Origin of the sequence: Hyphomonas sp., from assembly GCF_036964145.1 — a bacterium.
Lineage (GTDB): Bacteria > Pseudomonadota > Alphaproteobacteria > Caulobacterales > Hyphomonadaceae > Hyphomonas.
In genome coordinates this window covers 250185-363458 of the sequence record NZ_JBALUC010000003.1, presented here as the reverse complement: position 1 = coordinate 363458, position 113274 = coordinate 250185, and the positions used below count along the sequence as shown (strand labels likewise).

General features: G+C 59.6%; 112 protein-coding genes, 2 tRNA genes and 1 other RNA gene (1 of these 115 cut by a window edge). 52 read left to right on the top strand and 63 right to left on the bottom strand.

Annotated elements, in window-relative coordinates:
* Together trpE and V7660_RS11605 are read left to right on the top strand one after the other, a co-directional pair.
* Window positions 1-125, top strand: partial view of an anthranilate synthase component I gene (gene trpE, locus V7660_RS11610; protein ID WP_335603208.1) — the end only. The gene continues 1303 nt to the left of window position 1, outside the view; 125 of the gene's 1428 nt are visible here — the last part of the coding sequence; its start codon lies beyond the left edge, outside the window; the stop codon is at window positions 123-125.
* The gene (locus V7660_RS11605) at window positions 122-706 is read left to right on the top strand and encodes an anthranilate synthase component II (RefSeq protein WP_335603207.1); all 585 of its coding nucleotides are present in this window, start codon (window positions 122-124) and stop codon (window positions 704-706) included. Before trpE ends, V7660_RS11605 begins: the two co-directional genes overlap by 4 nt.
* On the opposite strand, the gene V7660_RS11600 is transcribed toward V7660_RS11605, so the two are convergent.
* On the bottom strand, window positions 703-1179 hold the full coding sequence (locus V7660_RS11600; RefSeq protein WP_335603206.1) for a pyridoxamine 5'-phosphate oxidase family protein: 477 nt from the start codon (window positions 1177-1179) through the stop codon (window positions 703-705). The genes V7660_RS11605 and V7660_RS11600 overlap by 4 nt on opposite strands.
* Before the next feature lie 127 nt (window positions 1180-1306).
* Complete coding sequence (locus V7660_RS11595; RefSeq protein WP_335603205.1) at window positions 1307-2314, bottom strand: class I SAM-dependent methyltransferase; 1008 nt, start codon at window positions 2312-2314, stop codon at window positions 1307-1309.
* A 202-nt stretch (window positions 2315-2516) separates the two neighbouring features.
* On the opposite strand from V7660_RS11595, the gene trpD reads away from it, so the two are divergent.
* From trpD to lexA, 3 genes are all read left to right on the top strand, one after another.
* The gene (gene trpD, locus V7660_RS11590) at window positions 2517-3548 is read left to right on the top strand and encodes an anthranilate phosphoribosyltransferase (protein ID WP_335603204.1); all 1032 of its coding nucleotides are present in this window, start codon (window positions 2517-2519) and stop codon (window positions 3546-3548) included.
* A complete protein-coding gene (gene trpC, locus V7660_RS11585; RefSeq protein WP_335603203.1) occupies window positions 3545-4348 on the top strand; it encodes an indole-3-glycerol phosphate synthase TrpC in 804 nt (267 codons plus the stop codon). The genes trpD and trpC overlap by 4 nt, the downstream gene beginning before the upstream one ends.
* Window positions 4349-4409: 61 nt before the next feature.
* Window positions 4410-5090, top strand: a complete 681-nt coding sequence (lexA, locus tag V7660_RS11580) for a transcriptional repressor LexA (protein ID WP_335603202.1) — start codon at window positions 4410-4412, stop codon at window positions 5088-5090.
* Here the strand turns inward: lexA and V7660_RS11575 are convergent.
* Complete coding sequence (locus V7660_RS11575) at window positions 5071-7206, bottom strand: ComEC/Rec2 family competence protein (RefSeq protein WP_335603201.1); 2136 nt, start codon at window positions 7204-7206, stop codon at window positions 5071-5073. The genes lexA and V7660_RS11575 overlap by 20 nt on opposite strands.
* Window positions 7207-7227: 21 nt before the next feature.
* Here V7660_RS11575 and gltX point away from each other — a divergent pair, with 21 nt between their 5' ends.
* Window positions 7228-8697, top strand: coding sequence for a glutamate--tRNA ligase (gene gltX, locus V7660_RS11570; RefSeq protein WP_335603200.1), 1470 nt, complete (start codon window positions 7228-7230; stop codon window positions 8695-8697).
* A 47-nt stretch (window positions 8698-8744) separates the two neighbouring features.
* Window positions 8745-10049 (top strand): citrate synthase, encoded by a 1305-nt coding sequence (gene gltA / locus V7660_RS11565; protein ID WP_335603199.1) that lies wholly within the window; start codon window positions 8745-8747, stop codon window positions 10047-10049.
* 84 nt (window positions 10050-10133) lie between these two features.
* Here the strand turns inward: gltA and V7660_RS11560 are convergent, their stop codons facing one another.
* The gene (locus V7660_RS11560) at window positions 10134-10286 is read right to left on the bottom strand and encodes an entericidin A/B family lipoprotein (protein ID WP_335603198.1); all 153 of its coding nucleotides are present in this window, start codon (window positions 10284-10286) and stop codon (window positions 10134-10136) included.
* 158 nt (window positions 10287-10444) lie between these two features.
* Here V7660_RS11560 and purQ point away from each other — a divergent pair, with 158 nt between their 5' ends.
* The 3 genes from purQ (at window position 10445) to V7660_RS11545 (ending at window position 14854) form a co-directional block, all read left to right on the top strand.
* Window positions 10445-11113 (top strand): phosphoribosylformylglycinamidine synthase subunit PurQ, encoded by a 669-nt coding sequence (gene purQ, locus V7660_RS11555; RefSeq protein WP_335603197.1) that lies wholly within the window; start codon window positions 10445-10447, stop codon window positions 11111-11113.
* Between the two features lie 37 nt (window positions 11114-11150).
* Window positions 11151-12167: an adenosine deaminase gene (locus V7660_RS11550; protein WP_335603196.1), complete on the top strand. Its 1017-nt coding sequence runs from the start codon at window positions 11151-11153 to the stop codon at window positions 12165-12167.
* A gap of 266 nt (window positions 12168-12433) precedes the next feature.
* The gene (locus V7660_RS11545; RefSeq protein ID WP_335603195.1) at window positions 12434-14854 is read left to right on the top strand and encodes a TonB-dependent receptor plug domain-containing protein; all 2421 of its coding nucleotides are present in this window, start codon (window positions 12434-12436) and stop codon (window positions 14852-14854) included.
* 101 nt (window positions 14855-14955) lie between these two features.
* Here V7660_RS11545 and V7660_RS11540 read toward each other — a convergent pair whose 3' ends face one another.
* On the bottom strand, window positions 14956-15600 hold the full coding sequence (locus tag V7660_RS11540) for a hypothetical protein (protein ID WP_335603194.1): 645 nt from the start codon (window positions 15598-15600) through the stop codon (window positions 14956-14958).
* 163 nt (window positions 15601-15763) lie between these two features.
* Between V7660_RS11540 and purL the strand changes: the two genes are divergently transcribed.
* Window positions 15764-18031 carry a phosphoribosylformylglycinamidine synthase subunit PurL gene (purL, locus tag V7660_RS11535; RefSeq protein WP_335603193.1) on the top strand — a complete coding sequence of 756 codons (2268 nt, stop codon included), beginning with the start codon at window positions 15764-15766 and terminating at the stop codon, window positions 18029-18031.
* A gap of 65 nt (window positions 18032-18096) precedes the next feature.
* On the opposite strand, the gene V7660_RS11530 is transcribed toward purL, so the two are convergent.
* Complete coding sequence (locus V7660_RS11530; RefSeq protein ID WP_335603192.1) at window positions 18097-18714, bottom strand: porin family protein; 618 nt, start codon at window positions 18712-18714, stop codon at window positions 18097-18099.
* A gap of 298 nt (window positions 18715-19012) precedes the next feature.
* The gene (locus tag V7660_RS11525) at window positions 19013-20002 is read right to left on the bottom strand and encodes a M28 family peptidase (RefSeq protein ID WP_335603191.1); all 990 of its coding nucleotides are present in this window, start codon (window positions 20000-20002) and stop codon (window positions 19013-19015) included.
* Window positions 20003-20136: 134 nt separating this feature from the next.
* Between V7660_RS11525 and V7660_RS11520 the strand changes: the two genes are divergently transcribed.
* The 3 genes from V7660_RS11520 to grxD all read left to right on the top strand — a co-directional run bounded on the left by V7660_RS11520 (window position 20137) and on the right by grxD (window position 22733).
* The gene (locus tag V7660_RS11520) at window positions 20137-20373 is read left to right on the top strand and encodes a BolA family transcriptional regulator (protein ID WP_335603190.1); all 237 of its coding nucleotides are present in this window, start codon (window positions 20137-20139) and stop codon (window positions 20371-20373) included.
* Between the two features lie 70 nt (window positions 20374-20443).
* The gene (locus V7660_RS11515; RefSeq protein ID WP_335603189.1) at window positions 20444-22312 is read left to right on the top strand and encodes a M2 family metallopeptidase; all 1869 of its coding nucleotides are present in this window, start codon (window positions 20444-20446) and stop codon (window positions 22310-22312) included.
* Between the two features lie 82 nt (window positions 22313-22394).
* The gene (grxD, locus tag V7660_RS11510; RefSeq protein ID WP_335603188.1) at window positions 22395-22733 is read left to right on the top strand and encodes a Grx4 family monothiol glutaredoxin; all 339 of its coding nucleotides are present in this window, start codon (window positions 22395-22397) and stop codon (window positions 22731-22733) included.
* Window positions 22734-22736: 3 nt separating this feature from the next.
* Here grxD and V7660_RS11505 read toward each other — a convergent pair whose 3' ends face one another.
* A complete protein-coding gene (locus tag V7660_RS11505) occupies window positions 22737-22979 on the bottom strand; it encodes a hypothetical protein (protein WP_335603187.1) in 243 nt (80 codons plus the stop codon).
* 169 nt (window positions 22980-23148) lie between these two features.
* Between V7660_RS11505 and rimO the strand changes: the two genes are divergently transcribed.
* The 3 genes from rimO to V7660_RS11490 all read left to right on the top strand — a co-directional run bounded on the left by rimO (window position 23149) and on the right by V7660_RS11490 (window position 26271).
* Window positions 23149-24516 (top strand): 30S ribosomal protein S12 methylthiotransferase RimO, encoded by a 1368-nt coding sequence (gene rimO, locus V7660_RS11500; protein ID WP_335603186.1) that lies wholly within the window; start codon window positions 23149-23151, stop codon window positions 24514-24516.
* 149 nt (window positions 24517-24665) lie between these two features.
* Complete coding sequence (locus V7660_RS11495; protein WP_335603185.1) at window positions 24666-25595, top strand: GIN domain-containing protein; 930 nt, start codon at window positions 24666-24668, stop codon at window positions 25593-25595.
* A gap of 25 nt (window positions 25596-25620) precedes the next feature.
* Window positions 25621-26271: a head GIN domain-containing protein gene (locus tag V7660_RS11490; RefSeq protein ID WP_335603184.1), complete on the top strand. Its 651-nt coding sequence runs from the start codon at window positions 25621-25623 to the stop codon at window positions 26269-26271.
* Between the two features lie 38 nt (window positions 26272-26309).
* Here V7660_RS11490 and V7660_RS11485 read toward each other — a convergent pair whose 3' ends face one another.
* Together V7660_RS11485 and rpsD are read right to left on the bottom strand one after the other, a co-directional pair.
* Window positions 26310-27137 (bottom strand): PPK2 family polyphosphate kinase, encoded by an 828-nt coding sequence (locus tag V7660_RS11485; RefSeq protein WP_335603183.1) that lies wholly within the window; start codon window positions 27135-27137, stop codon window positions 26310-26312.
* A 76-nt stretch (window positions 27138-27213) separates the two neighbouring features.
* Window positions 27214-27831, bottom strand: coding sequence for a 30S ribosomal protein S4 (rpsD, locus tag V7660_RS11480; protein ID WP_034815539.1), 618 nt, complete (start codon window positions 27829-27831; stop codon window positions 27214-27216).
* Between the two features lie 167 nt (window positions 27832-27998).
* On the opposite strand from rpsD, the gene V7660_RS11475 reads away from it, so the two are divergent.
* Together V7660_RS11475 and V7660_RS11470 are read left to right on the top strand one after the other, a co-directional pair.
* The gene (locus V7660_RS11475) at window positions 27999-28817 is read left to right on the top strand and encodes an SDR family NAD(P)-dependent oxidoreductase (protein WP_335603182.1); all 819 of its coding nucleotides are present in this window, start codon (window positions 27999-28001) and stop codon (window positions 28815-28817) included.
* 199 nt (window positions 28818-29016) lie between these two features.
* Entirely contained in the window at window positions 29017-30093 is a 1077-nt protein-coding gene (locus V7660_RS11470; RefSeq protein ID WP_335603181.1) for an NAD-dependent epimerase, read from the top strand.
* A 6-nt stretch (window positions 30094-30099) separates the two neighbouring features.
* Here V7660_RS11470 and V7660_RS11465 read toward each other — a convergent pair whose 3' ends face one another.
* From V7660_RS11465 to V7660_RS11455, 3 genes are all read right to left on the bottom strand, one after another.
* Complete coding sequence (locus tag V7660_RS11465; RefSeq protein WP_335603180.1) at window positions 30100-30630, bottom strand: flavin reductase family protein; 531 nt, start codon at window positions 30628-30630, stop codon at window positions 30100-30102.
* Between the two features lie 183 nt (window positions 30631-30813).
* A tRNA-Gly gene (locus V7660_RS11460) sits at window positions 30814-30888 on the bottom strand.
* 129 nt (window positions 30889-31017) lie between these two features.
* Entirely contained in the window at window positions 31018-31482 is a 465-nt protein-coding gene (locus tag V7660_RS11455; protein WP_335603179.1) for a winged helix-turn-helix transcriptional regulator, read from the bottom strand.
* A 106-nt stretch (window positions 31483-31588) separates the two neighbouring features.
* On the opposite strand from V7660_RS11455, the gene V7660_RS11450 reads away from it, so the two are divergent.
* The 4 genes from V7660_RS11450 to V7660_RS11435 all read left to right on the top strand — a co-directional run bounded on the left by V7660_RS11450 (window position 31589) and on the right by V7660_RS11435 (window position 34645).
* Window positions 31589-32689: an esterase-like activity of phytase family protein gene (locus V7660_RS11450; protein ID WP_335603178.1), complete on the top strand. Its 1101-nt coding sequence runs from the start codon at window positions 31589-31591 to the stop codon at window positions 32687-32689.
* Between the two features lie 72 nt (window positions 32690-32761).
* Window positions 32762-32920: non-coding RNA, 6S RNA (ssrS, locus tag V7660_RS11445), on the top strand.
* A gap of 58 nt (window positions 32921-32978) precedes the next feature.
* Complete coding sequence (locus tag V7660_RS11440; RefSeq protein ID WP_335603177.1) at window positions 32979-33581, top strand: 5-formyltetrahydrofolate cyclo-ligase; 603 nt, start codon at window positions 32979-32981, stop codon at window positions 33579-33581.
* A 254-nt stretch (window positions 33582-33835) separates the two neighbouring features.
* Window positions 33836-34645, top strand: a complete 810-nt coding sequence (locus V7660_RS11435; protein ID WP_335603176.1) for a family 16 glycosylhydrolase — start codon at window positions 33836-33838, stop codon at window positions 34643-34645.
* Here V7660_RS11435 and V7660_RS11430 read toward each other — a convergent pair.
* Window positions 34637-34963: a DUF1476 domain-containing protein gene (locus V7660_RS11430; RefSeq protein WP_335603175.1), complete on the bottom strand. Its 327-nt coding sequence runs from the start codon at window positions 34961-34963 to the stop codon at window positions 34637-34639. The two genes, V7660_RS11435 and V7660_RS11430, sit on opposite strands and share 9 nt — an antisense overlap.
* Window positions 34964-35134: 171 nt before the next feature.
* On the opposite strand from V7660_RS11430, the gene purC reads away from it, so the two are divergent.
* The 6 genes from purC (at window position 35135) to V7660_RS11400 (ending at window position 38550) form a co-directional block, all read left to right on the top strand.
* Window positions 35135-35908 carry a phosphoribosylaminoimidazolesuccinocarboxamide synthase gene (gene purC, locus V7660_RS11425; RefSeq protein ID WP_335603174.1) on the top strand — a complete coding sequence of 258 codons (774 nt, stop codon included), beginning with the start codon at window positions 35135-35137 and terminating at the stop codon, window positions 35906-35908.
* 40 nt (window positions 35909-35948) lie between these two features.
* Window positions 35949-36071 (top strand): hypothetical protein, encoded by a 123-nt coding sequence (locus V7660_RS11420; RefSeq protein WP_335603173.1) that lies wholly within the window; start codon window positions 35949-35951, stop codon window positions 36069-36071.
* 51 nt (window positions 36072-36122) lie between these two features.
* Window positions 36123-36368 (top strand): phosphoribosylformylglycinamidine synthase subunit PurS, encoded by a 246-nt coding sequence (gene purS / locus V7660_RS11415; protein WP_335603172.1) that lies wholly within the window; start codon window positions 36123-36125, stop codon window positions 36366-36368.
* A gap of 139 nt (window positions 36369-36507) precedes the next feature.
* A complete protein-coding gene (locus V7660_RS11410) occupies window positions 36508-37110 on the top strand; it encodes a TetR/AcrR family transcriptional regulator (protein ID WP_335603171.1) in 603 nt (200 codons plus the stop codon).
* 27 nt (window positions 37111-37137) lie between these two features.
* Window positions 37138-37944 (top strand): lysophospholipid acyltransferase family protein, encoded by an 807-nt coding sequence (locus tag V7660_RS11405; protein WP_335603170.1) that lies wholly within the window; start codon window positions 37138-37140, stop codon window positions 37942-37944.
* A gap of 90 nt (window positions 37945-38034) precedes the next feature.
* The gene (locus V7660_RS11400) at window positions 38035-38550 is read left to right on the top strand and encodes a hypothetical protein (RefSeq protein WP_335603169.1); all 516 of its coding nucleotides are present in this window, start codon (window positions 38035-38037) and stop codon (window positions 38548-38550) included.
* Window positions 38551-38648: 98 nt separating this feature from the next.
* On the opposite strand, the gene V7660_RS11395 is transcribed toward V7660_RS11400, so the two are convergent.
* The 9 genes from V7660_RS11395 to V7660_RS11355 all read right to left on the bottom strand — a co-directional run bounded on the left by V7660_RS11395 (window position 38649) and on the right by V7660_RS11355 (window position 46380).
* Window positions 38649-39155: a DNA-deoxyinosine glycosylase gene (locus tag V7660_RS11395; RefSeq protein ID WP_335603168.1), complete on the bottom strand. Its 507-nt coding sequence runs from the start codon at window positions 39153-39155 to the stop codon at window positions 38649-38651.
* A gap of 21 nt (window positions 39156-39176) precedes the next feature.
* Window positions 39177-39533 (bottom strand): HesB/IscA family protein, encoded by a 357-nt coding sequence (locus V7660_RS11390; RefSeq protein ID WP_335603167.1) that lies wholly within the window; start codon window positions 39531-39533, stop codon window positions 39177-39179.
* Between the two features lie 35 nt (window positions 39534-39568).
* Window positions 39569-39952 carry an SUF system Fe-S cluster assembly protein gene (locus V7660_RS11385; RefSeq protein ID WP_335603166.1) on the bottom strand — a complete coding sequence of 128 codons (384 nt, stop codon included), beginning with the start codon at window positions 39950-39952 and terminating at the stop codon, window positions 39569-39571.
* 8 nt (window positions 39953-39960) lie between these two features.
* Window positions 39961-41184, bottom strand: a complete 1224-nt coding sequence (locus V7660_RS11380) for an aminotransferase class V-fold PLP-dependent enzyme (RefSeq protein WP_335603165.1) — start codon at window positions 41182-41184, stop codon at window positions 39961-39963.
* Window positions 41181-42407, bottom strand: a complete 1227-nt coding sequence (locus tag V7660_RS11375) for a SufB/SufD family protein (RefSeq protein ID WP_335603164.1) — start codon at window positions 42405-42407, stop codon at window positions 41181-41183. The genes V7660_RS11380 and V7660_RS11375 overlap by 4 nt, the downstream gene beginning before the upstream one ends.
* Window positions 42404-43165, bottom strand: coding sequence for a Fe-S cluster assembly ATPase SufC (gene sufC, locus V7660_RS11370; protein ID WP_348211173.1), 762 nt, complete (start codon window positions 43163-43165; stop codon window positions 42404-42406). Before sufC ends, V7660_RS11375 begins: the two co-directional genes overlap by 4 nt.
* Window positions 43166-43287: 122 nt before the next feature.
* Complete coding sequence (locus tag V7660_RS11365; protein WP_335603162.1) at window positions 43288-43680, bottom strand: nuclear transport factor 2 family protein; 393 nt, start codon at window positions 43678-43680, stop codon at window positions 43288-43290.
* Entirely contained in the window at window positions 43673-45235 is a 1563-nt protein-coding gene (sufB, locus tag V7660_RS11360) for a Fe-S cluster assembly protein SufB (protein ID WP_335603161.1), read from the bottom strand. Before sufB ends, V7660_RS11365 begins: the two co-directional genes overlap by 8 nt.
* Window positions 45235-46380 carry a cysteine desulfurase family protein gene (locus V7660_RS11355; protein WP_335603160.1) on the bottom strand — a complete coding sequence of 382 codons (1146 nt, stop codon included), beginning with the start codon at window positions 46378-46380 and terminating at the stop codon, window positions 45235-45237. The genes sufB and V7660_RS11355 overlap by 1 nt, the downstream gene beginning before the upstream one ends.
* A 109-nt stretch (window positions 46381-46489) precedes the next feature.
* Between V7660_RS11355 and V7660_RS11350 the strand changes: the two genes are divergently transcribed.
* Window positions 46490-47167 carry an alpha/beta hydrolase gene (locus V7660_RS11350; RefSeq protein ID WP_335603159.1) on the top strand — a complete coding sequence of 226 codons (678 nt, stop codon included), beginning with the start codon at window positions 46490-46492 and terminating at the stop codon, window positions 47165-47167.
* On the opposite strand, the gene V7660_RS11345 is transcribed toward V7660_RS11350, so the two are convergent.
* Window positions 47164-48282, bottom strand: coding sequence for an anhydro-N-acetylmuramic acid kinase (locus V7660_RS11345; RefSeq protein WP_335603158.1), 1119 nt, complete (start codon window positions 48280-48282; stop codon window positions 47164-47166). The genes V7660_RS11350 and V7660_RS11345 overlap by 4 nt on opposite strands.
* Window positions 48283-48341: 59 nt before the next feature.
* Between V7660_RS11345 and tyrS the strand changes: the two genes are divergently transcribed.
* Complete coding sequence (gene tyrS / locus V7660_RS11340) at window positions 48342-49592, top strand: tyrosine--tRNA ligase (RefSeq protein ID WP_335603157.1); 1251 nt, start codon at window positions 48342-48344, stop codon at window positions 49590-49592.
* Here tyrS and V7660_RS11335 read toward each other — a convergent pair.
* Complete coding sequence (locus V7660_RS11335) at window positions 49589-52969, bottom strand: YhdP family protein (protein WP_335603156.1); 3381 nt, start codon at window positions 52967-52969, stop codon at window positions 49589-49591. The genes tyrS and V7660_RS11335 overlap by 4 nt on opposite strands.
* An 86-nt stretch (window positions 52970-53055) precedes the next feature.
* On the opposite strand from V7660_RS11335, the gene V7660_RS11330 reads away from it, so the two are divergent.
* From V7660_RS11330 to V7660_RS11320, 3 genes are all read left to right on the top strand, one after another.
* Complete coding sequence (locus tag V7660_RS11330; RefSeq protein ID WP_335603155.1) at window positions 53056-53535, top strand: peroxiredoxin; 480 nt, start codon at window positions 53056-53058, stop codon at window positions 53533-53535.
* Between the two features lie 188 nt (window positions 53536-53723).
* The gene (locus V7660_RS11325) at window positions 53724-54947 is read left to right on the top strand and encodes a peptidoglycan DD-metalloendopeptidase family protein (RefSeq protein WP_335603154.1); all 1224 of its coding nucleotides are present in this window, start codon (window positions 53724-53726) and stop codon (window positions 54945-54947) included.
* A gap of 34 nt (window positions 54948-54981) precedes the next feature.
* The gene (locus V7660_RS11320) at window positions 54982-55452 is read left to right on the top strand and encodes a bactofilin family protein (protein WP_335603153.1); all 471 of its coding nucleotides are present in this window, start codon (window positions 54982-54984) and stop codon (window positions 55450-55452) included.
* Window positions 55453-55534: 82 nt separating this feature from the next.
* Here the strand turns inward: V7660_RS11320 and V7660_RS11315 are convergent, their stop codons facing one another.
* From V7660_RS11315 to V7660_RS11305, 3 genes are all read right to left on the bottom strand, one after another.
* Window positions 55535-56005, bottom strand: a complete 471-nt coding sequence (locus V7660_RS11315) for an NfeD family protein (RefSeq protein ID WP_335603152.1) — start codon at window positions 56003-56005, stop codon at window positions 55535-55537.
* 70 nt (window positions 56006-56075) lie between these two features.
* Window positions 56076-57041 (bottom strand): SPFH domain-containing protein, encoded by a 966-nt coding sequence (locus V7660_RS11310; protein ID WP_335603151.1) that lies wholly within the window; start codon window positions 57039-57041, stop codon window positions 56076-56078.
* Window positions 57042-57184: 143 nt separating this feature from the next.
* Window positions 57185-57667 carry a peroxiredoxin gene (locus tag V7660_RS11305; RefSeq protein WP_335603150.1) on the bottom strand — a complete coding sequence of 161 codons (483 nt, stop codon included), beginning with the start codon at window positions 57665-57667 and terminating at the stop codon, window positions 57185-57187.
* A 119-nt stretch (window positions 57668-57786) separates the two neighbouring features.
* On the opposite strand from V7660_RS11305, the gene V7660_RS11300 reads away from it, so the two are divergent.
* Complete coding sequence (locus V7660_RS11300) at window positions 57787-58347, top strand: YqgE/AlgH family protein (protein ID WP_335603149.1); 561 nt, start codon at window positions 57787-57789, stop codon at window positions 58345-58347.
* Here the strand turns inward: V7660_RS11300 and V7660_RS11295 are convergent, their stop codons facing one another.
* The 10 genes from V7660_RS11295 to coxB form a co-directional block, all read right to left on the bottom strand.
* On the bottom strand, window positions 58348-59376 hold the full coding sequence (locus V7660_RS11295) for an EAL domain-containing protein (RefSeq protein ID WP_335603148.1): 1029 nt from the start codon (window positions 59374-59376) through the stop codon (window positions 58348-58350). It lies immediately after the preceding gene.
* Between the two features lie 16 nt (window positions 59377-59392).
* Window positions 59393-59956 carry a GNAT family N-acetyltransferase gene (locus tag V7660_RS11290; RefSeq protein WP_335603147.1) on the bottom strand — a complete coding sequence of 188 codons (564 nt, stop codon included), beginning with the start codon at window positions 59954-59956 and terminating at the stop codon, window positions 59393-59395.
* A gap of 3 nt (window positions 59957-59959) precedes the next feature.
* Entirely contained in the window at window positions 59960-61339 is a 1380-nt protein-coding gene (gene thrC / locus V7660_RS11285; protein ID WP_335603146.1) for a threonine synthase, read from the bottom strand.
* Entirely contained in the window at window positions 61336-62028 is a 693-nt protein-coding gene (locus V7660_RS11280) for an SURF1 family cytochrome oxidase biogenesis protein (RefSeq protein ID WP_335603145.1), read from the bottom strand. Before V7660_RS11280 ends, thrC begins: the two co-directional genes overlap by 4 nt.
* A gap of 87 nt (window positions 62029-62115) precedes the next feature.
* Window positions 62116-62988 carry a cytochrome c oxidase subunit 3 gene (locus tag V7660_RS11275; RefSeq protein ID WP_335603144.1) on the bottom strand — a complete coding sequence of 291 codons (873 nt, stop codon included), beginning with the start codon at window positions 62986-62988 and terminating at the stop codon, window positions 62116-62118.
* A gap of 77 nt (window positions 62989-63065) precedes the next feature.
* Complete coding sequence (locus V7660_RS11270) at window positions 63066-63644, bottom strand: cytochrome c oxidase assembly protein (RefSeq protein ID WP_335603143.1); 579 nt, start codon at window positions 63642-63644, stop codon at window positions 63066-63068.
* On the bottom strand, window positions 63641-63955 hold the full coding sequence (locus V7660_RS11265) for a hypothetical protein (RefSeq protein ID WP_335603142.1): 315 nt from the start codon (window positions 63953-63955) through the stop codon (window positions 63641-63643). Before V7660_RS11265 ends, V7660_RS11270 begins: the two co-directional genes overlap by 4 nt.
* Window position 63956: 1 nt before the next feature.
* On the bottom strand, window positions 63957-64901 hold the full coding sequence (locus V7660_RS11260) for a heme o synthase (protein WP_335603141.1): 945 nt from the start codon (window positions 64899-64901) through the stop codon (window positions 63957-63959).
* 112 nt (window positions 64902-65013) lie between these two features.
* On the bottom strand, window positions 65014-66678 hold the full coding sequence (gene ctaD / locus V7660_RS11255; protein ID WP_335603140.1) for a cytochrome c oxidase subunit I: 1665 nt from the start codon (window positions 66676-66678) through the stop codon (window positions 65014-65016).
* 20 nt (window positions 66679-66698) lie between these two features.
* The gene (gene coxB, locus V7660_RS11250; RefSeq protein ID WP_335603139.1) at window positions 66699-67697 is read right to left on the bottom strand and encodes a cytochrome c oxidase subunit II; all 999 of its coding nucleotides are present in this window, start codon (window positions 67695-67697) and stop codon (window positions 66699-66701) included.
* Between the two features lie 165 nt (window positions 67698-67862).
* Between coxB and V7660_RS11245 the strand changes: the two genes are divergently transcribed.
* The 3 genes from V7660_RS11245 to V7660_RS11235 all read left to right on the top strand — a co-directional run bounded on the left by V7660_RS11245 (window position 67863) and on the right by V7660_RS11235 (window position 70434).
* Entirely contained in the window at window positions 67863-68417 is a 555-nt protein-coding gene (locus V7660_RS11245; RefSeq protein WP_335603138.1) for a tetratricopeptide repeat protein, read from the top strand.
* Between the two features lie 63 nt (window positions 68418-68480).
* A complete protein-coding gene (tldD, locus tag V7660_RS11240) occupies window positions 68481-69884 on the top strand; it encodes a metalloprotease TldD (RefSeq protein WP_335603137.1) in 1404 nt (467 codons plus the stop codon).
* Window positions 69885-69993: 109 nt separating this feature from the next.
* Window positions 69994-70434, top strand: a complete 441-nt coding sequence (locus tag V7660_RS11235) for a rhodanese-like domain-containing protein (RefSeq protein ID WP_290950143.1) — start codon at window positions 69994-69996, stop codon at window positions 70432-70434.
* A gap of 77 nt (window positions 70435-70511) precedes the next feature.
* Here the strand turns inward: V7660_RS11235 and V7660_RS11230 are convergent, their stop codons facing one another.
* Both V7660_RS11230 and V7660_RS11225 read right to left on the bottom strand, forming a co-directional pair.
* Window positions 70512-72308 carry a peptide MFS transporter gene (locus tag V7660_RS11230; protein WP_335603136.1) on the bottom strand — a complete coding sequence of 599 codons (1797 nt, stop codon included), beginning with the start codon at window positions 72306-72308 and terminating at the stop codon, window positions 70512-70514.
* A 110-nt stretch (window positions 72309-72418) separates the two neighbouring features.
* Window positions 72419-73798: a glutamate--cysteine ligase gene (locus V7660_RS11225; protein WP_335603135.1), complete on the bottom strand. Its 1380-nt coding sequence runs from the start codon at window positions 73796-73798 to the stop codon at window positions 72419-72421.
* A 108-nt stretch (window positions 73799-73906) separates the two neighbouring features.
* On the opposite strand from V7660_RS11225, the gene V7660_RS11220 reads away from it, so the two are divergent.
* Window positions 73907-74539, top strand: a complete 633-nt coding sequence (locus tag V7660_RS11220) for a DUF6891 domain-containing protein (RefSeq protein WP_335603134.1) — start codon at window positions 73907-73909, stop codon at window positions 74537-74539.
* Here V7660_RS11220 and V7660_RS11215 read toward each other — a convergent pair.
* The gene (locus V7660_RS11215; RefSeq protein WP_335603133.1) at window positions 74536-75306 is read right to left on the bottom strand and encodes a 16S rRNA (uracil(1498)-N(3))-methyltransferase; all 771 of its coding nucleotides are present in this window, start codon (window positions 75304-75306) and stop codon (window positions 74536-74538) included. The genes V7660_RS11220 and V7660_RS11215 overlap by 4 nt on opposite strands.
* 47 nt (window positions 75307-75353) lie before the next feature.
* Between V7660_RS11215 and V7660_RS11210 the strand changes: the two genes are divergently transcribed.
* The 4 genes from V7660_RS11210 to V7660_RS11195 all read left to right on the top strand — a co-directional run bounded on the left by V7660_RS11210 (window position 75354) and on the right by V7660_RS11195 (window position 80209).
* The gene (locus V7660_RS11210; protein WP_335603132.1) at window positions 75354-76727 is read left to right on the top strand and encodes an NAD-dependent succinate-semialdehyde dehydrogenase; all 1374 of its coding nucleotides are present in this window, start codon (window positions 75354-75356) and stop codon (window positions 76725-76727) included.
* A 92-nt stretch (window positions 76728-76819) separates the two neighbouring features.
* Complete coding sequence (ubiA, locus tag V7660_RS11205) at window positions 76820-77950, top strand: 4-hydroxybenzoate octaprenyltransferase (RefSeq protein ID WP_335603131.1); 1131 nt, start codon at window positions 76820-76822, stop codon at window positions 77948-77950.
* 80 nt (window positions 77951-78030) lie between these two features.
* Complete coding sequence (locus tag V7660_RS11200; protein ID WP_335603130.1) at window positions 78031-79497, top strand: pyridoxal phosphate-dependent decarboxylase family protein; 1467 nt, start codon at window positions 78031-78033, stop codon at window positions 79495-79497.
* 43 nt (window positions 79498-79540) lie between these two features.
* On the top strand, window positions 79541-80209 hold the full coding sequence (locus V7660_RS11195; RefSeq protein WP_335603129.1) for a DsbA family oxidoreductase: 669 nt from the start codon (window positions 79541-79543) through the stop codon (window positions 80207-80209).
* 116 nt (window positions 80210-80325) lie between these two features.
* Here V7660_RS11195 and V7660_RS11190 read toward each other — a convergent pair whose 3' ends face one another.
* The 7 genes from V7660_RS11190 to V7660_RS11160 all read right to left on the bottom strand — a co-directional run bounded on the left by V7660_RS11190 (window position 80326) and on the right by V7660_RS11160 (window position 88638).
* Complete coding sequence (locus tag V7660_RS11190; RefSeq protein WP_335603128.1) at window positions 80326-80733, bottom strand: F0F1 ATP synthase subunit epsilon; 408 nt, start codon at window positions 80731-80733, stop codon at window positions 80326-80328.
* A 20-nt stretch (window positions 80734-80753) separates the two neighbouring features.
* Entirely contained in the window at window positions 80754-82178 is a 1425-nt protein-coding gene (gene atpD, locus V7660_RS11185; protein WP_335603127.1) for a F0F1 ATP synthase subunit beta, read from the bottom strand.
* A 47-nt stretch (window positions 82179-82225) separates the two neighbouring features.
* Window positions 82226-83104, bottom strand: coding sequence for a F0F1 ATP synthase subunit gamma (locus V7660_RS11180; protein ID WP_335603126.1), 879 nt, complete (start codon window positions 83102-83104; stop codon window positions 82226-82228).
* A 41-nt stretch (window positions 83105-83145) separates the two neighbouring features.
* The gene (gene atpA, locus V7660_RS11175) at window positions 83146-84681 is read right to left on the bottom strand and encodes a F0F1 ATP synthase subunit alpha (RefSeq protein ID WP_335603313.1); all 1536 of its coding nucleotides are present in this window, start codon (window positions 84679-84681) and stop codon (window positions 83146-83148) included.
* 8 nt (window positions 84682-84689) lie between these two features.
* Window positions 84690-85250 (bottom strand): ATP synthase F1 subunit delta, encoded by a 561-nt coding sequence (atpH, locus tag V7660_RS11170; protein ID WP_335603125.1) that lies wholly within the window; start codon window positions 85248-85250, stop codon window positions 84690-84692.
* A gap of 178 nt (window positions 85251-85428) precedes the next feature.
* Window positions 85429-87597 (bottom strand): primosomal protein N', encoded by a 2169-nt coding sequence (locus V7660_RS11165; protein ID WP_335603124.1) that lies wholly within the window; start codon window positions 87595-87597, stop codon window positions 85429-85431.
* A gap of 66 nt (window positions 87598-87663) precedes the next feature.
* Window positions 87664-88638, bottom strand: a complete 975-nt coding sequence (locus V7660_RS11160) for a hypothetical protein (protein WP_335603123.1) — start codon at window positions 88636-88638, stop codon at window positions 87664-87666.
* 137 nt (window positions 88639-88775) lie between these two features.
* On the opposite strand from V7660_RS11160, the gene V7660_RS11155 reads away from it, so the two are divergent.
* A complete protein-coding gene (locus V7660_RS11155) occupies window positions 88776-89756 on the top strand; it encodes an AAA family ATPase (protein WP_335603122.1) in 981 nt (326 codons plus the stop codon).
* 12 nt (window positions 89757-89768) lie between these two features.
* Entirely contained in the window at window positions 89769-91106 is a 1338-nt protein-coding gene (locus tag V7660_RS11150) for a vWA domain-containing protein (RefSeq protein WP_335603121.1), read from the top strand.
* Window positions 91107-91160: 54 nt separating this feature from the next.
* Here V7660_RS11150 and V7660_RS11145 read toward each other — a convergent pair whose 3' ends face one another.
* From V7660_RS11145 to V7660_RS11105, 9 genes are all read right to left on the bottom strand, one after another.
* Window positions 91161-92564 carry a hypothetical protein gene (locus V7660_RS11145; RefSeq protein ID WP_335603120.1) on the bottom strand — a complete coding sequence of 468 codons (1404 nt, stop codon included), beginning with the start codon at window positions 92562-92564 and terminating at the stop codon, window positions 91161-91163.
* A gap of 199 nt (window positions 92565-92763) precedes the next feature.
* Window positions 92764-93363: a TonB family protein gene (locus V7660_RS11140; protein WP_335603119.1), complete on the bottom strand. Its 600-nt coding sequence runs from the start codon at window positions 93361-93363 to the stop codon at window positions 92764-92766.
* Window positions 93364-93594: 231 nt separating this feature from the next.
* Window positions 93595-94221: an energy transducer TonB gene (locus V7660_RS11135; RefSeq protein WP_335603118.1), complete on the bottom strand. Its 627-nt coding sequence runs from the start codon at window positions 94219-94221 to the stop codon at window positions 93595-93597.
* A 12-nt stretch (window positions 94222-94233) separates the two neighbouring features.
* On the bottom strand, window positions 94234-94653 hold the full coding sequence (locus V7660_RS11130; protein WP_335603117.1) for an ExbD/TolR family protein: 420 nt from the start codon (window positions 94651-94653) through the stop codon (window positions 94234-94236).
* Window positions 94654-94664: 11 nt separating this feature from the next.
* On the bottom strand, window positions 94665-95081 hold the full coding sequence (locus tag V7660_RS11125) for an ExbD/TolR family protein (protein WP_335603116.1): 417 nt from the start codon (window positions 95079-95081) through the stop codon (window positions 94665-94667).
* Window positions 95081-95590: a MotA/TolQ/ExbB proton channel family protein gene (locus V7660_RS11120; protein WP_027838575.1), complete on the bottom strand. Its 510-nt coding sequence runs from the start codon at window positions 95588-95590 to the stop codon at window positions 95081-95083. The genes V7660_RS11125 and V7660_RS11120 overlap by 1 nt, the downstream gene beginning before the upstream one ends.
* 35 nt (window positions 95591-95625) lie before the next feature.
* Entirely contained in the window at window positions 95626-97023 is a 1398-nt protein-coding gene (locus tag V7660_RS11115; RefSeq protein WP_335603115.1) for a MotA/TolQ/ExbB proton channel family protein, read from the bottom strand.
* A gap of 34 nt (window positions 97024-97057) precedes the next feature.
* Window positions 97058-97825: a DUF3450 domain-containing protein gene (locus tag V7660_RS11110; RefSeq protein ID WP_335603114.1), complete on the bottom strand. Its 768-nt coding sequence runs from the start codon at window positions 97823-97825 to the stop codon at window positions 97058-97060.
* Window positions 97826-98234: 409 nt separating this feature from the next.
* Window positions 98235-98309 (bottom strand) — tRNA-Gln (locus V7660_RS11105).
* 203 nt (window positions 98310-98512) lie between these two features.
* On the opposite strand from V7660_RS11105, the gene sppA reads away from it, so the two are divergent.
* Window positions 98513-100285, top strand: coding sequence for a signal peptide peptidase SppA (gene sppA / locus V7660_RS11100; RefSeq protein ID WP_335603113.1), 1773 nt, complete (start codon window positions 98513-98515; stop codon window positions 100283-100285).
* Window positions 100286-100348: 63 nt separating this feature from the next.
* Here the strand turns inward: sppA and V7660_RS11095 are convergent, their stop codons facing one another.
* Together V7660_RS11095 and V7660_RS11090 are read right to left on the bottom strand one after the other, a co-directional pair.
* Window positions 100349-101077 (bottom strand): RluA family pseudouridine synthase, encoded by a 729-nt coding sequence (locus V7660_RS11095; protein WP_335603112.1) that lies wholly within the window; start codon window positions 101075-101077, stop codon window positions 100349-100351.
* A 3-nt stretch (window positions 101078-101080) separates the two neighbouring features.
* The gene (locus V7660_RS11090; protein ID WP_335603111.1) at window positions 101081-102388 is read right to left on the bottom strand and encodes a replication-associated recombination protein A; all 1308 of its coding nucleotides are present in this window, start codon (window positions 102386-102388) and stop codon (window positions 101081-101083) included.
* A 59-nt stretch (window positions 102389-102447) separates the two neighbouring features.
* Here V7660_RS11090 and V7660_RS11085 point away from each other — a divergent pair, with 59 nt between their 5' ends.
* Window positions 102448-103290, top strand: a complete 843-nt coding sequence (locus V7660_RS11085; protein WP_335603110.1) for a TauD/TfdA dioxygenase family protein — start codon at window positions 102448-102450, stop codon at window positions 103288-103290.
* A 57-nt stretch (window positions 103291-103347) separates the two neighbouring features.
* Window positions 103348-104613 carry a cytochrome P450 gene (locus tag V7660_RS11080; protein ID WP_335603109.1) on the top strand — a complete coding sequence of 422 codons (1266 nt, stop codon included), beginning with the start codon at window positions 103348-103350 and terminating at the stop codon, window positions 104611-104613.
* Window positions 104614-104618: 5 nt separating this feature from the next.
* On the opposite strand, the gene V7660_RS11075 is transcribed toward V7660_RS11080, so the two are convergent.
* From V7660_RS11075 to V7660_RS11060, 4 genes are all read right to left on the bottom strand, one after another.
* A complete protein-coding gene (locus tag V7660_RS11075; protein ID WP_335603108.1) occupies window positions 104619-106043 on the bottom strand; it encodes a Do family serine endopeptidase in 1425 nt (474 codons plus the stop codon).
* Between the two features lie 68 nt (window positions 106044-106111).
* Window positions 106112-107566: an MFS transporter gene (locus V7660_RS11070; protein WP_335603107.1), complete on the bottom strand. Its 1455-nt coding sequence runs from the start codon at window positions 107564-107566 to the stop codon at window positions 106112-106114.
* 5 nt (window positions 107567-107571) lie between these two features.
* Window positions 107572-108795, bottom strand: a complete 1224-nt coding sequence (locus V7660_RS11065; RefSeq protein WP_335603106.1) for an acyl-CoA dehydrogenase family protein — start codon at window positions 108793-108795, stop codon at window positions 107572-107574.
* A 12-nt stretch (window positions 108796-108807) separates the two neighbouring features.
* Complete coding sequence (locus V7660_RS11060; protein WP_335603105.1) at window positions 108808-109098, bottom strand: putative quinol monooxygenase; 291 nt, start codon at window positions 109096-109098, stop codon at window positions 108808-108810.
* Between the two features lie 180 nt (window positions 109099-109278).
* Between V7660_RS11060 and V7660_RS11055 the strand changes: the two genes are divergently transcribed.
* The 4 genes from V7660_RS11055 to V7660_RS11040 all read left to right on the top strand — a co-directional run bounded on the left by V7660_RS11055 (window position 109279) and on the right by V7660_RS11040 (window position 112994).
* Window positions 109279-110346, top strand: coding sequence for a glycosyltransferase family 2 protein (locus tag V7660_RS11055; RefSeq protein WP_335603104.1), 1068 nt, complete (start codon window positions 109279-109281; stop codon window positions 110344-110346).
* Between the two features lie 25 nt (window positions 110347-110371).
* Window positions 110372-111295 (top strand): metallophosphoesterase family protein, encoded by a 924-nt coding sequence (locus V7660_RS11050; protein ID WP_335603103.1) that lies wholly within the window; start codon window positions 110372-110374, stop codon window positions 111293-111295.
* Between the two features lie 53 nt (window positions 111296-111348).
* Entirely contained in the window at window positions 111349-111936 is a 588-nt protein-coding gene (locus V7660_RS11045; protein ID WP_335603102.1) for a polysaccharide biosynthesis/export family protein, read from the top strand.
* A 362-nt stretch (window positions 111937-112298) separates the two neighbouring features.
* Window positions 112299-112994, top strand: coding sequence for a sugar transferase (locus tag V7660_RS11040; protein WP_335603101.1), 696 nt, complete (start codon window positions 112299-112301; stop codon window positions 112992-112994).
* Window positions 112995-113274 lie beyond the last annotated feature (280 nt).

Here is a 113274-nt window from a genome sequence, read left to right as displayed (position 1 = left end):
TCCAGGCCGGCGGCGGGGTCGTGCTGGATTCCGTGCCGCAATACGAATTTGATGAAACCGTCCACAAGGCAGGCGCGCTCCGCCGCGCTGCCGAACTGGCCGCCTCCTATGAGCCTGACCAATGAGCGCGCCGAAGAAGCAAATTCTCGTCATCGACAATTATGACAGCTTCACCTGGAATCTCGTCCATTACCTGGAAGAGCTGGGCGCGGAGACGCGTGTCGTTCGCAATGACGAGATGACGGTCGAGGAAGCCCTCGCCAGCGGCGCGGACGGCATTCTCCTGTCTCCCGGCCCCTGCTCTCCGAATGAGGCGGGCATCTGCGTGGGGCTGATCCAGAAGGCACCCGAAGACCTGCCGATCCTCGGCGTCTGCCTCGGCCATCAGTCCATCGGACAGGCCTTTGGCGGCGAGGTCATCACCGCCAGGGAAATCCGGCATGGCAAATTGTCAGAGATCCGCCAAACCGGCGGCGACCTGTTCGCTGGCCTGCCGGAAACCTATCAGGTTGTGCGCTATCACTCCCTCGCCGTGAAGCCGGAAGACCTGCCGGATGTACTGATTGCCGACGCCTTCACCGAGGATGGCGAAGTCATGGCCCTCCACCACAGGACGCGGCCGATCTATGGCGTGCAATTCCACCCGGAAAGCATCCTGACCGAGCACGGCCACGCGCTGCTCAAGAATTGGCTCGACAAGCTCTAGAAGCTGATTTCGAAATGCTCGCCAATGTCCGGTTTCTCATCGGTGAGATTGGCCTTGGCGATTTCATAGAAGAATTTCGGGCCACCTTTGGATGTCCAGACCTCGCCTGTGTCGAGCGACAGCTTGAGGAGCAGCACGTCCGGGTCCTGCTTGCCATCCTCATACCAGCTTGCCGCGATGAAGCTCCAGTACTCGTCCAGTTTTTCCTTGTTCATCTCCGCCGTCAGGCGGCCGGACAGGCTGGCATACAGGCCTTTGTTGTCGTTACACAGAACAAAATGCGCGTTCGCGCCCTTGGCATGCTCGGCCATATAGGTGCCCTTCGCCGTGATGAACCACAGATCGCGCTTGTTCTCGTCAACATAGTGGGACATCGGCACGGCGCGGCCATCGATCACGAGCATTCCGGTCCGCGTGTCTTCGATACGGTCCCAGAAGGTTTCGGTTAGATCCTTGTCGGCAAGTTGGGTCATTGAGGGGAGGCTCCTGTTTGCTTTCCACTTCAACGCCTGTGCCCGCCTCCGGTTCCTGCTTCGTCCTGCGCCTGCCAAAGAAAAAGGGCCCCGAAGGGCCCTCTCCCGATACGGAGGATCGCCGCGCCTATTCCGGCTTGCGGAAACGCAGCGTCATCCGGTCGGACTCGCCGATCTCCGCCAGGGCTGCGCGCTCGGGCGTGCCTTCCTCGGTCGTGGCAAGGCTCGGCGCCAGGCGCCAGACAATGTCGCCCGGACCGGCATCGTCGACCGGGTTGGCATTGATCTCGCTCGACTCCTCGAACTCAAACCCGGCCGCCTCGAACGCGTCGACCACGAAACTCGTCTTGAGGTACCCGGCATTGCCGTCGGCCCACTCGTCCGGCGTGTCTTCAGAGGCGCGATGCTGGACAACACCGACCACCCCGCCCGGCTTCAGGAGGCGATAGGTCTCGGCGATGGCGTCCGTGAAGGTGCCAAGTTCGTCCTCGGTCCGGTTGAGATTGTGCAGCGCGCGAATGAATAGCGCCGCGTCGGCCTTTTCAGCCTTGTCTTCCGGGAGGGCCGTCAGCTTGTAGTCATAGACTTTCGCGCCGCGCTCTCCGGCCCAGCCCTCAGCGGTCTTGGTCCATCCCTCAAGCTGTTCCAGAATGCCCGCGACGCGTTCCTCGTCAGCTCCGGGAAGGATGCGGATCCACATCTCGTCCGGATAGTGCGCCCCGATCAGCTTGCCGTCAGGGCCGAGATACGACAGCAGGATTTTCGAGTACCAGCCCCCGCCCGGCAGGGCCTCGACCACGGTCATGCCCGGCTCGATGCCGAAGAATTCCAGCGTCGCGCCCGGATTGCGCGCATCATAGCGGGCCTGAACATCCTCAGGCTGGGACGCCAGCGCGGCGGCCAGCGCAACCGAGGCCGACACATCCATGGCTTCATCGGCGGTCTCCGCCATTTCCGCCATCTCGGCGTCCGATGACAGGTCGACTTCCATCGATTCCTCGGCGTCCATCACCTCTTCCATCTCGATCGTCTCTTCAGCGGTGAGACTGTCCGACATGTCGTCTGCGGGAGCCGTCTGGCAGGCAGCCAGCAAGGCAAGCCCGGCGACGCCTGCGAGCAATTGATTGGATTTCATGGTTTCCTCCTCGGTAAGTCTGTTTTCTCTTGGAATGTCCCGTGCCTGGCGAACCTAGCGCAAACCCCCGGTAAACGCGATCACGTGTGCGTGTATCCTTTCGGAAGCTTTCATGGCGGATGCCGCCTTGCGGCGTCGTCAGACTTGATCTCAAGGCCCCCAACCCCCTATGCAGGCGCGAACCAGATGCGGATGATCCAGCATGCAGTCAGACAGTCTCACCACAGCCCTGCAGGCGATTGCGCGCCGCCAGCCGCTTGATGCCGCGACCCTTGAGGGCGCGTTCGACAAGCTCCTGTCCGGCGAAGCGGCGCCCGAAGAGATCGGCGCGTTCCTAATGGGCCTGACCGTGCGCGGCGAAACGGCCGACGAACTCGCGGCCGGAGCCCGCATCATGCGCCAGCACGCCCGCAAGGTGCATGTCGAGGGCCCGGTCCTCGATACGTGCGGCACGGGCGGCCTGCCCTGGAAGAGCCTGAACACCTCCACCGCCAGCGCCATCGTCATCGCGGCAGCGGGCGGACGGGTCGCCAAGCATGGCAATCGCTCGGTGCCGCCCAAGACCGGCTCGGCCGACGTGCTCGAAGCCCTCGGCGTCAATCTCGACATGGACGAAGAGACCTTCCTTGAGTGTCTGAACGGGTGCGGCGTCGCCTTCATGTTCGCGCGCAGCCATCACAGCGCCATGCGCCATGTCGCGCCGGTCCGCGCCAAATTGGGCATCCGCACCATTTTCAATCTGCTCGGCCCGCTCAGCAATCCGGCGGGCGCGGAATACCAGGTGCTGGGCGTGTTCGCGCCGGAATGGGTGCGCCCGATGGCCGAAACCCTGTCGCGCCTCGGCACCAAGCGTGCCTGGGTCGTGCATGGCCTGGACGGCATAGACGAGCTTTCCATCGCCGGCACGACCAAGGTCTGCGAAGTGGCGGGCGACGATTTGCATGAGTTCGAACTGACCCCCGCCGATGCCGGTCTGGAGACGAGCCCCCTCTCTACCTTGGAAGGCGCCGGCGTGGACGACAATGCGCTGGCCATCACGGACCTGCTCGACGGCCAGGAAGGCCCGTTCCGCGATGTCGTGCTGCTGAATGCGGCGGCGGGCCTGCATGTCTTTGGCAAGGCCGACACGCTCAAACAGGGCGCCGCGATGGCCGCCGAGGCCATCGACAGCGGCAAGGCCGCCCAGACCCTGCGCGCGCTCGCTGCCCTCTCGAACGGACAGGAACCGGAATGAGCACCGCTCTTGATCGCATCATTGCCTACAAGGTCGATGAAGTCGCCGCCGCCAAGCGCGAGACCTCGCTGGCCGCGCTGGAGGCACACCTGCCCGAGGCCAGCCCGCCGCGCGGCTTCGCGCAATCCATGTCCATGATTGCCGGCCTCGATGAGAACGCGCTGATCTGCGAGTTGAAGCGCAAGAGCCCGTCCGCCGGGGATATCCTGCCCGGCGCAGACCCGGTTCAGATCGCCCGCGAATATGAATCCGGCGGCGCGGCCTGTCTCTCCGTTCTTACGGATGGGCCAAGCTTTGGCGGCAGCCTGGAGGATTTCGCCCGGATCCGCTCCGCCGTGGGCCTGCCCATGCTGCGCAAGGATTTCATGATCGACCCCTATCAGGTGATCGAATCCCGCGTGCATGGCGCCGATTGCGTGCTGGTCATCATGGCCTGCCTCAGCGACGCTCAGGCCAGCGAACTGACGGACACGGCACTCGACCTCGGCATGGACGTCCTGCTCGAAACCCACAATGAGGAAGAGCTGTCGCGCGCCCTGCGCCTGCCTTCGCCCCTGATTGGCATCAACAATCGCGATCTGAAGCGGATGGTGACCGATCTCGCCACCACGGAACGACTCGCGCCGCTGGTGCCGGACGACAAGGTCCTGATTTCCGAAAGTGGTGTCTCATCCCCGGAAAACATTGAAAGATTGCGCAAAACAGGCGCGAGACGGTTCCTGATCGGCGAAAGTCTTATGAAAATGGGCATAAACCGCCACAAAAGCGTTACACAAATGAGGGTAGCCGGCACGAATTGACCCGAAGCATGAACACATGTAGAACATAAGTGAACAGAGATTCGCCTGAAGGGAGTCACCCGTGCTGACTAGTAAACAAAAGGAATTGCTGCTCTTCATCAATGAGCGCATTCAGGAAACCGGCGTTTCGCCATCCTTTGACGAAATGAAGGATGCGCTGAATCTGGCGTCCAAATCCGGCATCCACCGTCTTATCACAGCGCTTGAAGAGCGCGGGTTCATCCGGCGCCTTGCGCATCGGGCCCGCGCCCTTGAAGTGCTGAAACTGCCGGAATCGGTCACGCCCGGCGCGCCGCGCGGCCGCAAGGAGTTCAAGCCGGCCCTCGTTTCGAGCGGCAAGCCTGCGTCCACGCCGACCTCGCACACGGTGCCCCTGATCGGCCGTATCGCAGCCGGCCTGCCGATCTCCGCGATCCAGCAGGACAATGGCCACGTCAATGCGCCCGACGGCCTGGCCGAGGGCGACGAGCATTTCGCCCTCGAAGTCCAGGGCGATTCCATGATCGATGCGGGCATCCTTGAAGGCGACATCGTCGTCTGCCGCCGCACCGACACGGCCAATACGGGCGACATTGTCGTCGCGCTGATCGATGGCGAAGAGGCTACGCTGAAACGTCTGCGCCGCAAGGGCGCCTCGGTCGCGCTCGAAGCGGCAAACCCCGCCTTCGAGACCCGCATCTTCGGACCCGACCGCGTTCAGGTACAGGGCCGCCTCGTCGCGCTCATCCGCCGTTACGACTGATCGGTTCCACTTCGCAAGGTTTCCAGGGCCGCGCCTCACAGGGCGCGGCCTTTTTTGATGTCGCGCCATCCGTGTGAAGCGTGGCCCCGCCCTGCCGGAGCACGTCTGACCAGTAAATCGGCTGGGCGCAGCTGGCGGACCGTCTGTCTGGGCGGGGTGTCCCAAGCGGGATCAGCTCATACGCCACATCGGACGCCAGACTGCAGGCCCCACGCTCCAGATCAGGATGGCGCAGCGCAATCCGCCCGATCTCGCTCTCCAGAACACACGGCCAGTCAGAACACAGCCCCGACGGGTCCAGCGTGCTGAACCGCATGGGCGACAGGCCATCCCCCTCGACATAGCTGATCTTGTGCACCTCGCCGCCTGCCAGCCGCACGAACAGATCGCCCGAGGCCGACCAATGCAGCGCAACAGCTGGGGCCACCACCCATAGCCAAATGGCAGGTCCGCTGAGCGCCAGAGCCATCGCCCACCGCCACAGCCCCCGCGCAATCACGGCCAGCGCCAGCGCCGCACTGAACAGGACCAGCGAGCCGCCCGGCATTTGCTTGCCCGGCGACAGCGCGCTCGGCGCCTGTTCGGTGCAGGTCTCCGCGATCCAGAGAATGGCCTCCAGCGAATAGCCGAAGACGCGCAGGCCGAGATCCCCATACCCAAACGGCGTGAGGATCAGCGCAGCCGCGGCCGCCGGTGCGGTGACAAAGGTGATGACCGGCATGGCGGCGAGATTGGCCAGCAGGCCCAGCCCGGCCAACCGATCAAAATGATAGAGCGCATAGGGCGCCGTCGCCGTGCCCGCGACCAGCGACGTCACCGCCAGCGAGGCCCAGCTATAGCTCACCCCGCCCATCACCCGGTCCGAGGCGGACCGGCGCGCGGTCCAGGCCTCATAGGTCGCGATCAGCGCGCCGGAGGCTGCGAACGACATCTGGAAACCGGGCGTCATGACGCTTTCCGGCTGCAGCAGGATCACGAGGATCATCGCGATCGCAAAGGAGCGCAGGCTGAGCGCCGCCCGGTCAAACAGGACCGCGCCGAAGACCACGGCCAGCATGATGAAGGCCCGCTGGGTCGAGACGCCCGCCCCGGAAATCACGAGATAGGCAAGGCTTGCCCCCAGCGCGATCACCGCCGCCGGCTTCTGCACCGGCACCCGCAGGGCCAGCGGCTCGATACAGGCCAGCAGACGCCGCATCAGGTAGAAGACCAGCCCGCCGACAATCGCCATGTGGAGTCCGGAGATTGCCAGCAAATGCGCGAGGCCCGAATTGCGCAGCGCCACTTGATCCTCGACGCGCATATAGCTGCGGTCCCCTGACACCAGCGCTGCCGCGAAGCCGCCGGCGCGCTCGCCCGCCGCGACATTCACATGCGCCGCAAGTCTGCGCCGGAAGGCAGCCACTTTCATCCTGACATCGGCCACCACCCCCTCCGGCGCGCCAAGCGCTCCGCCCCGGCAGCGACCCTGCACATAGCCTACGCCGCCCAATTGCTCGAACCAGGCCTGCCGCCGGAAATCATATTCGCCCGCCATGCTCGGCGAAGGCGGCGGCCTCAGCACGGCCCAGCAGCGCACGAACCGGCCAGACGACACCTCCAGCCGTGAACGATGCGTCAGCCGCACAAGTTTCGGCGTGGCCTCGGGCGTGAGTCCCGCAATCGCATGGATCTCGATCCGCAAGCGCGGCCCTTTGGAGCCCGTCTCAACTTCCGACAGCCAGCCTTCGACCATGACGGGGCCGGTTTCGTCGGCGATCACGGGCGCCGCGACCAGCCGCGCCCGCACGGACGCCGCGCACATGCCAAGTGCCACCCCGAATGCGAACCATGCCGCGATCTGCAAGGCGGAGGGCAGGCGCATCCGGCGCCCCAGCGTGATCCCTCCGGCGCCGGCAAACGGCGCCAGCAGGGCCAGCCAGAATGGGGGCTCAGAAGGCGCCACGAAATAGGCTGCGGCCCCGCCCGCCATGGCAAAGGCCAGCAGTAGAGGCTGGGCATCCACGGCCGCAATCGACCAGATTGGGCGGGACTGCACTGCATCATGCGAGGCCCGCCCCTTGCCATTGGCTGGGGAGTTGTGTTTCTGCGGCGCAAGAGCCTCACCCGCGACCATCAACCGGAGCCTGCCTGTCCTATGAGCGTCACCACGCGATTTGCCCCCTCTCCCACCGGCATGCTGCACATTGGAGGGGCAAGGACGGCACTTTTCAACTACCTCTTCGCGAAACGGCACAACGGGAGGTTTCTTCTGCGGATCGAGGATACTGATCGCGCCCGCTCCACCGATGAGGCCACCGCCGCCATTCTGGAAGGGATGGAGTGGCTCGGCCTGACGCCGGATGCCCCGCCGGTCATGCAGTTTGACCAGGCCGCCCGCCATACCGAAATCGCCCTCGACATGATCGCCCGTGGCACCGCTTTCCGCTGCTATGCCACGCCGGAAGAGCTGCAGGCACGCCGCGACCTTGGCGAGGAAAAGCGCCAGGCCGCCAAGGCTGAAGGCATTTCCGAGGATGAGAAAACCGCCCTGCTGGCCGAAGCCAATGAGCTGCTCGCCCCCTATCGTTCGCCCTGGCGCGACGGGGCGGCGGCGCCGTCAGAGGATGCGCCCTATACGGTCCGCCTGCGCGCGCCGGATGGCGGCGACCGTGTGCTGGAAGATGGCGTACAGGGCCGCGTGACCATCCAGGCCAGCGAACTGGACGACATGATCCTGCTGCGCGCCGACGGCACGCCGACCTATATGCTGGCCGTCGTCGTCGATGACCATGATATGGGCGTGACGCATGTGATCCGCGGCGATGACCATCTCCGCAATGCCTTCCGCCAGATCCCGATCTATGAGGCGATGGGCTGGGACATTCCGCACTTCGCCCATGTCTCCCTGATCCACGGGCCCGACGGCGCAAAACTGTCCAAGCGCCACGGCGCGCTCTCGACGCTGGCCTATCGCGACATGGGCTATCTGCCGGAAGCCATGAAAGCCTATCTCCTACGCCTCGGCTGGAGCCACGGCGACCAGGAAATCTTCACAGAAGACGAAGCCATTGCGCTGTTCGATATCAGCGGCATCAACAAGGCCCCGGCCCGGCTGGACCTCGAGAAACTGGGCCAGATCAATGCCCATTTCATCCGCTTGGCGGAAGACGAACGGCTGTTCGGCTTGCTCAAGCCCTTGCTGGAAGCCGAGGCCCCTCTGAGCGAGGCTGAGACCGCTCGCATTCGCGCTGCACTGCCCGGAATGAAGGATCGCGGCACGACGCTTCCGGAGCTTGCGGCGGCTTTTGCCTTCCTCAGGGACATCCGGCCGATCCAGATGAACAAGAAAGCGCGCAAATCCCTGTCCGAAGAAGGACTTGACCGGCTCGCCGGTCTGCGCGACGAACTGCAGCAATTGCGCCAATGGACCGCAGAAACTATATCGCACGTCATAAGTTCCTATTGCGCTGACCGAGACCTCTCCATGGGACAGGTAGGTCAACCGCTCAGAGCTGCGCTGACGGGCGGATTGCCTGCGCCAGACATTGCTCCGGTCCTCGAATGGCTGGGCAAGGACGAAGCGCTGGGACGAATTGAAGATCAAACTGCGCTGGACCAGGACTGATCCCAGGCCGCGCTGGACGAAACAAGACTTTGGAAGGGCTAGAGCTGATGGAAAATAAGACCAAAAACGCTGGTACAGCGAAGATTGAGATTGACGGCAAATCGTATGACATGCCCGTCCTGTCGGGCACGCATGGGCCGAACGTCATGGATGTGCGCAAATTCTACGCGCAATCCGGCCAGTTCACCTTTGATCCGGGCTTCACCTCCACGGCGAGCTGTGAAAGCCAGATCACGTTCATTGACGGGGAAGAAGGCATCCTGCTGCACCGCGGCTATCCGATTGGCCAGCTGGCTGCGCAAGCAACCTTCCCGGAAGTCTGCCACCTGATCCTGAACGGCGAACTGCCCTCCAAGGCAGAACTCGACAGCTTCAATGACGAAATCAAGCAGCACACCCTGCTGCACACCCAGATGGACCGCTTCTTCGAAGGCTTCCGCCGTGACAGCCATCCGATGGCCATGCTGACCGGCACGGTCGGCGCAATGGCGTCCTTCTATCCCGGCGCCATGGACAGCGAAGACCCGGAAGAGCGTCGCCTCGCCTCGATCCGCCTGATCGCCAAGATGCCGACGCTCTGCGCCCGCATCCTGAAGTATAATATGGGCCAGAAATTCGTCGATCCGCGCAACGAACTGTCCTATGCCGAGAACTTCCTCAGCATGTGCTTCTCGGTCTCTGCTGAAGACTACAAGGTCGATCCGAAGATTGCGAAAGCAATGGACCGCTTCTTTATCCTGCACGCCGATCACGAGCAGAACGCGTCCACCTCGACCGTCCGCCTTGCCGGCTCGTCGGGCGCGCATCCGTTCGCAGCCGTGGCTGCTGGCGTGGCATGTCTCTGGGGCCCGAGCCATGGCGGCGCAAACGAAGCCTGCCTCAACATGCTGCATGAAATCGGCAGCGTGGACCGCATCCCGGAATATATCGAGAAGGCCAAGGACAAGAATGACAGCTTCCGCCTGATGGGCTTCGGGCACCGCGTCTACAAGAACTACGATCCGCGCGCGACCGTGATGCGCGAGTCGGCACACGAAGTGCTCGACCTGCTCGGCCTGAAGGATCAGCCAATCCTGAAAGTCGCCATGGAGCTGGAGCGCATCGCGCTGGAAGATGAATACTTCGCCGAGAAGAAGCTCTATCCGAATGTCGACTTCTATTCCGGCATCATCCTTGATGCGATCGGCTTCCCGAAGCAGATGTTCACCGTCCTGTTCTCGCTGGCCCGTACGGTTGGCTGGATTGCCCAGCTCAACGAGATGCTGGTCGACCCGACCCAGCGCATCGGCCGTCCGCGCCAGATCTATACCGGCGCTGCCCAGCGCGACTACGTCCCGATGGACCAGCGCTAGCCGCCTGATCGGACTGCAAAACCATAGGAGGCCCCGGCAAGCTGCCGGGGCCTCTTCTTTTGGGAAACAGGATTTCCTGCCTGCCTATTTGGACATTTTGTCTTTCACGTCCCGTGCGGTTTCAGAGACGATCTCGCCGCCTGCCTGAACGTCCCGGCCCACGCCTTCGACCGTGTTGCATGCGGAAACGAGTGGCAGCATCGAGAGCGCGAGCGCGGCAGCCATGAGTTTCTTCATCTGGTCACTCCCATGAATGTAGGTGGCGCGGACAATGTGTCTGAAGCGTGCATTCGGCAAGACGGAAGACGCCAGCATGTGCATTTTGGCGCGAATGACCTGCCCCAACCGCAAATGAGTGTTCCCTTTTCCCCCGACTCCCTGCTAAAGGCCTGCGCATGAAAACCGCTGTGATTGTCTTCCCTGGATCGAACTGCGACCGCGACGCGCATGACGCCCTCGCCAAGGTAACCGGTCAGGCGCCGGCCATGGTCTGGCACAAGGATGGCACGATCCCCGAGGGCACAGACCTCGTCATGGTTCCCGGCGGCTTCTCCTATGGCGACTACCTGCGCTGTGGCGCGATGGCCGGCAATTCACCTGTGATCTCGCAACTGCACGCCCATGCGGAACGCGGCGGCTATGTTCTTGGCGTCTGCAATGGCTTCCAGATCCTCTGCGAAACGGGCCTGCTGCCCGGCGCGCTGATGCGTAACGCCTCGCTCCACTTTGTCTGCCGTCCGCAGGCGCTGAAGATCGAGTCGACGAACACGGCCTATACGAGCGCCTATTCCGGCGCATCGGATGTGGTGATCCCGGTCGCCCATCATGACGGCAACTATTTCGCCGACGACACTACGCTCAATACGCTGGAAGGTGAAGGCCGCGTGGCGTTCCGCTATGCCAGCGGTCAGAACCCGAACGGCTCGGCGCGCGACATTGCCGGCATTCTCAGCGAGAATGGCCGCATCCTGGGCATGATGCCCCACCCGGAGCGCGCCATTGGCGGCCATGAAGGCGGCACAGATGGTCTGGGCGTGTTCGAGAGCTTGCTCTCGGCGGCCTGATCCGGCTCAATGGAGCCATCCTGACAGGAGGCTTTAAATGACAGCCCACAAAGACCTCATCGCGCGTCTTCCCAAGGCCGAGCTTCACCTTCACATTGAAGGCAGTTTTGAGCCGGAAATGATGATGGCGCTGGCCGACCGCAACAAGATCGAGATTCCCTTCAAGACGCTGGACGAGGCCAAGGCGGCCTATGATTTCAGCAACCTCCAGGAATTCCTCGATCTCTACTATCAGGGCATGAATGTGCTGCGCACCGAGCAGGACTTCCACGACATGACTTTCGCGTATCTGAAGCGCGCCAAGGAAGACAATGTCGTTCATGTCGAGATGTTCATCGACCCGCAGGCCCATACAGAGCGCGGCGTGCCATTCGGGACGGTCGCTGACGGGATCATTTCGGCGCTGAAGCGCGGCGAGGAAGAACTCGGCATTACCTCCGAACTCATCATGAGCTTCCTGCGCCATCTGAGTGAAGAAGACGGGTTCGCCCTGCTTGAGGAATCTGCCCCCTGGCACGAGCATTTTGTTGGCGTGGGCCTCGACAGTTCAGAAATTGGACATCCGCCATCGAAATTCGAGAAGCTATTCGCGCGATGCCGGGAGCTTGGCTTCAAGCTCTGCCTGCATGCCGGCGAAGAAGGTCCGCCGGAATATGTGCGCGAGGCCCTGCTGGATATCGGCGCCGACCGGATCGACCACGGCAACCGCGCGATGGAAGACCAGGCGCTGATCGAAGTGCTGCGGGATACCCAGACACCGCTGACCAATTGTCCGCTCTCCAACTTGTCGCTCTGCGTCCTCGACGATTTGCGCAAGAGCCCGGTGAAGCGCCAGCTGGAAGAAGGGCTGCATGTCTGCGTGAATTCCGACGACCCGGCCTATTTCGGCGGCTATATCGGCAAGAATTATGAAGCGATCACGGAAGCGCTGGATCTGTCTGCGCAACAGATTGTCCAGCTCGCCCGCAACAGCTTTACCGGATCATTCCTGCCGGAAAATCAGAAAGCGAAACACCTCGCAAGAATCGATTCTGTTGTGGAAGACCGCCTGTAAGACCTCTGGTCGAACCTCGATTACCCTCACGATCTGCATCGCTCTTATGCGAAACAAAGGTCTTGCGAACCGGCTTGCGAAGTGGGGGTTCGCCGAGATCGGCCTGACCTCCACACCCTTCCCCAAGGTCAGTGTGACCGCACTGTCACACAACATGTCAGTTTTGTGATTCGAGGCAAAAGTTTTCGTTACAAGCCTGTAATAAGCCGAATTGGGGACTATTTTTGCCGTGAGGGGCGAAAATTACAATCAGGAGTAAATCGCACATGACTACATTGCGGGCCTTGCTCATCACGGCGTCCTCACTCGCCGTGACTGCAGCATCTACATCAGCATTCGCGCAGGAAACGCCGGATGCCAACGGCAGCGAACTTCGACAGAGCGAAGTCGTTGTCACCGGGACCCGGACCGCCAACCGGACATCACTCGAAACGGCTGTTCCGGTAGACGTTTTCCCAGTCGAAGAGCTGACCGAAACCGGCCGGGTCGAACTGAACCAGATTCTCAGCACGACCGTTCCGAGCTTCAACTTCAACCAGACGGCCATCAATGACGGGACGGACATCATCCGCCCGGCCACACTTCGCGGCCTGTCACCGGACCAGACGCTGGTTCTCGTCAACGGCAAGCGCCGCCACATTACGGCACTGGTGAATATCAATGGCTCTGTCGGCCGTGGCTCTGCCGCCGTCGACCTCAACTCGATCCCCACGAGTGCCATCGGCAACGTTCAGGTCCTGCGTGATGGCGCGTCGGCCCAGTATGGCTCCGATGCAATCGCGGGCGTGATCAACGTAATCCTGCGCGAAGCCGATCATGGCGGCGGCGTGAACATCCGTTACGGCGCACATGTCACCGATCCCGAGGGCCTGAACCGCAGCGAAGTCGATGGGCAGACGACAAATGTCGGTGGCTGGGCTGGCTTCGGTCTCGGTGAAAACGGCTTCCTGACCGTGTCCGGCGAATACTCGCTGCGCCAGCGGAGCAACCGGGCCGGTATCGATCCGCGCCAGCAATTCCCGGATGATCCGGCCTATGCGGAAGCTGAGCGTAGCTTCGACCGCCTGAACCATGTCTATGGCAATGGCCGTATGGAGAACATCAACTTCTTCCTCAACTCCGGTTACACGCTGAATAATGGTGTCGAACTCTACGCCTTCGGGGGTGTTCAGGAACGGGAAGCAGAAAGCCCTGGCTTCTATCGGCGCGCCTCGGATTCCCGCAACGTACCCGAAATCTATCCAGGCGGCTTCCTTCCGGTCATTGGCGGTGACGTGTCCGACTACAGCGTCGGCGGCGGTGTGCGCGGCGAAGCAGGCGGCTGGGACTATGATGTCAGCGCGGTCTATGGGTCGAACGAACTCGACTATTCGGTGACAAATTCCCTGAACGCCTCGCTCGGGCCAGACAGCCAGACCTCTTTCGATGCCGGTTCGCTGGCCTTCGACCAGATCACGCTCAACGCCGACATCGTGAAGACGTTCGACAATCTGCTGCCGGGGGAAACCTCACTCGCCTTCGGTGCGGAATATCGTGACGAGACCTTCGAAATCGGCGCCGGCGAAGAGGCCTCCTACATTCAGGGGCCTTTCCCAGCCGCAGCCGGTAGCCAGGTCTTCCCAGGCTTCACCCCGGAATCCGAAATCGATGAAGGCCGGAACGCGGCAAGCATCTATGGTGAAGTCGAGTGGGTGCCGAACGAGAAGACGCTTATCTCCGCTGCTGTGCGGTATGAAGACTATTCCGATTTCGGGGATGCCGTCACCGGCAAGCTCGCTGGCCGGTATGACTTCACCGATCAGGTGGCTGTTCGCGGCGCCGTTGCGACCGGCTTCCGCGCTCCGAGCCTTCAGCAGCAATACTTTACGGCCATCTCCACCAACTTCATTGATGGTGTGCCGTTCGAAGTCGGGACCTTCCCGGCCACGTCGCCCGCTTCGGTCGCCCTTGGCGGCGGCCAGCTGGACGCAGAAGAATCGACCAGCTTCTCGCTGGGTACGGTCCTGACGCCGACCAATGACTGGTTCGTCACCATCGACGCCTACCAGATCAACATCGACGACCAGATCTTCCTGACGGAAAACCTGGGCGGAGAGGAAGTGGACGCCGTGCTGGCGGATGCCGGTGTGACCGGGGTCCAGCGGGTCCGGTTCTTCCAGAATGGGATCGAGACCGAAACCAAGGGCGTCGACATCGTCACGAAATACGCCTTCGATTTCGGCGAGCTGGGTACGCTGGACGCGTCTGCAGCGTTTAACTATTCCAAGACCGAAGTCACGCAGGTTCCGGACAATCTGGTTATTCCGGACCTGGAACTGTTCAGCCGCTCCAACCGTCTGACGCTGGAAGAAAGCGCGCCTGAAACGAAATTCATCCTCGCAGGCAACTACACTTACCAGCAGGCTGACTTCGTCCTTCGTGCAACCCGTTTCGGCGAGGTCCTGGCCCCGTCCAACGATCCGGCGAACGACTTCACGCTGGACGCTGACTGGATCATCGATGCGTCGGTGAACTTCAATGTCACCGACCAGTTCAGCGTCGGCGTCGGTGCAGACAATCTGCTCGACGAATACCCGACGATGACGCCGGCCGGCCTCGATTTCAACGGCATCTTCCCGTATTCGAGCCGCAGCCCGTATGGCTTTGCAGGGCGCTTCCTGTACATGCGCGCCAGTTACAACTGGTAGACAATGACGACAGGGCTCTCCCCTGAACTGTCAGGGGTCAGCTTAAGCCCAATAGAGACTGGCCCACATCACGTGATGTGGGCCAGTTTTCGTTTGGGGCATCAGGAGCCGGAAGGCGTTTCACCGTCGGGCTCATCCGCTTCTTCGGCATCGGCGTCCGCCTCGGCTTCGCCTTCAAGAGTCGCCTCAATCGGGGGACGGCAAGATTCCACCAATTGTTCGACGCGGTCATCTGTCGGCACGACATATTCGCTCTGGCCAGCCACGAGGCGGAGATTGCCCTCGCCATTGGCCAGCGCACGAGCGGCCTGGGAGCGCGTATCGAAAATGCCAGTCACCTCGCCGGTTTCCTCGTCGAGCTGGGCTGTGATGGCGCCATTCCCGGCCGAGGTGAGCACACCAATCTGGTTCGGCGCTTCATCATCCTCATATGTGCGGCGCAGGACCAGCGCATTGGCGCCGTCCTCGCCCAAAAAGGCATCCGGCTGCTGGCAGGTCAGCGACACGGCGACCACGCCATCTTCCGAAGCGTATTCAAGGCGCTGACCATTATTGGCGCTGTCCGCCTCCGTCCAGCTGCCGGCCAGTTCCGTGACCTGTTTTTCCGGGCGTTGTTGAGTCTGGTCAGGCTTTTCCGACGACGCGATCGGCTTTGGCGCCGGCATCGGGTCGCCGCTTGACTGGCTGACGTCTGCCCCACAGGCCCCGAGCGCCAGAGGCGCGGCGAACAATAACAGATGTCTCATGGTTGAGCTCCTTTCAAAAAGCTTCCCCGTCCGCCGTTAAAACGCCCATCCCTCCCGTCCGGTTTCCGTTAAATCCTGTTCACGATGCCAAATTCGCCCACTTCCTGTCCGGAACGGCAATAGAGTCTGGCGACTCGTGGCAATTGCCGCTAAAGCGCCGGTCATGACTGACACATCTGCGATCCTCGCCCACCTCACCGCCGAGCAGGATGACACTGCCGGCCTGGAACATGGCATCAAGGCCGATGAATGGGAGCGCCTCGTCACACGGCTTGGGCGCAATCCCAACCTCGTCGAACTCGGCATCTATTCGGTGATGTGGTCCGAGCATTGCTCTTACAAATCCTCCCGCCGCCATCTATCGAAATTCCCGACCAAGAATGACCGCGTCATTCAGGGGCCCGGCGAGAATGCGGGCGTGATCGATATTGGCGACGGACAGGCCGCGATCTTCAAGATGGAGAGCCACAACCACCCGTCCTATATCGAACCCTATCAGGGCGCGGCGACGGGCGTCGGCGGTATCCTGCGGGACGTATTCACCATGGGCGCGCGCCCGATTGCACTGGTCAATGCGCTGCGCTTCGGCTCGCCGGACCATCCCAAGACCCGCAGTCTTGTGGCAGGAGTCGTCGCCGGTATTGGCGGATACGGAAATTGCGTCGGGGTGCCAACCGTCGCGGGCGAGACCCAGTTCGACGAAGGCTATAATGGCAACATCCTCGTCAATGCGATGGCCGTCGGCCTCGCGGACCAGGACAAGATTTTCTATGCGCGCGGTGCAACGCCCGGCAATCCGATCTTCTATGTCGGCTCCAAGACCGGCCGCGATGGCATCCACGGCGCGACCATGGCGTCGGCAGAATTCTCCGAGGGCGATGAAGAAAAGCGCCCGACGGTTCAGGTTGGCGACCCCTTCACCGAGAAACTTCTGATCGAGGCCTGTCTTGAGCTGATGGCGACCGACGCCATCCAGGCGATCCAGGACATGGGCGCCGCAGGCCTGACCTCTTCATCCGTCGAGATGGCCGCCAGCGGCGGCGAGAATGGCGAAGGCATCGGCGTGGTCATGGACCTCGACAAGGTGCCCCAGCGCGAGGAAGGCATGACGGCCTACGAAATCATGCTGTCGGAAAGCCAGGAGCGGATGCTCATGGTGCTCTATCCGGACAAGATCGAAATCGCGAAAGCGATCTTCGACAAATATGACCTCGACGCCGAAGTGATTGGCGAGACCACCGACACGGGCCATCTCGTGCTGAAGCAATTTGGCGAGACGGTCTGCGACATCCCGGTCGCACCGCTTGCCGATGATGCCCCGAATTATGACCGCCCCTGGACCGAGCCGCCAAAGCGCGCGCCGTTTGACGTGTCTAAATATCCTGAGCCCGAAAACTATGGCGACGTCTTGCTGAAGCTGATGTCCTGCCCGGACATGGCCTCCAAGCGCTGGATCTGGGAACAGTATGATCGCCACGTCATGGGCGACACAGTGGACAGTTCGCAGTCGCAAGGCGATGCGGCCATTGTCCGTATCCACGGCACGAACAAGGCGCTCGCCATCTGTTCGGACTGCAACCCGCACTATGTGGCCGCAGACCCGTATGAAGGCGGCAAGGCTGTGGTCGCCGAAGCCTATCGCAATCTCTCTGCCGTCGGCGCGATGCCGATTGCGATCACCGACAACCTCAATTTCGGCAATCCCGAAAAACCGGCCACGATGGGCTATATCGTCAAGGCCATCGAAGGCATGGCCGATGCCTGCCGCGCACTCGACTTCCCGGTCGTCTCCGGCAATGTCAGCCTCTACAACGAGACCGACGGCGTCGCCATTCCGCCCACCCCGGTGGTGGGCGGTGTCGGCCTGATCGAGGATGTCTCAAAAGTGGCAACACTGAAAGGCACGCAGGATGGCGACCTCGCCTTCATGATAGGTCCGCTAGGAAGTCAGTTGGGCGCAAGCCTATATGCCCGAGAAATACTGTCCTTGAAGGGCTCCGACCTTTGCGCCCCTCCCATGGTGGATCTTCAGCGCACCGTGCGTACCGCAACAGAAATTCGTCGCCTCGTCGCAACTGGGCGTGTCGGCGCTGTGCATGATGTGAGCGACGGCGGTTTGGCATGTGCAATGACGGAGATGAGTCTTGCGGCCGGTCTGGGGGCAGAAATCTTCGCGCCTGCAGACAACACGCCTGCCTACCTGTTTGGCGAAGACCATGACCGCTACCTGGTGGCGGTCTCACCAGACCAGGAAGAGATCTTCCGCGCCGAGCTGACCGAGGCAGGCATGGAAGTTACACAGGTCGGGCGTTTCACCGAAAACGTCGTGACGTTCAAAGTGGTCGGCGAATCTGAACAGCGCCTCCCTCTTGCCACTCTCCGCAAAGCCCATGAAGGCTGGCTGCCAACCTACATGGATTCTGTAGACTGATAAAAAAAATGCTCCTCCCGCATTCTGCAGGAGGAGCATTTCTTGTCAGTTAGTGTGTAGTCGGCCTAGAATTTGTAGCCCACACCAACCATTGCACCATTCGTGTCCGCGTCTTCGAACGAATAGTAGGTGTAGTCACCGCGCAACTCCCAATTTTCATTGAGCGCGTAGGTGAGGCCTGCACCCACAGCAGGGCCGTTCTCGGAATCAGCCACGTCGATCGCAGCCCCACCTGGCGTCGCGAGGGATGCATCAAGATCGATATAGCTGTATCCAGCTCGAGCAAATACATCCAGACGCTCGGTGATCGGCAGATCAGCGCGACCGAACACACCGACCAGATAGTTCAGGCCGATATCACCGGAAGCAGCGATCAGGTCGTTGAAGTCACCATCATTGTTGTCATCAAAGTTGAATTCGTCTTCATCGGTATTGTAGTCGAACTCGCCATCATCAATGCCTGATGCCAGTTCACCCTCAAGGCTGAAAACATTGTTGAACTTGTAGCCGAGACGTGCGGCAATACCGTTCGTGTCGACGCCCTGCTCTGCACCATCGGGTTCAATTTCCAGATACTGGTAGCCACCATCCAGATAGAAACCCGTGTCGCTCTCATAGGACTGAGCCTGTGCAGAAACAGCCAGACCCGTAGCCGCGGATGCGATCAGAATATATTTAAACATGTGGTCTCCTTTAAAGACGTATTCAGCTCCCGCCAGTTCGACGAGACCACAAGGAAACCGTGTCTGAACTGTGTCCGTTCCGATGAAAAAACCGCAACACACAGCAGTTGCCGGAAAGCCACATATTCTTAATGCGGATTAATGACCCTTACCGTTGTTTTAGAAAGGGATTATGCGCCTCAGAGTGTGGTTTTCATACCACGAATTAGGCGTTGCGCAGACATGATGGAACGCATTCGGCACGTCCGCGTTTGCGCGCCCCCATTGGCATGATCGTCATTGAAAGGATCAATTTTAGTTATGGGCCCGCTTGACCGATCCACTGGTCAGCGGCCTCGACTGCCATGACCAGTGTGTCCCCGGCCCGCACGAAGAAATCATGTGTGAGATTTACATAGTCATCCGTAGGATCGTGATAGCCTGCATGGTCCTCGACTCCGAAATAGAGAAAAGGGATGCCCACTTCGTGAAAGGCCACATGATCCGACTGCGCCGTCCAGTCGTCATGGCCGAGTTCCGGTGAGTCATGCCCCGTCAGCAGGGAGACCGGAGCCTGCGCAGCCAGGTCGTCCATCAGGGGCTTCAGCTGGGGATACGGCGTCGTCCCGGCCACATACAGCTCGCCTGCTTCGGAGCGGCTGACCATGTCGAAATTGATATCGAGCGCCACGCGGCCAAGATCGATCAGGCCGGACCCAACGAGCGCCTTCGCGCCAAGAAAGCCCTTCTCCTCTGCGTCCAGCGCAGCGAACAAGATGTCATGCTCCGGGGGATGGTGCTCGAAATATTCCGCCAAACCGATCAGCGCCGCCACGCCCGACGCATTGTCGTCCGCGCCATTGTAGATCTCGCCGTCCCGGATTCCGAGATGATCGTAATGCGCGGTCACAACGAGCATCGGTCCCTTGCCCGGCGTCTTGCCGGCGATCCAGCCCAGAAGGTTCACGCCTTCCGATGGGGCCGTCTCCCCGTCGACCTGCTTCGGCAGGATCGGAAAGGCGTGCTCATAGGTGTCGCCCACGCGGCGCAGCCCGATTGTTTCAAACCGTTTCAGGATGAACCCGCGGGCGGCGGCATTGCCCTCAGTGCCCGTTTCGCGGCCCTGCAGCGCATCTGAAGACAGCGTCTCTGTCAGGTTCAGCATGGCCGGGCCATCAATATAGAGGGTGTGATACTGCGCCAGCGATTCCGGTGCGTCGTCGCCCCGGTTCAGATAGAGCAACACACCCGCTATAACGGTCAGAGCGAACAGGAACTCCGCGAGAATGAAGGCGCGCATCTTGGTCATGGCAGGAATCCGGCAGCTGCTTTTGAGATCAGTACTTTAGGGTCGCCTCCTTCATGTCACAATCGGGTCAGCCAGATGCTTGACGTCGCAGGTGGAAGACGCCAGTTCTGCCCTGAAACTGGAAGGAATTGCCCATGGCCATGTCACGCGAGACGCTGCTCGGTTATCTCACCGACGCTTTCCCGGAAGCGGAGATCACGCTGACCGACCTCGCCGGAGATGACAATCACTGGCAGGCGGAAATTGTAAGCAGCCAGTTTGACGGCATGCCGCGCGTGAAACAGCACCAGCTGGTTTATTCTGCCCTGAAAGGGACGATGGGCGGGGAGCTTCATGCGCTGGCGTTGAAAACACGGGCGCCGGATTCCTGAATCTTACACATTGACGACGGGATCGGTTCGATATTGTTTCATCCGCAACCAAGGATGAGGAAACGACCCTATGAAACGCCTGACCTTAACGACCAGCGCCATCGCGCTGAGTTTCATGATTGCGGCCTGCACGGCGCCTGAAAAGGCTGACGAGGCAACGCTGGACACCGCTGAAGCCGCGACGGAAGCGGTCGCTCAGCCTGACCATGCCGCAGAGATTGCAGAGGCCCGCGCCTTTATGGAGCGCGCGGAAGCCGAGTTGGCCGCGCAGAGCCACATCGCCGCACAGGCCTATTGGAACCAGGCCACCAATATCACACCGGAAACCAATGCTGCCGCCGCTGAGGCTGGCGCCGTCTCGACCAAGCTGGCTGTCTCTCTTGCCAATGAATCCAAGCAATTCGACGTCAGCGTCCTGCCGGCCGATCTTGCCCGCAAGATGACCATGCTGCGGACCGGGATCACAATCCCCGCCCCGTCGACGCCCGGCGCCGCCGAAGAGCTGTCCCAGATTACAACCAATCTCGACGCCACCTATGGCACCGGCAAATTCACCTATAAGGGCGAGGCGCTGAACCTCGACCAGCTCTCGACCATCATCGAAACCAGCCGTGACCCGGAAGAGCTGAAAGCCGTCTGGGAAGGCTGGCGCACGATCTCCGTCCCGATGAAGGATGATTATGCCCGCATGGTCGAGATCGCCAATGAAGGCGCCAACGAGCTCGGCTTCGAGAGCCTCGACCAGATGTGGCTGTCCGGCTACGACATGGCGCCGGAAGAGATGGAAGCCGAAGTGCAACGCCTGTGGACGCAGGTGGAACCGCTTTATGAGGAGCTGCACTGTTTCACGCGCGCCAAGCTCAATGATGAGTATGGCGACGACGTCCAGCCGCGCACCGGCCCGATCCGCGCTGACCTGCTCGGCAATATGTGGGCCCAGCAATGGTCCTCCATCTATGACGTCGTGAAACCGGACGTGCCGGGACCGAGCTACGACCTCACCGAGCGCCTGCAGGAAAAGGGCTATGACGCCATCAAGATGGTCGAGACGGGCGAAGCCTTCTTCACATCGCTTGGCCTTGATCCTCTGCCTGAGACGTTCTGGGAACGCTCCATGATCGTGCGCCCAGAGGGCCGCGAAGTCGTTTGCCACGCCTCGGCCTGGGATCTGGACGATGAGGAAGATGTACGCATCAAGATGTGTACCGAAGTGAACTCGGAAGACTTCTACACGGTGCATCACGAGCTGGGTCACAATTTCTACCAGCGCGCCTACAAGGATCAGGACTACTTGTACAAAACCGGCGCACATGACGGCTTCCACGAAGCCATTGGTGACTTTGTCGGCCTGTCGATCACACCGGAATATCTGGAGCAGATCAATCTGATCACCGAGGAGGAAAAGCCAGGCGCTGATGCCGACACCGCCCTGCTGATGCAAACTGCGCTCGACAAGATCGCCTTCCTGCCCTTCGCCCTGACGGTGGATGGCTGGCGCTGGGATGTCCTGTCGGGTGAGACCGCACCAGACGCCTACAACACATCCTGGTGGGATCTTCGCCTGAAGAATCAGGGCCTCGTGCCGCCGGCCCCGCGCCCGGCCGATGCGTTCGATCCCGGCGCGAAATACCACATTCCGGGTAACACACCGTACTTGCGTTACTTCCTCAGCTACATCCTGCAGTTCCAGTTTCACAAAGCCGCCTGTGAGCAGGCCGGATGGGAAGGCCCGCTGCACCGCTGTTCGATCTATGACAACAAGGAAGTTGGCGAGCGCTTCAACGCGATGCTCGAAGCCGGCGCTTCGCAGCCCTGGCCGGACACACTGGAAGAGTTCACTGGCACCCGCCAGATGGATGGCAGCGCGATCATCGAATATTTCGATCCGCTCATGCTTTACCTGAAGGATCAGAACGCCACCGAAAGCTGTGGCTGGTAAGGGAACACCTGCCCGGCAGCATCAAAGCTTGACGCTGCCGGGTATCCACCACACATGCTGAGGCAACAGCGGAGATACCAGAATGACCGATCAAGCCACGCTCGATGCCATCGAAAAGGCCGTCAAATCCAATGACGTCGTGCTTTTCATGAAAGGCACACCGACTTTCCCGCAATGCGGGTTCTCGTCCGTCGTGGTGCAGGTTCTGGATTATCTGGGCGTCGACTACGTCTCGACCAACGTCCTGGAAGACCAGGCTGTGCGCGAAGGCATCAAGGCCTATTCGGAATGGCCGACCATTCCGCAACTCTATGTGAAGGGCGAATTCGTTGGCGGCTGTGACATCGTCAAAGAGATGTTCGAAAGCGGCGAACTGCGCGACTTCATGAAAGACAAGGGCGTCGAACTCGAGGAGGCCTGAGGATCAGACCGCAAAGAAGTGTGAGATACCCGCCTCGATCATATGTCCGTCGGCATGTACCAGAGCCGGTGACGCAACAAACATCACGCTGAACGCCAGCCCTGTGAGATAGCTCTTTCGGCGTCGGAATGGCATTGGATGGCAGGCGCGAGCCGCGCGGCGCCATTTCACCAAAGTGTAGACGACAAGATAAACGCCCAGCAGGGCTGCACCCCATACGGCGATGTCCTTGAACAGGTCTGTCATGGGTCTCCCTCCCAATCTGCCAATCTCTACCATAGGTGATCAGCATTTCGCACCGTCAAACATCTTTCTGGAAATTGAGGGAAAGATGGAAAGAAACTGCTAACTGTTCAGACAGCGCAATGTGCGCCCTCTCTTTCCAGTGGGGGGCTTTCGTTATAGCAGGGCGGCCATGACCACGACATCCCTTGCCCCTGCTCCGATCCGGCCTGCCAAGGCCCCCAAGGTCGGCATCGTTTCTCTCGGCTGCCCGAAAGCCCTGGTCGATTCCGAGCGGATCATCACCCGCCTGCGCGCGGAAGGCTACCAGATCGCCCCGGACTATTCCGGCGCAGACCTTGTGCTGGTGAACACGTGCGGTTTTCTCGATTCCGCCCGGGACGAAAGCCTGGAAGCCATTGGCGAAGCGATAGAAGCCAATGGCAAGGTCATCGTAACTGGCTGTCTCGGCGCCGAACCGGACGTGATCGAGAAGGCGCACCCCAAAGTGCTGGCGATCACCGGCCCACACCAATACGAGGCGGTTATGGATGCGGTGCACACGCATCTGACGCCGCCCCATAACCCTCACATGGATCTGGTGCCGGAAAGCGGCCTGCGCCTGACCCCGCGCCACTATGCCTATCTGAAGATTTCAGAGGGCTGCAACAATCGCTGCAGCTTCTGCATCATTCCGAAACTGCGCGGCGACCTTGCCTCACGCCCCATCCATCATGTGCTGACCGAGGCCGAACAACTGGTCCGCGCCGGCGTGAAGGAACTGCTCGTGATCAGCCAGGACACGTCTGCCTATGGGCTGGACGTGCGCTACAAGCCGGAAACCTGGCGCGGCACGGAATACCAGACACGCTTCCTCGATCTGGCCAAGGGGCTGGGCAGTCTCGGCGTGTGGACGCGGATGCATTACGTCTACCCCTATCCGCATGTGGACCAAGTCATTCCGCTGATGGCCGAGGGCCTGATCACGCCCTATCTCGACATTCCGTTCCAGCACGCCTCTGCGCCGGTGCTGAAGGCCATGAAACGGCCTGCCAAGCAGGACCGTGTGCTCGAACGCATCCTGCAATGGCGCCGGGACGTGCCGGATCTTGCCATCCGCTCGACCTTCATCGTCGGATTTCCGGGCGAAACCGAAGAGGATTTCGAGGTCCTGCTGGATTTCATCCGCGAGGCAAAGATCGACCGTGCCGGCTGTTTCCAGTACGAAAACGTCGCCCATGCCGACAGCCGCGACCTGCCGGGCCATGTGCCAGACGAGGTCAAGGAAGAGCGCTGGCACCGCTTCATGGAAGTGCAGGCCAAGGTGTCAGCCGAACGCGCCGCCGCGCAAGTCGGCACGATTCAGGACGTGATCATTGACGGCCCGGCGGGTGAAGCAGGCGAGATGGTCGCCCGGACCAAAGCCGATGCGCCGGAAGTCGATGCCGTGGTCTATCTGGAAAATGCAGGTCACCTGAAAGCGGGCGACATTGTCTCGGCGGCGATCACTGGCGCGGATGATTACGACCTGTTCGGACAGCTTGCCAGCCAGAACGCCTGACCCCGTATTTATCGGCAGGTTGTTTTCTGCAATGCCGACACCGGATGACAGAGCACACGCACGGATTTTTACATATTATTGAAAAACAATATATTGACTTATCGTTATTCGATACATCATACTTGCCTCATCAAATCGGAGGCACCCCCATGAAACGCGCGCTCATTTCCCTGTCCGCCCTGTCCATCGCAGCCTTGCCGGCTCTGGCCGAGACGCAGGACTTCCAAGTCGACTCCTTCTCCGGCATTGATGTGAATGGCGGCATCAAGGTCCTGTACCAAACGGGATCTGAGACTTCGGTCATCGTTGAACAGGCAGAAGGTGACTTTTCAGATATCAGCATCAAATCTGATGATGGTGAGCTTCAGATTAGCCGGGAAAGTCTGGGGTTTCTGAAATCGCTACGCGCAAACCTTCATGTGGATCTCGTTGACGGCGACTTGCGCGTGAAAGTGAACGGAAAGCGCAAGCCTTCCTATACGGTGATCGTCACATCGCCGAGCATTTCCGAACTGGACGTGGCGCAATCCTCAATTCTCGAAGCCTCCGGGATCGATGCGGGGGAAATCGAACTGGACTCTTCTTCGAGCGGTAAACTGATTGTTTCCGGTCGCGCCGCCTCAGCAGACATGGACGCGTCTTCCTCCTCCAGCATCGACGCCTCCGACTTCATTGCCGGGGCAATATCAATCGAGGCAACCTCGAGCGCGGATGTGATCGCCCATGCAGTCACCGATAGCCGGACCAGAATTGATGCCTCCTCCAGCTCCGACATCAAACTTGTGTTGGAAAGCACTGCAGATGTCGATGTTGATGCCTCGTCCAGCACCGATGTGGTGCTCTCGGGGACATGCGACGAGATTACGGTGGATGCGTCGTCATCAGCCGACGTTGAAGCCAAGGATCTGTTGTGCAATTCCGCCGAGATCGAAGCATCCAGTAGCGCGGACGTGTCCGTCAGCGTCACCGAGGCCTTGGAAGCCAAAGCGTCCAGTGGCGCCGACATCAATGTCTACGGCGCACCGACCCAAGTCGATCTCAACGAGTCGAGTGGCGGCGACATTTCCATCAAATCCTGACACCGAGCACCAAGGGAACCAGACCATGAAAAAATCAGTCATCATCGCATCCGGCCTTGCCGCGCTTGCCCTGTCCGCAACGCTCTACAGCGCCTCAGCTGACACGACCCAAGTCTACAATCTGTCCGGTTTTGACGAACTCGATATCGCCGCCGGGGTCGAAGTGAAATTCACCCGCTCTCCGGAATATTCCATCACGGCGGAATTTGACCGGGGCGGCCCGGACGACGTCAAGGTTCGCCTTGATGGGGACCGCCTCTACCTGTCCCGCAAATCGACCAGCGGCTGGGGCAACAAGGTCCGGGTGAAATTCACCGTGACCGGCCCGGACCTCAACGAGATCGAAGCCAGCTCCGGCTCGTCCCTGCTGGCAGAAGGCCTGCAATCGGGTCCAATGGAGATTGAGGTCTCCAGCGGCGCAGCGGTGTCTGTGCATGGCGAATGCACGACCCTGGAGATAAAGGCGTCCTCCGGCGGAAGTGCAAATGCCAAGGGCCTGACCTGTCAGTCGGTCGAGGCAAAAGCCAGCAGCGGTGGGTCGGTGCGGGCTTATGCCAGCGACTCCGCCACGAGCAAGACGTCCAGCGGCGGTAGCGTCGATATCTATGGCAATCCGGCCTCGCGCTCGGCGAACAAGCCGATTAGTGGCGGCTCCACCGATTTCCACGGCGGCTGACCTGCCGAAGCATCGGGGAGAGCACGCTCTCCCCGGTCTCAGCCTATGTCAAAATCTTCCGGCTTGTAGCCGGGCTTCGGCCATTCCAGATTGAGATCTTCGAGCGCCCCGCGCACCAGTCGGGCAATCATTGCATTCCGCCGTGTACGGCTGTCGGCCGGAATGACGTACCAAGGCGCATGTTCCGTTGAGCATCGCTCCACGGCCGTCTCATACGCCCCCATGAACTTGTCCCAGTCCCTGCGGTCGTCGAGGTCCGCCGGGTTGAACTTCCACAGCTTGTGCGGTTCGACGAGACGCTCAGCGAGCCGGACACCCTGCTCCTCATACCCGACATTCAGCATGCATTTGACGATAACGACGCCATTCTGGGTCATGTGCTTTTCGAAGGCGTTGATCTGGTCATAGCGCTGCTCGATGTCTTCGGGGCTGGCAAAGCCGCGTACCTTCACCACCAGCACATCTTCATAATGGGACCGGTCAAAGATGCCGACATGGCCCTTCTTCGGCACGGCATTGTGGACGCGCCAGAGATAGTCGCGGGCCAGTTCATTCTTGCTCGGCGCCTTGAAGGCCTTCACTTCCATGCCGAGCGGCGTGGTGTCAGCGAAGACATTGCGAATGGTGCCCGACTTGCCGGACGTGTCCATGCCCTGCAGCACGACCAGCACGGACTGCTTCTTGTGGGCGTAAAGCATATCCTTCAATTCGTTGATGACGGCCGCGTCCTTTTTCAGGCTCGTCTTGGCGTCTTCCTTATCATCAAAGATCGCTTCATCCCGTGTCGGCCGCGCCGCCAGGGAGAAAGGCTCGCCGGGCTTGGCAATCAGGTGCTGGCGGACATGCGCAATATCAGGGATGTTCATTCGGTCGGTATCTCCAATAAGAAAGGCCGCACCAGTCTGGCGCGGCCTTCTAGAATGTTCAAGGAATTCAGTCCTCTTACGAGGAGTAGAATTCGACCACCTGGGCCGGTTCCATCTGGACCGGGTATGGCACGTCAGACAATTCAGGAACGCGCACATAGGTCGCGCTCATGGCTTTCGGGTCGACGTCCACATATTCCGGGATGTCGCGCTCGGCGCTGCCGAGGGCTTCCAGAACGAGGGCCATGTTGCGGGACTTCTCACGGATCTGGACAACGTCGCCCGGCTTCACGCGCGCGGAGCCGATGTTACAGCGGCGGCCATTGATCATGACGTGGCCGTGATTGACGAACTGGCGGGCTGCGAAGATCGTCGGCACGAATTTCGCGCGGTAGACGATGGAATCGAGACGCGATTCCAGCAGGCCGATCAGGTTCTCGGACGTGTTGCCCTTCATGCGGTTCGCTTCTTCGTAGATGCGAAGGAACTGCTTTTCCGTGATGTCGCCGTAGTAGCCTTTCAGCTTCTGCTTCGCCATCAGCTGCAGACCAAAGTCGGAGACCTTGTTGCGGCGGTTCTGGCCGTGCTGACCGGGCTTGTAGTTACGCTTGTTGACGGGGGACTTCGGACGGCCCCAGATGTTTTCACCGACGCGACGGTCGATCTTGTACTTCGCGCTGTGGCGACGTGACATGGTAGTACCTCATTGTCGACGCAGGTCGGTGGGCGGCGCTCATTCGCACCCACGATTTCAACGGCGGCCCTGCACCATCCCGTTTAGAGACGCGGGGTAAACCTTAAAACCACTGGCAGGTCAAGCCATTCCACTGCTACATGCAATGCAAAAAGCGGGAGGAAAACATGGGCCAGGTAGACGGCAAAGTCGCCATCATAACAGGGGCCGGGAGCGGCATCGGCAGGGCGTGCGCAGAAGTGCTGGCGCGCGAAGGTGCCGCCATCATGGCGACGGACATCGACGATGAAGGATTGCGGGTCACCGAGAAGCTGGTGACAGACGCTGGAGGGCGCATTGTAACCGCTCACCAGGATGTGACCGACGAAAGCATGTGGGACGCTATCTTTGGTCAAACAGAGAATGCTTTCGGGACGCCCTCAATCCTCATCAACAATGCCGGGATCGCCATAGCGGGCGCAATCGCTGACTTCACCTTGGATGACTGGCGCAAGCAGATGACCGTCAATGTCGACAGCGTCTTCCTAGGCACCCGCGCAGCGATACGGTCCATGGGAACCAAAGGCGGGTCTATTGTGAACATCTCATCCGTGGCCGGCCTGCGCGGCGCCGCCGGGGCCAGCGCCTATTGCACGTCAAAGGGCGCGGTCCGGCTTTTCTCCAAGGCCGCGGCCGTGGAGTGCGCCCAGATGGGCTCCGGCATCCGGGTCAACTCGGTCCATCCGGGCATCATCGATACGCCGATCTGGCAGAAATCGATTACCCGCATGACCGAAGCGATGGATGAAGACCGGATCGCCGCGCTCACGGCGCATTCGGGGGCCAACCAGATGGACGTCGAAGCGATCGCGACACAGTCCAGCCCGATGGGACGGGCCGGTCGGCCTGAAGAAGTGGCCGAGCTGGTCCTGTTCCTCGCCTCGGATGCCTCAAGCTATATCAGTGGGCAGGAGCATGTCGTGGATGGCGCGATGACGGCGCGGTAACGCCATTTCCGTCAGCGCGAACACGTAACTTTTCCGACAGCTTGGCGGACTTACACAGCGGCCTCCCTACCCGTCAGGTAAAAGCTGGTCTAATGACCTCTGGCGGTTGGATTCCTTGCTCTGCGGGCACAGGGTAAATCTATTCGACCCGCAAGCCTGCCGGGGAGTGGCGGGCGCCAGGGAGACGAGCGACAGGCTTATGACGGATCATAGTGGATCAAAGGCACCGACAGCTTCGCCCCTGCAGACCTATCTGGTGACCGGCGCCGCTGGTTTCATCGGATTCCACACGGCTTGCCGGCTGCTGGAACAGGGCATTGAAGTCGTCGGGCTCGACAATCTCAACGCCTATTACGACCCCGCCCTGAAACAGGCGCGTCTTGCGGAAATCGACCGGGTTGCCAGCCGCACCGGCACCGCCTTCCATTTCGTGAAGGCCGATGTTGCCGACAAAGCGGCGGTCGATGCCTGTTTCGCAGCGCATGGTTTTGACCGCGTCATTCACCTCGCTGCTCAGGCAGGGGTGCGCCATTCCATCGAGGCGCCAGGCGAATATGTTTCGTCAAACCTGGTCGGCTTCGCCAACATTCTGGAAGCGTGCCGGAATGCAGGGACGGCCCATCTCGTCTATGCCTCCACGTCCAGCGTCTATGGCGCGAACGACACGACCCCCTATTCCGAGCATAGCGGCGCAGATCATCCGCTTCAGCTCTATGCCGCAACCAAACGTGCCAATGAACTGATGGCGCATGCTTACAGCCATCTTTATGATTTACCGACCACGGCGCTCCGCTTCTTCACGGTTTATGGCCCTTGGGGCCGGCCAGACATGGCGCTCTTCCTGTTCACGGAAAAGATGCTGAAGGGCGAACCGATCCCGATCTATAATGAAGGCCACCTCGAGCGCGACTTCACCTATGTCGATGACATTGTCGAAGGTGTCCTGCGGGTGACCGCGGATATTGCCACGCCTGATCCGGACTGGGATGCCCGGTCGCCTGATCCGGCCACCTCGAATGCCCCGTTCCGTATTCTCAACATCGGCAACAACCAGCCGGTGGCCCTGCTCGACTTCATTGATGCGCTGGAGGAAGCTCTTGGCCGCAAGGCCGTGCGGGACTTGCTGCCCATGCAACCGGGCGACGTGAAACGCACCCATGCCGACGTGTCCTTGCTGAAATCGACAGTGAACTACAATCCCACGACATCGGTGCGCGAAGGTGTTGGCCGGTTCGTGGACTGGTACCGGGATTTCTATGGCGTCCCGGCGAACTGACGGCCCCTAGTCCGGCTTGACCGTCGTGCGATACTCCCGACCCGCATAGATCAGCGAATTGCCGTCGTCGCCCAGCACAGCATCCATGACTTCCCCGATACAGACATGATGCGTGCCGACCTGGTTGTGCGAGACGAGCTTGCACTCGAACGCAACCAGCACGCCTGAAATGACCGGCTGGCCGAACAGTCCGGACTTCCATTCGGTACAATCAAACTTGTCCGCATATTTATCCTTCAGGCGGCTTGCAAAGACATCGGCCACCAGGGACTGATCGTCCTTCAGGACGTTGACGCAGAAGGTTCCGTTCCCGAGCAGGACCGGAGTCAGAGAAGACAGCTCGTTGATGCAGATCAGAAGCGTTGGATTCGGCGTATCGGCGCTGACCGAGGACATGGCGGTGGCCGTTGTGCCTGCCCGCCCGGAGGGCCCGTCTGTCGTGATGACGGTCACCGTCGCCGCAACGAGACTCATACCTTCGAGAAAACGCTGGCGGAGCGGCGCGGCGTCTCTGGAGGACCGGGGGTCGTCACTCATGATCAATACTTTCGTCCGTGCCTAAGTCGCGGCATGGTCTGCCACAGCAAACCGGCCTGAAGGAAGAAGTTGTATGGTATGCAGATCGCGCGACAAGGGTTCTTGTCTCTGCGCGCACAGTATCCGTTTCCCGGAAACCCGGAGCGATCCCCTGTAAGGGTCACCCAAACATGCAGAAAAAATTGGAGCGGGCGAAGAGATTCGAACTCTCGACCCCAACCTTGGCAAGGTTGTGCTCTACCCCTGAGCTACGCCCGCATCCTTATTAGGGTATTCACGACGTTGCCGCCGAGAGGCGTGATAAAGCGCATCAGCCCCGGCTTTGCAAGACGGAAATTCTGCGAAACTGCACAATTTCCAACTTCCGGGACTCTGACCTGTGAATACCTATCCGCGCAGCACCGGACGGATCTGATCGGGCCTCACTTCCCGGCCCTCGACATCCACGAAAGCCGCCCGGATGGCACTCTTCGAACCGGCCTTGGTGAAGCTGATCGGCGGCGCTTCCCCCTGCCCCAACCAGGCGTCGCCCCATTGCGTCAGACCGATCAGAATTGGCCTGAGCGACAGCCCGATGGCAGACAGCACATATTCGGGCCGGGCACGCTTGCCGGGCGCCTTGTAGGATTTCTTGGTCAGCAGGCCCGCATCGACCAGCTTTTTCAGACGTCCCGACAGAACTGTCCTTGGGCATCCAAGCTCCGACTGGAAATCATCAAAGCGCCGGACCCCATAAAGGGCGGCGCGCAGGATCAGCAGAGTCCATCTGTCTCCGATCAAATCTATGGCCTTCGCCAGATTACAGGTATCGGGCGGGACGGGTGAGCGGCGGACGAGCGGAATCTGGGACATCCCTCATCTCTGGATAAGTTCGGTTTTTAAATCCAGCCTGTTTCCCTATTCCTGCCTCAAAATATGGGGCAAATGCCCAGAGACCCATCACTCGGCGAGACAAATCATGCGAACATTGACCTCTTCATTTCTCCTTGGCCTGATGGCAGCCGGCCTTGCGGCCTGTAGCGCACCAGCCGGGCCGGAGCCTACTGACTCGTCAGCCATGAGTATGGGACAGGCCACTGCGCTCCCCTCTCCGACGGCCCTCAAGGCACTATCCTGCCCATCCGAAACGTCTTTCGTGGCGCCGACAGAGCTGACCATAGAAGCCAAAGCCATTCCGCTCTCGGATCGCGCAAATGGCGCGTCCCTCCCACCCGGTGTGCGCTTTGCCGGAGGCTGGGCGCTAACCTCTCCCAATGAGAGCTTTGGCGGGCTTTCAGGTATCGAATTGCTGCCGGATGGCGACTTCCTCACCGTATCGGATACGGGTGCGTTCGTCTGGATTGGCCACGAGGCTGGCGAACTGACGGGCCAAGGCCGGATCGCCTACATGAAAGGGCAGGACGACCAGTTACTCAGGGGCAAGACCGAAGGCGATTCCGAGGGGCTAGCCCTGAAGGATGGGCTTGCCTATGTCAGCTTTGAGCGCCGTCACCGGATCGAGGCGTTTGCGCTGGAAACTTGTGGCGCCTCTGCGCGCGCTGCGCTGGTCGCGAGTCTGCCCGGCGAAATCGACGGCACGGACATTCGCGAAAATTCCGGCGCCGAAGCCCTTTCGTCCGGCAAGACCCTTCGCGCGGGATATGAACAACTCATCGGGGGCAAGTCGCCGCTTGTGGATGTGACGGCGACAGGCGCCACGATCACACTGCGCGATCCCCTGGGCACCGATTTCGACAGCCCACTTGTGGGCATGACGAATCGTATCGCGCTGGGCGATCGGGAAACCGCCGGGTCGGTCATCTACAGCCTGCGCCGCAATTACAATCCAGTGTTTGGAAACCGTCTTGCCGTGGAGGCAGAATACATGGATGCGGGCGGGTCCAGCCGCCGCGGACTTTTCACGCTCGCGCCGCCTATGAATGTCGACAATTTCGAGGGCATCACGGTGGAAACCCTCGCCGACGGCACGCACCGAATCTGGATCGTTTCCGACGACAATTTCTCGGACCGGCAGCGCACCCTGCTCTTCGCCTTCGATCTGGTGGGGGAAGCCCACTGAGACAATTCAACACGTGGCCGCACGCTGGCCTCTTACAATCGCCGGGCCGCCGGATTACATCATGATCCAGCATGAGGGCTGCGTCGTTTGCGACGGACTGATCTCCGGCGACCTTAATTTCCGTCAGGGAGCTGGCATTCTGGTCCGGGCCGTGGTCCGGGCTCATCCGGCGCCCACCTAGTATCTAGGTTGACGGGAGTGAATATGCCCCGCGGCGTTCGCGGTTCTCATGCGCCTTTTCCCGTGTGCCACAGCCCGGCGCCAAACAGCCAACCCAACGGATTCTGTGATGGACAAGACCGATCTGCGACACCGGATGCGAACCTTGCGCGCCGAAGCCGCCGCGCGCGATCCGGATGCCGCCGAGTCGGTGGCTGAGAAATTTCCGATGAAGCTTCTTGAGCGGTACGGCCCGGTTGTCGCCGGCTATGTCGCGATCAATGAAGAACTCGACCCGGCCCCTCTGATGATGCGCCTGGCTAAAGCCGGCGCCGAGCTTTGCCTGCCTCGCATTGAAGATACGGGCGAACTGACCTGGCGCACCTGGCATTTCGGCGAGCCGCTTGAGCGCCGCCCCTTTGGCCTGTCGGAACCCTCGGCCGATGCGCCGATGGCCCACCCAACCCTGATCCTGACACCGCTGCTTGCCTTTGACGGCATGGGCAACCGGCTTGGCTACGGCAAGGGCCACTATGATCAGGCCTTCACAAAGCTGCGCTCCGACGGCCGCGCCTTTGCCTGCGCGCTTGCCTACCCAGCACAGCAGATCGATTCCGTTCCGGCTGAACCGCATGACCAGCCGCTGGATTGGGCGGTTACGCCAATCGGCTCGATCCCCCTCTTCATGATGCGAAACATGAAAAGTTTGACGGACACAGACCAGACGACCTGATTCTGGCTTGGCACTTGCGGGTTTGCCGGTAAAGGTAAACGCAATATGAGCAAGTGTGCCGTTTTGAGTATAGTGTTAAGCAAATGAGACTGTCTGGCGTATCAGTTCTGGACGTTATTCTGGCATCCTGCCTGACTGTAGCTTTTGTTACAGGTCTGGCATCTTACAGCATGTCCGGATCTCCCACCGCCACCCATATCCAGTCTGATGTGCCGACCTTTTATCCGACGCCACGCGCGGAGGAATCATTAACCTTGGCAGCACACGTCCCCATCATTCCTGCCCATGCGGTGGCGGCCCCTTTGCCGATCAAGCAACTCTCAAAATCAGGCAAGAACTTCCGCTCCGTTTTCGGCGTTGAACCAGTGGAGGAGACTTTCCGGTTATCGAACTGGAACGCCAGCGACTCATTTTATGGTGGACGCTGGGCGCCGGAGAATGTCGTGAACACAGTTCAGGGCGCTGAATTCAGGGTCGAACGCGAGCCGGACACACACATCCCCTTCTCAATGGCGGAGGCCAAGTCCCAGCAACGCTTGGGCTATGGGCGCTACGAGGCCGTCATGCAGATCGGCAAAGGCTCAGGACTTGTCTCGGCCTTCTTCACCTATACCGGCCCCTATGATGGCGACCCGCACGACGAAATTGATATCGAGTTCCTCGGCAAGGATACGTCCAAGATCGAGTTCAATTACTGGCGGAACGGAAAGCGGGGCAAGCACGCCATATTCGACCTCCCGTTTGACGCTTCGGCCGCGCCGCACCTCTATGCGTTCGAATGGGCGCCAGATCGCATCACCTGGTATGTGGACGGGGTGGCCTATTATGCGACCGAACCGAATGATGCCTTTATCCCACAGCACGCCGGAAGGATGTTCTTCAGCCACTGGACCGGCACGCCCCAGATGCGGGGATGGCATGGCAAGCCCGACTTTGAGTCTGGCGAAGCCATGATCGTCAGCTGCGCCTCGTTCACTCCAGTCAACAAGACACGCCCACCTGTGGCGACAGTTTCCAGCCGACCCTCGCAGGGTCAGCTGGAAACCCCGTTTACGCTACTTTGAGTCCTTGAGGACCTGTTCGCGGGCGACAGGCAGCAATTCTGCCATTTGCTCACGAATGCGGGCATCGGTCCGGTCGATCCCGGCGGTATCGAAATCATTGCGAACCTTGCGGAAGACGTCTTCATCGCCAGGCTCTTCCAGATCGGACAGGACAACCGTCTTGGCATAGGCCTCCGCATCGGAGCCCGTCAGGCCCATGAGATCCGCCGCCCAGAGGCCGAGAAGCTTGTTCCGGCGCGCCATGACCTTGAACTGGGTTTCCTGATTCAGCGCGTAGCGGGCTTCTTCTGCGCGCTCGCGATCGTCGAATGTGCTCATTGGGAATGGCCTTTCTGAACGGTGGTAAATGACCTGTGCATATAGTCGCTGACTTAAGGTGTGCGCAATAATTGTTTCTTTGCCCAGATTGGCGTAACAGTCGCGCTTTCTGGGGTGGCTGAAAACGATTCCTGTTGCAGCGATCCGGAACCCAGCAGGAGGCCCGTCCGCATGAGCAAGAAGCGCGTTATCTATGAGGGCAAGGCAAAGATCCTCTATGAGGGCCCGGAGCCGGGCACGCTCATCCAGTATTTCAAGGATGATGCAACTGCCTTCAACGCACAGAAGCGCGCCGTGCTGGACGGCAAGGGCGTCCTGAACAACCGCATCAGCGAGTTCATGATGACGCGCCTGTCGGCTGTCGGAATTCCCACCCATTTCATCCGCCGTCTCAACATGCGCGAGCAGTTGATCAAAAAGGTCGACATCATTCCGCTGGAAGTTGTCGTCCGGAATGTTGCTGCGGGCACACTGTCCAAACGCCTCGGCATCGAGGAAGGTCAGGTCCTGCCCCGCCCGATGGTTGAATTCTACCTGAAGGATGACGCCCTCGGCGATCCGCTGGTGACCGAAGAGCATATTGCGGCCTTCGGTTGGGCTGCGGCGCAGGAATATGACGATCTGATCGCCATGTCGTTGCGCGTGAACGATTTCATGTCGGGCCTGTTCGCTGCCGTCGGAATCCGGCTCGTCGACTTCAAGCTTGAGTTTGGCCGCCATTATGAAGGCGATAGTGATGTGCCGCGCATTCTGCTCGCTGACGAGATCAGCCCGGACAGCTGCCGGCTCTGGGATTTCGAAACTGGTGACAAGCTGGACAAGGATCGGTTCCGCCGCGACCTTGGCGGCGTGACCGAAGCCTATGCGGAAGTTGCACGCCGTCTCGGTATCCTCAAGGAATCCGGCGAAACCGACAATGTGGTGAGCTTCAACGGCGGCAAATAAGCCGGCAGAGAACATGATCCCGAACGAGAGATTTCAGTCCATGACCCCTGCCACGAAAGCCAAGACGCGCACCAAGGCCTCCCAGCCTTCCGGCCTCACGCCCATCCTCGCCACCACCCTTTTGCTGGTTGGCATAGGATACGCGGTCAGCTTGTTTCAATAGGCGCGAAATCGGGCTATGGGGGCCCGACTCAGACTTCCCAGGAGACCCCTCATGAAAGCCATCGTCCACGTCGCGCTGAAGAATGGTGTCCTGGACCCTCAGGGCAAGGCCGTTGCGGATACGCTGGCCCGCATGGGTTACAAGGAAGTCGAAGCGGCCCGCATCGGCAAGGTCATCGAGCTGGACCTTGAGGACGGCCTTTCCTCCGACGCCGCTGAAGCGCGGGTCAAGGAAATGTGCGAGAAGCTTCTGGCGAATACGGTCATCGAAAGCTATCGCTTCGAGCTGATAAACTAGGCTTTTTTTTCTTTAAACTTCAGACATTTGCCCCTACCGGAATGGGGAGGAATGCAGCCAAAACAATTAAGTGAGCAAGTATTCACTTGCTAATGTGTGGATCTGTGCATAAATTGTCTTCACAGACATGGAGGGCCAGATGGCGAGACCGTCAAGCACAGATCAATCCAAACCCAAGCCGCGCGCCCGGAATGCCCGCCCCAAGATCGAACGTGCTGCGCTGAAGCTGTTCATCCATGAAGGCATAGACGCCGCCACCACGCGCGAGATTGCCGAGAAAGCCGGTGTGTCGGAGGGCGCCCTCTACCGTCATTACAAGGGCAAGGATGAACTGGCCCTGTCGCTGTTCATGGAGACGCACAATCGCCTCGGCGCGATGATGGCAGAAGCGCTGTCGGGCGACGGGTCACTCGAAGACAAGGTCAATGCCGCCGTCGAAGCCTATTGCGCGCTCGCCGACGAGGACTTCCTGCTCTTCTCGTTTCATCTTGTTTCACTCCATCGCTTCCTGCCCTATGACAAACGTCGCGAGGACGATCCGGTCTCGATCACCGAGAAGATCATTGCCGGCCTGATCCAGGAGGGACACATCCCGAAGGGTGACCCTGCCCTGAAAGCCGCCATGGCGCTCGGCGTGGTCATGCAGGCTGGCCAGAACAAGATCTACAACCGCCTGCCCGGTCCGTTTTCCCAACACGCGCCCGCTATGGCCCGCGCGGTCATGTGTGTCCTGAAGTCCTAGGGATCCGTCACAAAAGGAGTCCGGCCCATGCGCGGTCTCGTCTTCACACTCGTCTACTACCTTCTTTCGGTGGTCTATGTTCTGGCCTCGCTGCCTTTCCTGATCCTGCCGGGCCACACACCTGTCCGCACGATCATCCGCAGTTATACGCGGGCCATGAACCTCAATCTGCGATTTGTAGCAGGCATTCGCAAGGAAGTGCGTGGACAGAGTAATCTGCCAGATGGCCCCTTCATCCTCGCAGCAAAGCACCAAAGTTGGGGCGACGGGTTTCTCGTCTATCCGGAAGTGAAAAACCTTGCCTTCGTAACCGGCGACCATCTGGAGAAATTTCCGCTTGTCGGTGGTATCCTGCGCAAGCTGGGCGCAATCGTGATCGACACCTGTGGCGGGGGGGACCGCAAGGCCGCTTCGCTGGCCGAAGGCATGGAACGCGCCCGTGAGGAAGGTCGCCGGGTGCTTATCTATCCGGAAGGCCATCTGGCTCCGGTCGGTCATCATTTCCGCTACAAGGCGGGTGTCTGGCATATGGCGCGCGCCATGAATGTCCCCGTCATTCCGGTCGCGACAAATGTGGGCCTTTTCTGGAAACAGCAGGAACGCACAAAGACGCCCGGCACCGCGGTCATCGAATTCCTTCCCGCCCTGGACCCAGCCTTGCCAAAAGCCGAATTCCTCGAATTGCTGACGGAGGTGGTCGAAACCCGTACCGCAGACCTGGTGGCGGAAGTGACCGGTGAACCGGTGAAACCGGCGATCCTGATACCGGATCCGCCGAAAGGTACAGAAGCGTCACCGACCCCCGACGATCTTGCGGCATTCAGCAAGCCGTGAGCGGTCCCACAAAAGTCTTTACGAATCCAATTATTATTGATAAACAATAATAGCTCAGGTGATCCCGGGGGCCAAATCGGGATTGAGACAATGAAATTCACACGACCAATGGCGGCAATTAGCTGTTTCCTTCTGGTAATAGTGGGAACGGCGCTTCCAGCCGCAGCCGCCGACTGGACAGCTTGGGAAGGACACAATGCAACCGCTCCGCTAGCAGTACACGCGACAGATACCAATAATCATGGCGTACTGCTGACGTGCGGTTCCAATGGCAAGGTCGCAGCAATGGTGTCACTTTCACCGGGCGACATGCCCGATCTACTTTCGAAAAATGCTCCCTACAACCGCAGCGCCAAAGCCACCATATCGGTAGGAAACGGGGAAGAAGTCACAACGACCGTTCAGTACATTCCTGCCATCAACACGATTGAGGCGCGGACACCCGCAATCGCTGCCAAGGTATTCAATGCGGCCGTTTTGGGTGAACCCATAAGCATTTCACTTGAACGCAAAAGTGAGATCGTATCAGCCTTGCCGGCCCCCAATGATACTTTCAAAGCCTTTGCGAATACGTGCAAGAAGTTGCGTGAGCGTTCAACCCAGTAGCTCTATCTCCTTCAGCCAACAATCGAAGTAGCCTGACGCCGCTATCGATAATTCGTTCTCTGGCTCCTCCTGACGGAGGAAACACAAATGGTGCCGACTCACCGGCCCTGGCCCTGATCAGCCGAAATTATCGCGGTCCGCCACAGGTCGAGCTTCGCTTCGTAACGCATAGCCGCAAAGGCCGGACTGGTAGATGGCGCTGTTGTGACAGTCAGGGAGGGCACTAGCGGTCGCACATATTTCTCAAAGCTCTTGGCTGCCTTTCCGCCGTTCAAGACCACACGTTCAATTCGGGGGTGCTGAACGAAGAAGCCCGCAAAATCGTTGGGCACCTCATCCTTGATGTTCGAATCCAGACTACCTTCGCGATGACAAAGTTTCAGGACATCCCAGACCGCCACGCCCTGGTCTTTCAGGATCGCCGTCCGTTCGGCATAGGGCCGCTCTAGCCCAGCTCCGAAGACATCCCCCATAATGCGCCAGAAGGCGTTCCTGGGGTGTCCGTAATATTGATTGGCTTCGAGTGAAGCGATGCCCGGCATGCTGCCGAGGATCAGAATTCGCGCATCTGGGTCGGATATCGGCTCAAAGCCCTGAATAATCATCGGCCTTACCTGTCTTGCAGGTTATGCCGTCGCCGGGATGATCGTCACACTCTCTCCGCAACCGCACGCATCGGTCTGGTTCGGATTACGGAAGACGAATTTCTCGTGCAGAGGTGTGACTTCATAGTCCACTTCGCTGCCCAGCAGGAACAGGACAGCCTTGGCATCGATCACGATGGTGACACCATTGTCCTCGACCACTTCGTCCAACGTCTCCGGCGCTTCGGCATAGTCCATGACATATTCCATGCCCGCGCAGCCGCCATTCTTCACGCCCACACGGAGATATCCGGCGCCTTTTTCCTGCATGATCTCCTTCACGCGCGTTGCGGCGGCGTCGGTGAGCTTCACGGGCTTGGGTCTGGGTCGTCTGGCCATGGCAATTACATAGGTACGAAAGCGTTCGCGTTCAATTAAAGCATGTTCAGCGCGAGGCGAGCTTCGTCCGACATGCGCGATGGATCCCAGGGTGGATCGAAGGTCAGGCGCACTTCCACATCCTGCACGCCGTCCACTGTGCGCGCGGCCGTTTCCACCCAGCCCGGCATATCGCCCGCCACAGGGCACCCCGGCGCGGTCAGGGTCATGTCGATATCGACCTTGTAGTCGTCATCAATATCAACCTTGTAGATCAGGCCGAGCTCATAGATGTCGACCGGGATTTCCGGGTCGAATACCGTCTTGAACGCGGTGATCAGATCGTCGGTGATCCGATTCAGCTCATCCTGCGGAATCTTGGAGCCCGTTTCCTCGCCGGAAACGTCGACCATGTCGCGAGATGTCATATCGTCTGCCATGAGGTCACCTATACCAGCATTTCCCGCGCCTTGGCGAGCGCCTCAATGAAGGCGTCCACCTCGGCCTGGGTGTTGTAGATTGCGAAACTCGCCCGCGCCGTGGCGCTGACGCCCAGATGCTCCATCAGGGGCTGGGCGCAATGATGTCCTGCACGGACGGCGATGCCGTACCGGTCAAGAATCTGAGCAATATCATGGGGATGTGCGCCCTCTAGGCTGAACGCCAGCACGGCCCCCTTGTGCGGTGTCTCGCCATGAATGGTCAGGCCATTGACGCCCCTCAACCCCTCATACGCCCGCGCGTAGAGCGCATCTTCATGCGCCTTCACATCTGCATGATCGAACGCCGTCATCCAGTCCAGCGCAGCGCCAAGGCCGATCGCTTCCAGGATTGGTGGTGTGCCGGCTTCGAATTTGTGAGGCGCCGTATTGTAGGTCACCCGGTCGCGGGTGACGATTTCGATCATCTCGCCACCGCCCTGATAGGGCCGCGCGCGATCCAGTGCTTCGGCTGTCCCGTAAAGCGCGCCGATACCAGTCGGACCATAGAGCTTGTGCCCGGTCATGACGTACCAATCGCAGCCGAGCGCCTGGACATCGACTTTCATGTGGACAGCTGCCTGGCTGCCATCGGCCAGCACGTCCGCGCCAGCTTCATGCGCGAGACGGCAGATTTCGGCCATGTCCGTCACGCTGCCGAGCACATTGCTCATATGGGTGATCGCGACCATGCGTGTTCTTGGTCCAATCGCGTCGGCAAGATCGTCCATGTCGAGCGAACCATCTTCGTTCAGGCCCACCCATTTCAGGACAGCGCCATGACGCTCACGCAGGAAGTGCCACGGAACGATGTTGGAGTGGTGCTCCATGATGGAGAGGACAATCTCGTCGCCAGGCTGAATCCGGTCGGCGAGCGCAGAAGCGACAAGGTTGATGCCTTCCGTCGAGCCCTTGGTGTAGACAATATTTTCCGTGGACGGCGCGTTGAGAAATGCACGGACTTTCTCACGCGCAGCCTCATAGGCCTCGGTCGTCTCGTTCGACAGAGTATGAATGCCACGATGCACATTGGCATAGGCCGTGCGCGACTGGTTTGCGATCTTGTCGATCACCGCATTCGGCTTTTGCGCGCTGGCGGCATTGTCCAGATACACCAGCGGCTTGCCATTCACTTCACGTGACAGGATCGGAAATTCCGCGCGGATCGCATTGATGTCGAAGAAACGGCTCATGCGGCGGCCAGCCAGGCTTCGGCTTCCGCACGCAGCACTTCTTCTAGCGCGCCAGCCTCGGCGAACGCTTCGGCGACGAAGGCTTGTGTCAGCAGGGCGCGGGCCGTCTTCTCCGGCAGGCCGCGCTGGCGCATGTAGAACAATTGGTCATCATCAAGCGCACCGCTCGTATTGCCGTGCGCGCACTCGACATCGTCCGCATAGATCTCAAGTTCAGGCTTCGCGAAGACAACCGCGCCGTCTTCCAGCAGCAGCGCTTTGTGCTGCATGTCGGCATCCGTGTACTGGCCAGCCGTGCGGGGGACAAAGAATTTTCCCTGGAACACGCCGGTGCCGCCATTCAGGACAGCGCCCTTGGTCAGCTGCCGGGTCACACAGGAAGTGGCCCCGTGACGCACATGTGTGGTAAAGTCCGCATGCAGATCCCTGCCGACAAGATAGGCGGCATTCAGCGTCGCCTTCGCACTCGGCTCCTGATGCGTGACACGCGTTTCGAGCCGCGCAACCTTGGCGCCAAAGGCGAGTGAGGTCTGCGTATAGTGCGAATCCGCATCGAGATGGACGAGCGCCGTTGAAGCAATCGTCTCTTCTGACGTACCGCGCTGATAGACCGTCCGGTTGACCGTGCTGCCTTTCTGGAGACCAAACTCGATCACGGAGGATGTCAGCCCCGCCCCGCCCAGATGGCTCTCCGATACGGTGAGTGCCATATCGGGGCGAACCACGACAACAACACGCGCGAAATTCGCTTCGCCTTCGCCGCTGAACTGGAAATGGAGACGCGGAAGTTCTTTCGAGGTCACTTCCAGCAACAGGGTTGCGGGTCTGGCCTTGCCGCCTGACAGGGATGCCGCCAGCGCACCGAGCGGCACGTCTTCGGCCGCTCCCAGGGCTTGAGCCTCGTCTTTTTCGAAAACGTTCAGCCCGTCCGGAATATGGTCTGGCGGTAAATAGCCGTTTGGCGTGAACTGGAAGACCAGTGCGCCGGCATGCGGGATCGGATCCTGGGCAGGCGGTGTGGAGGGACGGTCGAGCCCCTGCAGGGCCGCCTTGAAGTCGGTCCATTTCCACGCTTCCAGCCGGCGGTGCGGCAGGCCCGTCCTGGAGAACGCCTCAAACAGCCGTTCGCGGCGGGAATCTTCCGGCTGCATGCCATAGCGCGCGACCAGCTCCAGTTCCGCCGTCGTCGGATTGGCAATCATGTCCCGCAGGGCTGTGGTCACGCCACCTCCCCGAGGATGCCTTCATATCCTTCTTTTTCCAGCCTGTGCGCCAGTTCCGGACCGCCCGTCGCCACGATACGGCCCTTGGAGAGGACATGCACCTTGTCCGGCTGGATATGGTCCAGCAGGCGCTGGTAGTGCGTGATGACCAACATGCCGCGATCTGGCGAGCGCATCGCATTCACGCCGTCAGCCACGGTCTTAAGCGCATCAATGTCGAGCCCGGAATCGGTCTCGTCGAGGATCAGGAAACTCGGCTCCAGCATCATCATCTGGTAGATTTCGAGCCGCTTCTTCTCGCCGCCGGAGAAGCCGACATTGAGAGACCGCTTCAGCATTTCGGTGTCGAGCTTCAGCGCCTTGCCGATCTCGCGGGATTTCTTGATGAAGTCCGGCGCGGAAATCTCGTCCTCGCCGCGTGCCTTGCGTTGCGAGTTCATCGCGGCCCGCACGAATGTCATGACGGGAACGCCTGGAATCTCCACCGGATACTGGAAGGACAGGAACAGGCCCTTGGCCGCCCGCTCTTCCGGATCCATGTCGAGAATATCTTCGCCCTTCAGCTTGGCGGAACCGCCGGTGACTTCATAGCCGTCGCGGCCCGTCAGCACATAGGACAGGGTCGACTTGCCGGCACCGTTTGGCCCCATGATCGCGTGGACCTCACCTTTCGGCACTTCCAGCGACAGGCCATTGATGATGGTCTTGGCGGCATCTTCTTCGCCGACTGTGGCGGTCAGGTTTTCAATCTTCAACATGGTGCGCATGTAAGCCCCCTAACGCGGTGCGAAAAGCCCCGGATGCAGGAAATGACGCGCTTAACTTCCGGAAACAGGTCTGGAGGCGCGATTCCCGGCTTTTTGCCGAGCCTCCGAGAGTGTCAGGCGTCCCGTTGGGAGAGCATGTCGGATTCGCGGACAGACAGGGTTTCCGTCCAAAATGTCAACTTTTCACACTGACCATTGGCGTTCAGCTCCGCTTTGAGAATGCCGCTTGTCCGGTGGGGTTCCTCAAGCGCCTCAATCTTGCCGCCGCTCGTCCAGTGCGCCCAGCCATCGGCTATGCGCTCAATCTTGAATGAAGAATCCACGATCCGGGCCCAGATTTCAGCAAAGGTCTCGCTGATCTGGCCTGCCCCCTCAATCGGTTTGTTGAAAGGCGTCTGGAAGAATTTGGCATCCGCGCTGAACAGGGATTTCAGCAAGGCCACGTCGCCATCTTGCGCGCGGGCATAGGCATTTAGCCAGTCTGCGAATTCGTCCTGATCAGCCAACGCTGCCCTCCAGGCTTACCTTGAGCAAACTCTGGGCCTCGACCGCGAATTCCATCGGCAATTCCTGCAGCACTTCGCGGACAAAGCCGTTCACGAGCAGGGCGACGGCCTCTTCCTCGCCGATCCCGCGCTGGCGGACATAGAACATCTGATCATCCGACAGTTTGGTCGTTGTCGCTTCGTGCTCCAGTTGGGCATCCGCCCGGCGGTTTTCGACATAGGGCACGGTATGCGCCCCGCAGCGATCGCCAATCAGCAGGCTATCGCACTGGGTGAAGTTACGCGCCTTCTCGGCCTTGCGGTTGATGGAGACGAGACCGCGATAGGTGTTGTTGGACTTGCCGGCCGAGATGCCCTTGGAGATGATCCGGCTGCGTGTGCGCTTGCCGAGATGGATCATCTTGGTGCCGGTATCGGCTTGCTGGCGGCCATTGGTGACGGCGATGGAGTAGAATTCGCCGACGCTGTCATCGCCGCGCAGTATGCAGCTCGGATATTTCCACGTTACAGCCGACCCCGTCTCGACCTGGGTCCAGCTGATCTTGGATCGGTCGCCCCGGCAATCGCCACGCTTGGTCACGAAATTGTAGATCCCGCCCTTGCCGTTCTCGTCACCCGGCCACCAGTTCTGGACGGTTGAATATTTGATCTCGGCGTCTTCTAGCGCAACCAGTTCGACCACGGCGGCATGAAGCTGGTTCTCGTCGCGCATAGGCGCGGTACAGCCTTCCAGATAGGAGACATAGGCGCCCTCATCCGCAATGATGAGCGTCCGCTCGAACTGGCCCGTATTCTCGGCATTCATGCGGAAATAGGTCGACAGCTCCATCGGGCATCGGACACCCTTGGGCACATAAACGAATGTCCCGTCCGAAAAGACCGCGCTATTCAGAGTCGCAAAGAAATTGTCCGACTGGGGCACCACCGTGCCGAGATATTTCTTCACGAGGTCCGGATATTCGTGAACCGCTTCGGAAATCGACATGAAGATCACGCCAGCCTTTTCGAGCTCCTTGCGGAAGGTCGTGGCGACAGAGACCGAATCGAAGACCGCATCGACGGCCACACGCGGCGTCTCGCGGGCGGTCGCAGCCGTTTCAGCCGCACCTTCCACGCCGAGCAAGACTTCCGCCTCGCGAAGCGGAATGCCGAGCTTTTCGTATGTTTCGAGGATTTCCTTCGGGACGTCGTCGATCGACTCGTACTTCGCACCGGTCTTGGGGGCAGCGTAGTAGTAGTAATCCTGGTAATTGATGGTCGGATAATTGACCATCGCCCAGGTCGGCTCTTCCATGGTCAGCCAGCGCTTGTAAGCGGCCAGACGCCATTCGAGCAGCCATTCGGGCTCGTTCTTCTTCGCTGAAATGAAGCGGACAGTATCTTCGGACAGGCCCTTCGGCGCCATGTCCATTTCAATGTCGGTGATGAAGCCTGCGGAATAGTGCTCGGATTCGAGCGCCTTTGCGGCGTCGACCGTGCCCTGGTCAATGCTGTCCTTCACCTTCACTTCGGTGCAGTCCTCGTCATGATCTTCCATACCGCCGCAGCAATCCATTATGCGGTTTCCTTCAATACCGTGCGCCGGGCTGCGTCGAGCCAGGCGTCTGCCACGCCGGTAAAATCTTCCGGCGTGCTGTTCCATCCAAAGCTGGTGCGGATTGCGGATTCCGCAAGGGCGTCAGATGCGCCCATCGCCAGCAATACAAGCGAACGTTTCACCTTGCCAGACGAACACGCAGACCCGGCGGAAATGCACACGCCCGCCAGATCCATCGCCATGACCTGTGTTTCTGCCGCAAAGCCCGGCTTGGCAAAGTTTGACGTGCCCGCCAACCGCTCTGCGCTCTTGCCCATGATCGTGACGCCTGCCTCCTGTTCGAGACGCGCTTCCATATCATCGCGATATTTAGCTAGCATAGCATATTTCGGCAAATCTCTCACGGCAGCTTCTACCGCTACGCCAAATCCGGCTTGCGCTGCCACATTCTCGGTACCAGACCGCAGGCCACGCTCCTGCCCGCCACCATGCGTGACGGCTTTCAGAGGTGCGCCAGCGCGGTGCCACAGCGCCCCGGCCCCTTGTGGCCCGCCAATCTTGTGGGCAGACAGGCTGAGATAATCGATCCCCAGCAGGCCGACATTGACCGGCATCTTGCCGAGCCCCTGCACCGCATCGCAAATAGTTAGCCCCCCGGCCTCGCGCACAATGCGGGCGGCGTCTGCCACGGGCTGAATCACGCCGGTCTCATTATTGGCGAGCATCAGGCAAAGCACCGGCGTGCTGAATTTGTCGTGATCCCAGTCCGCCAGTTGAGCCTGTAGCTGGTCCAGGTCCAAGGTTCCGGCTGGCGTCACATAAGCCGTTTGCACCCGCGCGCCGGAATGCGCAGCAGCCTTGGTGACAGCCTCGTGCTCAATAGCTGAGACAAGGAAGGTGCAATTTCCCTCCAGCGCCACGGCAACGCCATGGATTGCCAGATTGTCGGCTTCAGTCCCGCCGCCTGTCAGAATGATGTCTTCTGCCCGGCTTCCGATCGCGCCCCCAATCGCCAGGCGGGCCCGCTCCAGTACGCCGCGCGCCGCCCGTCCGGACGTATGAACGGATGACGGATTGGTCGCGCCCATGCCCCATACATCCAGCATGGCCTGGCGGGCTTCCGGCCTCAAAGGAGAGGTTGCATTGTGATCTGCATATATCATGTGGGGGATATACTAACTTCCGGGCGTTTTTGCAGGTGTAGAAAAATTTGCTTTTCACAGCTCAAATGGCTTATGACCGCGCCCTTCCCCCGTGACCAGCGAGTATGACATGGCAGAACTCATCATTCCGGGCCCTCAGGGCCGTATCGAAGCGCGTTACACCGAGCCGCCGCTTCCCGGCGCGCCGATTGCGCTCATCCTTCATCCTCACCCCAAAGCGGGCGGAACGATGCAGGATCCGATCTCCATTCTCCTCTACCAGATGTTCGAGCGTCATGGTTTCGGTGTGCTGCGCTACAATTCACGCGGCGTTGGCCGCAGCCAGGGTCAATACGATCAAGGCATTGGCGAACTGGAAGACGCGGCTTTCGTGCTGGATTACGTCGAAAACCTCGCCGAAAGCCCGCGCTTTGTCTGGTGTGCCGGGTACAGCTTTGGTGCATGGATCACGTTGCAGCTGCTGATGCGGCGCCCCGAGATCGATGGCTTCCTCGCCATCTCGCCCCCGGCTAACCATTATGATCTCTCCTTCCTCGCGCCCTGCCCGGCGTCTGGCCTGATCGTGTCCGGCGATTCCGACTCGATCTCTTCACCTGAAGATGTCGAGCGGGCGCTGACCAAAGTGCGCGTGCAAAAGGGCGAACAGATCGACCGTACGACGATCAAAGGCGCCAACCATTTCTATCAGGACAAGCGCGACGAACTGATCGGCCTCTGTGAAGACTATCTCCTGCAGCGCCTCGCCGACGCAGAAGAAAAACTACGCCTCGAAGCCGAGGAAGACTAGAAAATCAGCTTCCCGCCCCGCATCGGGGCGGGAACGCCTGTTGTCGACGGCCAGCTGATCGGCAAGCCTCTCGCAGTTCGTGCTGCCAGGAAGGCAAACGCTTCCGCCTCGATCGAATCTCCGCGCCAGCCCACCGCTTCTGCTGCGTGCACATCGCACCCGGCCGCGCGTCTCAAAGCCTCCATCAGAACCGGATTGTGACGGCCGCCCCCGCACGCGATCATCCGAGCCGGGTATTCCGGCAGCTGGGATAGCCCTGCCGCAACCGCACGTGCCGTGAACGCGGTCAGGGTTGCGGCGCCATCCTCGACAGACAAGCCGCGCACCATGCTGGCATTGAAATCATAGCGGTCCAGAGATTTTGGAGGGGGCTGGTCGAACCAGTCATGATCCATCAATTGGTCCAGAAGCCCCTCATGAACACGGCCCGCCGCCGCGAGGCGACCGCCAACATCATGCGTGCCAAGGCCGTGGCCTTCAACCCACTCGTCGATCGGGCCATTGGCTGGCCCCGTGTCGAAGGCAACCAGCGCCCCATTGCTCATCCGCACCGTGATGTTGGCCACCCCGCCAAGATTGAGGACACAGGCCGCCTCATCGCCCAGCCGCTTCAACAGGGCGGCATGATAGACCGGCGCCAGCGGTGCGCCCTGTCCGCCCGCGGCTACATCATCAGTCCGGAAATCATAGGCGAGCGTCACCCCCAGCGCGGCCTGCAGGACGGGACCGTCAATCAGCTGCAGCGTTGCGCCGGGCTGGTCGCCCTTTGGCGCGCGATGCAACACAGTCTGTCCATGCACCCCGGCAAGGCGCGGCATGGGCCCAGCCCAGCCTTCCAGCAATCTCTTCCATGTCGCCAGATGCGTGTGGGTGACCGCCTCGCGCGCCTCGGTGAAGACCGTGTCCGGCTGAGGCCCGGTCCAGTTCCAGGCCCGCGCGGCGTCGGTCGCACGCTGGAGCACAGCGCGCTCTTCAGGCAAATATTTGCGCTCTGCCGTGGGTCCGAACTCCAGCACTTGCTCGCCATCGGTCAGGATCAGCGCTGCGTCGACGGCGTCCAGCGACGTGCCCGACATGAAGCCAACCACCCAATACGGTTCAGATTTTTCACTCACGGAGTTCAAGATATCAGTTTTCCATGTTACGCGCGGCAGCTTCACGGAGACACGAGAAGATGAGCGAATACAAGTCAGAATTCCTGAAAACCCTGTCAGAGCGCGGTTACCTGAAACAGGTCACCCATCCGGCAGAGGTGGACGCCTATTGCGCAAAGGGAATTCCCACAGGCTATATCGGATTTGATGCGACGGCAGACAGCCTGCATGTCGGCTCGCTCTTACAGATCATGATGCTGCGCCACCTCCAGAAGAGCGGCGGCAAGCCCATCGTCCTGATGGGCGGCGGCACAACCAAGGTGGGCGACCCGACCGACAAGGAAAAGTCGCGCCCCTTGCTGACCGACGAGCAGATCGCGGCCAACATGGAAGGCATCAAGAGGGCATTCCAGCCCTTCCTGACCTTCGGCGACGGTCCGACTGATGCCATCATGGTCAATAATGACGACTGGCTCGGCAAGCTCGGCTACCTCGAAATGCTGCGCGAAGTGGGCGTGCATTTCACCATCAACACAATGGTGAAACAGGATACGGTTGCACGTCGTCTCGCCGCCGAGCAGCCCTACACCTTCCTCGAATTCAATTATTTGCTGATGCAGTCCTACGACTTCCTCGAACTGTTCCGGCGTCATGACTGCCGCATGCAGATCGGCGGATCTGACCAGTGGGGCAATATCGTTGGCGGCGTAGACCTCGTCCACAAGGCCGCCAGCGGCGACGCCTTCGGCATCACTGCCCACCTCATCACGACCGCATCCGGCGGCAAGATGGGCAAGACCGCCGATGGCGCCGTCTGGCTCAATGCTGATCGCAAGAGCCCCTACGAATACTGGCAGTTCTGGCGCAACACCGAGGACGCGGATGTCGGCCGTTTCCTGCGTCTATTCACGGAGCTTCCTCTGGACGAAATCGTTCGTCTCGAAGCCCTTGAGGGCGCCGAGATCAACACCGCGAAGATTGTCCTCGCCAATGAGGCGACGAAGATGCTGCATGGAGACGCCGCTGCCAGGGAATCCGAAGCTGCTGCAGCGGCTGTGTTCGCCGCAGGCGGGTCTGCGGATGCCTTGCCGACCGTAGAGGTCTCAGCTTCTGACCTTGAGGCAGGCATGCTGGTCGCTGCCGCATTTACGGCTACAGGCCTGACGGAGTCCAACGGTGCCGCTCGCCGCCTGATCAAGCAGGGCGCTGCGAAGGTGAACGACGTGTCCGTATCTGACCAGAATGCGGCCCTGTCAGCGGATGATCTTGTTGACGGAACGATCAAGCTGTCCGCCGGCAAGAAGCGTCACGCTCTGGTCAAGATTCTCTAGAATTCCTCTTCCGGAATAGGCGGCAGTTCTGATGGAATAGGCTCATCCTCGGATCGGGCCTGCGCCTCCGGAATATCCGTATCCGATGGATTCTCGAAGATTCTGCGAATGACACCCGGCGCCAGCGCCGACAACGGGTTCACGGACACGTTCGCCTTTTCCAGGCTGCCGCGCACGCTGTAGGTGAGGGAGAATACACCTTCTCCGTCCCGACCAACCACAAGGTCGCCGATGATCGGAATTCCTCCGAGTGCGGAGTTCATGCCAAAGCTTGGCACCAGGACCCCATCGACATTGATCTCGCTATCTGTTCCCAGATAGCCATTCACCGTCAGGCCGAGCGCGGGGCCCTGCGCCTTGCCTCCGGTCACGACATACCGGTCCCCGGCCACCGTCAGCGGGACCTCGATTCGCGAGAACAGAACGCCATCCCCGCCAAGCGTGTCTGCAAGGCCGCGCAAGGAGGCCAGGGAGAGAATCTGTGTCAGGAAGGGCGCATTCCGCAATCGTCCGTCGCTGACCACGATATTGAATTTCGACGGGTTGCCATCCCGCGCAAGCGTCCCTTCCAGATTCAGCCGGCCACCCTCGAGGAAGTCGAGATCGAGGAAGGCGCTCGTAATGAAGCCGGCATCACTGCTGACCACCTTGATCTTCGTTCCCTCTGGAGATGAGCCGTCGAGATCAATGTTGAAGGCAGAGCCGTCATCCGTCGTGCCAGTCGCGGAAAGCTTCTGCATGCCGTTCACGGTTGATCGCCACGTCACATCTGCATTCCGGACATACATACCCGCCCCGAGGGTCAGCGTGTCGACATCCGCCGTCACACTCAACGGGGTGCCATTGCTGTCATTTGCGTCGCCAAGGGCGCCAATGCCGGGCAACGCGCCAGACAGGTCGAGATAGGAGCCGGTCAAGGCGACTTCCAGATTGCCATTCGGCCCCCGCGAAATCTCGCCATTCACATCTGCAGTGTCAGCCAGGAAGGCGCGCCGCAGATCCGCAGACACCAGCCGGGAATCTCCTCCCAGCGTGAACTTGCCATCAAGATAGGCCTCCTCACTGGTGAACAGGACATCAGAGGAAAACCCTTCTTCCGCGCGTTCATAGTGGACAGTGACCTTGCCTTCCTCGCCGGCCGTCTTCACCCAGCCGATCTCGGACAGGTCGAGCCGGGCGGCGGTCAAGTCCATAGCGACATTTGCCACCGAAACCTCTTCCCCCTCGACAGAAGCCTGCACTTCTGTTGGCACCTCTCCGGTGAGATAGGCTCGGCCCGGAAGGCCGAACCGGTTGAGCACGTCGGGCGTGATGACCGCAGTCGCCGACAAGGCCGAGGGCGCCTCATCATCCTTGAATCCATCGCGCCAGCTGAACTGAACGGGAGATGGCCCGAGGTCGCCAAACCCGGTGATCGTCATGCCATCCTGATTGACCTTGATCTCGGCCGTTGCATTGGTGAGGTCGATACCGAGCGCAGCCCGCTTCAGGCCACCATTGGCGAGCGTGGCGATGGTCGTATGGCGCACCGCCTCGTCCGGCACATTGTCGAGTGCGGGGCGAAACAGCTCGAACGTCGCCTCCACGTCGCCTGTGAGTCGATCTTCGGCGAACCCGAGTTGGAGCCGGGACTCGTTCAGTGTCTTGATGACATTGGCGGCAGGGCCATGTCCCTTGGCGAACACCCGGAAATCCTCGCCTTTCGGGTTGAAGGCTGGAAAATCGACCAGCGCCTCATCGACATCCCAGCCGCCATAGTCGCCGCGGTTGACCGTCACGCGGAAACTGTTCCCGGTCAGGCGTCCCTTGCCCACCGCATTTTGCGCCGCCGGCAAGTCGTCTAGAAATTTCACATCGGCCGAATTGATATCGAAGGTCAGGTTGAGATCTTCATCGCGCAAATAGCCTTCAGCAAAGCTGTCGCGCTGGAGTGTCATTTGTGCGCGCAAATTCGACACGTCCGTATTGCTGATCCGCTTGTCGGTGAAAGACCGCGCTCCGGTCCCGAGCGACACAGGCCAGAAGGCGAGAACCGTTTCCTTGGTCACGGTCCCTTCTGTTTCGAGCTCGATCGTACCAAGGATCGGCGGCTCGTTTTCCTGCCGGTCGGACGTCAACGAAATATCGGTGGCAAATTTGAACAGCGTGTCATTCGAAACGAATTCCAGCTTTGTGTCTTTAAACCTGCGGTCCGGGAAATCCGCGTCCCCCTCTGCCCGGACATCGCGCAAGGTGACAGGCGCGGCGAAGGCAGGTGTGAAATCCAGGGTCAATGCATTGCTGCGCAGCTTGAACGGCCGGGGGCCTGTGTCCTTCAGGGCATTGGCAAGCGTCAGGTTCATCGCACCCGCGACAGGGCCGAACCGCGTCGACGTGCCGGAAATGAGGAGTTCGTCATTGGTCGCCGCATAGGTCATCTCGAGGTCAAGATCGGACACCTTCATCCCATCTTCCCCGAAGGGCAGTTCGCCCTCGGCAAGCTTGGCCTTCACGCCGATTTCCTCGACCCCCGCTGCGCTGGACGTATTGAACTCGACCGTAATGTCGGCAGGGACGCCGGACAGAAATTCACTATCGGTCCCAAGCCTCGCAGCCAGATCTGCCAGAGACCATTGGGCGACGGCCAGGGACGCCTGCATGCGACTGCCAAGTTCGCTGGTATGGATGTCGATTGCCAGACCGGCTGGCAGACCGGCGCCGACCCCGCTGCCGGACATCGACAGATCCAGCCCGTCCTCATTCACCAGTAACAGGCCCTTGGAATCCGTCAGCGTGAAAAGAGGCGCGCTGTCAGCCCCGAAGACCCGCATTTCAAATTCTTCATAAGAGAAGCGCTCAAGGCTGATTTCACCCTGCTTTTCGCGAAGGGCGACCAGAACCTGCGGCAGCACGGCATTGATACGCTCCAGCCATTCACTCGGATTCTGCGGCATCTCGCCAACCGGGATTTCGGGCAAAGGGTCACCCGCAATATACCAGAGGTTCTCACCGGCTTGCGTGACGTTGATCCAGCCATCGACCAGGTCCAGCCCGAGCACCTCGACATCGCCCATGACCAGCGCCGAACTCGACAGCACTATCCGTGCGCGATCGGACTCGGCGGCAACATTGCCCTCCTCATCCAGCAGCTTGATGTCATGACCGGTAATCAGGACGCGCTTGTCTTCCGAGGACCATTCGAGAAAAACGTCCTCGACCGTCACCGGGCGGCCATTGCGGGAGTTGGTCAGCGCCTGCTCAATATCGTCCCGGAACATTTCGAGTTCGATGGGTCCGCTGGACAAGCGGAAGACCAACAGCCCCGCCAGCACGAGAACGACAAGTATCAGCCCCCCGAGTATTTCGAGAATGACAAGTGAAGCTCTCTGGCGGACCAAATCGGGGACTCCGGAATTCTACGTCTAAAAATTGCGTTCCATGGCGATATATGCACACGAAGCTGACGGCACCATAGGAGGAATACATGGCAAAAGTACTGCAAGACGGTGAAAAGGCTCCTGATTTCTCAATGCCTTCCACCTCCGGACCGGTCCAGTTGAAGGACTTTGCGGGGGGGTATCTTGTTCTCTACTTCTACCCGAAGGATGACACGCCCGGCTGCACGAACGAGGCCAAGGATTTCTCGGAGATGATTGAGGCATTCGCGGCGCGCAATGCAAAGATCGTCGGAGTCTCTCGGGATCCGCTCTCAAAGCACGAGAAATTTGCTGCGAAACATGACCTGAAAGTCATTCTTGGCAGCGATGAATCGGGCAAAGTCACCGAATCCTACGGCACCTGGGTCGAGAAAAACATGTATGGCAGGACCTATATGGGCATCGCTCGTCAGACGTTTCTGATCGGACCCGACGGTTCAATCATTAAATCTTGGAAAAAAGTCCGGGTGAAAGGTCATGCAGAGGACGTTTTAGGCCATCTTCCTGACCCTACAAAAGCGAATTAGGACAAGGTTTAAGGGGTAGGAAACGAATATTAACGAGCAATTTACCCTGATACGCGAATATTTTCAGGAATTATGCTCGCGAGGGGTTCCGTCCCTTAGTGATTCCGGTATTTATATCTCTAGGGTTTGGGAACTTACTGTAGGTGTTGTTGCAGTAGGCGGTGTGATTCCAGCGACGGGTGGCGTGAATGGCGAAATGGAGTGCGAACCTCAAAGCGACGTTCGATCGCGCATTTCCTGAGCGACAAATATATCATCGTAGCGGCGGCACAGTCCGTTACATATCCATTTCTCCCTGGCAGCAGGCCATCTGCGCACTAGGCGCGGCGGCCCTTGCCGGATGGACCATTTTTCTTACAGGCACATTTGCCCTTGGCGGTTCCACCGGTTCACTGACCGGCAGCTCCGATGATCGCGAACTGGCCAAGTATGAGCGCTGGGTCCAGGAACTGCGCGCCAAGGATGCCTTGTCGCGTTCCCTGCTCGAAGAGCGCACCGACGCTTTCCAGCGCGAGACCGCAGAATGGGAAGATCGCCAGAAGGCGCTTGAGGAATTGTTCGAGCAGCTGAAAGGCGACGAAAACCTCGACGTTTCCGCCCTCAAGGGTGACGGCGCTGACCTGCTGGTCCAGGCCTCGATCGAGGAAGCTGACGACCGTCAGTCTCGGGACAGTTTCCGCATGACGGCTACCCTCGACACGAGTGGCAATCGCGTCAGTGTGAGGAATTTGAAGTACAATCAGGAACGCATGCTGGACGAGGCTGAAGATCTCGCCATCGAACGCGCCGAACGCGCGCGCAGCGTCATCCAGCTGACCACAATTGGCAGTGATCGCATCATGGAAAGCGCCGAGATGGGCGGACCGCTCGTTTCCATGGCCAATCTGACGGCCGGCGGCGATACGCTCTCAGCCCAAGATGCCAGCTTCTATAACCGGCTGACCGAGACCCAGGCTCGCGTCGCCGAGATGCAATATTACGAACAGATTGTTGAAAGCCTGCCCCTTGGTGCCCCGGTCGGCGTGCCCTTCCGGTACACCAGCCCTTATGGCATCCGGGTAGACCCTTTCATCAAGAGACCGCGTTGGCACAATGGCATTGACGTAGCCGCTTACGGAGGGGCGCCGATCGTGGCGTCTGGTCCGGGCACTGTCAGTTTCGCCGGCGCACGGTCAGGGTATGGACGAGTTGTCGAAGTGGATCATGGATACGGCTTCAAGTCGCGCTATGGTCACCTGCGCTCTATTACTGTATCAAAGGGCGATACGGTAAACGTTGGCGATCTCGTGGGGAAGATGGGCACGACCGGAAGAAGTACCGGATATCACCTTCACTTTGAGGTGTTTTTCAACGGTAAAGCATATGATCCAGTAAAGTTTTTGAAAGCAGGCCGTCATGTTCACGAAGAATAGCAAATCCAGTGACACCCCTACCCCAGCAGAACCCGTGAAAACGGCACCAGCGCAGGACGCCATCCGCGGCGCATCTTCCAAGCCTGCCGCTCGCGCAGCCTCCATCATCTGTGCAGACATGAAGATCAACGGCTCCGTGACCTCCGAGGGCGCGCTGCAGATTGATGGCACCGTTGACGGCGACGTCGCCGCGACGGACATCACGATCGGCGCCAGCGGCCACATCACGGGCGAAGTGAAGGCCGAAGTCGTTCGTGTCAAAGGCCGCATCAAGGGCTCGATCCGCGCTCGCAAGGTTGAACTCGAAACCGGCGCGCACGTCAAAGGCGACATCGTTCACTCGTCGCTGCAGATCCAGTCGAACGCCGTCTTCGAGGGCCAGGTCAAGCATGCAGACGATCCACTGAAGGACACAGCTCCGAAAGCGGCTGCCACAGCCAATGAGTCGAAGCCGCTCGCCTCCTCGGGTCCGTCCGCCTACGGTATCTCGACCTCCGCTTCCTGATCAATCAGGGCGCCATCTGAATCAAAAAGGCCGGCTCCTTAGGAGCCGGCCTTTTTCTTTGGCGTTTCAGGGGGGCGGCCGCTCAAGAGACAGCACGCCTCACAATGGCCGTTGTCATCTTCGCGCCTTCAACAATGACCGTGTCACCGGTGCGCACGATTTCGCCCTCGACCACCTCAGCCCGCCAGACCGTGTCGCCAATTCGGACCTGACCAGTACCCGAAATGAAATCACCCATTGCAAGGCCACGCTGGCCGACCAGGCTGACCATGCGCTTGTTGAGCGTTGGATGTTCTTCGTCCCGCCCGCGCAGACCGGAAAAGAACGTCCGGCCCATCAGGACCAAAGCAAATGCCGCAATGCCAAATACAATAAGCTGCCCTTGCCAGGTCGTGTAGAAGTCCGGTCCCAGGAAAGCGAAGGCTGCGGTGAGCCACGCGGCGACCGCGAGCATCATCAGATCGAATGTCCCGGTCAGCATCTCGATGCCGAATAGGACCAGCCCAAGCGCCAGCCAATGCCAGACAGTGAGTTCGGTGAAAATCTGTTCCATGGTTCAGGTCTCCCAAATGACGTTGAACGCGATGCCGGTTCCCGGGCACACGGACGGGTACAGGCAGGAATTAATACTCGGTGCGGGTCGGTGGTACGGCGCCGCCTTGCTGCGGGTTCAATTGCGCCTCTTTCGCCGCGCCGGTCAGGCCCTTGATACCTTCAATGGCCCCCAGGATACTGGAGAACTCAGCGGGGATGATGACTGTCCTCTGCTGCGGGCTTGTCGCCAGCTTTTCAAACGCCTGGACATAGGCTTGGCCAAGGAAATAGTTGATCGCGTTGACGTCACCCTTGGCAATTGCCTCGCTGACCATCGCAGTCGCCTTGGCTTCAGCTTCGGCCTCGCGTTCGCGGGCTTCAGCGTCCCGGAAGGCAGCTTCCCGTCGACCTTCCGCTTCTAGGATCTTGGCCTGCTTCTGGCCCTCGGCCTTGAGGATGGCCGACTGCTTGTCGCCCTCGGCGGTCAGGATTTCCGCCCGTTTCAGGCGCTCGGCCTTCATTTGGCGGTTCATTGCTTCGGTAATGTCTGCTGGCGGGCTCAGATCGGCAATTTCTATCCGCGTGACTTTAACACCCCACGGATTTGTCGCGGAATCAATGACATGCAGCAGGCGCGCATTGATATCATCGCGGTTGGACAGGACCTCGTCGAGATCCATGGAACCGACCACGGTACGGATATTGGTCAAAGCCAGATTCTGAATGGCGTTGTGGAGGTTGTTGACTTCATAGGCTGCCGACACCGCATCGATCACCTGAATGAACACGATGGCATCACACGACACCATGGCATTGTCCTTGGTGATGACTTCCTGCTGCGGCACGTCCAGGACGGTTTCCATCATGTTCATCTTGCGACCGACCTTTTGCCAGATCGGCATGATGAAATGCAGGCCGGGCGTCAGGGTCTTGGTGTAGCGACCGAAATTCTCGACTGTCCAATTGTAGCCCTGAGGCACCTGTTTGACCGTAGACACGATCAGAATGAGACCAACGATGGCAATCAGCACCGGCACCGACATTAAAAGGTCCATGGAATCCCTCTCCTTTGTAACCCATATCAATTTGGGGGAGAGTTTGCCGATATTCAATAAAAATCGAACAAAAATCGGCGTGCCCGAACCCCGAACACGCCGATAATCATTTGATTTGTTTAACAGTTACTACGCAGCGAGCCCTAAAGCTGGTTCAGCATGTAGTCGGCGCTGGAAACCTTGAACTCGCCGCCGTCTTCGACGTTGAGCTCGGCAACCGCGCCATCCTTGACGATCATGGAATAGCGCTGCGAACGCTGGCCCATACCGAAACCGCTGGCATCCATTTCCAGGCCAAGGGCTTTTGCAAATGCCCCATTGCCGTCAGCCAGCATGCGTACGGTCTCGTCCGCGCCGGCATCCTTGGCCCAGGCGCCCATGACGAAGACATCATTCACCGACGTGCAGACGATTTCATCCACGCCCTTGGATTTCAGATCTCCGGACTTGTCGACGAAGCCTGGCAGATGGCGCGCGGAACAGGTCGGCGTATAGGCGCCCGGCACGGCAAACAGCGCGATGGTCTTGCCGCCGAAAACCTGCTCGGTTGTGCGGGGCTGCGGGCCGTCTGCCGTCATTTCCATGAAAGTGGCGTCCGGAAGCTTGTCTCCGACTTTGATGCTCATCAGCTGGTCTCCTTGATGCTGTACTGCCCAGATAGGACGGCAAGGCGCTGACCACAAGCGCACCCTCCCTTGCCAAAGATCAACAATTCGCCCAGCATCACCGGCGAAAGGGTATTCGGATGGACGCCGACCTGACAGGGAAACTTCTTATCGCCCTTCCCGGCATTGGTGACCCGCGTTTTGCGCGTTCCATTATCCTGGTGTGTGCCCACTCTCCGGAATTCGCGATGGGCATCGTTCTGAACAAACCGATGGACGGCCTCACCCTGACCCAATTGCTACACCAACTTGACGTGCCGGTTGAGATCGACGTGCCGGAAGACCTGGTATTGGATGGCGGCCCGGTCAGCAGCGACCGGGGATTCGTTCTCCACACAGATGATGTTGTGAGCGAGGGCGCCACCCTGGAAATCGACGGCACATATTGCATGACCGCAACGCGCGACATGCTGCACTCCATGGGGTCGACGCACGCGCCGCGCCGGTCGGTTCTCGCACTCGGATATTCAGGCTGGGGCGCCGGCCAACTGGAATACGAACTGGCCGAAAACGCCTGGCTGATCGGCGAACCTGAGGCAGATCTCGTCTTCGGAGAGAGCCATGAGGCAAAATGGGAAGCTGCGCTCGGTCACATGGGCATCGACAGTGGCCGACTCCAGATTCGCCCCGGAACGGCCTGATCAGGCGGTCAGGAAGGCCAGCGCGGCTGCTTCTTCCATCGGGCGTGCAAACGCAAAGCCTTGCGCATAATCGAAGCCGAGACTCCGCAGTTTTGTGGCGTCATCCTTGTGCTCCACGCCTTCTGCCGTCGTCGTCATGTCGAGCCGTGCAGCCAGCAAGGTCAGCGTTCCAAGAATTGTGTCCGTCCGATGCTGCCCGAGACGGCGGGTCAGGCCGTGATCCACTTTCAGACTGTCGGCCGGAAAGTCTGCAAGCCACGCGAATGAGGAATGGCCTGTTCCGAAATCATCAAGCACCAGTCCGGCACCCACTGCCTTGAGGGCCATGACTGCCGCAAGAGCATGGCTCTCGTCCCGCAGGGCGGCCTGCTCGGTGAGTTCGATCCGCAGCGCTTTCTCGGGCAAGTCATACCCTTGCATCAACGCTTCCACGAGCGCGGGTAACGTGCTGCGTGACAGGTCCCGTGCCGTCAAATTCACATGCATGAATAAATCAGACCGACCGGACAATTCGCGCATCTTGGACAGCGTCTCAGCCGAGCGGATCAACATGTTGGAGGCGAGCGCTTCATCCTCGTAGCGGCTGGGAGGATTGCGCAGTTCACCGTCATCCCAACGCGCAAGGGCCTCGAAACCGGCGATACGTCCGCTGCCGAGAGAAATGATCGGCTGGAACACCGGATAGAGATCCGGACCCGGCTGCAGGTCTGACGGATCAATGTCGGCAAATTCGTTTCCGGCCAGCAACATGCCGTGCGCGTCTTCCTCGCCAACGAACGCACCGACAAGATGGATATCCGCGCCGCTCGACAGTCTCAGATCGCACCGAACAGGCCCTTCGGCTTTACTGAACGCCTGAGCGAGTCGGCCCCGGCTCAACCCTTCGAACATCTGCTCAATGGCATCAATCGACCACTGGCCCGCCAGATCGGAAAGATCGCCTCCTTTCGGAGCCTCGATCAGGAGATGCCGACTGACGGCATTCCAGTGCCAACTACCTTGGGGCTGGGTCGACTGATCGGACATCATCTTGAGGAGCCTATCGTCAAGTATCAGACCTGACGAGGGCGAAAAGGACATGGTCGCGGCGGACGCCCGCGATCTCAAGATATTTTTCAGCATGTCCCTCTTCCCGAAAGCCGTTTGTTTCCAAGACTTTGCGGGAACGCAGGTTTGATGCCAGTATGCCAGCTTCAATGCGATGAAGCTGTAATTCTCGAAACGCCCAATCGCAAACTGCCCCGACACCCTCTTGCATGAAGCCGTGGCCTTGCTGGTCTTGGCCGAGCCAGTAACCCAGACTTGCGCTATTGGCAGGCCATGAGCGCACATTGGTGAGCGACACGCCGCCCACAAGTTTTCCATCCTTCAGCCGGCGAATGAGAAAGACGTAGGCCCGGCCGGATTTCCAGCCGGCCTTCCAGGCCAGCAACCGCCGTCCCCAATCGGCGCGGGAGTTTGCATCCCTGGGCCAAGTGGGCTCCCAGGGCTGAAGATGCTTGCGGCTACGCTTGCGCAGGGCAGACCAGTCCTCAAAATCCTTCTTCCGCGCCGGCTCGATGACCAGGCGCTGGGTGACGATCGCCGTATCCTTGCGGTGAACCGGCATGACCTATCCGGCCAATTGCTCAACACGCGCGCGAACTGCGCCAAGGGTTGGCTCGGCACGTTCAAACACTTCCGCATTCGTCATCACGCCGGTGGCAAAGTCCGGCAGCCGCGCCTCACGGCCGGTCGCTTCGAGGACGGTCTCCGGGAACTTGGCAGGCGACGCGGTGGCCAGAACGACCGTCGCCACATCCGGCGCAGGCGACAGGCGAGCCACCCGCGTGCCGACCGCAGTGTGCGGGCAGATCAGCCAGCCGGTCTCGGCCTCGAACTGGCGCATCTCTTCCATGGTGTCCGCATTGCTGACGCTCTGCACACGAATCCCGGAACAGCCCATGCGGCCATTCGCCGTCTCCGGCAGATCAGCCTCGCCGGCCTGTTTGAATCGCTCATAGACACTGCGCACCGCATCACTGTCACGATCAGACAGCTCGAACAGGATGCGTTCAAAATTGGACGGGATGGAAATGTCCATGGCCGGGCTCGGCGTGGCCACGGTCTGGCGCTTTGACATCACACCCGAATTGAACAGGCGCAGAAGGGAATCGTTTTCGTTCACCGCGCAGACGATATCCAGCCCGCCCGGTAACAGGCCGCAACGGGCTGCAACATATCCCGCCAGCGCATCCCCCATATTGCCGCTCGGCACGATGAAGCGGATCTGCTGCCCGGCGAGCGCGGCCTGAGAAGTCGCATAATAGACCATCTGCGCCGCGATCCGCGCCCAGTTGATGGAGTTCACGCCAGACAGGCTGACCCGGTCCGCGAAATCGCGATCCGCGAACAGCGACTTCACGATGGTCTGGCATTCGTCGAAATCGGTCTCGAGCGCGAGGTTCAAGACATTGTCTGCGCCCGTCGTCGTCATGAACAGGCGCTGGATCGGTGAGACACGTTCGAATGGATGCAGGATCACGAGGTCGGCATGCTTCGCCCCCGCAAAGGCCGCAGCCGCCGCGCCGCCGGTATCACCAGACGTCGCGCACATGATCGTCATGCGGCGCCCGGTCTTGCCCAGCACATGATCATAGAGCTGGCCAATCAGCTGCATCGCCACATCCTTGAAGGCCAGCGTCGGCCCATGATGCAGCTCCAGCAACCAGCTGGCCGGGCCTGACTGGGTCAGCGGCGTGACAGACTGATGAGCAAAGGTCGCATACGCCCGCTCACACAGGCCCAGCACTTCCTCATGAGTCAGCGTGTCGCCTGCAAACGCGGAAATCACGCGCGCCGCGACCTGCGCATAGGGTTCACCCGGCTTTGCTGGCTCAATCGACGGATAGGTTTCGGGAACATAGAGGCCGCCATCCGGCGCAAGACCGGCGAGGCATGCGCCCAGAAAATCTACGGGCTCTGACTGCCCCCGAGTGGAAATATACTTCATTCCCCGTCCCTTCTGCGAAGCCGTAACCGGCCCTTTTGATAGTGAAAGGCGAGATACACACCCAGCAACGCCATGGCGAGCCCCCACCACGTAATCGCATATCCGAAATGCCTCTGAGGCGGCAAATCATCATCCATGCGGAGCCGGGCAAACGGATTTGGCCCCGCCATCGCGCGACCGTTCTCAACCAGCCGCAATGTCTGGGGCTCGAATGCTTCCGGTACCACGCGCGCCGACACATCGGCGGGCAACAGGTCTGCGAGGTCTGCAATACTATACGAATAGAAGACGCCGGCGGTCGGCTCATCCGGGCTGGCAAAGGCACTCCGATTACCGGGCGTCTTGTAGATGCCCTGCGCCGAGAAATTCAGGTTCGCGCCGCACTCGGGGCCCTGACACGGCACTGGCGGCTCGACCTGGTAGAAGAGTTCGATGGTCGTGAAGATGACCCGGGCGCCATCGTCAATCGCGACCACGCGGCGCCAGGAAGATGCGCCATCGGCATAGGCGTAGACCATGGCCTCGCTGCCGGGCACGACACGCCCCTCCAGCGTCACCCAGTTCGGCTCTGTTTCATCCAGCGCCATCTTCGCGCTGAACCGCCCATATTGCCAGTTTCCCAACATTACCAGAATCACGAGGGATACCAGTGTGAACAGGGTCAGGATGGGATAAGGGCGAAAGCGCATAGAGTGTCCGAAAGGTCCTGAAAAAAGGCCCGCCAGGCAAGTACGCCGGCGGGCCTGTTATCTTACGTGTCGAGGGCAGATGCCAGTCTAACCGCCATATACCAGGAACGGCACGACATAGACAAAGGCGAACAGGAACAGCCAGACAACGTCCACGAAGTGCCAGTACCAGGCCGCGAATTCAAAGCCGAGATGCTTGTCCGCACTCATGCCGCCCATCAACAGGCGGATCAGGCAGATCGCCAGGAAGATGGTGCCGATCACGACGTGCGCGCCGTGGAAGCCGGTCGCCATGAAGAAGGCCGAACCGTAAAGTGTGCCGTCATAGGTGAAGGCAGCGTGGCTGTATTCGTAGGCCTGCAGCAGGGTGAACACCATGCCGAGGAGGACTGTAAAGACGAGGCCAAGCTTGGCGCCAGAGCGGTCATTGTGCTGCAACGCATGATGCGCCCAGGTCACGGTGGTACCGGACAGAAGCAGGATCAGCGTGTTGATCAGCGGCAGGTGGAACGGATCGAAGGTCTCGACTCCCACCGGCGGCCAGCCCGCGAAGCGGGAGAGCCCCTCGGCATAAAGCGCATTTGCCGAATCCCATGTCTCACCGACCCGCGCACTTTCAAAGATGGCAAATTCGAAGAAGCTCCAGAACCAGCCCACGAAGAACATGACTTCGGACGCAATGAACAGGATCATGCCGTAGCGCAGGCCGATCTGTACGACGGGCGTATGATCGCCAACCCGGCCTTCCTTGATGACTTCACGCCACCAGCCGAACATGACCCAGATGACCATTGCCAGACCAATGGCAAGCAGCCACCAGGTGCCGGCTTCAAGGCCGAACAGGCCTTTCATGAAAGTAACACCGCCCAGGGCGGTTACCATCACTGAAATCGACCCCAGCAGCGGCCAGGGAGACGGATTTACGAGATGGAAATCGTGTTTGACTTCGTCGTGAGCCATGGCCCTTTTGACCCCTCTAAAAAATCACATGAATCAGATCGCTCTTTAGACCGCTCCGACCTGTATTTGCAACTGTATCAGCCTGCATTGGCTGAATTCGCCGCACCCTTCTGGGCGGCTTTTTTCTCACCGGAATAGCTGGAACTGTCAAAGAAGGTGTAGCTCAGCGTGATCGTTTCGAGTGATTTCGCGACCCGGTCATCCTGCATGTCTGCAGATACGAAATACACAATCGGAAGTTTCTTGGTCTCACCCGGTGCAATGACGCGCTCTTCAAAGCAGAAACATTCGAGCTTGTTGAAATACGGGCCGGCATAGTGCGGCGTCACATTATAGCTCGCAATGACCCGGATTTCCTGATCGGACGGGTTTGAAACCTCATAGAAGGCCAGCCCATGCTGACCGAGTTTCAGCGTCTGAGTCGTCTGGAGCGGGTGGAAGATCAGCGGCGTGTCGGCAACATTTGCATCAAAGCGTATCGTAACTTCCTGCGCGACCATCTTTTCGGGCGCCGCCGTTGCAATGCGCGTGGTGCCGCCAAAGCCGGTCACCTTACAGAAGGTGTCGTAGAGTGGGTCCGCCGCGAAACCGAGGCCCAGCATGGCTGTGAAAACTCCCAGCGAGATCAGCGCGACTTTCGTATTCGAAATCTTCATGGCTGACCCTCTTCCGGTTGCGATTCGTCGGCCGGGGTCAGGTTTGGCGGGGGCGCAGCCTGATCCGGCGTCATGCCTTCCGGCAGCTCCTCGATCCGCTCACCCTTGTCATCCACCGAATAGTAGAAGCCGCTCTGGCTCAGGTCGGACGAAGACAGGCGAATGAAGGTGATCACGCCGACCAGAATGACAAAGACGGCCAGCACGATGCCCAGCCAGCGATTGCGACTGTTACGGGCGCGCACTTCGGCCTCATCCGGGATGTAGGCCTCGGTGAACTGACCAGGGTATTTTTCGTTATCGTCGGACAAATCAGGCCGCTCCAATCGGGAAGTGAAGCCCCGCAGCGTGTTCCACAATCAGCGCTGCAAAGACGAGAAACAGGTACAGGATGGAAAAGAGGAACATGCCACGTGCAAGCTTCATGTCGGCCGCGCTCGCCCCAGCATCGCCTGCATGCGACCGCCAGACCCGCACCGCATAGGACAGGAAGACGAGGCCAAGTGCGAGGGTTACGCCGCCATAAATCCAGCCCCCCAACCCGGTTGCGACCGGCAACAGCGCGAGCGGCACGAGCAGGATCGTGTAGAGCAGAATCTGGTTACGGGTTGCCTTTGCCCCATGCGTGACCGGCAGCATCGGCACACCGGCCTTCTCATACTCGCCATGAGCGAGCAGGCTGAGCGCCCAGAAATGCGGCGGCGTCCAGAAGAAGATGATGGCGAACAGGATCCACGCATCGACGGGCGTATTTCCGGTGACAGCGGCCCAGCCGATGACCGGCGGGAACGCCCCGGCTCCGCCACCGATAACGATGTTCTGCGGCGTCGAGCGCTTCAGCCACATCGTGTAGATCACGCCATAATAGAAGATCGAGAAGGCCAGCAGCCCAGCCGCCAGCCAGTTCGAGGCGAGCCACATGAGCAGGACAGACACGCCGCTCATGATCAGGCCCATGGCAAGGGCCTCTTCCTTGGGCACAGCGCCCGACGGGACCGGACGGGTGGAAGTGCGCGTCATGATCTGGTCGATGTCGGCGTCATACCACATGTTGATCGCGCCTGCCGCGCCGGAACCGAGCGCAATGGCCAGCGTCGCAATGGCCGCCATGACCGGATTGACCGACACGCCGGTCACGCCGACGGCCGCGATCAGGCCGGCAACGGCCGTGAACACGACCAGCATCATGATGCGCGGCTTCAGCAGCTGCACATAGTCACCAGCGGTTGCATAGCGTTTGGTTGGCGATGCGCTCATGTCAGTCATGGTCTCTTTCGGGTCCTTTCAAGCGAAACGGCCCAAGCGCATCTCGCGCCGGGCCGCCTCGGTTTTCAGACTGTCTGGAAGGCCGAGCCCTTCCTTTTGGCTGTTAGTGGCCGCCCTTGTTGGTAACGTGCGGCAGCTCGTTGAACTGGTGGAATGGCGGCGGCGAAGGCAGTGTCCATTCCAGCGTCGTGGCGCCTTCACCCCATGGGTTGGCTTCACCCTTGCGGCGGCGGATCATGGCTTCGACGAGGCCGACGAAGAAGATCAGCGTGGCAACCAGCGTGATCGCGTAACCGATCGACGACCACATGTGCCAGGTTGCAAAGCCGTCAGCATAGTCGATGTAACGGCGCGGCATGCCCTGCAGACCCAGGAAGTGCTGCGGGAAGAACAGGACGTTCGAGCCGATGAACATCAGCCAGAAATGGAGGCCGCCGATCATGCCATTGTACTTGATGCCGAACATCTTCTCGAACCAGTAGTACCAGCCCGCGAACAGGCCGAACACAGCGCCGAGGGACAGCACGTAGTGGAAGTGCGCGACGACGTAATAGGTGTCGTGCAGGGCATGGTCGATACCGGCGTTGGCGAGCACCACACCCGTCACACCGCCGACGGTGAACAGGAAGATGAAGCCGATCGCCCAGAGCATAGGGACTTTGAAGTCGATGGAACCGCCCCACATGGTCGCGATCCACGAGAAGATCTTGATGCCCGTCGGAACGGCGATCACCATGGTCGCGGCAACGAAGTAGGCTTTCAGATCCACATCCATACCGACCGTATACATGTGGTGCGCCCACACGACGAAGCCGATCACACCAATCGACACCATGGCGTAGGCCATGCCGAGATAGCCGAAGATCGGCTTCTTGGAGAAGGTCGAAACGATGTGGCTGATGATGCCGAAGGCCGGCAGGATCATGATGTAGACTTCCGGGTGACCGAAGAACCAGAACAGATGCTGGAACATGACCGGGTCACCACCGCCGGCTGGCGCGAAGAATTGCGAGCCGAAGTTACGGTCTGTCAGCAGCATGGTCAGCGCGGCAGCCAGCACAGGCAGGGACAGCAGCAGCAGGACAGCCGTGATCAGGACGCCCCAGGCGAACAGCGGCATCTTGTGCATGGTCATGCCAGGTGCGCGCATGTTCAGGATGGTCACGATGAAATTGATGGCACCGAGGATCGACGCGATACCGGCTGTATGAAGCGACAGGATGAGCACATCCATGGCCGGGCCAGGGTGCCCGGTCGTGGATGACAGCGGCGGATAAAGCACCCAGCCTCCGCCGAAGCCATTGCCCGGTCCACCCGGAACCGTCATCGAGATACAGGCAAGCACGAATGCTGAGACTGTCAGCCAGAAGGAGATGTTGTTCATCCGCGGGAAGGCCATGTCCGGCGCGCCGATCATCAGCGGCACGAACCAGTTGCCGAACCCACCGATCAAGGCCGGCATGACCATGAAGAAGATCATGATCAGGCCGTGATAGGTGATCACGGTGTTGTAGAAGTGCTTGGCGTTCTGAATCGCCACGTCGCCTTCACCGGCAACGAATTGTGTCATGACACCGATGCCCGGCTCCGCAAGTTCCCAGCGGATCAGGCCAGACAGCGTGTAGCCCACGACCCCCGCGATGAGCGCGAAGATCAGGTACAGCGTCCCGATGTCCTTGTGGTTGGTCGAAAACAGCCAGCGCGTAAAGAAACCGGGCTTGTGATCGTGTGAGTCGTGATGGTCGATGGCCACTTCATCCATAGGCATGGCGTGTCACTCTTCCCTGATTACTGTTTGGCGGCGAACTGGGTCGCCTGCTCATTGGATGCAAAAACGTCGACAGTCGCGTAGGCGGCTTCATAGTCACCGGCGAGCATGAGCTCGGCCCAGCTGTCGAATTGCGCCTGGCTGACCACGCGAACCTCGATTGGCATGAAGGCATGGTTCACGCCGCAAAGCTCGGAGCACTGGCCATAATACACGCCCGGCTCTTCCACGAGGAACCAGCCCTCATTCAGGCGCCCCGGAACAGCGTCCGTCTTCACACCGAATGCTGGCACGGCCCAGGAATGGATCACGTCAGCCGCAGCCGTGTAATAACGCACGAAGCGGTCTTCGGGGATCACCATCGGATAATCGACACCCAGATTCCGCGGTTTGGACGCGAAGTCCGTCCGGCCCGTTGCGCCGGCATAATTGTCAGCGTCTGCGGAAATACCGACATGAACCGGGTTGGAGACGAATTCCAGCGGATAGCCGGAATCATCCACCAGGTCAGGATAGGTATAGGTCCAGTTCCACTGGTTGCCTTGGGCCTTCACGTTCACGAAGCCTTTTTCAGCGGCTTCCGGGTAGTAGTCCTTGGCGAAGCGTTCCTGCTGGGCCGTCTTGCCGTCGGCGATCATCTTGTCCGACTTGTCGGTGATTTGCTGCAGATTCGGAACAACGTCCTGATAGTACAGGTTCGGGAAGGACTGGCTGGCGATCGCCACGAGGATCAGCGCCGGCACCACGGTCCAGATCACTTCGATCAGCGTGTTGTGGCTGAATTTCTTCGGCACCGGATTCGCCTTGCGATTGTGACGCACGATGATCCACAGCAGCAGGCCGAGCACCAGCAAGGTGATCAGGACAATAATGACCAGCACGAAGTGATGGAACACGTGAATGCGCTCTGCAATGCGCGTCGCAGCAGGCTGGAAACCCAGCGCGCCGTCGGTCGGTTCAAATGCCAGCGCTGGACCAGCCATGACGGCAGCGCACATGGCGGCAATAAGGTGTCGCACGAAGTTATCCTCGTCTCATTGGAATCTCTGTCCCTCTATCTACAATACGTACTAGCCGCAACCTACCACTTTACGCGCTCAATATTGTCGCAGGTTGTCGGCGCCGGCGCGGTTCCGTGGTATGATCCCGGCACGACCGGACAAGACATTGAGAGGTCAAAACCCATGAAAAACGCGATATGTGCCGCAACCCTCCTTCTCGGCCTGGCCTCCGGGACGGCAAATGCGCAAGTTCTCGTCCTCGGCGGCGGGATCGCCGAAGACTGCTATGAAGCCGCGAAGTTCGAGACCGTTTCTCCCAGGAAAGGCGCCGAAATCTGCACGCGCGCCATCGAACTGGAAGCCATGAAACCCAGCAATCGTGCCGCCACCTTCACGAATCGCGGCGTCCTGCAGATGCGCGCGGGCCTCTATGAAAAGGCCCTGTCGGACTACGCCACAGCCAAGCGGATCCGCCCGGATACCGGCGAAACCTACCTGAATGAGGGAGCGGCCCTGATTTTCCTCGGGCGATACGACGAGGCCCTCCAATCCCTCGACCAGGCCATCGCACTCGGTTCCAAGGACCTGCACGCTGCCTACTACAACCGGGCGCTGGCCAGGGAAAAACTGGATGATGTGGAAGGCGCTTATTACGATTTCCGCCGCGCGCTGGAATTGAAGCCTGACTGGGACCTGGCCGAGTGGCAGCTGTCGCGCTTCGAAGTCAGCACGAACTGATCTGATCCGGGTTTCTGCGCCTTTGCCCTTGCGACGCGCCGGGGTGTCACGCATCTATTCCAGATGACACAGACATCCCTGCCCTTCGACCTGACCAAGGCTTCTGAAATCCTGTCCGACGCTGCGAAAGGCGCGGATGATGGCGATCTGTTTGTCGAGCGCTCCCGATCCGAGAGCTTCGTGTTCGACGACGGAAGGCTGAAATCCGCCGCATTCGATACCGATCAGGGATTTGGCTTGCGAGTCGTGGCGGGCGAAACGACCGGGTCCGGCTATGCCTCCGAACTGTCGCTCGACGCCATCCGCCGTGCCGGCGAGACCGCCTCACAAGCCAAGCGCGGGTATGCTGGCCATCTGGCGACGGGGCCCACCCCGACGAATCGCCGCCTCTACGACCCGATTGATCCGACCTCTGCGCCAGACTTCACAATGAAGACGGGATTGCTGGCCGAGATCGATGCTTGGGCGCGCGCCTATGACCCCCGCGTGGTTCAGGTCTCGGTGTCGCTGGCGGGCAGCCACAAGGAAATCGACATTGTCCGTCCCGACGGCGCAGTCTTTTCAGAAATCCGCCCCCTCGTCCGGCTGAACGTCTCCGTGACGCTGGAAGAGCATGGCCGCCGCGAATCGGCAGGTGCCGGCGCGGGTGGACGCGCCGCCTATGAGGACTGGATCCAGCCAGACCGCTGGAAGGCCATGGTCCAGCGCGCGGTGAAGAAAGCCTCCGTCAATCTGCACTCCATCCCGACTCCTGCCGGACAGATGGAAGTCGTGCTTGGGCCTGGCTGGCCTGCCGTGCTGCTTCACGAAGCGGTCGGGCATGGCCTCGAAGGTGATTTCAATCGCAAGGGCACCAGCGTCTATTCCGGCCGCATCGGTGAACAGGTCGCCGCCAAGGGCGTGACCATCATTGATGATGGCAGCATTGAACGCCGCCGGGGCTCCCTTTCTTTCGATGATGAAGGCACGCCGACCCAGAAGACTGTTCTGATCGAGGATGGCATCCTGAAGGGCTACATGCAGGACCGGATGAATGCCCGCCTGATGGGACAGGCCCCAACGGGCAATGGACGCCGGGAAAGCTATGAATCCGCCACCATGCCGCGCATGACCAACACGGTCATGCTGGGCGGCGACAAGGACCCGGACGAAATTGTCGGCTCCATCAAGCGCGGCCTGTGGGCCGTGGATTTCGGCGGGGGCCAGGTCGACATCACGTCAGGCAATTTCGTGTTCCAGTGCACCGAGGCCTATCTCGTCGAGAACGGCAAAATCGTTGCGCCGGTCAAGAATGCGACGCTGATCGGACACGGGCCAACCGTGCTGCAGGACGTCACCATGATCGGCAACGACTTCGCCATGGATGATGGCGTGGGGGTCTGCGGCAAGGCCGGGCAGTCCGTACCTGTGGGTGTCGGCCAGCCAACGCTCAAAGTGGGTGCCCTGACTGTGGGCGGCGCTGGCTAAATTTGCCGTCATCTTGGTTAATCGGACTTGCGGCCAACCGCGCCCTTTGACACTTTGCCGCCATAATTGAGTCTCGGCTCAATGCGGTGAAGTTAGAATTGAGTTTCCTATGGCCCGTCCGGTTTCATTTATCCTGTCCGCAGCGTCGGCAGTTTTCGCGCTTGCCCTGCCCGCCTCCGCCGATGTGCAAACCCTGTCCGCAGATGCTGCCCACACACTGGTCCAGCGCGGAGAACTTATCCTTCTCGACGTGCGCACACCGTCCGAATGGGCGATGACCGGCATGCCGCGCGACAGCGTGGGCGCCAATGTGAAAGACGTGGATTTCCTGGCTCAGGCGCGCGGCGCAGTTCTGGGAGATCTCGACTACCCTGTCGCCGTCATCTGCCGGGCGGGCAACCGCTCCACCCTGGCGGCGGCGCAACTCGAAGCGGCCGGCTTTGCAGATATCTACGAGATTGTCGAAGGCATGGCCGGGTTGGAAGGGATTGGCGACGGCTGGATCAAGCGCGGTCTGCCGACAGACCAGTTCCTGCCGCCGGACCGCTGACACTAAAACAGGATCACTAAGAAAAGGGCGGCTCCCCATGGAAGCCGCCCTTTTTTTGTTTGCTTACGGAGGAATATTTAGAACATCTCGTCCGAAACCATGGAAGATTCTGCTGGCAGTTCGCTACCCTTCATCCAGCTTTTGATGATCGGCGAGATGATCAGCATGAAGACGCCAATCCCCATCGCGACATAGCCGACATTCGCATAGACGCTGACATAGGTGGCCTTCGCCGCCGCAACGTCCGTGATCTGGCCCCCGATGGTCTCGGCGCCGGTCGTGCGGGCAATCACGCCCGCGAGATAGTTCGACAGTCCGGAATAGAGGAACCATGCCCCCATCGTCATGCCGACCACACGCGCCGGAGCGAGCTTGGTCACGGCGGACAGGCCAACCGGTGACACCATCAGCTCACCCATCGTGTGAACCCAATAGATCAGGAAGATGAAGCCGACGGCGGTCATCCCCGCGCCGGACATGCCGATGCCGCCCACGAGAGAGAGAAAGCCAAGGCCAGCAAGGAACACGCCGATCGCAAATTTCACCGGCGTCGAGGGCTCCATTTTCCGCTTCGCCAATGCAATCCACATCCAGGCAAAGATCGGGGCGAAGATGACGATATAGCCCGCGTTCAGGAACTGGAACACTGGCGTCGGCACGTTCATCCCGAAGATTTCCTTGTCGACCAGCCGGTCCGTGAACAGGGTCAGGGATGAACCGGCCTGCTCGAACAGGGCCCAGAATGGAATCTGCGCCAGCACGAAGTAGATCGCCGCAAACATGCGTTTCCGCTCGGTCCCCTGAAGCTGCACGAAGGAATACCCCACGAGACCAATGAAGATGGCAATGCCAAGCGAGCCGACAAACCAGTCCGGAATGATTTCCGCATTCATGACGAGCAGCATGGCCACACCGATCACGAGGGCGCCGGCGAGATAGCAGGCCATCTCGACATTGATCGGACCGAGGAAGGATTTCTTCAACGCTTCCGGGTTCGGTGGCTCGGCTTTCCCATCCAGGTATTTCTGGCCCCAGAGGAAGACGAGCAGACCGGCCAGCATACCGATACCGGCAAGTCCGAAGCCGTATTTCCAGCCCCAGAGGATGCCGATGATGCCGCAGCTCAGAGAGGAGAGCAGCGAGCCGAGATTGATGCCCATATAGAAGAGGCTGAACCCGGAATCACGCCGCGGATCGTCAAACTCATAGATCGCGCCCACAATCGTGGAGATGTTGGCCTTCAAATAGCCAACGCCTGCGATGATGAAAGCCAGCGAGAGAAACAGGATGTTTGTATAGAGTTCCTGCTGCTCGATCCGCGTCGTGTAGGCGTCTTTTGCGATCTGCTGATAGACGGCCGCAGTCGGCTCTTTGGCATCGTCCGCGCTTTCCAGTATCTGGAGATCCCCACTGCCCTGCTCGAAGACGATCCGGCGGGTTTCCCCATCCACATCGACGAAGAGTTGGCGATTGTCACCGCGCCCTTCATGCTGGATCTCGATCTCAGAGCCGCCGGTGACCACATATTCCTTTGAGCCACTGCCCTCGAACGCCATGCCGAAATGACCGAGGCAGAGCAGGATCGCCCCAAACGTCACCGCTTTGCGCTGGCCGAGATACCGGTCGGCCAGTGTCCCGCCGATAATCGTCATGACATAGACGAGCGCCGTATAGGCCCCATACATGATCGACGACTTCTCATCAGAAAACAGGAAATGCTGAGTGAGGTACAGGACCAGCAGGCCGCGCATCCCGTAATAGGAAAAGCGTTCCCACATCTCAGTCAGAAACAGGATTGCCAATCCCTTTGGATGGCCAAAAAATGAGGTATCGCGGGGTTTGCCCGCTTCACTCGTCGCAGTGATGTCGGTCACGCGTTCAACTCCCCGGAAACTTATACGAACCGGTACTTTGATCACGCAAACGTCAGGGTCTCAAGGCAGCTTGTGCCAAATCAGAAGCGGCGATGGGGGTATTTGTACCCTCAATAGGCTTGATCGACGAAAATGCGGCTCAAATCGCGCTGCCACTCGCCGTGATATTTCTCCAGCAAGCGCTCGGCCGGGGTCACACCTGTCCGTGCGATTTCGTCCAATTCCGTGAGGTAGCCCGTCTCATCATCCCCGGCGACGGAGAGATTGGCGCGGCGCTTCAGCCCGGCGCGGGAAATCTCCAGAACCTGCAGGGCAAGGTCCTGCATGGTCTGCCCACCCGGAACAGGCGTGCGCAGACCGAGAGTCCGCACGCCCTGGCGCATGGATTCGCGCTCTGCGTCTGACCAGGATTTCACGAGGTCCCAACACGCATCGAGACTGTCTGAGCAATAAAGCAGACCTGTCCAGAATGCCGAGAAAGCACACAGATGACTCCACGGACCGCCATCCGAGCCACGCATTTCGAGGAATTGCTTGAGGCGAACCTCAGGAAAGATCGTGGAGAGATGGTCGGCAAAATCGTCCATGGCCGGTTTCTCGCCCGGCAGGATCGGCAACTTGCCATCCATGAAGTCCCGGAAGGAAAGGCCACTGGCATCGAGATATTTGCCGCCGCGCCGCACGAAATACATCGGCACATCCAGTGCATAGTCGACATATCGCTCGAACCCGAACCCATCCTCGAACACGAAGGGCAGCATGCCCGTGCGGTCCGGGTCGGTGTCTGTCCAGATCTGCGACCGGTAGGACAGGAAGCCATTCGGGCGACCTTCCATGAAGGGCGAGTTCGCAAACAGCGCCGTGCCGAGCGGCTGCAGGGCCAGCGAGACACGGAACTTCTTCACCATGTCGGCCTCGGAGGCAAAGTCGAGATTGGCCTGAACTGTACATGTGCGGAACATCATCTGCCGCCCAAGGCGGCCGACCTTGTCCATATACTCCATCATGATGCGATACCGGCCCTTCGGCATGACCGGCGTTTCCGCAAGGCTCCAGACCGGGCTGGCGCCGAGGCCCATGAAGGCCACGCCCAACGGGTCGGCGATCTCCCGCACCTCCCGCAAATGCGAGCCCACTTCATTGCAGGTCTCGTGCATGGTCTGGAGCGGGGCGCCGGACAGTTCGAACTGACCGCCGGGCTCCAGCGAAATACTCGCGCCATCCTTCTTGAGGCCGATCAGCTTCTCGGCTTCGATGATCGGCTGCCAACCGAACCGGTCCCGCAAGCCTTCCAGGATCGCCAGGACAGAGGCCTCTCCTTCATAAGGCAGCGGACGCAATCCATCACGGATGAAACCGAACTTTTCATGCTCGGTGCCGATGCGCCAATCCGATCTCGGCTTGTTGCCAGCTTCAAAATACTCAACCAACTCGGATTTATCCGAGATACGATGGGAGTTTTCGTCGATATCCGACGTCGGCGTGGTCACAATCGGGGCCTCCCCTCAATCTCTTGCTGTGTGTGCACATAGGGATGTTTCGCTCGAGCGCCAACCGGGTTATTCTCACAAGTTCGTTTAATGCCGCAGGTGAGACTGATGACGCGATTTACCACACAAGAACGCGATGACCTCAAAGTCTGGGCGCGCCTTCACGTGCGCGGTGGCTATGAGCCGGTCGAGGAAATCGAGGAAATCCTTCTGGACCTGACAGAGGAATTCGAATCCCCGATCTCCGAACGGGATCGTCAGTCGGAAATCCGGTCTGCGCTGATTCAGGAGATCGAGACCCTGCGCGATGAACAGACAGCATGGCCGGTCCTTACGGATTTCGACCGGCTGGAACTCGCTTTCGACATGCTGGAAGACCGCGATATCGTTGCCCGGCAGAATTTCACCTGTTGCGGAACCTGTGGCGCCGCCGAGATCAGCGTCGAGATCGAGGATTTCGAATTCTTCGGACGCAAGGCCCGCGGCTATGTCTTCTTCCACCAGCAGGATACCGAAAGCGCGATCGAATCCGGCAATCTCTATCTCAGCTATGGCGCGTCGAATAATACCGCCGATGCGGTCTTCCTTCAGATCGGACAGGAGATCTTCGACACGCTGAAATCGGTCGGCCTGAAAGTGCAATGGGACGGGAAGCTGGAGCACCGTATTGGCGTAACGTTGGAATGGCAGCGCCGCTGGGAAAGCGCAGTGCCGACGCCGATGAAGCGCTGGCCCTTCTAGGCCCAGTCGCCGCAGACCGCCTGCCAGAGCGTCAACGCCGACACGGCTGCGGTTTCCGCCCGCAGGATTCTCGGCCCCAGGCTGATCGGAAATGTCTCCGCGCGTGACCGCAGGAAGTGGCGCTCGTCCGGGCTGAACCCACCTTCCGGCCCGATCAGGATCGCCGCATCGCGGCCTTTCAGGGCCTCCATCACGGAAAGGGCCGCGCTGGCCCGCCCCACTGACCCGCCCCAGGGCTTGGATTCGTCTTCACCGGCTTCGTCACAGAAGATCAGAGCCGCGCCCTCGCGCAGACCGGCGAGCGCGTCATCCAGGGCGACCAGATCGGAAATCTCCGGCAGGTCCAGCCGCTCCGTCTGTTCGGCAGCTTCAAGCGCGATCTTGTTGAAGCGGTCCAGCCGGACCGTTCGCGTCTGCGTGAATTGTGTTGCTACGGGCTGGATGGCCTGCACCCCCAACTCGGTCGCCTTCTGCACAATGAAGTCTGTCTCGGCCTTTTTCACAGGCGCGAACAATAATGTGAGGTACGGACCGTCTGCGGCGGCCTGCTCGCGCATCTGCTCAACCGGCACGATAATAGCGACCTTGCCTTCCGGTGCGGCCAGTTCGCACAGCCATTCCCCGTCACGGCCATTGAACACGCGTAATTGGTCGCCTTGCGACAGGCGCATCACGCGCATCAGATATTTTGAGGCATCGTCTTCCAGCCGGACTGGAACAGACGACTTGAGAATGGCTGACACGAATAGCCTTGGTATTGCACTCATTCGACCAACATACCTTTCATCAGCAGAACTCCCAGCACGAGGTGATCATGGCGGACCAGACTATCAAATCCGTAAATCCGGCGAATGGCACAGTCATCGAGGAATTTACACCCCACACGCCAGCGCAGGTGGCCGCAGCCATCGAGACGGCGGATTCGTGTTTTGCCGAATGGCGCAAGACAAGTTTTGAACATCGCGCGGCGCTGATGATGAAGGCTGCGGATGTCCTGGAGGCAAATGCCGACCGCTACGCCGCCGACATGACCGCCGAAATGGGCAAGCCGCTCGGTCAAGCCAAGGCGGAAGTGAACAAGTGCGCCTGGGTGTGCCGACACTATGCCGAGCACGTCGCCACCTATCTCGCCGACGAGCCGATGGAGAGCAGTGGCCAGAAAGCCTATGTCCGCCACCTGCCGCTCGGCGTCATCCTCGCCGTGATGCCGTGGAATTTCCCCTTCTGGCAGGTTTTCCGTTTTGCCGCACCGACCCTGATGGCGGGTAATACCGGCCTGCTGAAGCATGCATCGAATGTTTTCCGCTCCGCCCTCAACATTGAGGAAGTCTTTGCCGAAGCCGGTTTTCCAGAGGGCGCCTTCCAGACTCTGCTGATCGGCTCGAAACATGTTGAAGCCGTGATTGAGGATGATCGCGTCAAAGGCGTATCGCTGACGGGGTCCGGTCCGGCAGGCGGCGCGGTTGCGGCCACGGCCGGCAAGGGCATCAAACCCTCCCTGCTGGAGCTTGGCGGATCCGACGCCTTCATTGTCATGCCCTCCGCCGACCTCGAAAAGGCGCTCGACACCGCACTCAAGGCCCGCACCCAGAACAATGGCCAGTCCTGCATCGCCGCGAAGCGCTTCTTCGTCCATGCCGATGTCTATGAGGCCTTCAAACAGGGCTTCGAAGATCGGTTCAAACGGTTGAAAGTGGGAGATCCCACGGACGAGGGCACCGATATTGGCCCGCTTGCCACGGCCTCTATCCGGGATGAACTGGTCGAGCAGGTCGAGAAATCCGTTCAGGCCGGCGCCAGCATTTTCAAAGCCGGCAATACTCTGCCGGACAGCGGCAGCTGGTTCGACCCATGTATTCTGGGCAATGCTCCTGAAGGCAGCCCGTCAGCTGATGAGGAAATGTTCGGTCCGGTCGCCAATCTGTGGAAGGTCGATAACTTTGATGAGGCGATCCGCCGGGCGAACAACAGTATTTTCGGTCTCGGCTCCGTCATCTTCACGCAGGATGAAGCTGAAATGACCCAAGCTGTGAACGAATTGGAAGCGGGCGCAACATTCGTGAACGCCATGGTGGCTTCCGATCCACGCCTGCCTTTCGGGGGAATCAAGCAATCCGGATATGGCCGCGAACTCGCCGCAGACGGCATCAAGGCCTTCGTGAACCGCAAGACTGTGGTGATCGCCTAGTCCAAATTGCGCCGGAGAGTTTCTCCGGTACAATTCGCCCCATGCTTGTCTGCGGCTGTTGGAAACACAGAATTTCGGTATAAGCCGCTGCGATGGACGATACACGCACGATTCCGGTGGACAGCGCCCTGCCCGGCTGGCTGGCAAGCCTGCCAGAAGGCTGGCAGCCCTATGCCATGCTGGCGCGGTGGGACCGGCCTGTGGGCATCTGGCTGCTCTATCTGCCCTGCCTGATCGGGCTCGCTTTCCAGCGGCTGGTCATGGGCGTCTATGTCTTCGACCTCATATGGGCAGTCCTGTTCCTGCTTGGCGCCGTCGCCATGCGCGGCGCGGGGTGCACGTGGAACGACATCACCGACCGGGACTTTGATGCCAGCGTGAGCCGCACGGCGCTCCGGCCCCTGCCCTCCGGCGCCGTGTCACTGAAACAAGCCTACATCTTCCTTGGCGCGCAATTGCTTGTGGGCCTTGTCGTCTGGCTCGTTCTTCCGCTGGACGCAAAGCTGGTGGCGCTGTTGTCAGTGCCCCTGGTCGGCGCCTATCCCTACATGAAGCGCGTGACGTGGTGGCCGCAGGCCTGGCTGGGACTCACCTTCAATTGGGGCGTGCTGGTTGGCGCGGCGGTCGCGTCCACAATCAGCATTCCGGTCATCATTCTCTATGCCGGGCTGACCCTCTGGACGATTGCCTATGACACGATCTATGCGCTTCAGGACCGCGAGGACGACGCGCTGATCGGGGTTCGGTCAACTGCGCGCCTGTTTGGCAAACGTGCGGTCCTGATCAGCTTCTGTTTCCATCTTGGTGCTGCAGCCCTGATTGCGCTCGCCGCCGCGATGAATGATGCCGGCCGCATCGGAGCCCTGACGGCGCTGCTGTTCCTGGTACATGGCATCTGGCAGTCAGTCCGGCTGAAATCCAGCCGTGAGCAGGCGGCGCTCGCCGTGTTCAAATCGAATGTCTGGGCGGGGGCTCTTGTGGCATTTGGGTTCGCCCTGTCCGCTATGGCACCGGAACCGAGACAGAGCTCCCTGTTCGCAGATCATGAGCTTGTGCCGGAAGGCCCGCCCTCCACGATGAGCCTGCCCTTCGGGTTCGAGATGAAACACAGCCGCCCCTCGCCCGCTGATCCCGGCGAGACCTGGTTTGCCAGCGCAGCTCTGAGAGCCTTGAAGCGCGAAGGGGTGATTGGCCCCGACGCAGACGAGATGCCTCCAGAATAGCGGACGGGCAAAGTGCGACCCATGCGCTCGCTTGCGCGCAAATCCGTTGTCTCCAAACGAAAAAGGCGGGATCGATGGGTATGACCACGCCCGATCAAACCCCGACGCCCATTTCAGAAGAGACGCTCGACCCATCTGACTGGGAGGCCTTCCGAGCCCGTCTACACACCATGCTCGATGCGGCCATCGACAAGATGGAACACGCCGCCGAAGGCCGGGTGTGGACTCCCTTTCCTGAGGAGATGAAGGAAGCTTTCAGCCTGACGCAGACAGGTCTTCCTCCGGCGGAGGTCGACGCGGCATTGCGCGCCCTCCTACCCTATGGAGTGGGCAATACACATCCCCGCTTTTTCGGCTGGGTGCATGGGTCTGGCACGCCGTCCAATCTGGTTGCCGAGATTGCCGCCGCTGCGATCAATGCCAATACCGGCGGGCGCAATCATGCCGCCATCGACGTTGAACGCCAATTGGTTGAGTGGTGCAAGCGGCTGTTCTCGTTCCCGGATGACGCCAGCGGCCTGATCGTATCCGGCACGTCCATGGCCACGATCATCGCGCTGAAGGCGGCCCGGGATTCCCATCTCGACTTCCAGAGCCGCACCGATGGCATGACTGCGCACAGGCTGGTCGGGTACACATCCAGTGAGGCGCATGCCTGTATTGCCCGCGCCTTCGATCTTCTGGGGCTTGGCACTGCGGCCTTGCGGAAGATCCCGGTCAACGCCGACCACCAGCTCGATATGTCCCTTCTGCAAGATGCCATCGCGGCGGACCGCGCGGCAGGCCTGGAACCTTTCCTGATTGCCGGCACGTGTGGCTCTGTGAACGCAGGCACCATCGACGATCTCAGCGCACTTGCGGATGTGTCGGAGGCGGAAAACCTCTGGTTCCATGTGGATGGTGCATTCGGCGCGCTGGGTATTCTGAGTGAGCGGCTTCGCCCGCGTCTGACAGGCCTGGAGCGCGCCGACTCGATCGCGTTCGATTTCCACAAATGGCTGCACGTGAATTATGATGCCGGCTGCATCCTGATCCGCTCGGGCGAGGCCCATCTTCGGGCCTTTTCTGATCGCCCCGACTATCTCAAATCGGCCGACCGGGGGCTGGCCGCGGGCGGGACCTGGCCTGTCGAACTCGGGCCGGAATTGTCCCGCGGCTTTCGCGCACTGAAAGTCTGGGCGCAGATTGCGGAGCATGGGGAAGACAAGCTGGGCCGGCTGATTACCCGGAATTGCGAACAGGCCGCCTATCTGGGCGAGTTGGTACAGGCTGCGCCGGAGCTGGAATTGCTGCTGCCCGTGTCGATGCAGATTTGCTGCTTCCGCCATGTCCGCGAAGGTCTCAGCGCCAAAGCGCTGAACACGCTGAATGAGGAGATCGTCATCCAGCTACAGTTGCAAGGCATCGCAGCGCCTTCCACGACCCTCATCGACGGCCATACGGCCATACGCGTGAACATCACCAATCATCGCACCCGCCGATCAGACCTGGACCTTCTCGTCCGCGAAATTCTCCGGATTGCGAGGGAAGTTCCTAGTTCTGACTGACGCGTCATTTGCTTCAGGACGTTTGGATACCTAGATTGACGGCATGACACTCGTAATCGAAATGGTATCGGACCTGGTTTGCCCCTGGTGTTGGCTTGGCAAGCGCAGGATGGACGACGCAATCAAACTGGTCCCGGATCTGGACGTGGAACTCATCTTCCGCCCCTTTGAACTGGACCCGACAATTCCGGTGGAAGGCGTCGACTACAAGGCGCACATGAAGGAGAAGTTCGGCTCGAACGCTGGCAAGGATCGCGCAAACACAATGCGCCAGGCCCTGATCGATTATGGTCAGGCTGAAGGCATTCCCTATCAGTTCGACAGGATCACCCGCCGCCCGAACAGCTTCAACGCGCATCGCCTCGTGCGCTGGGCCCAGGGCCAGCAAAAAGGCAGCGAAGCCAAGGAAGCGCTGTTCAAGGCCTATTTCCAAGATGGACGTGACATTGGCGAAACCGACGTCCTGGTCGACATCGCCCGCGAGATCGATCTCGACCCGGCCATCGTGGCGGAATTGATGCCGACCGATGCCGACGTAGAGAATGTTCGCAATGAAGAAGCGCTGTTCCAGCAAATGGGCATCAGCGGCGTACCCACCTATATCGCCAACCGCCAGGTGGCGGTCCAGGGCGCTGAAACGGCCGAGAAGCTTGCCAAATTCCTGCGCGATGCCGCAGCGCGCCTCCCGGCAGAGCGACCGGCACAAGGCTAGTACGAAACGAAACGAAACGAAACGAAACGAAACGAAACGAAACGAAACGAAACGAAACGAAAAAAACGCCGCCCTTTTGGGGCGGCGTTTTTGTTAGTGCGGCGCATGTGTGGGTCCTAGTGGACCATCGCGGCCTTGAGGCTTTCGAGATAGTCGAAATGCTCCTGCAGCGTGATCTTCGCGCTGTCGCCCTTGTCGAGGGACTGGATTTTCCGGAGCGTCTCGTCGAGCTCCTTCTGAACGTCTTCGACCTTCAGCTTGTCCAGCATCCGGGCGTCTTCAGCCAGGATGGTCAGGCCATCCGGCGTCACGTCGGCAAAGCCGCCGCGCACGAAGATACGCATCTTGACGTCATTGCCTTCGAGCACGCGTACGACGCCATTCTTGAGCGTTGTCATGAACGGGGCATGGTTTGCGAGCACACCGAACTCACCTTCCGAGCCGGGGGCAATCACGTGGTCGACCTCGCCGGAGAAGAGTTCCCTGGCAGGTGACACGAGTGAGAAGTGGAGTTTGTTGGCCATTCGTCCCTGTCCGTTATCGCTTAGGCGTCAGCCAGCATCTTTTCAGCTTTGGCTTTCGCCTCTTCGATGTTGCCGACCATGTAGAAGGACTGCTCTGGAAGGTGGTCATACTCACCCGCGATCAGGCCTTTGAACGCCTTGATCGTATCTTCCAGTTTCACCTGAACGCCTGGGGAGCCGGTGAAGACTTCAGCCACGTCGAAGGGCTGGGACAGATAGCGCTCGACCTTACGAGCGCGTGCCACGGCCAGTTTGTCTTCTTCGGACAGTTCGTCCATGCCTAGGATGGCGATGATGTCCTGCAGTTCCTTGTAGCGCTGCAGGATTTCCTGCACGCCGCGCGCGACGTTGTAGTGCTCTTCGCCGACAATCATCGGATCAAGGATACGGCTGGTGGAGTCCAGCGGGTCCACAGCGGGGTAGATGCCCTTTTCAGCGATCGAACGGTTCAGAACCGTCGTCGCATCAAGGTGGGCAAACGAGGTTGCTGGCGCCGGGTCAGTAAGGTCATCAGCTGGCACGTAGACAGCCTGAACCGAGGTGATCGACCCCTTGTTCGTGGAGGTAATGCGCTCCTGAAGGCCGCCCATGTCGGTTGCCAGCGTAGGCTGATAGCCCACAGCGGACGGGATACGACCGAGAAGTGCAGAGACCTCGGCGCCTGCCTGCGTGAAGCGGAAGATGTTGTCGACAAAGAACAGAACATCCTTGCCTTCCTCATCACGGAAGTATTCTGCCTGGGCCAGACCGGTGAGGGCGACACGGGCACGGGCGCCTGGAGGCTCGTTCATCTGACCGTAGACGAGCGCGATGCGGCTCTCGCCTTCAAGGTTGATAACCTTGGATTCGATCATCTCGTGGTAGAGATCGTTACCCTCACGGGTCCGCTCACCGACACCGGCGAACACGGAATAGCCGCCGAAGAGTTTCGCGATATTGTTGATGAGTTCCATGATCAGAACGGTCTTGCCAACGCCGGCACCGCCGAACAGGCCAATCTTGCCGCCCTTCACATACGGGCAAAGCAGGTCGACAACCTTGATGCCCGTGACGAGCACTTCGGATTCGGTCGACTGGTCGACGAAGTCAGGGGCATCCGCGTGGATCGGACGGCGCATTTCGGTATCAACGGCACCGCGTTCGTCGATCGGCTCGCCGATGACATTCATGATGCGGCCGAGCGTGGCCGGTCCAACCGGAACCATGATCGGCGCGCCGGTATCGGCGACGGCCTGACCGCGCACGAGCCCCTCGGAGGAGTCCATTGCGATGGTGCGGACCGTGTTCTGGCCGAGGTGCTGAGCAACCTCGAGCAGGAGGCGGTTGCCATTATTGTCGGTTTCAAGCGCGTTGAGGATGGCGGGCAGTTCGCCGTCGAATTCGACGTCGACAACAGCACCGATAACCTGGGACACGCGGCCTTTAGCGTTTGCGGGAGTGCTCATGCGGGTCGTCTCCTTTGGAGCGGGTATATGGATACAGTCTTGGCCATTTAGAGTGCCTCAGCACCGGAGATGATCTCGATCAGCTCCTTGGTGATCTGGGCCTGGCGGGCACGGTTGTATTGCAGCGACAGCGAGTCGATCATCTCGCCGGCATTGTTGGTGGCGTTGTCCATCGCGGTCATGCGGCTGGCTTGCTCGCCGGCGGCGCTTTCAAGGATCGCAGACAGGATCTGCGTGTTGATGTAGCGCGGCAAGAGCGTCTCGAGGATCGCCTCTTCCGATGGCTCGTAGATGTAGAGTGCATTGCCGAGATCGACCGTTTGCGCATCTGCGGGCGCAGACGCCGGGATCAATTGCTGGGCCGTTGGCAACTGGCTGAGGACGTTGACGAACTGGGAATAGACCAATGTGGCCACATCGAACTCGCCGTCTTCGAACTGGCGGGTCAGCATCTTGCCGATGCTGATGGCAGACTCGGAAAAGTCGCCGCCCTTCACGCCGGACAGGTCGATATGATCAATGAACATGTCACCATAGTCGCGGGACAGCTGTTCACGGCCCTTCTTGCCAACCGTAAGAATTTTCACGGTTTTGCCTTCGGCGCGCAGCTCACCAATCTTTTGTTTGGCAAGCTTCACGACGTAGGTGTTGAAACCGCCAGCAAGGCCACGTTCTGCCGTCAGGACGACGATCAGATGGGTCTTGTCTTCGCCGGTTCCGGTGAGGAGTTTCGGTCCGCCCGCGCCAGCCGAAGCTGAGAGGTTGGCCAGAACCGAGGCCATGCGTTCGGCATAGGGCCGCGCAGCTGTCGCGGCGTCTTGCGCGCGCTTCAGCTTCGCTGCCGCGACCATCTGCATGGCCTTCGTGATCTTCCGCGTGGATTTCACGCTGCTGATCCGGTTCTTGAGGTCCTTCAAGCTGGGCATGTCAGGCCTTCTGGTTCTTCGTTCTCAATCTGCAGGCGATATCAGGCGAATTTCGCCGTGAAATCGTCGAGGGTCTTCTTGATCTCAGCTTCGATATCGTCCGTGAGGGCTTTCTCCTCGCGGATTTTCTTCAGGAGATCAGCCTTGGCCCCGCGAATATGAGCGAGCAGCTCTTTCTCGTAGCGGGTGACTTCTTTCAGATCGACCTTGTCGAGATAGCCGCGCGTACCGGCATAGATCACGACAACCTGCTCTTCCATCAACAGCGGCGAGTATTGCGGCTGCTTCAGGAGTTCGGTCAGGCGGGCACCACGGTTCAGCAGGCGCTGGGTTGCGGCGTCGAGGTCGGAGCCGAATTTCGCAAAGGCGGCCATCTCGCGATACTGGGCGAGTTCACCCTTCATCGAGCCAGCGACTTTTTTCATGGCCTTGGTCTGAGCGGCGGAACCCACACGAGACACCGACAGGCCGACGTTCACAGCCGGGCGGATCCCTTGGTAGAACAGGTCCGTCTCAAGGAAGATCTGGCCATCTGTGATGGAGATCACGTTGGTCGGAATGTAGGCCGACACGTCGTTAGCCTGGGTTTCAATGATCGGCAGAGCCGTCAGGGAGCCGTTGCCAGCCGCATCGCCCATCTTGGCGGCGCGCTCAAGCAGGCGGCTGTGGAGGTAGAACACGTCACCCGGATAGGCTTCGCGGCCCGGTGGACGACGCAGCAGCAGGGACATCTGGCGATAGGCCACAGCTTGCTTGGACAGGTCATCATAGATGATCAGGGCGTGCATGCCGTTGTCGCGGAACCACTCGCCCATGGCGCAGCCGGTGAACGGCGCGAGGTACTGAAGCGGAGCTGGCTCGGAAGCCGTTGCGGACACGACGATCGTGTAGTCGAGGGCGCCGCGCTCTTCGAGCGTCTTGACGACCTGGGCCACCGTAGAGCGCTTCTGACCGATGGCGACGTAGACACAGAACAGCTTTTCGCTGTCGCTCTGGGCGGCGTCATTGGTCGGCTTCTGGTTCAGGATGGTGTCGATGCACACGGCGGTCTTGCCGGTCTGGCGGTCACCAATGACGAGCTCGCGCTGGCCGCGGCCAACCGGGATCATGGCGTCGATGGCCTTGATGCCTGTCATCATGGGCTCGTGAACGGATTTGCGCGGGATGATGCCCGGAGCCTTCACGTCCACGCGGGAGCGTCCAGCTACGTCCGTCAGCGGGCCTTTGCCGTCGATCGGCTCGCCCAGCGGGTTCACAACACGGCCAAGCAGGCCCTTGCCGACGGGAGCAGCAACGATCTCGTCGAGGCGCTTGACGGTGCCGCCTTCCTTGATCGAGCGGTCGTCGCCAAAGATCACGACGCCGACATTGTCGCTTTCAAGGTTGAGCGCCATGCCTTTGATGCCGCCGTCGAATTCAACCATCTCGCCAGCCTGTACGCTGTCGAGACCGTAGATGCGGGCGATACCGTCGCCAACTGACAGAACCTGACCGACATCGGAAACTTCAGCTTCTACGCCGAAGTTTTCGATCTGCGATTTCAGGATGCCCGAAATTTCTGCTGGTGAGATGTCCATCGAGCTACTCATGCTCCCTTCATGGCGGTGTTCATGCGATCCAGTTTGGCGGCAAGACTTGCGTCAACGAGCTGAGAGCCGATGCGCAGCTGAATGCCGCCGATCAGCGAGGGGTCAACCTCGCTGGACAATTCGACCTCGCCGCCAACGGCCTTGGCGAGGATTGATTCGATGCGCTGGCGCTCGGCGCCAGACATTTCCTTTGCGGTGCGGACAACTGCGCGCTTTACGCCGCGCTGTTTCGCATACAATTCGTCAAAGGCGACCTGGGCGCCCAGAATATCCTGGGAGCGGCCATTGCGGGCCATCACGCCCACGAAATTCGCGAGCAAGCCGGAAAAGCCCGCCTTCTTCATCACTTCAGACAGACCAGCGACTTTCTCATCCGCCGAAAAGGCTGGGGAGCTGAGCAGCGTCGTCAAATCCTTGGACTGCTGCGGCAGCTTTGCAAAAGCCTGAAAATCCTTGTGGACCTCGGCGAGCTCGCCCTTGTCCTGAGCAAGATCAAAGAGGGCGCTGGCATAGCGCCGAGCAGCTTCGCTCGCTTGTGTCACTTTAGATGCAGCCAAGGTTCCGTCATCCATGGTTGAGGCGGCCAAATCGACCGAAAATACAAAGCAAGGCGGCGCGCCCTGCGGCACGCGCCCATACAAACTGTGCGCCGCTTAGCATCAGTCTTTCAGCCTGACAACACAGCCAAAGAAGCTATCTATGCGGCGAAATGGCATTCACTGCAAAACCACAGGCTTACAGGAATGAGTAAGGATCGATGTCGACCGACATCCTTACCGCGTTTGGCAGCTTCAGTCGCGCTATCCATGTCGTCATATAAGCGGAAAGATCAATGTTCTTGGGTGATTTCACCAGGAATCGCCGCCTGTGACGTCCTCTCAATACGGCAATCGGGGCCGGCGCAGGCCCGAACACTTCGATCCCCTCGCCATTCGGTGCCTGCTGTATGATTTGCAGCGCGATCTCGTCCACGAGCTGGGCCGACGGCGCCGACAGAATCATCGCTGCAAGACGCCCGAAAGGCGGCAGGCCCAGCTCTGCGCGTACATCCCGCTCGATTTGCAGGAAGCCATCACGATTATTGTCCGCGAGCGCCATCATGGCGGGATTGTTCGGGGCATAGGTCTGCACCAGCGCCCTGCCGGGACGCTCGGCTCGCCCTGCCCGGCCAGCCACCTGGCTCAGCAATTGATAAGTCCGTTCCCCTGCACGCAGGTCACCGCCCTTCATGCCGCTATCGGCATCGACCACCCCCACAAGGGTGAGATTCGGGAAATTGTGGCCCTTGGCGACAATCTGAGTGCCGATCAGGACATCGATCTCGCCCTGCTCCATACGGTCAACGATGCCGCGAGTCGCCTCACCACCCTGGGCGGTATCCGAGGAGAAGATTTCGATTCGCGCGTCCGGCATCAGGGTCCTCACCTCTTCTGCCACGCGCTCGACCCCCGGCCCGACCCCCATCAGGGAATCAGCCGCGCCGCAATGCGGGCAGGTCTTGGGCTTGGGAATGGAATAGCCGGTCACATGGCAGACGAGCCGCCCTGTATAGCGGTGCTCGGTCAGCCAGTTCTCGGTGCCGGGCGTTTTCAGTCTTTCGCCGCAACTCTTGCAGATGACCAGAGGCGCATAGCCCCGCCGGTTCAGGAACAGGAGTGTCTGCTCCCCGGCCGCCAGCGTCTCCTGCATGGCGTGGATCAAATGCGGCGACAGCCAGTGATTGCGCTCGGGCGGTGCGCGGCGCAGATCGACAAGGTCCACATCCGGCAAGCGCGATGCGCCCGGACGCGCCGAGAGTTGCAGGCGCTGGTAGCGACCGGTCTCTGCGTTCACAATCGTTTCAAGCGCAGGCGTCGCGGAGGCCAGGACGACAATGGCGCCTTCAAGCTTCGCTCGCATCACCGCCATGTCGCGTGCGTGATAAGTCACGCCGTCTTCCTGCTTATAGCTGCCATCATGTTCTTCATCGATGATGATGAGCTTGAGGCTGTGGAATGGCAGGAAAAGCGCAGACCGGGCTCCGATCACGATCCGCGCGCGGCCATGAGCGACTTCGCGCCATGTCCGCCGGCGCTCCTTGTCAGACAGGCCGGAATGCCAGGGCGCAGGCTTGGCTCCGAAGCGCGCCTCGAAGCGCGAGAGAATGGCCTGGGTCAACGCGATTTCCGGCAGGAGGACAAGAATTTGTGCCTCCGGATCGGTACGCAGGGATTCCGCAATGGCCTCAAAATAGACCTCGGTCTTGCCCGAGCCGGTCACGCCATCGATCAGGAAGGTAGAGAAAGTGCGAGTGGACACGGCCTGCGTGAGCGCCTCGGCCGCCTCCGCCTGCTCTTCTGTAAGGGTCGCACCCGGCAGGTCGGGGGATGGGGTCTCAAACGGCAGATCCGTCGGCAGCGATTCGGCTCGCAACACGCCAGCGTCCGCGAGCCCCTTCACGACACCGGATGACACACCCGCCGCCTCGGCGAGCGTTGAGGCTGTCTGAGGGCCCAGCTCTTTCACCGCCTCGATAAGTTTCGTGCGGGCTTCCGTGATCCGCGGCGGGGCCACCCCGGTCAAATGGTAAACCGTTTCCGTCGGTGAGGGCGTCAGTCCGCCGCGTGATCGTAGCGCCATGCCGAGGACATGCCCCGGATGCGAGACCGTGTAGCGCGCAGCCCAGTGGATGAAGTCCCGCATGGCAGCGGTCATCGGCGGCGTCGGATAGACGTCAGAAACCTCCTTGAGCTTCCGGCCTTCAGCAGCGCTGTCCGGCAGCAACTCAAGCACGACACCCAGCCGTTCATACTTTCCAAGCGGCGCCGCAACATAGGAGCCTTTGCGCACATCAAGCCCTTCCGCCACCGCATAATCGAACGGTTCGGGCAGCGGCAGGGGAAAGAGAATCCGGGCGACGGGCATAGGCAAATCCCTAGCGCGTCGCCCCTAAAGTGTCGAACCCCTCAGGGCACCGGGCGCTCGCACTATTCAGTCTGCGGGTTGCAGCTGTGCGAAGGCGCTTTCGATCTCCTGAAGCAAATCTGCAGACGACGGGCCCGTCATGCCCTCATCATCCGCCACCTCCAGTGTCTTCACATCATAGGCCCACCGGCGCAGCAATTCGCGTTTCACCCGATCCGGACAGGACAAATCCATGAGCTCCTTGACCGAATGGAATGTGGTGGCTGGATCCAGCAGCGCTTCATCAAGATCAAAGTCGAGCGACTGGGTCGAGTGATAGAGCGTATCAAGATAGGTCTGACGCTCGAGATAGGCTTGCGCGGAGTCCCGGTCCGAAAACATCTTGCCGGAGACGTAGAACACACCGCTGCCATCATCCACGATCTGCGCCGATTGTTCGACATCCACTCCGACGGTCAGGACAGATGTATCAGGAACATAGCCATGGTCGGGCAAGCCAAGCAGGTGAACATCCTTCCCGGAATGCGCCTTCAGTATCTGCACAGCACGGCGTTCATCCCCTGTATTCCAGGTCCGCACCCAGAGAGCAAGGCCGCCATGCTCGATCTGATCGGCAACATATTCGCCATGTTCCTTGCCGATCAGACGCGCCAGAACGGTCCCGAGCGCCGCGCCGCCTCCCCCCCCTATGACCAGCCCCGCCAAGGCCGCCGCCAATGCGCCGCCGGAGGCCACAACCGGGATCATGCCAGCGAGCGCGCCGACATAGATCAATCCGCCGATCACGGCCCCTTCGGCAGCCCCGACATCCTCTTCTGCGACATAGGCAATCCGGGGCGCAGAAGTATCATCCTCGACTTCAGCGACTTTCCGGTAGGTATGGCCAAGCTTTTGCTCAACGCTTTCAGATGCGGCCAACAGGGAAATCTCGGCACGATCAAATCCGTGGCTCAGGAGGTCGTCGATGGCGACTTGCAACGCCTCTTCCGTCTCGAATACGCCAACGGCCTCCCGGACCAATGAAGGGGTCGTATCGCTCATCTCAATCTCCCATGTATTTGGCGCAGTCTAAGCCGGATAAGCGAGCAGGAATAACCCGTGACACTACGTAGACTCTCAGGTCCTACCCCAGCGAGACGTCTTGCCAGTCCCGACTCGCCGCCCTACCCCTTTTAGGGATGACCAAGACAATCCCTACCGGCTATGAGCCCATGACGTCGATCGAAGCGATTACGTCAGGCCTTGAATCCGTCGGCTATATCTCGACCCAGCAGATTTCGACCGCTGTTTTCCTGGCGCTTGGCCTGCGTAAACCGATCCTGATCGAAGGGCCTGCGGGCGTCGGCAAGACCGATCTCGCCGCCTCCCTGTCCCGCTGGCTCGACGTGCCGCTGTTACGCTTGCAGTGCTATGAAGGCCTCGATGAGGGCAAGACCCTCTACGAATGGAAGTACGGCAAGCAGTTGCTCTATACCCAGCTGTTGAAGGAAAAGCTGAACGAGGTAGTCGGTGACGAGAAATCACTCGAATCCTCACTCGCCAAGCTCGGTTCTTTCGAGGATTTGTTCTTCTCCGAGCAGTTCCTAGAAGCTCGCCCTCTGCTGACCGCCATGCGCCAGTCTGCCGGCAGCGTGCTTCTGGTCGACGAGATCGACAAGTCGGATGAGGAGTTTGAAGCCTTTCTGCTGGAAGTCCTGTCAGACTATCAGGTGACGGTGCCGGAGATCGGCACGATCAAGGCGAACGTGCCCCCTATTGTCATTCTGACCTCGAACAATGTGCGAGAGCTGGGCGATGCGCTGAAGCGACGCTGTCTCCATCTTCATATCGGCTTCCCGGACCATAAGCGCGAACAGCGCATCGTGCAGGCACGCGTAGAAGGCATTTCAGAAGACCTCCTGAACCAAATGGTTGGCTTTGTTCAGTCCGTGCGCGACATGGACATCAAGAAACGGCCCTCGATTGCCGAGACCGTTGATTGGGCCAAAACGCTCCTGCTGCTTCACGCGAATGCGCTCGACGAGGCCTTTGTGCGCGAGACGCTGAACGTCCTGCTGAAGCATGAGAGTGATATTGCGGCCGTGTCAGGAGATGTGCCGAAACTCGTGCGTGAAGCGACCAGCGGCAAGCCTGCCTATCCGGGGCAGATGGCACGCTGATCCGAGGCAGGCATGGACCGTCAGATCACCAGCTTTATCCGAGCCCTGCGCGCCTCAGACGTGCGGGTGTCAACCGGTGAAGCGCTGGATGCGGCCCGCGCGGTCTCGGTGACTGGCTATGCTGACCGCAATTTCCTGAAAGATGCCCTGCGCTGCACACTGGCGAAGTCGCCCGACGAAGTGGTGACATTCGACGAATTGTTCGAGACCTACTTTGCCAGGCGGGACATTCCCGGTGGAAAGAGCTCTGACACACATAGTGATCCCGGATCCGATGCCCCGTATACAGACATTGACCCCATCGAATTGATGGAATCCGGCGACGAAGCCGCCATCTCAGCTGCCTTGGAGCGCGCGGCCGACGCCGTCGATGCTGACGATATCCGCTTTTCGACCCAAGTCGCCTATTTTGCCCAGCAAATGGTCAAGCAGATGGGCGGCGAAAAGCTGCAGGAACGCCTGATGCAGGCTTTCCAGGAGCGCAGCGAGGAGGGCGAAGCGGAAGCCGAACGTCTGATCGAAATGCGCCGCGACCTGACCCTTCGCGCCCGTGACCGCGTGCAGCGCAGCTACGACATCTTCGGCAAGGGCGAGACTGAACAGTTTCGCAATGACTTTGCCGAGAACAAGAAACTGTCGGCGATTGAATTGAGCGACATGGCGCGCATGAAGGTGCTGGTCGCCCGGATCGCGAAGCGGCTGGCGGTGAAGCACTCACGACGCCGACGAAAGAAAAACCGCGGCCAGTTGGACGTCCGGCGCACCATGCGCGCAAATGCGGGTGTAGATGGCGTGCCGTTCAATGTGGTATGGCGCCAGAAAAGGCGCGAGCGTCCCAAGATCGTTGTGATCTGCGATGTCTCCGGATCGGTGGCGCGCTATGTTCGCTTCCTGCTTCTCCTGCTCTGGTCGATGAAGGACGTCGTGCCGGACATGCACGCCTTCGCCTTCTCCAACAAGCTTGTCGACGTTGACGGCATCCTGGAGGACAATCCTTTCGAGCACGCCATGGATATCATCCTGCGGGTGGCCGGCATGGGATCGACGGATTACGGCCAAGCCTGGTCCGATCTCAAGACCAATCATGAATCCCTGATTGATCGGCGCACCACGATCATCGTGCTTGGCGATGGCCGCTCCAACTATGACGATCCGAGAACAGATTTGTTCCGCGATTTTGCCGCCCGTGCAAAACGGACCATCTGGTTGAACCCCGAGCCCTTGGCCGCATGGGGCACGGGTGACAGCGAAATCCCGCGCTATCGCCCCTATTGCTCAAGCATGAGCCATGTCGCGACGCTCAAGGATCTTGAACGCGCCGTGGATGATGTGCTGAGCGCCTATTCGTGAATCAAAAAACCCCGGCACACTGGCCGGGGTTTTTCATTGGGTCTTTATCAGACGCTAGGACCGCTGTGCGCGACATTCCGGCGTGCTGTTGAACTTCTCCTGTGCAGCCTGCAGGCGCTCAGGCACCGTTTTGCAGCTTTCTGGCACATTGTCTTCACCGAGCACTTCAAGACGCTTACAGATCTTGGCTTCGTTCTCGACGTTGAGATAGGCGGACTGAACTTCGAAACAGACCAGCGCGTCGGCGGTGGCCTCCTCGGAGTCCATGAATTGCAGCCAGCTGCGACCGGCACGGTTGCCTGCCTGACGGAAAGCGTCACGTGCCCCGGAGCGATCATCACGCTCATAGCGAGACTGGCCGATCATGACATAAGCGGTCGCACGATCTTTCAGGCCGCCAGCTTTCAAAGCCTGCTGAAGGGCATCCTCGGTTTCTTCCCACTGCTGGAGGTCAGCATAGGAACGACCAAGACGCTCGAGCATCGGCCCGCCACCACCAGCGCTGGCAGCTTGCTTGATCACCGGAATGGCTTTCTCATGCTCGCGCGCAACCTGATAGAGGTTCGCCAGCAATTCGAGGTTCTTCAGGGACTTGCTGACCCGGCCGGCATTCATCTCTTTTTCGAGAATTTGGGCGGCGTGATAGGGCGCGTTGAACCGGTTGTAGAAGTTGACGACACGCATCAGCTCCTCTTCCTTCGTCAGAAGTCCGGCCAGATACATGGCCTTCTGAACTTCGAAGGCCTTGCGCTCTTCGTTCGCAGCAAAATAGTTCCCCGCAATGGCGTCCCAGTATTTGCGCTCAGTCGGGTTGCGGACCAGAACCTCTTCCAGAATGGAGGCGAGCTTCGCTTTGTCGTCGACCGAATTGTAAAGATAGATCAGCAGGTCATAGACTTCCTGCTTGTAATTGCTGCCATCGTCGCGCTTGACTTCTTCGGCCCATTTGATGGACGTCTTGAAGTCGTCAACGCGCTGATAAAGCACAGCCAGCTGCCACTTCTGCTGCCGGTCAGGCTTTCCGCCAGCCTGCTGCCACCTTTTCATGAACTCGAGCGCCTTCTCGACATTCTCATCCTGCAAGTGGATCTGGGCAATGTTGTAATAGGTCTGGGCAGCATCCTTTTCAGGGATATAGCCCTTCTCAAGCGCCGACATCAGGTCACGGACAGCGCCCTGGCGATCTCCGCGCTCAATGTTGATATAGGCTGACAGTTTCAGGACTGCGCCTTCTTCGTAGCAGTTCAGTTCCATCGACTTCAGCTGGCCGAGAGCCTGGGCTGCCGTGTTGAAATCCTTGTTCTGCATCGCAGCCTGTTCAGCCTTGAGATAGACTTCACCGGTCTTGGAGGAGAACTGCGTCTCTTCACATGCGGCCTGCGCCATAGCGGCACCGGCACCGAATGCTGCCATCATGCCGGCGAGAACGGCACCTTTCAGGGTAGCTTTAAATCCCATAATTCCTCTCCTGTCCGCAGGGACCGCGGGGTTCAGCTCTTTCAACCGGAATTGACCGGCTGGATCAAGGACTTCCGCGCGCTTTATAAGGCTTTTTCTGCGTGCGCCTCGCCCAAGTGTAAATCTGTTACGTTTCGTGCCGAATATGGGTGCAATGGGCACGGTGCGTCAACGATGTACTACAGAGTTTTAATGATTATCACTCCTCATTGAGGCGGAATTCAAGCGGGTAGCTCAAGCCGCGCGTTTCGATGGCACGCCCCTTGAGAATCCGAGGGAGGAATTCCGCTTTTTCTACCGCCCTGCGGGCCTCCGATTCGAAACCCGGCGGCGTGCACTCGGCCGAAACGTCGAATGGATTTCCACGCGCTGTAAGGTTAAATTTGACAAGGCACTCCCCTTCCATATTTCCCGCCGCCATCTGACGCGGATATGTAGGCATGGGCGGGCGAACCGGAACGGCTGTGCGGTCAATCATGGGACTCGCGCTCGTCATGATGGAGCCAAGGCTTCCAATCGGGGTCCGGCTAGGCACCTGGCCTATATTCATGATGGGAGGCAACCCAACCTCGCCCTTCGTCATTTGTACTTTGGGTATAGGCGGCGGAGTTATGACTTCGATCTGCTTAGGAGGCAAGCGATCAGGCAGGACTGGCTCGGATATCAAATCTGCGTCAAAAACGATGGCCCCCAATATACGCTGCGGAACGGTGTCGAGACGAATTTCCTCGACATGGATCAGAACATTCATGAGTGCAAAAAGCCCCGCCGTGATTGCCGCCGCAGGCAGCGCTGCCATGGCTAAGCGGCCGGGGTCTGATTTGAGGGAGATCGTTGGCGCTCTACCGCCGTCAACGAGTGGGATGCTTCCAAGCACTGAGTTTACACGCAATGGCATTTCTCGACCTCCCGTTTTGTTACTTTATATCATTACGCGCATGTCATGACAAGCTTCCTCTCGAATAACCTCCCAACAAAGAAAGGGCGCTCCGAGAAGCGCCCTTTTCAAATCTTGAGATCAAACCCGACCTTAGTCAGCCAGTTTGAATTCCAACGGATAGACCACGTTCCGACGCTCAGCCGCTTTGCCGCGAATGATCTTCGGTGCGAACTCCACCTTGCTGACAGCCCGCTCGGCTTCACGCTTGAAGACGCTGTCCGTGCAGGTCGCGGTGATATTGTACGGACGACCACGCGTATCCACGTCGAAGCGAACATCACAGCTCCCTTCCGTACCACGCTCTGCCGCGCGTTGCGGGTAGGACGGGGTGGGCGGACGGATCGGCTGGGCGTCACGATCAGAGATCGCAACGGGGTCGATCGCCAGGGAGTTCATGCGGCCAAGGTTCAGGTCTGTCGGCGCAGCGCCCTCAATACGAGGGGTTGGCAAATTGATCTGGGACTTGGTGGCCGAGACTTTTGGCGGAGGTGGCGGCTTCTGAGCAGAGTCGATCCGCTTGGGCTTGGAACGCTGGCGAACCCGCACATCCGTATCCTGCTGCTGCGGCGTGATTGCCGACAACACCCGTTGCTCGCTCTGATCAAGCTTCACTTCCTTCACGCTGATCAGGTAACTCATCAGCATGAACAGTGCGTACACGATCGGAATAGCGATACCGAGCGCAATCAGAAGACGAAGAAAAGGATTATTTAGCATATGACTTATCTCCTAATCTCTCTTCGCCGACACATCGATCACCGTGGCACCATCGATCTTGTTGATGGTCTCCATCAGGTCCACGAGGACCTCGGCTTCCGATGCTACATCGGCCTGAATGACAATCTTACCACGAGGATTGTCTTCACGCATCTGTTTCAGCGTAAAGGACACTTCCTCTGGAGCGACTTCCTTCTTGTCGATATAGATCTGGCTGTCAGCGTTGATCGCCACGAGAATGGCAAGCGGCTTTGCGATTGCCTTGTTGTCCACTTCAGGACGGACGATATCGACGCCCGGCTCCTTGATGAACTGTGCCGTGACAATGAAGAAGATGAGCAGGATGAAAACCACATCCAGCATCGGGGTGAGGTTCACATCGTCCTCAGCCCCTCCACCGCCGGCCATCGATTGGCGTTTTCTGCGTGCCATGCGGTGCTCCTCTACTCTGCCTGCGACAGGACAAGGTTAACCCCTGTCGTGTAGCCAGCGTTATAGGCGGCGTCCCGAATAAGGACGATTACGCCATTTCTCGACTTCGGATGAGCCTGGATAACCACCTGGCTTTCCGGATTCTCAGCCCGAACACGCTCAATGTTGGCGCGGACAGATCCGATGTCGGTCACGCGACCATTCACCGTGATCAGATTGGATTCATCAACATAGATCAGGATCGCGGGAACCTGTTGTTGCTGTTCCTGGTCCGGTGCCGGTGGAGGCGGCGGCTCGATGCCGATCGTCTCTTCCTGAGCGAAGGTCGAAGTCACGATAAAGAAGATGAGCAGAATGAAGACCACGTCCAACATGGGCGTGAGGTCAACATTCGCCTCTTCAGGTGCTCTGTGTGTACGTCCTCGCATCAGCTAATCTCCATCGCATCTTCAACCTGCTGGACCGAGCGGTTGACCCGGCGGTCCATGCCGGACGTGAAAAGAATGCCTGAGAGCGAGGCGACCATGCCTGCCATCGTGGGGATCGTGGCGCGGGACACACCGGCCGACATGGCCTTTGCATCCGCACCGCTGGTGATCGCCATGATGTCGAACACAGCGACCATACCGGTCACGGTGCCCAGCAGGCCGAGCAGTGGCGCAAGCGCCACCATTGCCTTGGTCAGCTGGACATTCTGTTCCGCTTTCATACGGACTTCGGATACCAGCTTGTCTTTTACCCAGTGCGCGAGTGTGGATTTCCGGTCGGAGCGCGAACGCCACTCCGCAATCGCATCGGCAGCGACCTGCTTATGTGCGAACCTGAAATAGAACACGCGTTCCAAAATCAGGCCCCACATGAAGAATGTTGCAAGCATAATGACCAGCAACACTGGACCGCCACGATCGAGGAAAGCCTGTAAGTCTGCAAAACCCATATCGGGTTACTCCTCGGGTGTACGAGGGGGATGGCTTACGCCATCGCCCCGCGCGTGGATTCCGCTTTCTCGGCGACCAGGCCAGCAGCCTGCTCGTCAAGCATCTGCTGGTTGCCGCGTGCCATTGCGGACACGACTGCATGGACCAGGAGAAGCGGGATAGCCGCCACGAGACCGAACACGGTCGTCATAAGGGCAACGGAGATACCACCGGCCATCAGCTTCGGATCGCCCGCACCGTAGATGGTGATCGACGTAAAGGTGATGATCATACCAATAACGGTACCGAGCAGGCCGAGCAGTGGTGCAACAGCAGCAAGCACTTTGATGATGTCGTTGAAACGCTCGATGCGTGGGCTCTCGCGAAGGATCTGTTCGTCCAGCTTGAGTTCCAGCGTCTCGATGTCGTTCTGCTTGTTCTGCTCATAGGCTTCGAACACGCGAGCCAGCGGGTTGCCGTCGCCAGCCTGACGGGTTTTCGCCGTCTTGCGCATGGCTCCGCCCATCGTGAAGAGCGTGAACATCTTGTAGAGACCGAGCAGCAGGCCAACAGCCAGCAGCGCCATGATGACAGCACCAACAGGACCGCCCTGCTTCAGGCGATCGCCGAATTCCGGCAGGTCGCCGAGAATGCCGAACAGGTTACCCTTGGATGGGTCGACCGGGGCGCGGACGATCTGGTCCGGACCGGCCTTGATCAGGCTGTTCATCGAAGACGCAAAGGCGCCGGAAGGCTGCTTTTCGAAGACCTGAAGGAAGGTCTCGCCATTGTCCTTCTTGCGGACTTCGACGAAGTCCGTGCCGTCGACGGTGGCGGCGGTGAACACGCCAACACGCATCAGTTCGGCTTCAGCGTTCGATGCGTCTGCACCAATGCCGTCGACCGTTGCCGTGAAGCTTTTCACTTCCGACTGGGCGATCATTTCCTGGATCATCGCTTTCGGAAGACGCTCAAGCTGAGCGCGGTTCGGAAGCGTACGGGCTTCAGCGATTTCGGCAATGCCTTCAACGCGGCCCTGATAATCAAAGTTTGCGAAGGAGTTCGCGATTTCCGGCATGGTCTCGCCGGCTGCCGAACGGAACTGACCAAGCAGCTCCTGGAAGTCACCAGCCTGTTCGGAAACCTGAGCTTCCAGATCGGCTAGGGTGGCCTCGTTGGCGTCGAACTGTGCGCTCAGTGCCCGGCCGCGAGCTTCTGCTGCAGCAAGGGCGCCGCGGGCATCAGACATCTTCTGGGACTGGGCAGCGGTGTCTGCCTGGAATTCACGCAGACGCTGCTGGTCTTCCGCAGACATCTGATTGGAGTCCTGACGCACTTTGGCGAGAACATCCTGGAGCGATTGAGCAGTGGCCGGAGCGGACACCGCGATTGAGCCGAGGCCGAGCAGCGTAGCTGCACCGAGAGCCTTCAGCGAGGAATTGAACTTCAACATCTATATTACCTCTTAATTCTCTGGTGCCTGCCGATTACTCGACGGAGAACTTCTGAACCGGAGCGAACAGAACGTCTTGCTGGGCTTTTGCCTGAGCAACGCGGATTGCCTTGTCGATATCAGCGACGTAGCCGCCCTTGATCGATTCCCACTCACCGGTGTTGCGGTTGTAGCGAGCGGCAGAGCCGTTTGGTGCAGCATAGACGAGTGCGACGCGGCCATACAGGAACATGTCGACCGTCGTCGGGTTACCGCCGATGGTGATCTCTTCCTGCCAGGTGCTGATCGTGCGGCCATATTCCATTTCAGCCTGATAGGCGTCCATGATCAGGCGATACTGTTCAGCTGGCGTGACGTTCGCGGTTTCCATGACAGCGTCGAGGCCATCGAGGCGAGCCTGACGCTCTTCCTGCTTGAAAGGAAGATCCGCGGCAACGAAGCCCTTGAGATCTTCGATCATGCCGAGAAGCATCGGAACCGTCTGAGCGGTGATGTCATCAATCGAGCCGAGCTGGCTGGTCAGGGACTCGATCTCTTCTTCCTGGCTCTGGACAACAAGCTCTTGCTGCTTGGCGTACAGATCAGCGGCGTCACGGCGCTGAAGCAGGGTACGGTATTCCCGCACCATATCGGTGCGTTGGTCGTCCAACTGGTTGATCTGCTCCTGAACCTGTTCAGCGCGCCGGGTGGCCTGCTCGCCGGTATTCAGTGCTTCGCGCAGCTGGGCCTGGGCCGGCATGGCCAAGCCCGCAATCAGCGCAGCGGCGAGAACGCCGCGAGCTGGTGACAGAAGTTTCTTCATGAGGTTTGCCTCTCACTCTCCAAACGGTCGCGCAGGAATTGCGCGTAAAAATCGACAGTCAGGCGCCCTGCTCATGAGGACGTCCCGGTTTCAATGCCATGACCACACACACAATTGGCCTGGTAGTATAAACGGAAGCCGAAAGGCGTAGAGACGCCCGACCTCTCCCCTGAGCTTTGGAGCGTGGGCCGCTCTCTGGTTATACCCTTTGCCACTCAGACGCCGGGTACGCAACGCCCTTACTTTTGATCCCTAACGCTAACAACCCTGAATTCCGGGATCAATAAGATGCTTTACGATTCAGTAAGGAAAATATCGGTCGCACGTCCATTGGCAACCGGCGTGATACAGTAACGATCGATTTTTGTCTCGCGTTGTCTTCCCGCATGGTCGGCGATCTGGAAGACGATGGCTGGGGTGCCAGGATTCGAACCTGGGAATGCCGATACCAAAAACCGGTGCCTTACCACTTGGCGACACCCCAATGAAGGCGCCGAGATAGCCACTCTTGCGGTTGCTGGCAACACCCGATCTCATCCTTTGCGGTGGATTTGTGCAGGGAATGGGACGATCCGCCAGATTTTCACACACGCTGATATGCTCACCTTTACATTTTATCGATAATCGGCAATATCGAAATACAGAAAGACACGACTCCCAGACCGTGTGCATGGAGACCGTTCATAAATGAAGACCTTTTTCCTCTCCATGGCCGGCGCCCTCGCCGCCATGTTCATTTTCATCTTCCTGATGTTTTCTTTTCTCATGCTGCTCATTGTTGGGGCATCAAGCTCAAAACCTGAGCGTCCGGACTCTGTTGTCCTTTCTCTGGACCTGAATACGGAGTTCTCGGATCAGGCCCCTACAGGCGGATTTGCCGCGCTGTCCGGCACGCCCGGCTTCATCGACTTGCTGACCAAGCTCAAGGCAGCCGAATCCGATGACCATGTGAAAGGCCTGTTCATCCGGGGCGCCTTTATCGGAACCGGCAGCGCCCGCGCAGAGGAATTGCGCCAGGCAATCCAGAGCTTCCGTGACCAGGGCAAGTTTGTCATTGCGCATTCACAGGGAACCCTCGGCGTTCGTGGCCCATCAGCCTATTGGTCGATTTCCGCCGCCGATGAAATCTGGATGCAGCCAGGCTCGGACCTGGTTGTCCCGGGACTGACGTTCGAGACAGAGTTCTTCAAGGGCCTGTTCGACAAGATCGATGTGACCCCGGAAATCTACCCGTTCTATGAATACAAGAACGCCCCGAACTCCTACAACAAGACCGGTTATACCGAGCCTCACAAGGAAGCCCTCGCAACGCTGGCGGACTCTGTCTGGACCACCGCCCTGGGTGACATGGCGGCAGACCGCGGGCTCAACGCCGAGGCTGTTCGCACCGCCCTTGAAAGCGGCCCTATCCCGGCTGAGAAGGCCATCTCGTTGAAGCTCCTCGACAAGACCGGGTATCCGGAAGAAGCCTCGGCGGCGGCTCTTGAACGCGCCGGCGATGACGCGGAACTTGTCGACCTCGCTTTCTATAGCGCGCCATCCCCAAGCCTGCGCGCACCGCAAATTGCGGTCGTCGGCGGTGAAGGCGCTGTTGTGACGGGTGGGGGCGAAGGCGACTCGCCCTTCTCATCCCCGCCTGGCTTTGCGTCGGACAATATTGCCCGCGCCATTCTCGACGCCGGCAAGAATGATAAGGTCAAGGCCATCATCTTCCGTGTCGACAGCCCCGGCGGCTCACCCGTTGCGGCCGACCAGATCTGGAACGCCATCGAACGTGTGCAGGCTGACGGCAAGCCGGTCATCGTATCCATGGGATCGCTCGCCGCGTCCGGCGGGTATTATGTCTCGGCCGGTGCCGACTATATCATGGCCAACCGCGCCACCATCACCGGCTCGATCGGCATCTATGGCGGCAAGTTCGCGGTGGAAGGCGGCCTGAACAAGCTCGGCATCACCTTTGACCGGGTAAGCGTGGGTGGTGAGTTCGCCGACGCCTATGGAGCCGACACGTTCACGGAAACGCAGGAAGCGGCGGTCAAGGACACGCTGAAGCGCGGCTATGACCGCTTCCTCGGCATCGTCGCAGACGGCCGTGGCATGACATATGACGAAGTGCACGAAATCGCGCGTGGCCGCATCTGGAGCGGTGAAGACGCGCTCGACGTGGGGCTGGTCGACGAGCTCGGCACATTCATTGACGCCATCGAGAAAGCCAAGGAACTGGCCGACATCGACGCCGATGTGACGCCGCGGCTGGTCTACTACCCGCATCGCCCAACAGGCCTTGAAGCCCTCGAAAACCTGTTCGGCGTGTCCGCCGAGGGCGCTGAAGCGGCCATCATGCTGAACCGCCTTGCCGGAGACCAGCACGTCCAGTCGCTTATGGAACAGCTGGCAGCCGTGGAGGCCGTGAATTCCGGCCAGACCCAAGCTGTCATCCCACGCTTCCGCGAGAGATAGTCTCGGTTGCCCTTTGGATTGATCGAGGCCCTCTGGAGACAGAGGGCCTTTTTCTTTGCCAGTTTACTCCGGCAACTGAAGTCCGAGCCGCCCCGCCAGTTCAGTAAAGGCGGTCGGCACGGGTGCGCTGAATATCTGCCGCCCCTGATCCGGGAGTGCAATCTCGAGCGACCGCGCATGCAGCATCAACCGATCAGCCGAGCGCGCGCCTGATCCGTACAGATGATCTCCCAGGATCGGGCAGCCGGCTCCCATCAGATGGGCGCGGATCTGGTGCATCCGTCCCGTCTCTGGTTTCAGTTCGAAGACAGCATGCTCACCCTGGCGCGACAGGATACGCCAGTGCGTAACAGCTTCCTGACTGCCCTTGCGTCCCGGCTTGGCGATTAGCATGCGCGGCCGTCCGCCCTCCTCAACTTTCACTAGCGGCTGGTCGAAGACGCCCGCATCGCGCTCGGGCAAGCGACCGCTGGCGATGGCGAGATAGGTTTTTCTGGCATGGCGGGATGCGAACTCATCTGACAGGGAAGCCGCCGCCGGCTTGGTCCGCGCGACAATAATGACACCGGACGTGCCCCGGTCGAGCCGATGGACCAGACGCGGCTTCTTGCCGTTCGATTTTGCAAAGGCGACGAGCAAGTTATCCAGAGATTGGGACACGCCACCTCCCCCCTGAACGGCAAGCCCGGACGGCTTGTCGAACACGATAACCTCGCTGTCCTCATATATAATGAGACTATGCGCATAGGCGCGGTCTTCGGCACTGATGTCGGGAAGCGGACGGTTTCTCATGAATCAGCGTCGGTTCCGGTTTCGAATTTCCGCGATATATTTCATGCGCTCCATGATAGCGCGCTCCCGGCCATGCCCTTTCGGTTCGTAGAAGACGGGGCGCTCCATGCCGTCCGGAAAATAGTTCTGCCCGGATACACCTTCTTCCGTATCGTGATCGTAGACGTATCCCTCGCCATAGCCTTGGTCCTTCATCATGCCGGTGGGCGCATTGAGAATTGATTTGGGCGGCATCAGACTGCCCGTTTCCCGCGCGGCGGCGCGCGCCTTCTTCAGCGCCATATAGGATGCGTTCGATTTTGGCGCCGTTGCGAGATGGACGACGCAATGTGCCAGCGGGATCAACCCCTCCGGTTCGCCAAGGCGCTCGAACGCCCGCGCCGCTTCGCCTGCGACCATCATGGCCGTGGGGTCAGCAAGCCCAATATCCTCGCTGGCCATCACGACCAGTCGGCGCGCGAGAAACCGCGGGTCTTCCCCGCCCTCCAGCATCCGGGCGAACCAGTACATCGCCGCATCCGGATCTGATCCGCGCACAGACTTATGGAGTGCCGAAATGAGATTATAGTGACCCTCGCCCGACTTGTCGTAGGCTGGGGCTCGTTTCTGAAGGGCAGCCGACATGGCCTCTACCGACAGGGGCTCCCCCTTACCTGCAAAAGTGTAGACCTGCTCAACAAGGTTCAGCAGATAGCGTCCGTCCCCGTCAGCCATGTCGATCAGGGCCGCGCGCGCCGCAGGCACCACGGGCAGTTTCTGCCCCTCCATGGCCTCGGCCCGGTCGATCAGAAGGCCAAGCCCGTCCTCATCGAGCCGCCTCAGCACCATGACCTGGCAGCGCGACAGGAGAGCGCCATTGATCTCGAAGCTGGGATTTTCGGTGGTGGCCCCAACCAGTGTTACGATCCCACCTTCCACGAAAGGCAGGAAACCGTCCTGTTGCGCTTTGTTGAACCGGTGGATCTCGTCAACGAACAGCAAGGTGCCCTTCCCCGTCGACCGACGCGCCTCGGCCCGCTCAAAGGCGGCGCGCAAATCCTTCACGCCTGAAAAGATGGCGCTGATGGCTTCGAATTCGAGGTCTGTTTCACTCGCGAGCAGCCGCGCAATCGTTGTCTTCCCCACACCGGGCGGTCCCCAGAAGATAATGGAGGAGAGCCGCCCCGCCTCCAGCATGCGCCGCAACGGACCGTCGGGTCCGAGTAGGTGATCCTGCCCGACCACATCGGACAGGGTTTGTGGGCGCAACCGGTCAGCCAGTGGCTGGGGGGCGCCTTCAGAGAGGCCGGAGGCAGAGAAAAGATCGTTCATGCGCCCGTTCTAGGCGTGATTGCAGGGCGTGATAAGGTGCCAAGTGGAGGAGACACAAAATGACACTGGAGATCATACCATCGGGACAGGCGTGCGGCGCTGAAATTTGCGGCGTTGACCTGACCGCGCCGCTTGATGCCGAGACTATAGCGGACATTCGGGCAGCCTGGCTGGACCATCAGGTCCTGTCCTTTCCGGATCAGGAGATGAGCGACGCAGACCTGGAGCGGTTCACTCTGTATTTCGGCCCTTTTGGCGACGACCCGTTCATCGCCCCCATTCCCGGCCATGAACACATCATCGCGGTTCAGCGGGCGGCCGACGAGACCGCACCGATCTTCGCTGAAAGCTGGCACACCGATTGGAGTTTCCAGCCCGAGCCTCCAAGCGGCACCTGCCTGTTCGGCATCACCATTCCGCCGCAGGGGGGCGACACGTTGTTTGCAAATCAATATTTGGCGCTCGAACAGATGCCGGCGGACTTACGCGGGAAGCTGGTAGGTCAAAAGGCCATCCATTCGGCCAAAAACGCCTATGCCCCAGGCGGCATGTATGGGGATAGTGACGAGGCAAACGGCCGCAGCATGACGATTATCGCCTCGCCCGAAGCTGAAGCCGTACACCTGCACGACATCATTCGCGTCCATCCTGAGACCGGTCGCGAAAGCATATTCGGCACCGCAGGCTATATAACGGGATTTGACGGCATGACGCCGGAAGACGGCTGGGAATTGCTCACCGAGCTCTACCGCTGGCAGACTCGTCCTGAATTCCAGTACCGACAGTCATGGCAGGAAAACATGCTGGTCATGTGGGACAATCGTTGCCTGCTCCACATGGCGACCGGCGGGTATCCTGGCCATGATCGTCTGTTGCACCGCACAACAATTGGCGCCGCCTGACCGCTAGCCGCCCGCCCTTTTCACACGTATTGTGAAAAGAAAAAACGGGAGGAAAGCATGGCCGATACAGAGTATGAGGCGGAAGGCACGGTTCCAGATCCCTGGAGCCTGCCGCTGGAGACTTTCGATGTTTCGAAAGCTGAGATTTTCCAGAACAACATGCAAGGCGAGTATTTCCGACGATTGCGCAAGGAAGCGCCTGTCCACTATTGCCCGGAAAGCTCGGTGGGCGCGTATTGGTCAGTCACGAAGTATCATGACATCGTCGCGGTCGACTCCAATCACAAGGCCTTCTCGTCCGAACCGAGCATCGTGATCGGCGATCCAAGCGACAATTTCCAGCCGCCCATGTTCATTGCCATGGACCCGCCGCTGCATGACATCCAGCGCAAGGTTGCGCAACCGGCCGTCGCCCCTACCCAGTTGTCAGAACTGGAAGACCTGATCCGTCAGCGCGTTTGCGCCATTCTGGACAGTTTGCCAGTCGGGGAGGAATTCAACTGGGTCGACAAGGTCTCGATCGAACTGACCACCCAGATGCTGGCAACACTGTTCGACTTCCCCTTCGAAGACCGTCATCTCCTGCCCTTCTGGTCAGACGTTGCAACAACAAGCGACGCTGTCGGCATTGTCGGTACAGATATGGAATGGCGGATGAAGCATCTGAACGAATGCGTTGCTTATTTCACCCAACTCTGGCGCGAACGGGCCGCCCAGCCCCGCAAGTTCGATTTCATTTCCCTCCTGGCCCATGGCGAAGACACCAAGGACATGGCGGATAATCCGATCGAACTGCTCGGCAATTTGATGTTGCTGATCGTCGGTGGCAATGACACGACCCGCAACTCGATCTCGGGCGGCGTCTACTTCCTGAACCAGTTCCCGGAAGAATATGACAAGCTGCGCGCGGACCCTTCCCTCGTGCCGAACATGGTCTCGGAAATCATCCGCTACCAGACACCCTTGGCGCATATGCGACGGATTGCGACCGAAGACACCGACCTTGGCGGCCAGATGATCCGCAAGGGTGACAAGGTGGTGATGTGGTACGCCTCCGGCAATCGCGATGAAGAAGTGATCCCGGATGCGGACGCCTTCCGCATCGACCGGGAAAATGCCCGCCGTCACCTGTCCTTTGGCTTCGGCATTCACCGTTGCATGGGCAATCGCGTCGCTGAAATGCAGCTCCGCATCTTATGGGAAGAAATCCTGAACCGGTTCGACCGGATCGAAGTGACCGGCGAGCCGACACGCGTCCTGTCCAATTTCGTGCTGGGTTACGAGCAATTGCCGGTCATCCTGCATCCGAAACGGACCAACTGACCTCGCTAGAGCCGGACCGTTCCGCGAACGATCCGGCCATTACGCTCTATCTCGATATCCCAGCTGCTCTCTTTTCCAGCCGAGAGGGCGGATTTCAATTCGTCCACCGTCTTGGTCTGAATGCCATTCACGGATCGGACAATATCGCCAGGCCGGAAGAAATTGCGGGCGATCGACCGACGCATCACGGAATGAACGTAGATACCCGAGCCTTTCTGGAACGGGTCGAGGCCATTCTCTTCTGCGAGGCGCGGCGATAGCTCCACGACCCGGGCGCCTGAAAAAGCGGTACGCCCGTCAAGCAGGACAATATCGGCTTCCCGCGCACCCGGAGGCGGTTCAACCGTGACTCCAATGTTCTGGGTCTTGCCGCCTCGCAGGACAGTCAGGAAGGCTTCATCTCCCGGGCTGCGAACAGCGGCGAGGAATTTCAGGCCTTTTTCATCGAACACTTCGCGGCCATCGATTGCGGTAACAAGGTCGCCCCGGCGCAGGCCGGACCGGTCGGCCGGGCCATCATCATAGACTTCCGTCACCATGACACCGACGGGACGGTCCAGCCCCTGCGCCTTGGCAATGTCATAGCTGACCGATTGCGCAGCCAGCCCGAGCCAGGGACGCACGAACGTGCCTTCATTCATCGCGGCATCGACGACGCGTTTCACCATCTCGGCCGGAATGGCAAATCCGATTCCGTTGGACCCGCCGGACCGGGAGAAGATCGCGGTGTTGACGCCAACCAACTCGCCTTTCGTATTCACAAGCGCACCGCCGGAATTGCCCGGGTTCACCGCCGCGTCCGTCTGGAGGAAGAAGGCATAGTCTGAAATGCCGACATCGGTTCGAGCCGTTGCGGAGATGATACCGCTGGTCACTGTCTGGCCGACGCCGAAAGGGTTGCCGATGGCAAGAACAAGATCACCCACTTCCGCGGCGCGGGTGTCTGCATAGGGCAGAACCGGCAGGACAGCGCCCTCCGTGTCGATCTTCAGGACGGCGAGGTCCGTCCGTTCATCCGCAAGCACGAGTTCGGCCGGATATTCCCGGCGGTCGCTGAGAACCACCCGGAACGTGTCGGCACCGTCAATGACGTGATTGTTGGTCACGATTACGCCATCCGATCCGACGATCACACCGGACCCGAGCGAGTTTTGCCGACGTTGTTTCGGGATCGCATCGCCGAAGAACAATTGCTCCATCGGAGATACGCGGTTGGCGACCATGCGCTCGGTGAAAACGTTGACCACCGCGGGCGAGGCTTCTCTTACAAGCGGGGCGAAGCTAAGATCGATTTCCGCCTGGGACTGAGGCAAGCGTTGGGCGTGAGCGAAGAGTGGCATGAACGCCACGACAAGCAGGGCCAGAACCGAAAGCCCGGCAATCACCAGGAACTTCGAAACGTGTTTTGTCATGCGGAGTGTATGGATCATGAGTATGGCTCTATTGCGGCGTGAAGCGGGACGCAATTCCTTCAATCATGACAAATCTGTGAGTTTTTTCAGGAGGTTGGCTCTGTCGTCCCCCGAGAGGCGAGCTCTCGGAGGTTCCTTTCATGGTCCTCGCGACTGATCCGGTAGAAACTGATGCAAAGGATCATGACCATCCACAAAAACAGGAGAGTCAGGGCATAGCCCCACCCAAGAGTTCGAACCGCTTGCTCGCTGGCTTCGGCAGACCGCATCCCGGGGGTGATCGCTGCTGCAGCGAGGATGAAGGATGCGCTCAATACGCCCACACCTTGGGCAAGCTTCCGCATGAAACTGATACCGGCGAAGTATATGCCTTCCGAACGGCGCCCCGTGGCGAGTTCATTTTCTTCCACGATGTCGGCAACCATGGAGGCAGCCAGCATCTGGTAGGCAATGATCAAAGCGAGATCGACGACCGTAACACTCAGAACGATCATGTAGAGCGCTTCTGTGCCGTTTGGCGGTAGCAATCCGAACTGGCGGGCGATCACGGGAGCGGGCGCAATGGTGAAGGCCAGCAACCCAATAGCGATGGCGGCTTTCTTCTTTCCGAACATCCGTCCCGCCAAGGGCGCCAGGACGAGCGCCAGAATGGAAGACACGTAGACGGCTGCAGTCAATCCCGAGATCTGCTTGCTGGTGAACTCCCAGAAGAAGCCGTTTATGTACTGGTTCAATGTAGCCGAGACGCCAGACGCTAACAGGCCGAACAGGGTCGCCAGAAACAAGGCTCGGAAGGACGGATTTGAGACAGTTTCCCAGATTTCCCCAATGACTTTCACGGGAGTTAGCTTGCGCGGGCTTGGCGGGGCTTTTAGATGGGGAATGTGCCTGTGCGTTCCCAGTGACGTGATCAACACGGCCACGAAAATGCACGAGGCCCCGATCAGTCCATAGCTGTGCCAGCCTGGCAAATGGAAGAAGCCGGAGGGATCCCCTTCGCTCGGCTTCAGCAGGAACATGAACAGGACGACCTGAACCGTCAGCCCTCCCACCCAGGCAAAAAAGTACCGAAAAGACATGAGCGATGTGCGCGCATCATAATCCTGAGACAACTCAGCCGCGAGCGCGGTGCTCGGAACCTCGAACAGGGTGTACATGAGACGCACGGATACTGTGAGCGTAAGCAGCCAGCTGAACAGTCCCATTTCGGTCAGGTCCGATGGCGGGTTCCAGACGAAGAAATAGGCGATGGCGACGGGCGCCATCGCGACATACATCAAGGGATGCCTGCGCCCCCATTTCGTCCGCAGATTGTCAGACCAGTAGCCTACGACGGGGTCTGATACAGCGTCGAACAATAGCGCGATCCACATTGCCGCGGCGACCAGAACCGCCGACAGGCCGAGCACCTGACTGTAGAACAGCAGGAGGACGTAATCGAAGCCATTGTTCTTGATGCCGCCAGCAGCGCCGCCCACACCATAAGCCAGCCGCGTGAACAGGCCCGGCCTTTGGGCGGCGCTTCTGGAAACTGCCGCCATGTCCGTCAAAGACCAAGCACCATCTTCGCCATGATATTGCGCTGGATCTCATTGGACCCGGCATAGATCGATGTTTTCCGGTAGTTGAAATAGCTCGGCGCCACCGGAACCGCATATTGCGGCATGGGCAGGTCGGCATTCGCCCCCGCCCGCGCAACCGCGAAACTGTCCTTGATGAACGGCGCCGCATACGACCCCGTGGCTTCAAGGATCAGTTCGGTGATGGCCTGTTGCGTATCAGAGCCTTCGCATTTCAGCATGGAACTCTCAGGTCCAACCGCCTGCCCGGCCGACAAGGCCGAAAAGATCCGCTGCTCGGTCGCGTCCAGGCTGTCGATCTTGATTTCCATATTGGCGAGCTTACGGGAGAAATCATGGTCGCGGATGAGCGCCTCACCCTCAGACTGCTCGAGGCTCGCGATCTTGCGCGCCTTGCGCAACATATTCCGGAGCCCGGGCGCATAGGCATTGCCCCGCTCAAACTGGAGCAGATATTTCGCATAGGTCCAGCCCTTGTTCTCCTCGCCTACCAAGGCCTCGGCAATCGGAACACGGACATTCTCGAAGAAGACCTGATTGATTTCCTGCTGGCCTTCCAGCGGGCCGTCGAGTGTAGGAAGCGCGGAGATTGTGATTCCGGGCGTCGTCATCGGGAATACGATGAAGCTGATCCCTTCTTGTGTCTTGCCCTCCTTGGAGGTCCGCACCAGACAGAAGATCATGTCCGCCCATTGGGCATGCGTGGTCCAGATCTTGGAACCATTCAGCACATAATCGTCGCCATCGCGGACTGCGCTCATCTGGAGCGAAGCCAGGTCCGATCCTGCACCCGGCTCTGAATAGCCCTGGCACCACCAGACATCAGACCGGAGGATGGGCGGCAGGTACTTCGCCTTCTGCTCTTCCGACCCGAAGGCCATGAGAACCGGCGCCACCATGGATATGCCCATCGGGCTGACGGTGGGCGTCCCCGCCGCAGACAGCTCCATATTGAGAATATAGCGCTCCGAAGGAGACAGGCCGGGACCGCCATATTTTTCAGGCCAATTCGGCGCGACCCAACCTTTTTCGTAAAGTCGCTTCTGCCACTCGACCTGCCCCTCCTTGTCGAGATAGCCATTCTTCGACATGGCCATCTTCGCGCGCAATTCGGGCGTGTAAGCTTCGGCGATCCAGTCCCTGACTTCCTGCTGGAATTCAAGGTCTTCCTTGGTAAACGAGAGATCCATGGCCGCCTCGGGTCAGTCTATGCTGTCAAAGTAGGAGATTTCCGGCGCGCCGGCGAGACATGCTCCGAGGCTCGGTCCAGCCGCCTTGAAGTACTCGGTTTGACCATGCGCTTCGAGGTCTGCCTGGCTCGCATACTGCTCCATGAAGATATAAGTGTTCGCCTCTTTCTTGGACTTGTAGAGCTGGTAGGTCAGGCACCCCGGCTCATTGGCCTTCACTTTCGCCATCAAGTCCTTGGCGACTTGCTCGAACTGATCTTCCTTGCCGTCCTGTATGGTCAGCTTCGCGATAACACCGATCATGGCAGCTTCCTCCTATGTGTTTATACCTATCCATAGGAGGTTCGCAGCGGACGGCAAGATTAACGTAAGGGAGGGGAATATTTGCGCATTCATCATGCTTTCAGCTGTGTGACGTCATTCCGTCGTAAAAATGGAATGCTTTTTGCTCCCTGAGGGAAGACAAATACTTCAGAGGCCCAAATGCTTGGCGATGTAATGGAAAGAAACGCAGGACGACTGGTCAGGGAAGCGCCGGCACAGACAGTGTTAGCGGTCATTCCGACGCTGAATGAAGAACGCCACATCGAGGCGTGCATTCGGTCCCTGATGGACGGCGATGAACGCCTGCGGCAGGTTCCGCTGACCATCGCAGACGGCGGCAGTACGGACCGGACCGTTGAGATCGTCGAAGGCCTCAAGGGTGAGTTCCCGAATTTGCGCGTGTTGCACAATCCGAAGCGCTTGCAATCAGCCGCCTTGAATCTCGCCGCAACCAAGCATTCCAGCGAGGAAACCCAATTCCTTATCCGCTGTGATGCCCACTCCATTTATCCTCGCAATTTCATTATTGATGTCGCAGACGCACTGGAAACAACGCATGCCGCCTCGGTGGTCGTGCCGATGGACGCCGTGGGCGAAACCTGTTTCGAACGCGCCAATGCCTGGGTCGTGGATACGCCCCTTGGATCAGGCGGATCCGCCCATAGGGGCGGGCGAAAGTCTGCCTATGTCGACCACGGCCATCATGCCGGATTTGACTTGGCCGTGTTCAAGATGATCGGGGGATATGACGAAACCTTCTCTCACAATGAGGATGCCGAATACGACAAGCGTGTGGTTCAAGCGGGAGGCCGGATTTTCCTCGACGCCGATATTCGTATCCAGTACGTGCCACGCGGCAGCGTCCGCTCGCTGGCAAAACAGTATTTCAGTTATGGAAAAGGCCGCGCCCGTACGGCTCGCAAGCACCGTCATACGCTGAAATTGCGTCAGGCAATTCCGGTCCTGGCCCTGCTCGCCAGCCTGTTTGGCCTCCTTGTTTCGCCCCTTTTCTTGCCAGCCCTTCTCCTGCCGTCAGGCTATCTGGGCGTTCTGGCTGCGGCCTCAATTGGTGTCGCGATCTGGAAACGTTCGGCCTGCGGCCTGTTTGCGGGGCTGGCATCCGGCACGATGCACATGAGCTGGGCGGCCGGTTTTCTGCGCGAGACGCTTTTCCCAAAAAGCGACAAACGCGCCTTACCTTTGGTTTTCCGTCAAAAAACACTATAAATGAGTCATTAATTACAGAGCCTCCATGTCCAAGTTGACGCAGCAAATCCAGAAGTCTTTCATCGCGAGACTGGGCCAATTGACCCGCTCGACGACATCTCTGCGTGCGCGGATGCGGAAGGGCTTTGTTTCCACTGGTCCACAAGTGGACACCCCCGTTCGGCCGGCGCCGGTCCAGGTCGCAACGCGCGTCACTGAAGCCCCGGAAGGTGAGTGCCTGTATGCGATCGGTGATATTCATGGACGCCGTGACTTGCTGGAACGGCTCCTGGAACAGATTGAACAGGATAGCGAAACCCTTCCCGCAGGCACGAAGCGGACCCTGGTCTTTCTGGGCGACTATATTGATCGCGGCCTGCAATCGCGCGACGTGATCGATTTGCTGATCAGTGATCGCCTGAAGGACTTCGAAACCGTGTTCCTGATGGGAAACCATGAAGAAGCGCTGCTTCGGTTCCTGAGCGATGCCAATTTTGGCAAGCAATGGGTTCGGTATGGTGGCGGCGAGACACTCTATTCCTATGGATTCCAGCCGCCGAACACGCGCACCAGCCTGACGTCACACGAGGCCATGACAGCGGCCAAGAAGGCTTGGGAAAAAGTCTGGAGCGGCTTTCGCGAAAGGCTGCCGAAGGAGCATTTCGAATTCTACAACTCCCTCCAGTCCTATCACGTGGCCGGGGACTATTTATTCGTTCATGCCGGCATGCGGCCTGACGTCCCGCTGGAGCAACAATCGGCACGCGATCTGCTCTGGATTCGGGATGAGTTTCTCGACGACACAAAGGAGTTCGATCACATGGTGGTTCATGGGCATACGCCGGCTGAAGGCGTGTTCCGCGACAATCGCCGCATTGGTCTGGACACCGGCGCCTTCATCAGCGGCCGTCTGTCGGCTGCCAAGCTTTTCAAGACTGATGTCAGCTTTCTGGAAACGAGTCCTGTATAAGGGATCATTTTACACGGCGGCCAGTTCCGCCCAACAACGGAGAATATGGGGACATGATGACTCTTCGCTCAATCTGCACAGCCTTGATGGCTGGCGCCTTCCTGATTGTGTCAGCCTGTCAGGCCGGCACGGCTATCCAGCGGTCGGATGCGCCAGACACCAGTTACGAGCAACGTACGGCCCCGGCCTACGTCCTTGGTAATGGGGATCGGCTGCGTGTGACCGTCTTTGGTCATCCGGACCTATCCGGCGAATTCGACGTCGACGGCTCCGGCGCCATTTCCCTGCCCCTCGTCGGACAGGTTGAGGCCTTGGGCCTGACCACGCCCGAACTTGAGACCAAGATCGTCGAGACGCTGGACGGCGATTACATCCTGAATCCCCGCGTCAGTGCGGAAGTGATCAACTACCGGCCCTACTACATTCTTGGCGAAGTCGGCTCGCCGGGCGAGTACCCTTACAATTCGGGCCTGACCGTCCTGAATGCAGTTGCGGCTGCGGGCGGCTTCACCTATCGCGCAAACAAGAAGGTCGTTTTCGTCAAGAGCGTCGATGCCGGTTCTGAAGAAACCTATACGCTAGATACCAACACGGCCGTGAAACCTGGTGATACGATCCGCATCGGCGAGCGCATCTTCTAACCCGAACTCCCATTCGAATCGATGAAAGGGCGGCCCACAAAGGCCGCCCTTTTTCATTTTCGCTTGTGCCGGCTTGGCACGCGACTGTCCAAAAATCGGTCACCTCTGACACGTGAGGCAAAAATTGCCTCGAACATGCCAGTTTTGTGTACAGAATGCTCGATTATTTGCGCTTTACTTTCCCCTCGCACGCGAAATTAGTCTCTGACGGTTAATTATTTTAATATTTCGCGGTACAGAGATTGCAAACCTCCCTGAAAGAAATAAACATCCAACGGCACCTCCGAGTTAATGGCTCGTTAGGAATTGCGCTGGGTGAGGCAGTAAACCCGACGCAAGAGTGTAGATTCTAGGGGACGAATATGGGTTTGAGACTTTCAAAAGAGTCACGCGAAGTGGAGATGGCTACGTACGCCTCGCTGCGACACAGTTCAGATAATTCGAGTGCGGAGCAGATGGCCAAGCGCGCCTTCGACGTGCTTGTGGCATCATGCATTCTGGTCTTCACTGCTCCACTGATCCTGACCATCGCTATTTTTATCCGCCTCCAGGATGGTGGTCCAGCCATTTTCAAGCAGATGCGTCAGGGCAAGAACGGCACGCCTTTCCCCTGCTACAAGCTTCGCTCCATGGTTCCCGATGCCGGAGAGCGCCTGCAACAGCTTCTGGCAACCGATCCCGAAGCGCGCCGGGAATGGGCCGAGACCCAGAAACTGAGCCGCGATCCCCGGATCACATCGCTCGGCCAGTTCATTCGCAAGAGCTCTATCGACGAACTGCCGCAACTTCTGAACGTCATTCGAGGTGACATGTCCCTGGTTGGACCGCGTCCAATTGTGGAAAGCGAAATCTCGAAGTATGGCGAGCACTACAAACATTACTGCGCCGTGCGTCCGGGCCTGACAGGTCTTTGGCAAGTGCGCGGGCGCAGTGACACATCCTACGAGACCCGTGTTGCCATGGATGTTGAGTACGCCCGCACCAGAACCTTCCTGACAGATGTAAAAATTCTGCTGCTCACTTTGCCTGCCGTGGTCAATTCCAAAGGCGCACGCTGAGTGTGACATGCGGGGCTTCGACGTCGGAAATCCATCTTTATCCCATAAGAGAACTCCCTGTACCCATAGGCCGGTTCCCTGAGACCAGAAGGGTGTGGCCAACAGGTCCGTTCCGAATTATTCTGGTTAAGCCTTCGTGAAGTCAGCATACCAGACAGTTTAATTGAGAGCGTAGACAATGGCCGATATCGTAATCGGAACAACTGAAGCGGAAGCCCTGACCCTGGGCGGCGACTATCAGATCGAGGACAATGTCAACGCTTCTGGCGGGCAGACCATC

Bases quoted from the DNA above. Each gene is read 5' to 3' on its own strand.
- V7660_RS11470 (WP_335603181.1), top strand. From the start codon at position 29,017: ATGACGGATCATAGTGGATCAAAGGCACCGACAGCTTCGCCCCTGCAG.
- V7660_RS11605 (WP_335603207.1), top strand. From the start codon at position 122: ATGAGCGCGCCGAAGAAGCAAATTCTCGTCATCGACAATTATGACAGC.
- V7660_RS11070 (WP_335603107.1), bottom strand. From the start codon at position 107,566: ATGGCGGCAGTTTCCAGAAGCGCCGCCCAAAGGCCGGGCCTGTTCACG.
- V7660_RS11545 (WP_335603195.1), top strand. From the start codon at position 12,434: ATGACTACATTGCGGGCCTTGCTCATCACGGCGTCCTCACTCGCCGTG.
- V7660_RS11135 (WP_335603118.1), bottom strand. From the start codon at position 94,221: ATGCTAAATAATCCTTTTCTTCGTCTTCTGATTGCGCTCGGTATCGCT.
- V7660_RS11120 (WP_027838575.1), bottom strand. From the start codon at position 95,590: ATGGGTTTTGCAGACTTACAGGCTTTCCTCGATCGTGGCGGTCCAGTG.
- tyrS (WP_335603157.1), top strand. From the start codon at position 48,342: ATGAGCGAATACAAGTCAGAATTCCTGAAAACCCTGTCAGAGCGCGGT.
- V7660_RS11200 (WP_335603130.1), top strand. From the start codon at position 78,031: ATGACCACGCCCGATCAAACCCCGACGCCCATTTCAGAAGAGACGCTC.
- V7660_RS11395 (WP_335603168.1), bottom strand. From the start codon at position 39,155: ATGATTATTCAGGGCTTTGAGCCGATATCCGACCCAGATGCGCGAATT.
- V7660_RS11390 (WP_335603167.1), bottom strand. From the start codon at position 39,533: ATGGCCAGACGACCCAGACCCAAGCCCGTGAAGCTCACCGACGCCGCC.
- V7660_RS11190 (WP_335603128.1), bottom strand. From the start codon at position 80,733: ATGGCCAACAAACTCCACTTCTCACTCGTGTCACCTGCCAGGGAACTC.
- V7660_RS11310 (WP_335603151.1), bottom strand. From the start codon at position 57,041: ATGGACCTTTTAATGTCGGTGCCGGTGCTGATTGCCATCGTTGGTCTC.
- V7660_RS11115 (WP_335603115.1), bottom strand. From the start codon at position 97,023: ATGTTGAAGTTCAATTCCTCGCTGAAGGCTCTCGGTGCAGCTACGCTG.
- purL (WP_335603193.1), top strand. From the start codon at position 15,764: ATGACTGACACATCTGCGATCCTCGCCCACCTCACCGCCGAGCAGGAT.
- V7660_RS11465 (WP_335603180.1), bottom strand. From the start codon at position 30,630: ATGAGTGACGACCCCCGGTCCTCCAGAGACGCCGCGCCGCTCCGCCAG.
- V7660_RS11235 (WP_290950143.1), top strand. From the start codon at position 69,994: ATGGCCCGTCCGGTTTCATTTATCCTGTCCGCAGCGTCGGCAGTTTTC.
- V7660_RS11080 (WP_335603109.1), top strand. From the start codon at position 103,348: ATGGCCGATACAGAGTATGAGGCGGAAGGCACGGTTCCAGATCCCTGG.
- grxD (WP_335603188.1), top strand. From the start codon at position 22,395: ATGACCGATCAAGCCACGCTCGATGCCATCGAAAAGGCCGTCAAATCC.
- V7660_RS11165 (WP_335603124.1), bottom strand. From the start codon at position 87,597: ATGCCCGTCGCCCGGATTCTCTTTCCCCTGCCGCTGCCCGAACCGTTC.
- V7660_RS11355 (WP_335603160.1), bottom strand. From the start codon at position 46,380: ATGATATATGCAGATCACAATGCAACCTCTCCTTTGAGGCCGGAAGCC.
- V7660_RS11145 (WP_335603120.1), bottom strand. From the start codon at position 92,564: ATGGGATTTAAAGCTACCCTGAAAGGTGCCGTTCTCGCCGGCATGATG.
- gltA (WP_335603199.1), top strand. From the start codon at position 8,745: ATGGAAAATAAGACCAAAAACGCTGGTACAGCGAAGATTGAGATTGAC.
- V7660_RS11160 (WP_335603123.1), bottom strand. From the start codon at position 88,638: ATGAGCGATACGACCCCTTCATTGGTCCGGGAGGCCGTTGGCGTATTC.
- tldD (WP_335603137.1), top strand. From the start codon at position 68,481: ATGACACAGACATCCCTGCCCTTCGACCTGACCAAGGCTTCTGAAATC.
- V7660_RS11330 (WP_335603155.1), top strand. From the start codon at position 53,056: ATGGCAAAAGTACTGCAAGACGGTGAAAAGGCTCCTGATTTCTCAATG.
- V7660_RS11540 (WP_335603194.1), bottom strand. From the start codon at position 15,600: ATGAGACATCTGTTATTGTTCGCCGCGCCTCTGGCGCTCGGGGCCTGT.
- trpD (WP_335603204.1), top strand. From the start codon at position 2,517: ATGCAGTCAGACAGTCTCACCACAGCCCTGCAGGCGATTGCGCGCCGC.
- V7660_RS11400 (WP_335603169.1), top strand. From the start codon at position 38,035: ATGAAATTCACACGACCAATGGCGGCAATTAGCTGTTTCCTTCTGGTA.
- V7660_RS11410 (WP_335603171.1), top strand. From the start codon at position 36,508: ATGGCGAGACCGTCAAGCACAGATCAATCCAAACCCAAGCCGCGCGCC.
- V7660_RS11595 (WP_335603205.1), bottom strand. From the start codon at position 2,314: ATGAAATCCAATCAATTGCTCGCAGGCGTCGCCGGGCTTGCCTTGCTG.
- V7660_RS11305 (WP_335603150.1), bottom strand. From the start codon at position 57,667: ATGAGCATCAAAGTCGGAGACAAGCTTCCGGACGCCACTTTCATGGAA.
- V7660_RS11575 (WP_335603201.1), bottom strand. From the start codon at position 7,206: ATGGTCGCGGGTGAGGCTCTTGCGCCGCAGAAACACAACTCCCCAGCC.
- trpC (WP_335603203.1), top strand. From the start codon at position 3,545: ATGAGCACCGCTCTTGATCGCATCATTGCCTACAAGGTCGATGAAGTC.
- V7660_RS11450 (WP_335603178.1), top strand. From the start codon at position 31,589: ATGCGAACATTGACCTCTTCATTTCTCCTTGGCCTGATGGCAGCCGGC.
- V7660_RS11290 (WP_335603147.1), bottom strand. From the start codon at position 59,956: ATGCCGGTTCACCGCAAGGATACGGCGATCGTCACCCAGCGCCTGGTC.
- V7660_RS11090 (WP_335603111.1), bottom strand. From the start codon at position 102,388: ATGAACGATCTTTTCTCTGCCTCCGGCCTCTCTGAAGGCGCCCCCCAG.
- rimO (WP_335603186.1), top strand. From the start codon at position 23,149: ATGACCACGACATCCCTTGCCCCTGCTCCGATCCGGCCTGCCAAGGCC.
- V7660_RS11130 (WP_335603117.1), bottom strand. From the start codon at position 94,653: ATGGCACGCAGAAAACGCCAATCGATGGCCGGCGGTGGAGGGGCTGAG.
- V7660_RS11525 (WP_335603191.1), bottom strand. From the start codon at position 20,002: ATGACCAAGATGCGCGCCTTCATTCTCGCGGAGTTCCTGTTCGCTCTG.
- purS (WP_335603172.1), top strand. From the start codon at position 36,123: ATGAAAGCCATCGTCCACGTCGCGCTGAAGAATGGTGTCCTGGACCCT.
- V7660_RS11495 (WP_335603185.1), top strand. From the start codon at position 24,666: ATGAAACGCGCGCTCATTTCCCTGTCCGCCCTGTCCATCGCAGCCTTG.
- V7660_RS11245 (WP_335603138.1), top strand. From the start codon at position 67,863: ATGAAAAACGCGATATGTGCCGCAACCCTCCTTCTCGGCCTGGCCTCC.
- V7660_RS11280 (WP_335603145.1), bottom strand. From the start codon at position 62,028: ATGCGCTTTCGCCCTTATCCCATCCTGACCCTGTTCACACTGGTATCC.
- V7660_RS11140 (WP_335603119.1), bottom strand. From the start codon at position 93,363: ATGGCAGCGCTGCCTGCGGCGGCAATCACGGCGGGGCTTTTTGCACTC.
- V7660_RS11110 (WP_335603114.1), bottom strand. From the start codon at position 97,825: ATGAAGAAACTTCTGTCACCAGCTCGCGGCGTTCTCGCCGCTGCGCTG.
- V7660_RS11315 (WP_335603152.1), bottom strand. From the start codon at position 56,005: ATGGAACAGATTTTCACCGAACTCACTGTCTGGCATTGGCTGGCGCTT.
- V7660_RS11325 (WP_335603154.1), top strand. From the start codon at position 53,724: ATGGCGAAATGGAGTGCGAACCTCAAAGCGACGTTCGATCGCGCATTT.
- gltX (WP_335603200.1), top strand. From the start codon at position 7,228: ATGAGCGTCACCACGCGATTTGCCCCCTCTCCCACCGGCATGCTGCAC.
- V7660_RS11195 (WP_335603129.1), top strand. From the start codon at position 79,541: ATGACACTCGTAATCGAAATGGTATCGGACCTGGTTTGCCCCTGGTGT.
- purC (WP_335603174.1), top strand. From the start codon at position 35,135: ATGAGCAAGAAGCGCGTTATCTATGAGGGCAAGGCAAAGATCCTCTAT.
- V7660_RS11125 (WP_335603116.1), bottom strand. From the start codon at position 95,081: ATGCGAGGACGTACACACAGAGCACCTGAAGAGGCGAATGTTGACCTC.
- atpA (WP_335603313.1), bottom strand. From the start codon at position 84,681: ATGGACATCTCACCAGCAGAAATTTCGGGCATCCTGAAATCGCAGATC.
- V7660_RS11560 (WP_335603198.1), bottom strand. From the start codon at position 10,286: ATGAAGAAACTCATGGCTGCCGCGCTCGCGCTCTCGATGCTGCCACTC.
- V7660_RS11155 (WP_335603122.1), top strand. From the start codon at position 88,776: ATGACCAAGACAATCCCTACCGGCTATGAGCCCATGACGTCGATCGAA.
- V7660_RS11215 (WP_335603133.1), bottom strand. From the start codon at position 75,306: ATGAGTGCAATACCAAGGCTATTCGTGTCAGCCATTCTCAAGTCGTCT.
- thrC (WP_335603146.1), bottom strand. From the start codon at position 61,339: ATGAAGTATATTTCCACTCGGGGGCAGTCAGAGCCCGTAGATTTTCTG.
- ubiA (WP_335603131.1), top strand. From the start codon at position 76,820: ATGGACGATACACGCACGATTCCGGTGGACAGCGCCCTGCCCGGCTGG.
- purQ (WP_335603197.1), top strand. From the start codon at position 10,445: ATGAAAACCGCTGTGATTGTCTTCCCTGGATCGAACTGCGACCGCGAC.
- V7660_RS11210 (WP_335603132.1), top strand. From the start codon at position 75,354: ATGGCGGACCAGACTATCAAATCCGTAAATCCGGCGAATGGCACAGTC.
- V7660_RS11055 (WP_335603104.1), top strand. From the start codon at position 109,279: ATGCTTGGCGATGTAATGGAAAGAAACGCAGGACGACTGGTCAGGGAA.
- V7660_RS11095 (WP_335603112.1), bottom strand. From the start codon at position 101,077: ATGAGAAACCGTCCGCTTCCCGACATCAGTGCCGAAGACCGCGCCTAT.
- rpsD (WP_034815539.1), bottom strand. From the start codon at position 27,831: ATGTCACGTCGCCACAGCGCGAAGTACAAGATCGACCGTCGCGTCGGT.
- V7660_RS11060 (WP_335603105.1), bottom strand. From the start codon at position 109,098: ATGATCGGTGTTATCGCGAAGCTGACCATACAGGACGGCAAGGAAGAT.
- V7660_RS11040 (WP_335603101.1), top strand. From the start codon at position 112,299: ATGGGTTTGAGACTTTCAAAAGAGTCACGCGAAGTGGAGATGGCTACG.
- V7660_RS11440 (WP_335603177.1), top strand. From the start codon at position 32,979: ATGGACAAGACCGATCTGCGACACCGGATGCGAACCTTGCGCGCCGAA.
- V7660_RS11455 (WP_335603179.1), bottom strand. From the start codon at position 31,482: ATGTCCCAGATTCCGCTCGTCCGCCGCTCACCCGTCCCGCCCGATACC.
- V7660_RS11045 (WP_335603102.1), top strand. From the start codon at position 111,349: ATGATGACTCTTCGCTCAATCTGCACAGCCTTGATGGCTGGCGCCTTC.
- V7660_RS11420 (WP_335603173.1), top strand. From the start codon at position 35,949: ATGACCCCTGCCACGAAAGCCAAGACGCGCACCAAGGCCTCCCAGCCT.
- V7660_RS11475 (WP_335603182.1), top strand. From the start codon at position 27,999: ATGGGCCAGGTAGACGGCAAAGTCGCCATCATAACAGGGGCCGGGAGC.
- sppA (WP_335603113.1), top strand. From the start codon at position 98,513: ATGAAGACCTTTTTCCTCTCCATGGCCGGCGCCCTCGCCGCCATGTTC.
- V7660_RS11300 (WP_335603149.1), top strand. From the start codon at position 57,787: ATGGACGCCGACCTGACAGGGAAACTTCTTATCGCCCTTCCCGGCATT.
- V7660_RS11260 (WP_335603141.1), bottom strand. From the start codon at position 64,901: ATGAGCGCATCGCCAACCAAACGCTATGCAACCGCTGGTGACTATGTG.
- V7660_RS11275 (WP_335603144.1), bottom strand. From the start codon at position 62,988: ATGGCTCACGACGAAGTCAAACACGATTTCCATCTCGTAAATCCGTCT.
- V7660_RS11405 (WP_335603170.1), top strand. From the start codon at position 37,138: ATGCGCGGTCTCGTCTTCACACTCGTCTACTACCTTCTTTCGGTGGTC.
- V7660_RS11520 (WP_335603190.1), top strand. From the start codon at position 20,137: ATGGCCATGTCACGCGAGACGCTGCTCGGTTATCTCACCGACGCTTTC.
- sufC (WP_348211173.1), bottom strand. From the start codon at position 43,165: ATGTTGAAGATTGAAAACCTGACCGCCACAGTCGGCGAAGAAGATGCC.
- V7660_RS11530 (WP_335603192.1), bottom strand. From the start codon at position 18,714: ATGTTTAAATATATTCTGATCGCATCCGCGGCTACGGGTCTGGCTGTT.
- V7660_RS11550 (WP_335603196.1), top strand. From the start codon at position 11,151: ATGACAGCCCACAAAGACCTCATCGCGCGTCTTCCCAAGGCCGAGCTT.
- V7660_RS11505 (WP_335603187.1), bottom strand. From the start codon at position 22,979: ATGACAGACCTGTTCAAGGACATCGCCGTATGGGGTGCAGCCCTGCTG.
- V7660_RS11295 (WP_335603148.1), bottom strand. From the start codon at position 59,376: ATGATGTCCGATCAGTCGACCCAGCCCCAAGGTAGTTGGCACTGGAAT.
- V7660_RS11485 (WP_335603183.1), bottom strand. From the start codon at position 27,137: ATGAACATCCCTGATATTGCGCATGTCCGCCAGCACCTGATTGCCAAG.
- V7660_RS11050 (WP_335603103.1), top strand. From the start codon at position 110,372: ATGTCCAAGTTGACGCAGCAAATCCAGAAGTCTTTCATCGCGAGACTG.
- V7660_RS11430 (WP_335603175.1), bottom strand. From the start codon at position 34,963: ATGAGCACATTCGACGATCGCGAGCGCGCAGAAGAAGCCCGCTACGCG.
- V7660_RS11150 (WP_335603121.1), top strand. From the start codon at position 89,769: ATGGACCGTCAGATCACCAGCTTTATCCGAGCCCTGCGCGCCTCAGAC.
- V7660_RS11350 (WP_335603159.1), top strand. From the start codon at position 46,490: ATGGCAGAACTCATCATTCCGGGCCCTCAGGGCCGTATCGAAGCGCGT.
- V7660_RS11385 (WP_335603166.1), bottom strand. From the start codon at position 39,952: ATGGCAGACGATATGACATCTCGCGACATGGTCGACGTTTCCGGCGAG.
- sufB (WP_335603161.1), bottom strand. From the start codon at position 45,235: ATGGATTGCTGCGGCGGTATGGAAGATCATGACGAGGACTGCACCGAA.
- ctaD (WP_335603140.1), bottom strand. From the start codon at position 66,678: ATGCCTATGGATGAAGTGGCCATCGACCATCACGACTCACACGATCAC.
- V7660_RS11180 (WP_335603126.1), bottom strand. From the start codon at position 83,104: ATGCCCAGCTTGAAGGACCTCAAGAACCGGATCAGCAGCGTGAAATCC.
- V7660_RS11380 (WP_335603165.1), bottom strand. From the start codon at position 41,184: ATGAGCCGTTTCTTCGACATCAATGCGATCCGCGCGGAATTTCCGATC.
- V7660_RS11270 (WP_335603143.1), bottom strand. From the start codon at position 63,644: ATGAAGATTTCGAATACGAAAGTCGCGCTGATCTCGCTGGGAGTTTTC.
- V7660_RS11075 (WP_335603108.1), bottom strand. From the start codon at position 106,043: ATGATCCATACACTCCGCATGACAAAACACGTTTCGAAGTTCCTGGTG.
- V7660_RS11220 (WP_335603134.1), top strand. From the start codon at position 73,907: ATGACGCGATTTACCACACAAGAACGCGATGACCTCAAAGTCTGGGCG.
- V7660_RS11600 (WP_335603206.1), bottom strand. From the start codon at position 1,179: ATGACCCAACTTGCCGACAAGGATCTAACCGAAACCTTCTGGGACCGT.
- atpD (WP_335603127.1), bottom strand. From the start codon at position 82,178: ATGAGCACTCCCGCAAACGCTAAAGGCCGCGTGTCCCAGGTTATCGGT.
- V7660_RS11515 (WP_335603189.1), top strand. From the start codon at position 20,444: ATGAAACGCCTGACCTTAACGACCAGCGCCATCGCGCTGAGTTTCATG.
- V7660_RS11085 (WP_335603110.1), top strand. From the start codon at position 102,448: ATGACACTGGAGATCATACCATCGGGACAGGCGTGCGGCGCTGAAATT.
- V7660_RS11490 (WP_335603184.1), top strand. From the start codon at position 25,621: ATGAAAAAATCAGTCATCATCGCATCCGGCCTTGCCGCGCTTGCCCTG.
- V7660_RS11065 (WP_335603106.1), bottom strand. From the start codon at position 108,795: ATGGATCTCTCGTTTACCAAGGAAGACCTTGAATTCCAGCAGGAAGTC.